This is a genomic window from Staphylococcus warneri, from assembly GCF_900636385.1.
Lineage (GTDB): Bacteria > Bacillota > Bacilli > Staphylococcales > Staphylococcaceae > Staphylococcus > Staphylococcus warneri.
This window is the reverse complement of sequence record NZ_LR134269.1, coordinates 288,357-403,699: the sequence shown is the minus strand read 5'-3', so window position 1 is coordinate 403,699 and position 115,343 is coordinate 288,357. Positions and strand designations below refer to the sequence as shown.

The window sequence follows — 115,343 nt, the reverse complement described above, 5'->3', positions numbered from 1 at the left end:
TAAATGTATTCAGTTTTAAAAAGATAATTAAACTTAATAAGATCACAATTCCTAAAACAACGCTAATTAATGGCCAAATTTCTGCAAACATGGCATTCCCCTTCTTCCTATAATATGTCTGTTCTCATTTACAAAGTTGCTCGAATTCGAAAGTGGCAAAGTGACGTTGTGACTTAACTATGCAATACTACATTTGTCTGGCACTGCTTAAAATCAATTCATATGCTGTCGTTGAAATGCGGCAATCTCACTATACGTGTCGGTTAAAGAGCGACTAATATTGATAAAGATACTTACAAGTTGTTGATAAATATCGACTGTTTCTGAATCAGGTTGATGTTCATTTGTCGTACCTACCATTTGTTCAATTACTGAGAAGTCATCAATTTCACCAAGTGCTTTCATACCTAACACGCATGCACCTAAGCATGAACTTTCGTAACTTTCTGGCACACTTAAATGCGTGTCAAAGATATCTGCCATCATTTGGCGCCAAATTTCACTTTTAGCAAATCCACCTGTCGCTTTGATTGTACTTGGTGTTTCATTCATCACTTCTATTAAAGCTAGATAAACTGTGTATAGATTGTATAAAACGCCTTCTAAGGCAGCACGTATCATATGTTCTTTCTTATGAGATAGTGTTAAGCCGAAGAATGACCCACGTGCATCGGCATTCCATAATGGTGCACGTTCTCCAGCAAGATAAGGATGGAAGATTAAGCCATCTGCGCCTGGTTTAACACGACTGGCGATTTGAGTTAATACGTCATAAGGATCAACACCTAAGCGTTTGGCTGTTTCGACTTCACTTGCTAATATCTCATCTCGAAGCCATCTTAAGATGACGCCACCATTATTAACTGGTCCACCAATTACGTAATGTTCATCTGTTAGGACATAACAGAAAATTCGACCTTTATCATCCGTTCTTGGTTTATCAATGACGGTTCTAATAGCACCAGATGTCCCAATAGTAACGGCAACTTCACCTTTTCGGTAACTGTTCACGCCCAGATTAGATAACACACCATCACTCGCGCCAATTACTACAGGCGTATTCTCATCGACACCCATTAATGTGGCGTAGCGCTTTTTCATTCCTTTTAAAATATGTGTTGTGGGCACTAATTCTGGTAGCTGCTGACGTGTGATACCTAATAAATTTAATACGTCGTCATCCCAATCAAGTTGTTCCAGATTGAACATACCTGTAGCTGAAGCCATGGAGTGGTCGATAACATATGTCTCATATAGTTGATATAAAATATATGTCTTAATATCAGCAAACATGGCAGTATGATTGAAAATATCTGGTTGCTCATGTTTCATCCAAAATATCTTCGATAATGGTGACATTGGATGAATGGGTGTACCTGTTCTTCTATAAATATTAAAACCATCATGTTGTTGATTAATTTGGTCTGCATATTTACTTGCTCGATTATCAGCCCAAGTAATATTCTCTGTTAAGCGATGATGTTGTTCATCCATCGCAACTAAACTATGCATTTGGGCACTAAATGAGATTAATTTAATATCTTCTTTAGCGATATTGGCTTCTCTGATGACATATTTGACGGTCATCAATACTGCATCAAATAATTCATCTGGATTCTCTTCAGACACATCGACATTAGGTGTATGCAATTCGTACCCAATGTTATGCTTCATAATGAATTGTCCATTTTCATCATAAAGTACTGATTTGGTGCTTGTGGTACCAATATCGACACCAATCATATATTTCATATCTTATCCCTTCCTTTCTAAAAAATTAGCGTAACCAAAATCCTTCTATATCTTTACCTACATCATCAAAGTTTAAATGAAAGGCTTGTCTTAACGTTTCAGCATTTTTATTTTCAACTGCATCTACAAAGACATTGTGATTTCGATGTATACGTTCAAAATCATTAGGATCTTCTAACATTCTGCGTCTCATCGATAGGAGAATTAGTGACTCCATCACAGGTTTCAAATGATTCCAAAATGTTCTGAGGTATTGGTGGTCTGAAGCTAAAATCATGGCTTCATGAAATTCAAAATCATGTTTCGTAAACGATTCAGCATCTTCAAATTGTACTGCTACTTTCATCATTTCGAGTTGCTTTTTCATTTCTTTAGCTATCGGTTGTGTATCTTGTGATCTCAATCTAGAAAAGGCAAAAGACTCTAACATTAAGCGTAAGTCATAAAGTTCTCTTTTTTCTTGTTCACCAAAAGGTAAGACTTGCGCCCCCATTCGTTCTAAATGAATAAGTTGATCTGTTTGTAATAGCTTGAATGCATCTCTAACAGGAGAGCGACTCACATTGAATTGTTTAGCAATTTGATTTTCAGTCAGTAGTGTTTCTGCTTGAATATCACCTTTAATAATGCCTAATCTAATTTCTGCAGCTATCGCCTCACCTGTAGTTAAATGTCGTTTCCATTGTTCTGGATAGCCATATGTCATAGCTCACACCGCACTTTCATTCGTCGTTCTATACTTGTATACAAGTATATTAAAACATGATGCACATTTTTGCAAACGCTTACTTTAACTAAAATAATAAAAAGCCTCGATTATTTTAGTCATCGAAGCTTTAAAATCCTTACGAAATTATGAAGATTGAGCAGGTGTTTCAATACAATAATTAATTTTGTGACAATTTGGAATACATTTTACAAATAACATACGTAATTATTCTTGAATCCATTGTTTGATATGATCTACAACACCTAATTCTTGTTCTGACTTTGTTTCTAATACACTTGGAAAATCAAGATGCCCTATTCCTTCATATACGATTTCTTTTGTTGTGCCACCATAAGCTTTGAATTGTTCTAACGTAGCTAATGAATCTGTATATGGAATAATTTGATCCTCTTTACCAGACATGAATAGTATCTTCGGAAATGTTTCTATTTCTTCAATATCTGGTAGGTAATCAGCATTAATCGTATACAAAATATCTGTGATAATTGTCTTGATTGGTGCGACGAATTGAAATAGTTCAATCGCATTTTCTTTTTGCGCAAAAATGGTTTTATCGAGTATGTATTGTGGTAAATTTTTCACTGCATTAATTTCATCCTTCAAAATATCTCGCTTACTATCTGACGTAAATAAGCGTGCTAACATACTACCATCTGGTGTGATTTTTGCAGCACTGTTTAGGTAAATCAAATGAGAAATGGGCAGTGTATTAAATTTCAATAAACGTGTAGCAATCATACCTCCCATAGAATAACCAACTACTTTTATTTCTGACAATTGTTGCTCGCTCACAATCTGACTTAATACATCATAAACACGTTCTGAATAGTCATCTAATGTGTGATTATCCCTTTCAATTTCAGAACTCTTACCTCTACTAGGACAGTTGATAAATATCAGTTTGTATTCTCTCATGTATGGTTCAAACATGGTCATAATCTTATACGTAAGTAATGCACCATGAATAAAGACAATGGCCTCTTTAGAATTGGGATTACCTGCATATATCACTTCACTTTGTTCATTTTCATAATTATTTAATTGGTATAGTTGTGTTTTAAAATTTTGCTTATTCATCTTAACCCTCTAATTCTCAAAAATCATATTATATATATTAAATATTTTATCATATTACTTTAATTAAAATCCTTTTTACATAAAAATAAGTAGTAAGTCGTCATGCTTTAGTAAATTGGCGACCTACTACCTTATTCATCTTTCTTTAAGGGTGACGTTAATCATCCTTAGATATTTCAGTATGAATCTGTTGCATCTTACTTTCTACATCGGTAATCTCTGTAGCACATTGTTCTAATAAACCTTTATATTTTTCAGTATCTGCATTATTTTTATAACGGATTTTATGTTCTAGACTCGCCCACATATCCATACCAATGGTTCTAATTTGAATTTCTACTGGAATAATTTCTACAGAATCTGCTAAGAATACTGGAATCGATACCACAATATGTAAGCTGCGATAACCATTTTCTTTAGGATGTTCAATATAATCTTTGCGTTTAATTAATTTGACGTCTTCCTGTTTTAATAACATCTCTTCAATAACATAAATATCATCCATATAATTACATATCACTCTAATACCAGCGATATCCATAATATGATCTCTAGCACTTTGTGCACTAATGTCTAAACCTTTCCGTTTAAGCTTCTTAACTAAACTCCCCATCTCTTTAACACGTCGTTCCATATGGTGTATGGGATTATGTTTATATCTATGATTGAAATTATCATCTAAAATGCTTAACTTAGTACTTATTTCTTTAAGTGCGGATGAATAAATATGATCGAGTTCAACAAATCCTACTAAAATATCAAATGCCTCATCACCATTTTGAATAGCACTTAAACTATTTTTAAATTCGTATCTCAAGTCTTCAAGGTATAATGATGGTTTTCTCTCTACATACATATGATTTCCTCCATCTCTTTTATCCCCTTCATTATATCGAAGTTCAATGAGAATAAGAAATAATTGCATTACCTACTTTAGTCGTAAACAATAAGAGGTCGGGACAAAAGCGTTTAGGATTTGAGCAGAACCGAACGATGAGCAAAATTGTTTTCCAAATTTTGTCGAATCGTGAGAGTTTCTGCCGATAATCCTGCTTTTAGGACGCCGTTAATCGGTTTCCCAGAGCACAAAAACGTTATGTCTCAACCTCTAGTCATTCTATTCATCTTTTTGATGTTCAACTACTTTAGTGTCTTTATTGTCTGCAATATGTTTGGCACGCTTTATAGCATCTTTTTTATATGTGAATGTATCAGATGCTTGTTTTGCATCTTCTGTTTTCACTTTCCATTCATTATCTTCGAAATATATATGAACTGGCTTTTCATTTAATTCTGGTTGCGCTGACTTATCTTGTAGATGCTGTGTGATGTGTTTATTTTTGAGTTCTTCTAGTTCTTCTTCAGATGCTTGTTTATACCATTTTTCAGCTTGTTGTGTTGCTATTGGAATCACATCTGACTCCTTATAACCATCTTTTAGCATAGCATTAGCAATATCAATTGCTTTTTTTCGTTCTAATTTGTCTAAATTCTTTAGGCTTTGAGGATAATCTTCCATAGTCCAAGGCATTGCATTTCATCTCCTAGTTAATGAGTGTGATACTTTTCTTTACCACTCTTTTCAACTATTCAATCACCATGACCGGACTCTGAAGTTAGACAACCCTCAGACTGCCTAATCATTCGCAAACTTAAGCAAATGCTAGTGTTTCACTTGCATCTTTACGTTCTTTTTGACTATTATTCTGAATCTTCATTAAACCTGACTTAATATAATTATATTGCGGTAAATCTGTTAAGTCTTTAACTTCTAAATGAGAGTGGAGTTCAAAGTGCTTAGCAATATTTTCAAAGATAGCTAAGTATTCACCCATTTGTTGATCGTCAATTCTAGTTCGATTTTTATCGTTTAAAGCTCTACTCAACATAAAACTAATTTCTTCTAAGGCAAATATACTTGGATAGTAATATTGAATAACTGACTTATTACTAAATAATTCACCATTTGCTGCGTTGTACATTTGCGTCATATTGTTTAATCTTACTGACAAGCTTAGACTTAAATGTTTTTCTTGTTCTTCATTTTTGTATTCATTGTTGGAGAATAAATAATGGAAAAATTTCGCTTCTTGTCTAACAACATCTGCAATAGTGTTAGGCAATAACGCAGACGCTGTACGTTGTCCTAGTATAAATAAACCGAGTAATGCAATGGCAACCCCCATGGCCACATCGACAATACGTGGGAAAGCAATTGAGATGGATAAATTCTGTGATGCCAATCCATTTAATAAGATAACTTGTATCGTAATAAAGATAACTGCAAAAGTATAGTTAACACCAACAAATGCTTCTGTCATCATCGCACCGAAGCCCATTAATACAACTGCTAATGGGGCTGGTACTGTAAATGCTAAAATTCCTGAAAGTACCACTACACCGAGTAACGTACCTAAGCTTCTGGCCATTCCTCGTTCTAATGTGTGAATCGTTGATGTACCTAATAATAATGTATGTGCGGAAAGTGGAATCCAATAAGCTTTATCAAATCCAAAGAATAAAGCAACAAAGATTGCTACTGCAATAATGACTGTATATCGTAATGTATTTCTAAATACGAGCGAATCTAATGTTAAGTTTTGTAAAATACGTTTACTGTATAATGGTTTTCGAATGTTTGCCTCATGTTCAAGATGTTCAGAGTTTGCATGAGCAATTTCGTCAATTTTTAATATATGACTAATTAAGTTTTCGAATTCTGGGCTCACATCTACTTCTTTTCTCCATGTTTTACCATTTGAAGATGGATGACTTATTTTATCAATGATAAAGTCTAGCATTTCAAGCAGTTCATTTGGTAATGGACGCACACCCTTTTCATTTAATTCAAGTAATTCTGAGTAAATACCTTGTGCTGACGTATGTAGTAATAGTAATTTTTGGAATCTCGTACTTAATTTACCATTACTAGATGATGATGTGATCAATAATTTATCTGATGCTTTAAAAGAAGACACTGCAGATGTTGCCACTTTCTTAAATGATTCTGGATCATTATAATTTTTCATTAAATCTTGAATCACTTTGAAGTCAGAATTAATGGCACTATCCTCTGTTTTTTCTTTCTTCATATAGATAGTGATAAGTACAACTAGTGTCGCAAATGCACCACCAATAAGAATACCAAGTCCTCTCACTAATGCTTGATCAGGTGCAATTGGTAAGTTCATTGGTAAACAAAATGTCACTATAAAGAAAGTTGATGATGGACCCGCAATTTTTAAAGCTGTGAATATATAAAATGGCACCACCGTTACAACTAGAAGTAAAATACCAAAGATGAGCGGTTGTGCAGCTGTCAATGTCCCTAACATCATACAAACTGCGAAAGCTAACGAACAAAGCACCACCGTTCTAATCATAGATTGTGGTGAACCTTTAAAAACATAAATATGTGCCAAAGTACCAGTGGCAATAAGTAAACCAAATGAGAAAAAGCCGAAGTAATAACCTAATAATGCAGGTATTATCATAAGCAAGCCTTGTCTGATACCTTTGAACATATCAATCTTAGATCGATTAAAATAAAATACTGTCTTTAAGAAACTCTTCAAAATATGCTCTCCTTTCTTTTTTATTTGAACATAAATAAGAGAACGGAATGGTTCTCATTTCACTTTTGAAATCAGCTTTATCCCGCTCTCTATAGCGTCAATTTATCGGATGTATTGCTTGCAATTCATCAAAACACAAAAACTATTATAACACTTTTCTTTTTGTTTGATGACTAATTCCCTTTATACCGATATAAATATTTATTTGACTTGTTGAGCCACTTCAATCACTGGTGCTTCTACGACAAAGTTACCAATTTCATTTTTGAACATTTGTAAATGTTCAGACTCATTATGTGATTTAATAGCCGCTTCATCTACGTAGTTCTCCACTACGATAAACGTATTTCTATCTTGCACATCTTCATAATGGCTATAGAATAGTACGCCCTCTTCTTTTCTTGATTCAGAAACTAAATGTTTCATAAGTTTTAAATATTCATCACGTTTTTCTTCTGATATTTTAATTTTAGCATTGATTATCATCATTCGAATCACACCTTTCTATAATATAATTATGCACCTAGTAAAATTAAAAAAGCAATAAATGAGTTTGAAGCATGATCTTAACGACCTGTCTATCCTCATTTATTGCTCGTATTTGATATTTACAAATTATTTAACTGATTGATGTTCATCTATCACTAATGGTTGATCAGGTTTAACAAAGAACCACATGATAATCGCTAATACTGCTGGAATAATTAATAATTGGAACGTCATACTCCAACCAAGTTGTTCAACAAAGGCACCAGCTAAGAATGGACTCGTTAAGGCACCAATATTCCCCCATAAGTTCATCCAACCAGATACTGTTCCAGAGAAGTTACGACCTAAGTCTGTCGCTGCGGCCCAACTCATACCCATAGACATACCAACGCCACCTAAGCCAAGAGATAACCAGAATATAGTGACATATAAGTTTTCAGTATGTACTGCAAAAAAGATTGATATTGAGAAGACGACAAATCCTAAAATCGCAATGACGCCACGTGCGACGAAACGAGATTTACCAGTATTTAAAATCTTATCTGAAATAGCACCACCAGATAAAATCAAGAAGAACATTAATAACCATGGTAATGAACTAATTGACATATCTTTGAAATCAACATGGTATTGTTCTGTTAAATATGTTGGTAACCAAATTAAGAATAATGTAATGACAAATTGTACTACAAAGTACTGAATCGCAATCGCATAAAAACTAAAGTGAGTTAAAAAACGTTTCCAAGGTGGTAGTGATTTATCAGTTTCAACAATGTCTCTATGCACAGTAATAAATTGCTTTTCAGCTTCATTGACCATTTTATGTTGTTCCGGCAAGTCTTTAGCGATAATTGCCCATAGAACTGCCATCACAATACCAACCGCACCAAAAATATAAAAGACTGCTTGCCAATTAAATGCGTTAACAATCGCGATGGTTACAATCGGTGCTAACACAGGGCCGAAATATGAACCTGCTAATAACGCACTTGATGCTCTTCCTTTTTCATTTTTAGCAAACCAAAATGAATTGAACACTGCATTAGATGGATACATAGGCGCCTCTCCCACACCAAATAAAAATCTAACAAAATATAATAAACCATGATGCTTAATCATACCTGTGAGAATTGTAAAAGCACTCCACCATACTAAAGCTATTGTAATCATTTTACGTGGTCCAAATTTCTCTGCTAACATCCCTGACGGTACTTGCATTAAAGCGTAACCTAATGAGAAAAATGACGCTAATAAACCAAATTGTGTTTTTGTTAAATGTAAGTCTTCCATCATTGGTACAGCAATATATGAAATATTAGATCTATCCATATAAGCTATAACACCAATAAGAAAGAATGCAATCGCAAAAAACCAACGAACGTTACTTCTTTTTTTATTCATTTCTTTTCCTACTTCCCATAATGATATGTTGTTTCTATGTGTTGTCGTTAAGTTTCAGAAATTCCTAATGATGACTGTTTAACTTCTAATCACACATCTTTTCATTTCTTGTAGCACTACAATTTTTATTATAATAGCACGAAATGGAAACGGTTACAATATAAAATTTAGAAAATATTCACAATTTATTCAATAAAAATTAACAATACTTACATTTAATTTTCAATATTTAAATAAGCTATTCATGTTCATTTGCGTTTTCGTCTAAATTGGTTGTTTCTTTCTTGCCTTTATTCCAAAAAAAGCTAAATAAAGATAGTTGTCATGTTTGATACCGTCAATAAAAAATAGTAAACTGTATGTAAATTGAAAGCGCTATTCCATTCATACAATTTAATAATAAACCCACTGGAAGTGCCTTTGTTTAAGGCTGAGAGTAAAGATGTGACTTTATAATTCCTAGAACCTGATCCAGTTTGTACTGGCGTAGGGAAGTGGCATAGCTATGAATTTAAAGTACTCATTAGCAATTTAACGCTATTTCCCTACTATGTGGAAATAGCGTTTTTTGTTGAGGTGATGTATATATTTATTGCGATAACTTTTTATAAAGAATTGTCACAGCAAGATTTAAGGCATTTTTTGACTATAGAGCCGGCCATTGATGGCTTACTCTTTAGAACACCTATGTCTGCTTTTGAGTTACAAGGTTTTATTGTACAGCTCATTGAAGCTGGATTTCCCAAAGATAAAATAATCATTCATAGTCATTTTAAATTACTTAAAGCTTTAAATTTACAATGTATTCATTTTAAAGAAAATGACGAAGAAGCATTTTTAATCAAACAACAACATCCTGAGTTAGTTGTCGGTATGTCAACGCATAATATTGAAATGGTTAAGCAATGTCATGAGTGGCAATTAGATTATGTCTTTTTCGGTCACATATTCCCTACATCGTCGCACCCAGATGAACATCCACGAACAATTCAAGAGATTCATGACGTACTCGAGATTGATATTCCTATTTATGCTATAGGCGGAATTTCCCCGTCCACCATTTCTCAATTACCTACAGCATTTGATGGTCTATGTTCAATTTCATTTTTCATGACCTCTACCGTTAGCGAAATTAACTCTTTAAAAAGGAAGTGGCACGCTCATGCATGATGTTCTTATTATCGGTTCTGGTGTGATAGGTATGTCGATAGCTCGACAACTTAATCAATCACATTTAGATATTGCTATTGTAGACCGAGATATACCAGGTATGCATGCCTCTTATAAAGCCGGTGGCATGTTAGGCGCTCAAAATGAGTTCACAACTGATAGTGAATTATTTCAATTAGCAGTAGCGTCTAGGTCATTATTCCCAGAATTAAGTGATGCCCTCTATCATGAAACTGGTATTGATATTGAATTTCAACAGTCTGGATTAATTAAAATGGCATCATCAACCAAAGACGTAAAGTGGTTAACTCAACAATATGCCTTTCTTAAATCAAAAGACCCAAGCGTTGAGTTACTCTCAGATGATGAACTATTTAACCTGTCAAATGGTCATGTCGAACCAACTGACTTAGCCATATATATTCCAAAGGACGGTCAAATCAATGCCAATCACTATACTAAAGCTTTATTACAATCAATAATTCAGCGCGATGTTCATCGTTATTATCAAACAGAAGTAAAACACATTCATCACAATAATGGTTTTTACACAGTTACAACAAATAATGCTAATATCTACGCTAAAAAAGTAATTGTGGCAGGTGGTGCTTGGTCTACTCAGCTATTAAAAGATTACGCTATACCAAGACAAGTGATTGGTGTTAAAGGTGAGGTATTATTAGTTGAACAACCTTCACTTAAATTAAATCATACTGTGTTCATGACGAATGGTTGCTATATCGTTCCAAAGGAAAAACATCGCTACTTAATTGGAGCGACAAGTGAATTCAATAATTACAGTGTCGGTAATAGTGACCTAGGTATTTCATGGCTACTCAATCATGCTCAACAACGTATACCTGGACTATCGAATGGCCATATTCTAAAACAATGGTCAGGCATAAGACCTTACACAGAACATGAATTACCTATCATGGATCAAATCGATGACGGCTTGTTTATCATCACTGGTCATTATCGTAACGGTATACTGTTATCGCCTAAGATCGGTCAAGATATTGCCAACTGGCTATTATCCGGAATTAAACCAGTAAGCTATTCAGCATTTAGTTTATCAAGGAGTGAGCAAAATGAAGTGCATCATTAACGGAGATTTATTTACCTTTGAACAAGAAGATTCGATTACAAGCATATTAGAATCATTAGAATTAGACCCACAACGTGTCGTAGTTGAGCATAACCAATCTTTAATTAAGCAAGATGATTTTGACAATCAAATAGTCAGAGAAGATGATCGTTTAGAATTATTAGAATTTGTAGGAGGCGGATAAAATGTTAAAAATAGGTCAATTAGAATTGAAATCTCGTTTATTATTAGGTACTGGTAAATTCGAGGATGAACAAACTCAATCCGAAGCAATTAAAGCAGCTGAAACAAACGTATTAACATTTGCAGTAAGACGTATGAATTTATATGATAAAAATCTTCCAAACCCACTAGCTAATGTGAACTTAAAAGATTTCATTACATTTCCTAACACTGCAGGTGCTAAAACTGCTGATGAAGCCATCCGTATCGCAGAAATTGCAAATCACGCTGGTGTATGCGACATGATTAAAGTTGAAGTCATTGGTGATGATGAAACCTTATTACCTGACCCGTTTGAAACGTATGAAGCTTGTAAAGTGCTATTAGAAAAAGGGTATATCGTCTGTCCTTATATCTCTAATGATCTTGTATTAGCTAAAAAGTTAGAAGCCCTAGGTGTCCATGCGGTAATGCCATTAGCATCACCTATTGGTACAGGTAGGGGTATTAATAATCCACTTAATTTAAGTTATATTATTCAAAATGCTAACGTCCCTGTCATTGTAGATGCCGGTATTGGTTCTCCTAAAGATGCCTGTCAAGCAATGGAATTGGGTGCTGATGCAATATTATTAAATACTGCTATCTCTGCAGCTAAAGATCCTGTCAAAATGGCCGAAGCAATGAAGTTAGGTATTCAAGCCGGAAGATTGTCATATGAAGCTGGTCGTATTCCCGTAAAATATACAGCACAAGCATCAAGTCCTACAGAAGGCTTAGGCTTCTTATAATGTCACGTTATGAAAGACAAACACGCTTTCAACCTTTTGGCGAAACAGGACAGGCTCAATTAGAACAAACAAAAATCATGGTACTTGGTGCTGGTGCATTAGGCAGTCATATAATAGACCAATTAGCACGCATGGGCGCCCATCATTTAGCCATCGTTGATATGGATATTGTAGAATTATCCAATTTACATCGACAAACTTTGTATGATGAGCAAGATGCACAACTTATGACATCTAAAGTTGAGGCACTTAAACAGAAAGTCCATACTATTAATCAACAAGTACATTTAAAGACCTATTATCAAGAGTTGTTATCTACAAATATCGAAGACATCATTAAAGACTTTCATCCAGACATTATTTTAGATGGTATGGACCATTTTAAAATACGTTATTTGATTAATGAAGTATGTCATAAATTAAATATTCCTTGGATTTATGGTGCAGCTGTCGGTAGCAAAGGCACCGTTTATGGTATTGATTTTACTGGACCATGCCTTAAATGTTTATTACAGCAAATTCCTCAAACTGGTGAAAGTTGTGCTATCAATGGCGTCTTGCCACCTATCGTTTCGATTGTAGCGAGTTACGAAGTGGCTGAAGCTATACGTTATATTAGTGGATATGGGTTTTCACAACAATTAATCACATTAGATGCATTTAACATTCAACATCAATCATTAAATATACGTCAATTAAAGGATGATCAATGTCCAGTATGTCATTTTCAAAAATATGACGTATTAAATGATAAACAGAATCATACAATCGAACCATTGTGTGGAGATACAGTCAGATTTAGATTGCCTGCCCACAGTTTCGATTATGCATCAGATTTCCCAGGACATATGATTAAATCCACACCATTTGCTAAATTAATCCAACACAAGGATTTGGCATTCACACTATTCAAAGATGGCCGTATGAATGTACACGGTATTACAGAAGAGACAGATGTTCATGCACTTTATCATCAACTCTTAAAAGCAATAAAATGATAAACTGACCCCCCTTTTACAAGCATTTACTTATTATTTTTATTATAATGGTTTTACCAAACTATATTACTTAAGTAATATGCTTCAACGCATAAAGGAGTCTATTCATATAAATGGAACAAATTATTACGAATTTTATTAGTCAGTGGGGATACACGGCTATCTTCATTCTCATCTTGTTAGAGAATGTATTACCTGTAGTCCCTTCCGAAATTATTTTAACCTTTGCAGGTTTACTGTCAGTTAAATCTCATTTATCCATTTGGACATTATTAATCATTGCGACGATTGCGTCATTTATCGGATTATTAATTCTATATTATATTTGCCGTCTTATTTCAGAAGAAAAGCTATATCGTTTTGTCGATCTTCATGGTAAATGGATGAAATTAAAAAGTAGCGATTTAAAACGTGCTAATGACTGGTTTAAACGCTACGGTGCATGGGCAGTCTTACTTTGCCGCTTCATACCGGTATTACGTGTATTAATTACTATCCCTGCAGGTATTAACCGTATGAATATTGTGAAGTTCACATCACTTTCACTTCTTGGTACAACAATTTGGAACTTCGCATTAATTTTACTAGGTCGTCTTTTAAGTGATAGCTTTGGCGCCTTAATGAATGGTATCCATACGTATTCTAGAATTATGTATGTCATTATCATCATTGCCGTTATTTACTTCGTCATCAGATACTTTGTCAAACGTAAACGCGTAAAATAATGAATTAAAGCTATCCCAAGCCAACATTGTGCACTCACTTTGTTGGCTTTTTTGTGTTCTCCTCCTTCTAATTCACAAAGCTTATTTTTTACAAGTTTAATCACATCTATTAGAAATGAGTGTTATTGCTATTTCTCATTGTTTGAAATGATAACGATATTTCTAAATTTAAAAATATCTTTTCAATTAATGCTTTGCTATTGAAAATTGTTAAATTTTTATTGATAATCAAATGTAAGCGCATTAATAATTGCAATAACTGGCTTTGAACGGAATTAAAAAATAGGAGTGACAAGACATGACACATATTACTGAAAATGAACTAAAGAAAAAATACTTAGACTTACTATCTCAACGATTTGATAGTGCTGAAAAGTTAGCAACTGAAATCATTAATTTAGAGTCAATCCTAGAACTTCCAAAAGGTACTGAACACTTTGTAAGTGATTTACACGGTGAATACGAATCATTCCAACACGTTTTAAGAAATGGCTCTGGTAATGTAAGAGCTAAAATTAATGATATATTTGGCGAAACACTTAGCGAAAAAGAAATTAATGATTTAGCCGCCCTTGTCTACTATCCAGAAGATAAACTAAAACTTGTTAAAAACCAATTCAATGCCAAAGGGCAACTTAACGTTTGGTATATTACAACCATCGAACGTTTAGTTGAATTAATCAAATATTGTTCTTCTAAATATACACGTTCTAAACTTCGCAAAGCTTTACCAGAACAATTCGTCTATATTATTGAAGAATTACTTTATAAAAATAATGAATATCAAAATAAAAAGACGTATTATGAAACATTAGTCAATCAAGTCATCGAGTTAGAACAATCAGACGATTTAATCATTGGTCTCTCTTACACAGTACAACGCCTCGTTGTCGATCATTTACATGTTGTTGGTGATATTTATGATCGTGGTCCTAAACCCGATAAAATCATGGATACATTAATCAATTATCACTCTGTAGATATTCAATGGGGAAACCATGATGTGCTATGGATTGGTGCTTATGCTGGCTCTAAAGTATGCCTTGCTAATTTACTTAGAATCTGTGCGCGTTACGACAACTTAGATATTATTGAAGATGCATATGGCATCAACTTAAGACCGTTACTCACTTTAGCTGAGAAATATTATAGTGGCGATAACCCTGCTTTCAAACCTAAGAAGCGTCCAGATAAAGAAGCAAGTTTGACACAACGTGAAGAACATCAAATTACTAAGATCCATCAAGCCATTGCGATGATCCAATTCAAACTTGAAATGCCAATCATTAAACGTCGCCCGTCATTTGAAATGGAAGAACGTTTGGTGCTAGAAAAAATCGATTTTGACAACAATGAAATCACTGTTTACGGTAAAACGTATCCATTGAAAGATACATGTTTCCAAACGATTGATCGCCAACATCCTGAAGTCTTACTGGAAGAAGAACAAGAAGTCATCGACAAATTACTATTATCATTCCAACAATCTGAGAAATTACGTCGTCACATGTCATTCTTAATGCGAGAAGGTAAATTATATTTACCATACAATGGCAATTTACTTATACATGGTTGTATCCCTGTAGATGAAAATGGTGAAATGGAATCATTTGAAATTGACGGGGAAATGCATAGTGGACGTGAGCTATTAGATGTCTTTGAATATCATGTAAGAAAAGCTTTCGATGACAAAGAAGTCACTGATGATTTATCAACAGATTTAGTGTGGTATCTATGGACGGGTAAATATTCTTCATTATTTGGTAAACGAGCTATGACAACATTTGAACGTTACTTTATTGAAGATAAAGCATCTCACAAAGAAGTAAAAAATCCATACTACTATCTTCGTGAAGATGTAGATATGATTCGTAAAATGTTAAGTGACTTTGGTTTGAATCCAGACGAAGGCCGTATCATTAATGGACATACGCCAGTAAAAGAAATTGATGGTGAAGACCCAATCAAGGCGGATGGTAAAATGTTAGTTATTGACGGTGGTTTTTCAAAAGCATATCAATCAACCACTGGCATAGCAGGCTATACATTATTATATAATTCCTTTGGTATGCAATTGGTAGCGCACCAAGAATTCAATACAAAAGAAAAAGTACTATCAGATGGTACTGATGAATTATCAGTCAAACGTGTTGTAGATGAAGAACTCACACGTAAAAAAATCAAAGATACGAATGTTGGTCAGGAGTTACAATCACAAATAGATATTCTCAAAATATTAATGCATGACCGCTATTTAAAATAAAAACAACACAAATGATTACACATAAACACCCCCCTTACTACGAGTTCTAGTGAGGGGGTGTTGTTGATATTCGAGATAATCCTAATCATAAATTAGCATTTTTATTTATCATATACATTTTTCAAGATACCATAAACACCGTGATCTTCTTTTGGTAATGTGCGTTGACTGCGTTTAAATGTCACTTTTTTACTATCACTAATATAATAAATCAACATATCTTTATGCGTAATTTCATCATATCTTTCTGCTGGCACTTCAATTATATTATGTTGTGTTATATATTGGTCAAACCATCTTGGTGTATGGTTCTCATCAAATAATATATGGTTTCGAATTGGACCATTCATATTATTGCGGGCTTGTTCATCATTGAATGACACAGGCATCATATCAACGTTATTCAAACCAAACTCTGGTACAAGCTCATTGAATGCTAAACTATTAAAAATAAAAGATTTAGTCATTAAGATACATTTGTTATATCTCAACAAATCTGAATAAATTCGATCATTACTGGATAATAAGTTGCCTTTAAAGACTTCAAATCCCTCTTGATGGGCTTTGTCAGATGTATTCTCAAATAAGTTAAATATCATAACTGGGATACCATGTTCTTTAAGCATACTACCTATGTGGAATGAAAATTCACTTTCTCCAACGATAATCACACCAGGTGGTTCATTACTGGCAACACCTAATAATTTACTTAATGGTGTAAAGCTAAATCCATAAATCACAACGGTAATAAATACGAGTCCAAATGTTACTGGCGTGATATATTGCGCCATTTTAACGCCATCATCCATGAATAAACTTGAGAAGAATTGTGCTACTGTTAAAACAACAATCCCTCTTGGTGCCATTAACGTTACACTTGCACGCTCCCGTTTTGATATTTCGGTTCTAAATGTAGAGACAATGACGGATATCGGTCTTACAAGTAAAATCATCACAATACTAAACACCACAAGTTGCCATGAAAGTACATTTAATAAAACATCTTTCGTTAAGGATGATGTAATAAGAATAAATACAGTTGATACTAGTATAGTTGATGCATTCTCAATGAAATGATCTGATTCTTTAAACATTAAGTCATGACGTTTATTTCGAGCCATCATCAGTCCAAAAATAGTGACTGAAAGTAATCCAGATTCCGCTAAGATTTCATCACAAATACTAAAAATTAATAAAATAAATACGAGTTGAATCGGTGGCATTAAACTTTGTGGAATTAAATCATGTTTTATTAACCAATTGAATAGGAAAGATGCGCCAAATCCAATAACAATGACACATACAATTTTCAAGAAGAATTGTACAATCACTAAAAAACTAATACCATCATCGATAATTTGGAACACATAAAAGACAGTTAATGCCAACATTGGCCCTATCGGATCTAAAATAATACTCTCCCACCGTAATATCGAATCAACATTCTTCTTCACTTTAGCTTGTTTTAATAGTGGTTGAATGACAGTTGGACCTGTAATTAAAAATAAACCACCCATTACTAAAGATACTGATAGTGGGAAGTCTAAGATGTAATGTAAGGCAACTGCACCTAGAACCCATGCAATTGCTGCTCCTACTGTAACCATTCTAATAACCGCTTTAGAGATGCCTCTAAGTTCCCTAAAGTCTAAGTTACTACTTCCTTCAAATAAAATAATCGCTACAGCGAGCGATACGATAGGACTAAAGACATCTGATCCCATCGCTTCTTTCGGATTTGCAATGCCTAGCACTGGACCTACTAATAGTCCTACTATAGCCATCACGACAATCGATGGCCATTTAATTTTATTGGCTAACCATTGACTAAAAATACCTAACGCTAAAAATACAACAATCATTAACATTAAAGGTAAATCAAAAATCATAACTACACCTTCTTCAATTATTACACTTACTTCACTTTCAAAAATTCAATATTTGATAATACTATCAAAGTATTTGTACGAATGCATTACCCTTATTTAAAATTCTATAGTTTATCATTTATCTTTGCTACCGCTTCGCTTTAGTTTTATAATCTTTGTCACAATATTAGTACACCATGTTCATACAATCGTCCATATAAGATGTACTGAGGTGTTTATTTTTTATGTTAATTCGTCTAAAATAAAAAGATACGCATTTTCATGATAAAAAAATTTAAAATTATAATAAAATCAATTTCGACATGAAGGGATAAGAACGACAATGAATATTTTTAAAGAATCCATCATCGTGGCGTTTGCATTTGTAGGCGTCGTCGTAGGTGCAGGATTTGCGACTGGTCAGGAAATCTTTCAATTCTTTACGAGTCATGGCATATATAGTCTTGGTGGTATTGCCATCACAGGCGCTATCATCACAGTTGGCGGTATTTTAGTCTTAAAAACAGGATATCGGTTACAATCAGGTAATCATTCTGAATCCGTCCATTACTACCTACATCCAACAATTGCTAAAGTATTTGACTTAATATTAACCGTTTTTTTATTTTCTTTAGCGATTATTATGACAGCAGGCGGTGCGTCCACGATACATGAAAGCTTTGGACTGCCCTATTGGCTAAGTTCACTGTTACTTGTCATATTAATACTATTAACATTATTTTTAAAATTTGATCGCTTAATTGCAGTCCTAGGTGGTGTCACACCATTTCTCGTTGCAGTCGTGACAATGATTGCAATTTATTACTTTGCATCAGGACACCTTAACTTTGAAGCAGCTAATCATTATGCACATCATCATCCATCCATGTCACCAGGTTGGTGGTTTGATGGTATCAATTATGCTAGCTTACAAATAGCTGCTGCATTTAGTTTCTTCTCAGTGATGGGGGGCAGATTAAAATATCGTCAATCTGCCACGTACGGTGGTTTAATAGGCGGTTTAATCATTACATTTTTACTATTAATGATTAATTTAGGTTTAGTTACAGAATTTGATCAAATTAAGGATGTCGCACTCCCTTCTTTATTATTAGCTAAAAATATTTCACCTTCGATTGGCCTTATCATGTCAGTTATCATGATTTTAGTGATATACAATACCGTTGTTGGTCTTATGTATGCTTTTGCCGCTCGATTTAGTACGCCTTTTTCAAAGAGATACTTTATCTTGATTATTTCGATGGCTATCGTGACTTTCATATGTACCTTTGTAGGTTTCATTTCACTTATTGGTAAAGTCTTCCCTATCTTGGGATTATTTGGTTTTATTCTATTGGTTCCTATATTTTATAAAGGATTTAAAAAACATTAAATTCAGAAATGACAGGTTGGCATATTTCCATGCCGACCTTTTTTATATTTAATCATCGTTAGTTTAGGGAATATAAATTATGGAGGTGTTTGAGATGACGAATCAATTATTTATTAATAACGAATTTATTGAAAGTAACTCGAATGAAACTATGGATGTGATTAATCCAGCTACTGGAGAAAAGATAGATACTATCACATTCGCGACAAAGGATGAAGTCAATCAAGCTATCGAAAAATCGAAACAAGCACAATTAGAATGGGAAAAAATCCCACAACCTACCCGTGCCGAACATGTTAAATTGCTTATTCCTCTATTTGAACAAAATAAAGATGAACTAGCTCAATTATACGTTAAAGAACAGGGTAAAACATTAGCTGAAGCTCAAGGCGAAATCGATAAATCCATACAATTTATTGATTATATGACTAGTTTAAGTATGAGTAATAAGGGAGAAGTATTACAAAATAGTGTAGAGAATGAAACAATTCAACTCACTAAAAAGCCTATTGGTGTCACAGCTGGCATTGTACCTTGGAATGCACCTATTTTAGTATTATTACGTAAGGTGATTCCTGCTATCGTAACAGGCTGTTCTGTAGTTATTAAACCAAGCGAAGAAACAACGTTACTCACATTACGTCTAGCTCAACTATTCAAGGCATCTACCATTCCTGCAGGACTCGTTCAAATTGTACCAGGCACAGGCGAAACAGTAGGTACGCAATTAGCACAACATAAAGATATCCAACTTATTTCATTAACTGGTAGTATGCGTGCTGGTAAAGCAGTATTCGAAAATGCAGCAAGTACAGTTAAAAAAGTCAATTTAGAACTTGGTGGCAATGCACCAGTGATTGTTACACCTAATGCTAATATAGATAAAGCCGTAGATTATATTGTCACTGCACGTATTAAAAATGCAGGTCAAGTATGTACATGCCCGGAACGCATTTTTGTGCATGAAGATATCCATGATACATTTGTAGATAAAGTCACAGAAAAAATGAAATCTCTTACAGTCGGAGATCCATTAGACGATAAAACTGACTTCGGTGCGATTATCAATAAAACCCAATTAAATAGTATTGATGATAAAGTACAAGCAGCAGTACAAAATGGTGCTGAACTTGTATTAGGTGGTCATATACTAGATCGTCCTGGTTACTTCTATGCACCAACAGTACTTGATCATGTTAAACAAACAGACGCTGTCTTTAAAGAAGAAATATTCGGACCTGTTTTAGCTATCACAACTTATCAAAACTTTGAGCAAGTCATTGATGATGCTAATGACACTAATGCAGGACTATCTTCATATATCTTTTCTAATGATTTGTCAGAAGTCATGACAGCTACGGAACGACTCAAATTTGGTGAAGTATATGCCAATTGTGAAGCAGAAGAAGTCGTGAATGGCTATCATGCCGGTTGGAGAGAATCTGGCCTTGGTGGTGCCGATGGTATTCATGGTTTCGAGGAATATTACAACACGACAGTGTCTTATATTAGATATCAATAATAGTTCATGAGCACATCAATATGTGCTCTTTTTTATTGCTTAATATACATTTACATAACTTTATCCTTTGCAATTTGCATAGGTCTAATACCTGTAATAAGATTTAAAATAAAGGTATAATGAAATTATATTAATTATCACAACAAATAAATCAAACAAATGATCTATAAATCAATTACCTGTCTCTCTCAAATAATATATTGAGAGAGGCTTATTTAAAACGAATCTTAACATTTTCAATCCATCTAAAAGGAGGTCCTACATGGAGTTATTACATTTAAAATATTTTACTTATGTTGCCGAATATTTAAACTATACTGTAGCAGCACAAAAGTTATACATTAGCCAACCAGCACTTAGTATGACCATTAAAAAATTAGAAAATGAATTAAATACGCAATTATTTATTAAAAAAGGACGTAGCATTCAATTAACAGAAAGTGGTCAACTTCTACTTGAGTCGGCACATACTATTTTTAATGAATTAAGCCAAGTCACTGATGTCATTAATGAGAATGAATCAATGCGTCTACATACCGTTCGTTTTGCAACATCTAGTAGTCGTTTTATGATGACTATATTTGACCAATTTATCGATCAATATCCAGATAATAACTTTAACATTGATATTATTAGTAACAGTGAAATGATTCAAAAATTATTATTTCAACACATTCACTTTACATTAAATACTATGGCGCTGACACATCCTCAAATTCATTGTAAACAAATTATTACTGAAGATATTGTACTCACATATCCTAAATATTTAGATGGTCAATACATTGATTTACGAGATTCTAATTTGTATAAATCATTTTTATTTTCTTCTCAAAATACAGAATTTAATCGTATGTTTAAAGAAATCTTATCTTATAAACATATAACCGTTGATAATGAAAATTATGTAGATGACCACTTCATATCCTCAGTATTATCAAAACGAAATAACTTTTCCTTTCTACCTATTTCATCATGTAGAGACCTCAACTTGCCTTATATCGAAGATGAAGAGTTTATTTTCAATCAACCTATTTATCTTTCAACTTTAAAAGATACGACCCTCAATCCGGCAAACGAAGCCTTTTTCAAGTTTATTGAAAACTATTTAATCAAACATGAAAGCTACTTTAAAATATAATAAAAAGGGTGAATTCAAACAAACTGTTTCATGCCTGTTTCAATTCACCCTTTTATTATTTATCTTCTTTTACAGTGATATAACCTTCTATAATTATATTCGAGTGTCCCCCTATTTTTAATGGTTGTTCTTGTTTTACATTAATTTTTCCATTTCTAACGATACAACAACCTTGAGTATTGGTATATTCATCGTCTTTTACTAAATCATATCGTTCAACCATCACTGCGACACAACCATTCCCACTGCCACATACTGGATCTTCATTCACTCCTTCATTAGGTGCAAAAGAACGAACTTCAAATTGAACGTCGTCTTCAGAGTCATATGAACCAAAAACTGTAACACCTGTCGTACCAGGGTAAATAAACTTACTCATTAATTCAAAATTAGGCTGTAAATCCCTTACACTTTGTGCATCTTTCAACTGAAAAGTTAACCATTCAGCACCGATATTCACTTTTGCAGCTCTTTCAATATCTTGTTTTGTAAGGTCTAAACTTTTAATAATACCGTCTAATTGTTTCACTTCTATTTGGGAAACTTTTGGTTCAGGAAGACTAAAGAATGTTTTATCTTGATCTATATCTATTTTCACTAAACCAACGCCACTCTCTTGGATTAAATAATGCTCATTTTTAGGTATCGTACCATTTTGTAATACCGCAAATGATGCCCCTACTGTGGGATGTCCTGCAAATGGTAGTTCATTATTAGGCGTAAAAATACGCAAACGATAATCTGCCAATTCATTGTCTGGCTGACACACAAATGTCGTTTCAGATAAATTCGTCCATCGTGCAATATCTTTCATTTGTTGATCCGTTAAATGATCCGCTCCAAATACAACTGCTACAGGATTTCCTTTATAAAATTCATTCGCAAATACATCCACTTGCATATATTTTAACTGTGTCATAACATCCCCACCTTAGTCATTTAATTAAATTTAGATTAGCAATTTTATTTAATGATGTAAATGATCAACAATTGTGCTTTATGTCCTAAACCGTATTGTAATATGTTTATCTTTTCCATTTAGTGATAAATATATACTATATATTCAAAAAGGAGCGATGCCTCATGGCTGAAGAAATTAAACAAGGCAATCAACGATTTTATGTTGGTGAAGATGAAAACAATGCACAAGCAGTTATTACTTTTAAATCTGTAGATAATAACGAAATTGATATTGATCATACTGGTGTTGCCGATGAACTTGGTGGTCAAGGCTTAGGTAAAAAATTAGTATATAAAGTTGTAGATTACGCACGTGAAAATAATTTAAAAATCATTGCATCTTGCCCATTTGCTAAAGCAGTTCTTGAAAAAGATGAGCAAGTACAAGATGTATATTTAGGTTAATTTTAAAGAATACTCAAATAGATGTGGGATAATAGCACCATTTACATTATTCCACATCTTTTTTTGAAAGTTTTACTTGAATATACTTTTTATACCTGTTATAATAAATATATTACAAAAGAGAAAAGCGGGGATTTAAAATGGCATTTCATGACACTACTGCAACACAAATTACAAATATCAATTTAAACGTTAAAGACTTAGATACAATGATCACTTACTATACAAATATTCTTGGATTTACAGTATTATCACAAACAGAAGATAAAGCAATTCTAGGTATTGGCAACAGTGGCCATACACTTACGATGAATGTACTTAAAGATGGTAGACAACCTGCCGCTTCAGAAGCTGGTTTATTCCATATTGCTTATTTATTACCAACAGATACAGATTTAGCAAATTTCTTATACTTCGTAGCAAATAAAGGTATGCGCATCGGTGCTGGTGATCATCTAGTGAGCCAAGCCTTTTATTTCAATGACCCAGAAGGTAATGGTATTGAAGTATATAGCGACCGCCCAAGTGACGGTTGGACTTGGAATGATGGCTTCGTTAAAATGGATACACTTGAAGTTGACGGTCCTAAATTATTATTAGAAAGAACTGAAGATGGTTGGGACGGTGCGCCTGATAATGCTAAAATTGGTCATCTTCACTTAAAAACACATAATATTGAAGAAGCTAAAGATTTTTATATTAACCAAATTGGTTTCCAACATGTATCTAAATTACCTCAAGCTTTGTTTATGTCTACAAATCAATATCATCATCATTTAGCAACTAACACTTGGCAATCAAGTAAAAAACGCGAAGATAATGAAAATAGTTACGGTTTAACTGGCTTTGATATTTATAAACCAAATCAAACTGAAGAGACTTTAACTTCACCAGAGGGCTTGACTGTACACTTGCACTCAGATCAAACTAAAGTACCTCAAGCATAATAAAAAGGTAGGACACTTTGTCCTACCTTTTTTGTTATGCTTTATTGATTTTGATTAAATTGTTGTTCTGTTACTTCTTCATTTGCCCCTTGATTAAAGTGCTGTTGTCCGTTTTGCGGTTGCGCTTGATTAAATTGACCTTGTTGTGCATATTGGTCTTGGTATGGATTATAGTTGTGATTTGAATTGTGATTCATCATTGATACTTCTTCTGTCGCATGTCGTCTAACCTTTTCCTTATTTTCCTCAATCATCCCCGGAATAAGACAAGCATCAATAATGAGCCAGATAATGGTTGGAATACCAAATGTAAACCATGCTGTCGTTAATGTTAAAATTAATAATCCTACTGCTGAGCCAGTCTTACCTAGATAAAAACGATGTCCCCCTAATCCACCTAAGAAAAACCATAAAATATACGCTACACTCATTTGCTTAGACCGATTGGTCACTTGATTCTCGATATAATTTTTTTCTTCTAAATTCATAAATGTAATCTCCCATTAATTAGTATATTGCCTTTTAATTACTTCTAAACGATTCACAAATTGATCGATTAATTGTTGTGGTCCTAACATTCTTGCTAGCGGAGCTAATTGATAGGATATGTAAAATGCATCTAAATCGGTACAATTCACTTCTACGATTAATGTATCTTCACGTTCTTCAATCATGTTTTGAATTGAAAATTGTTGCTTAAATTGTTCCCAAATTTGTTTATTAATTTCAAATGTAATAGGTGTCTTCGTATGAACATGATTAAAATGTGATTCTAATACATTGATATCGCTTATCGAACGTACAGAAATTGTTGATACTTCCTTCTTATATTCGTACGTTAACCAATAGTCATAATGCATGTACATTAGAGATAAAGGTTTGATTACAATTTTGTCGTTTTGACCCTCGATTTGAAATCTAACATTGCGTTGTTGTGTAATCGCCCTTTGTAAAGTCATTAATTGATATCCTGGCAATGATTCTTCCCTTAAATTAAAATGATTTAACACTGACTTCAACACTTTCTGATTTTCTACATTTTGGCTATTAATTTCCCTCTCGAATAAGTTAAAAATTTCCTTGTGTAGTGTTGGTGTTAAACTTTTAATCTTAATCAATAAACTTATGAGTCGTAAGCTTTTTTGATTATATGCGTCATTAATTAACTGATATCCATTAAGACGTCGATTATAAATCACTTTTGTTTGTTGAAATCTCCAAAAATCACTTTCATAAAAAAATAAATTGATCGTATTTATATCTCTTTGAATGGATTTTGAACTCACATCTGTTAAGTCTGTTAAATCTGAGGTAAGCACAACATTTTCATTTATTAATCGAGTAAATAAATTGAGTACTCGGGTCGCTTTATCCAAAACAATCAACTCCTAGTAAAATTATAAGAAATGCCATGGACACATATTGTCTGTTTGTTCTTTATTTCTAAAAAATGATATAAAAATGAGAGGAAAGTCGTGATACTTGATTCTTTAAGAACAAAGTATTGCGACCATTCCTCTACATCATTTCAAATATTTCAATGATTGAAGCGATAATACTTATGCTTGTTGCTTAAATTTGCGGCTAATCAATAACACGGCACTACCGATGACGCCTAAAATACTACTTAATATAACACCGCTATTTGAAGTTTGTTGTCCAGTTTCAGGTAATACAGTTGCTTGGCTTGATTGCTCCGGCTGTTGCTGAGCATTAGCTACAGTTTGTGGTGTTGATGATTGATGATTCATGTTTGTATTATTTTGATTAGGTTGTTGTATGTTGTTTTGTTCAGCGTCTTTAGGATACACATATTTAATTGGTAATCCAGAATGTTCGGCATTATATTGACCTTCTTTAACACGTTGTAAATACTGTTGGTACGTTTCATTACCCATTACCACGCCTACATCTGAACCTGGTCCCCCACCAAATCCTTCAGTTTCACCTGTTCTATGTTCATTAAATTGCTTTTCCGTAAATACATAAATCGGTTGTTTTTGTTCTGCAGCATGTGCTTGTCCAGTTAACACACCTGTCGCTAAAACTGTTCCTGCTAGTGTTGTTGCAATTAATCCTTTTTTCATCATCCATGACCTCCATTTGTTTAATACGCTTACAGTTTAATCAATGCAGTGGTCATGTAATGTCCTTTTGCTAAAATTTAATTACTATCTATTTTCTGTCTATATTCTCTCACTTTATCAAAGTCTTTATCATGTGCTTTTTCATAGCCTTCATGTCCATAAATTTCACTTATTACTTTTTTACCTTTATGGGTTTCACTAATATGCATAAACGCATTACTAATTTTGTCTTTCCAAGATGGGCTCATGTCACTTCTAGTAGAAATAGTATCATTAGGAATTTTATCACTACGATAAATGACTTTGGTATCTTGATATATTTGAGGATAATCTTTTTTCAAGTCTGCACGCGCATCTTGGTATGTAGCAACTGCATCCACATCATTATTTAATAAAGCAATTAAAGCTTGATCGTAACCTTTAATTTGTTTCGTGTGAATATCATTAAGTGAGATGCCTTTATCTTTTAAGCTTGACAAAGGATAAATATAGCCCGATGTTGATTCAACATCCTGTAGACCTACCTTTTTATGTTTTAAATCTTTTAAATCCTTAATATCACTATCTTTCTTTACTACAATTTGTGAGCGATAGTAGTCAACAAGCTTTTTCGTTTTATTACCTTCTTTGTCTACCAAGTAACCCTTTGATTTTAAAAGTACATCGGCAGCACCTTGATCATGTGCAATAGTATAAGACACAGGTGATATAAAGGCGACATCAACTTTTTTCGATTTTAATGCTTCAACCATGGTATTATAGTTCGTTGAAATATGTACTTTTACTGGAATACCTAATTCTTTAGAGAGTAATTTTTGTAATGGTTTCACTTTTGCATTGAGTGTCTCGCTATGTTGAGATGGAACAAATTCTACGTTTAACACTTCTGGTTTATAATCTTTCTTTTGCGTTTGTTGTTTAGAATGACTACAACCAATCAGTATTAGCATTAACGACATAAACATTAATACTAATATAATCATTTTTTTCATTTTCACTTTACTCCATAATTCATATTAATATATAAATATATTAATTGCATTATACATTATTATTAATTAAATATGTGCCTTTCTCAAAAATTTAATATTCGTTGTTATTATCATTTTAAAAATATAAATAACCCTTTCATCTACTTTGATGAAAGGGTTATCGCATGATTGATACTATGTCCTATTAATAAAGACCTTTTGTTTCGTTTGAAGTATCAATATAGATATTTTTAACTTGTTGATAGTTTTTAATGGCATCTTTGTACACTTCACGACCAATACCAGATTTTTTATATCCACCAAATGGCGCGCCTGCTGGAATTTGGTTGTACGTATTAATCCAGATACGTCCTGTTCGAATCGCTTTAGCAACATTTAATGCGCGGTTTAGATTCTTTGTAAAGATACCACCTGCTAATCCATATTCAGAATCATTGGCAATTTGAATAGCCTCTTGTTCGTCTTCAAATTTCTCAACAACAACAACTGGTCCAAAAATTTCTTCTTGTGCTAGCTGATGGCTATTGTCATTTAATTCAATAATCGTTGGCTCGAAGAAGAAGCCTTTATCTCGACCATTATCAGTAAGTCTGTGACCACCTGTAAGAATTGTTGCATTTGGATCATCTTCAGCTAATTTTACATAGCTTTGAATTTTTTCCATTTGTTCTCCACCAGTTTGACTTCCCATTTTAATATCATCTGCAAATGGATCGCCAACTTTAATGTTTTCAAAAGCTTCTTTTAATTTTGGGAGTAATTTGTCATAAACTGATGATTGAACGAGCAATCTAGAACCGGCACTACATACCTCACCTTGGTTGAATAAAATACCTAATTGCACACCTTCAATCACTTGATCAATATTTGCATCGTCAAAGATAATATTGGCACTCTTACCACCAAGTTCTAATGTTGTAGGAACAATGCGTTCCGCACCTGCTTTTGCTACACCATAACCTACATCTGTAGAACCAGTGAATGACAATTTATCGACACCTTCATGATTGAAAATCGCGTCTCCTGATTCAGAACCTTTACCAGTTAATACATTAACAACACCTTTTGGTAATACTTCTTGGAAGATTTTAGCTAATTCAATTAGTGTTAATGGTGTTGATGATGATGGTTGAATCACAACAGTATTACCTGCTGCAAGTGCAGGACCTAACTTCCAAGAAGCTAATAAAATTGGGAAGTTCCATGCCACAACAGCACCTACAACACCTACAGGTTCATGTACAACTAAACTCATCGTATTGTGATCAATTTCATTTACTGAACCTTCATCAGTTGTTAACACACTTGCAAAATATTTAAATTGATTTGCTGCCATTGGTACATCAATTGTAGATGTTTCTCTATATGGTTTACCATTTTGTAATGATTCAATTGTCGCGAATCGTTCTGCATTCTCATGAATTTTACGGCTAATTTCTAGTAAATAGTCTGCACGTTCTTCTTTTGAAATTTTACTCCAACTATCAAACGCGTTTGTAGCCGCTTCAACTGCTTTATCCACGTCTTTTTGACTTGCTTTTGCGACTTCCGCTAATTCTTCACCATTCGCTGGGTTAGTCACTGTCAGTGTTTCTCCAGTTTCACTTTGTTGGAATTCATTGTTAATAAATAATCCGTATCGTTCATCGATATAATCTCTTACGTTAATATTTGCCATAGTATCCCTTCCTTTTTAATTTTATTTGAAATACTTTCGGAAATGTAAACGTTTACTTTTTCTTATTAACATTGTAACGACTTCAATTATGAAAATAAAACAAGATGCTCATTGTTTCAAAATTTGAATCAAAAAAGACTTCTTATACTATATAAATCATAGTTTAAGAAGCCATGTGTATTTTTAGTTAATCCATTTAACTACATCATCTTGTGTTTGACGAACTTTACCATGAGGCGGTTCACCTGCACGATAACCAAATGCTGCCATAACTGAAATGCCGAAGTTTTCAGTATCTAAAATACCTTCATCTGATAAGATTTGAGTCACTGTATCTACATCAAACCCTTCAATTGGACATGAATCTATACCTAATAAAGCTGCACTTGTCATCATATTACCCAAGGCAATATATGTTTGTTTACAAGCCCAGTCATATAATGTACGTTCGTTATCATTGATATGGAATTCTGTTTGGAAGTCATCATACTTTTTATACACTGCAGGGATTGTACTCTCTTCATATCCTTTAACATTTTTCACTAAATTTTGTACATATGGTGATTGGGATGTCACATTTTTACGTGCAAAAATAAGCATGAAATGACTAGCGGAATCTAATTGTTTTTGAGCACCCCAACTATATGGTTTTAACTTATCTCGAAGCGTTTTACTTTGAACTACTACAAATTTCCAAGGTTCTAAACCTAGTGAACTTGGAGATAATCTACCTGCTTCTAGTATTGTTTCAAAATCTTCGTTTGAAATAGTTTTAGATGCATCAAATTGTTTTGTTGCATGTCTAAAATGAAACGCATCAATGATTGTTTGATTCATATCGCTCATTTATATTGCCTCCTATTCATTTCTTTATACTATAAATTATAGCTTAGTTGACCTTTCTGAAAAAATATTTGAACTGAACCCATGTGTCTTAATAATTGATTAATTAAAAAAATGTAACATCTTAATCCTTAATTTATCTTATTTAAAAGAAAAATTAATATTTCTCTTGATTTGTGAAAAGTTTCACAATATAATGTGATTGTAAGTTTCAGTCTTACTTATATATTTTATATTATTAGTTATTTTTAGTTTTCTTATATTTGAGAAATGAGGTAAACAATGATGACAAGAATTATGTTTTTCGGTACAAGAGAATATGAAAAGGATATGGCGTTAAACTGGGGTAAAAAGAATAATATTGAAGTTACTACGTCACCTGAGTTATTAAGTAAAGAAACCGTTGATCAACTTAAAGATTATGACGGTGTTACTACAATGCAATTCGGTAAACTTGAAGAGGAAGTTTATCCTAAACTAGAGGAATATGGCATTAAACAAATTGCACAACGAACTGCTGGCTTTGATATGTACGATTTAGAATTGGCTAAAAAGCACAATATTATTATTTCAAACGTGCCTAGCTATTCACCTGAAACTATTGCGGAATATGCTGTATCTATCGCATTACAATTAGTACGTAAATTCCCTGCAATTGAAAAACGTGTACAAGATCATAATTTCACTTGGGCTGCGCCTATTATGTCACGTCCAGTTAAAAATATGACTGTAGCCATTATAGGGACTGGTAGAATCGGCGCTGCAACAGCTAAAATTTATGCTGGCTTTGGAGCTAAAGTTGTGGGTTATGATGCATATCCAAATGAATCATTAGATTTCATTGAATATCAATCATCTGTTGAAGAAGCTATTAATGGTGCTGATATCATTTCATTACATGTACCTGCTAATAAAGAAAGTTATCACTTGTTCGACAAAGCGATGTTTTCTAAAGTCAAAGAAGGTGCAGTACTAGTAAACGCCGCTCGTGGTGCTGTGATCAACACACCAGATTTGATTGATGCTGTTAATCACGGTCCATTATATGGTGCGGCTATTGATACTTATGAATTTGAAGCACCTTATTTCACATTTGATTGGACAAATAAAGAAATTGAAGATGACACATTATTAGAACTCATCGATAATGAAAATATTTTAGTTACACCGCATATTGCATTTTTCTCTGATGAAGCTGTACAAAACCTTGTTGAGGGCGGTTTAAATGCATCACTATCTGTAATTAACACAGGTACTTGTGAGACACGTTTAAACTAAAATCACATATCAAAGACGCGTTGTAGTGATCTAAACCGATGATCAACACAACGCGTCTTTGATTATTTAAGATTAAGTACTACATTTTCAATTGTAGTTAATACCCCTTGGTCATCATTACTTGGCGCGACGTCATAAGCTATATCAAACAACGTTTTATCCTGACTATTTTTCATCACATAACTATATTGAGCTAACTCTAACATATCCTTGTCATTATTCGCATCACCAAATGCCATCAATTCTGAAGGTTGCATTTCCCAAACGTCCAATAGTCTGGCCAATGCTTGTCCTTTCGTCATATTGGGCATAATGATATCGATACTATCATGCCCACTCGATACTAACTTAATTGTATTTGGAAAACGTACTTTTAGTTCTTCATCTAAATGTGGATGTGTCTGCCTATTAATATTTAACGCGATTTTTACAAATTCATCTTCAGGTAAATCTTCTAATTGCGTAATTTCATTTAATTGATGATAGTAGAATCGTGTATCTTCTTTAAATGCTTCCGGTGTATCTTCTAAAATATAAGCACTTTCTAATCCACATATTACCATTTGATCAATCTGTCTATCTTTATGTAGATAATCAATCACATCTTGGTAATCTTGATGATTAAAACTGCGATATTGATATAATGCATTGCCTTTATAAATAACAGCACCATTTTCTGAGATAAAGAACATATCCCTTTCACCAAATATTGACTTCAATTTAGCATATTGGTTTCCACTCGCTGCTATAAATTCAATGCCTTGTTCCTTCAACGCTTTAAATACACGTTCGAATCTTTCATGATCATATTGTTTATTTGAGTCTAAAAATGTCCCATCCATATCAACTGCAATTGCCTTAATCACGTGTAGTCCCCCTCATCCAATCTTTACGTTCATTATAGACAACAATTCAAAAGTGATGAAGATTCACGGTACATCCTGAAACTATATTCAGACTTTGAAATTTCTTTCAAGACAGAAAAAATATAAAAACTGAGACACCATTTGTTGATGTCCCAGTCTATACTAATTGGATTAATTAATCTGTTTAGCTACAAATATTTTACGTTTTTCCCAAACGCCTGTATTTTTGTTGTAATTATCACAAGTAATTAATGTTAATTGATTTTTCTCGCCTTTATGTTCGTCTAAGACTTTAACATCAGATGGATCAACATCACGGATACTTGTCATTTTATATTTTCGAGTCTCATTTCCTACTTTGAAATACACTTTGCTGCCTTTTTTAGCTGCTTTTAAATTTGTAAACTGATAATGTGGGCGATCGGTAAATGTATGTCCTGCAATAGAAATGTTTTGATCTGTTAATGATTCGTTACCTTCAGCAAAACTTACACCACGATTTAATTGTTCAGGTGTAGCAGGTCCTGGGTAAACAGGTTCCTCAATTTCTGCATCTGGCACTTTAATATAACCTGCCATCTTTGATTTATCTTTAGGGATTTCGGGTGCTTTATCCTTAGATTGACTACTATCGTTACTTTCTTTTTTATCATAATTTTCGATTTTATCGTTATTATCCTTTTCATGTAGATAATTATCGATATGAGGTTTAGCAAATAAGTAAATTGCTACTAATATTAATACAACACCAACTATAGTTAGTAATCGATTGGTCCATTTCTTCATATATGTTACTCCTTTAGTTAAATACAATGAAAATCATTTCAGATTTAGCTATTTCTATATTTTGATATCAGTATATCATTAAATATTCATATTACATAATCTTTGAATAAAGTATTCAATTCATTGAATGATGTAAAATCCATTAAATATTCTTATAAGGATGTCATTACGTATGTCTTGTTTTTAGTTTTAAATTAGTATCTAATAGTTATTGAGGTGACGAACATGATAAGACAAGCACAACAATCGGATTTAACTTCAATACTAGATATTTATAATGACGCTATTATCAATACGACTGCAGTATACACGTATCATCCAACTACTATAGAGGAAAGACAGGCATGGTTTAAACATAAACAACAAAACGGTGATCCTATTTTTGTATTTGAAAAAGAGGGTATCGTACAAGGTTTTGCAACTTATGGCCCTTTTAGAAATTGGCCTGCTTATTTATATACCATCGAACATTCTATTTACATTCATCCAGAATATAGACATCATGGTATTGCATCACAATTGTTATCAAAACTGATTGATGAAGCTAAAGACAATCATTACCGCATACTAGTAGCAGGTATTGATTCCTCTAATAAAGGTAGTATTAAATTGCATGATAAATTTGGCTTCATTCACTCTGGCACAATTAAACATGCTGGGTATAAATTTGACCAATGGCTCGACCTTGCATTTTACCAACTTGATTTGTACAACGTAAAAAGAGATTAAGTAGGAATTGACTTCCATGACTTAATCTCATTGATTACCTCTGTTTTCAATAACAAAACGAATATAGTAAAACATGAACACAATGATCATACTTAGCGATAATGATTTGAATAATAAATTCACCCAAGTTCCCTCTGTCGTCCACAAATACGTTATCGTTGTGTTAATGATGAATGCTATAAAAATTAATGTTAATCGTAGCATTGCATCAGCCCCTTTTAAATTATTTTAGTGATAGGGCTGAACTTTTGCAATGAATTTTTTTAATTTTTAGAAAAATAAATTTATTACTTTCCTGCTCATTAACTCTATTATATGAAAAAAGCACTCAAGAGCTTATGTACTCTTAAGTGCTTAATGATACAAAATATTATTTGTTTTTCACCATATCTTCAGCTTCGCCAAAGATTTTACGTTTAATTTCTTCACCAGTTGGCGTACCTGCTAGACCACCTAAACCAGTTTCACGTAATGATGCTGGTAAGTTTCTACCAATTTTATCCATAGCACTGATAACTTCATCAACTGGAATTCTACTTTCTACTCCTGCTAATGCAAGGTCTGCTGAAATCAATGCATTGCCTGAACCAATGGCATTACGCATCACACATGGGATTTCAACTAAACCTGCAACTGGGTCACATACTAGACCAAGTAAATTACTAATTGCTAAAGCCATAGCATGGCCTGAAGCTTCCGGTGAACCACCGAAAATTGATACTGCTGCAGCTGCGGCCATTGCAGATGCTGAACCAACTTCTGCTTGGCAACCACCTGTTGCTCCTGCCACACTTGCATTATTAGCTACGACTCTTCCGAATAATGCAGCTGTGAATAAGAAATCAATCATTTGATCTTCTGTAATATCATGTGTTTTTTCTAATTTAAATAATACACCTGGGATAGTACCCGAGGAACCAGCTGTAGGTGTCGCACAAATAATACCCATTGCTGCGTTAACTTCATTTGTAGCAACTGCACCTTTAACCGCTTCAATCATTTCATGTCCCGATAGTGCATGATTATTTTCATTATAGTCACGAAGTTTTGCTGCGTCATGTCCTGTGTAGCCAGTTACACTTTCTACACCTTCGCCCGTAGTACCTTTAACAACAGCATCTCTCATAACATCTAAGTTTTGTTTCATGTTGGCACGCACTTCATCACGAGTAAGACCTTTAAGTTCCATTTCTTCTTGGATCATGATATCTGCAAATGCCATATCTTTTTCTACTGCATAATCTATTGTTTCTCTAATTGAATCAAACATCTTGAATCCCCCTTAATTAATATAGGAAACGTTAAAATCACTGTATTTTTCTCTAATTGTGTCTAATGTTGATTCTTTGATTGATTTATTCAATGGCAGAACCACTAAACTTTTATCATCATTAACTTGTGTTAATTCATCTTTGTATTCAATTTCCATATCGTTTAAGTCATTAATCAAATGATTAATTTGTGCTTTATCAGCAGGACCATCAACTTCTAAAATAGGTAACCCGTGGTTCATTTCTACTTCTAGTCCATTCACATGGATACCTTTAAGCTTGATTGTTCCGCCACCAATTGAAATACCAATGACTTCGATATGACGTCCATTTGCATCATCAGCTTTAATGTAGGCACAGTTTGGATGTTGTCCAATACTTTCACCTTCATCTTCAATAATTTCAACAGCGATGCCTTCGTCTTTAGCGATGTCTAATGCTGATTTAATTCTGTTATCAAATGTACTGTAGCCCATTGCACCGCCAACTACAGCTACGTCTGTTCCGTGTCCTTGATGTGTTTTAGCAAAAGATTCATAATAACGAATTTCTAAGCTTTTAGGCACATCACCTAAAACAGCTCTTGCTGAGTTACCGATTTTTACTGCTCCGGCTGTATGAGAACTTGACGGTCCCATCATAACTGGACCAATAATATCGAATGCACTTTGATAATCATAGCTTTTAGCCATCATTAAACACTCTCCTTAACTTGGTTCTTTCTGCTCGGTACATTTAAACTTAAATTCATTAAGTTAAATTTCTTGATAATTGTACTCATGATTAATGCCAATATGATACTTACGATTGCAACAATGACAATTGTAATAATTGCTTTCATTGGTTCATTAAATCCAAATAAGACAATCGCGCCGGCAATTGGTGTGGCCATACCTTTTACGCCGATCACTACGCCCATAAATGTTACGATACAAGCATTTACCATTCCAATTAATGCATTCGTTCCATATAGTTGTACTGGATATTGAGCAATTAAATCAATTTGTGTTAATGGTTCGATACCTACTGCAAATGCTTTAGATTTACCACCAATGTGTAATCGACTAAATAAGACATAATTGACGAATGAACTTCCCATACATGTCATTGCACCGATTGCCATTGGTACTCCTGTTAAACCTAATAAGCTTGTTAATACCATTGAACTTAATGGTGTCATACCTGTAACCGGTATAACTAGTCCTAAAATGATTGCTAGTGCATAAGGGTTATTGTCGCCAACTGAAGTAACCGCACTACCAATTTGTTTAAGTGTTGCCATAACTCCTGGTGTGATCACGCTTGCTAAACCAAATGTAATTGCTGGAGCCAATAAAATAACAACAATTAAATCTAGTCCTTCTGGAACTTTTTTCTCTATTAATTTAATTCCAAAAGCTACAATATACGCTGCAATAAATGCTGGTAATAGTTTAAAATCATGTAACACTAAACCAACGATAACTGCGAACACTGGAGATACGCCTAAGTTTAAACAAGTAAGTATCCCTACTGCTATACCACTTAAACTTCCTGCTAAATCACCGATTTCTTGTAAAAATTTGATGTGGAATACGCCACCAATTGCATAACTTAAAAACGCTTGAGGTAAAAACGTTGCACATGCAGCCCCCGATAAAGCTTGCAATCCTTGTTTACCGTAAGGTGCAAATTTTAAGAATAGCGTCATGATGATAAGTACTAGTACAAGTGTACCCACTCCTAAGATAATATTCATTTCCCCAAAACCTCACTTTTTTATTTTTAGGCCATAGTTATCGTACACCCTTAAGAAAGCGATTTCAATAATTAAAAAGATTTAAATAAGACTAAATTGTGAAATGTTTCACGAATTAATTGTATAATTCATATTTAAAATGCAAATATACACTTTATCAGTAATTTCCCTTGTATGTTGCATTCTACATGAAAAATCCCGGCGATGTAAACTTACTCTTTTCAACTATATTCTCTCAATTATTTCGACGACCTTTCTATTCTAACGCTTATACACTTATTTTGTAACAAATCGCTCACAATTTTTTAGGGTTTCTTACCATAAATTTGTGTAAGAAACCCATAAATATGAATGTTATAAATTTGAGTGAGGTTTTACATCAATTACACTTGATGTTTTTGAGTTTATTCAATTACTGTAATCCCTTAACTATGTCAAGATTGTCATTAACTGGTGGCCCTCTTCCCCTTTTTATATCATACGTCATATTCGGATGCTCCTCTCTGGCAAATTAAGGATCCTTTTGTAGAAGATTAAGGATAGTGGTTGTTGGAATAGTATTTAAAAATTTCAAATTTAAATTTAAAGATGTGAATGTCTATTAGATAGCTTGAGTAGAAAGGATAAGTTTTTAAATGTGGATAGAAAATTGTTACTGTATTAAAAATGAGTGGTGTAAAGCAATTCTAATACTGAAGTTGTAAGTGATAAAAAGGAGTCTATTTAAGTTGATTGATACGATTTTCGAGGAATAATGTAGTTTTAAAATAAAACGAAGTATTTTTATATGTATATTAAACGATTTTAAATTAATTTTGTCAATATAAAATTTCAGATTTTTCTAATAATTACACAACACGCTTCTTTAGTATAAAAAAATAGTAGATTGGAAGCCGTCTATTTGTTCCAATCTACCTCGTATTATTTGATAAGTTTAGCCGTCATATCTTTAGTATGCTTGTACATATCTTTATAAATATTATGGTAATACTCGTATTGTTGATGCTTATCCGTATTAGGTTTAAATACATTCTCTACCTGAATGAAATCATTAACGCACTCTTCAAATGTTTGATACCAACCTAGACCATATGCCGCTATGATGGCTGCCCCCATGCTAGGCCCTTCTTCATGTTTTAGCTTCTTAACTGATGTATTAAACACATCTGCTTGTAATTGTAACCAAAAATCACTTTTCGCGCCGCCTCCAATAGAGATGACGGTATTAATTTCATTGCCTGCTTGTCGAATAAGTTGTATAGAGTCATATAATGAATACGTGATACCTTCAATCACTGCTCTAACGAAATCTGCCTTAGTATGTTGACCACTTATGCCTATGAAACTACCGCGAATCGTTGCATCACCATGAGGTGTACGTTCACCTGCTAAGTATGGTGCAAATAGTAAGCCGTTCGCGCCTATCGTAGATTGACTTGCCAACTGTATTAGTTGATCAAAACTTTCTTCTTCAAAAAAGGTATGTTTTAACCAATTAAAGCTATATCCAGCAGCTAAAGTTACACCCATTGCATAGTAAGTTTGCGGTATCGCATGATTAAAGAAATGTAGATTATTATCATATTCTGTTACGCTTTGATGTTCGACATTTAAAATCACACCGGATGTCCCAATACTACATAAGGTCTCTTTATCATGTATCACACCAGCACCTATGGCTCCACATGCATTATCACCACCACCTGCAAATGTAGCTACATCTTCATTTAAACCAAGCTCCTCAGCAATTGTAGGTAAAACGTTACCTGTAAATGCATGTGAATCAACAAGTGGAGGATATATATCACCAATTTCAAAAGTATCTCCTAAATCTTTAGTCCATTGATTCGTCTTTGGACTCAATAATAATGTACTTGCAGCATCACTATATTCCATGTGTATGTTACCTGTGAGACGAAAACGTAAATAATCTTTCGGTAACATAAAGTAATCTACATTTTTCCAAATTTCAGGCTCTTGTTGTTGTACCCAAAGCATTTTAGGTAAAGTAAATCCTTCTAAAACTGGATTTTCATTAACTCTATGACCGAATTTATCGATGATTTGTCGACATTGTTCAGAGTTTCTAGTGTCATTCCACAGAATTGCATTACGCAAGACGTGTCCCTCTTTATCAACAATGACTAAACCATGCATTTGACCTGAAAATGACATTCCTTTGACAACATAACCTTCCATTTTAGATGATGACATTAATGCTAAAATCGCTTTTTTAGTTGCTTGGAACCAAGCTTCAGGATCTTGCTCACTATATCCACTTTGCTCTTGGATTAATGATAATGGCGCATTCTCAGACTCAATGACGTCCCCTTGTTGATTAACAGCTATTACTTTGATTGAACTTGTTCCTAAATCGATACCTAATACAACTTCTTTCAAATGGCACACTTCCTTTATCTATAATCATTTGTCCATTATGATATTCATCAACATATGTCAGTCTTATAACTACCTTATTCCAGTACTCATCACTATCTTAATATACACCTTTCATACTGTCTATTTTAGCTTTTTTATGATTAATTCTTTATATAAAGGGGTAATTTTGTAATTATTAAATAATTAAAGGGATGAATTATAATGACCAATCAATATAAAGATAATCAATCACAACCATATAATCAATTACACCAAATTGCTCAAGGACTTTATGCAACGCCAACAACTCAATTACCTTTTGATCCTCGTTTTGAATTTAAATCATTTATTTTAGAACGTGAAGGTGACAATATAGTCATTTATCACTCTGGTCATTTAAAAGACGTTCAACCAGACATTCAACAATTGGGAGGCGCTGCTAAAGTTTTAATGAATCATGATCATGAATCTTTAGGCGGCCCTAATCAACTTGATATACCGTATATCATACACCAAGATGATGCCAAGGCACTCACGCGCTCAATAGCAATTCAAGATTATTTCAATGAACGCCAAATGTTATATGATGATTTAGAAGTGATTCCTACACCAGGACATACACCTGGTACGACGATGTTTCTATGGGATAACGGTGAGCATCGTTACTTATTTACTGGCGACTTCTTATGTTTCGAAGGTGACTCATGGCGTACTGTTATATTAGGCTCTAGTGATAGAGAACGCTCGATTCAAAGCCTTGAATTGATTAAAACGTTAGACTTTGATGTGCTCGTACCTTGGGTTTCTATTAAAGAAGGTCCATTTGCTTATTTTGTTGAAAATGAAGAGGAAAAGCAACAACAAATTCAAAATATTATTGACCGTGTCCGTAATGGAGAAAATAGTTAATATTGAAAAAAGACGTGGGCCTTTGCCTCACGTCTTTTTTAATAGTATTGCCTTATCTGTTACCAACGTCAGATCCGACATCTACCTTTTTGTTTTTCTTATCATACACAGCGCCTTGAACACTACCAAAGTTTGGATCGTTACGCTTTTCTTTCACAGCATATCCCATACTCTTGAAGATGTCTAAATCTTTATCATCAATCGAATTTTCATAGTAAATCGTGCCACCATCATTATAGAAACGTGGTTTATCTACTGCTTCTTGTAACGTACCGTCACCTCTTAAATAATCGACTATGACTTCATTTAACATCGTTGGAATCTTGTTACCACCTGGTGTACCGATACCCATATAGAAATCTGTACCAACGATGATAGATGGTGAAATAAATGAACGTGGTGCTTTATGCTTTTCACCATAGTTTGGACTTGATGGTGATTTAGAGAAGTCGCCTAATGAGTTATTCATATAGAAGCCTTCTTTCATAAAGTCACCAGAACCAAAGTAACTTGATAACGTGTTTGTTGTACTTGCAACTTTACCTTGTTTATCAATCACAACAAAGTGTGTTGTACTGGTGTTATCTGTTTGGATAGGATTGAAATCACTACCACCTTCGCCTGCTGTACCAACATTGACTTTATTAAGTTCACCTAATAAGTAGTCATCAGATAAATGTTCTTCACTACTTGGCTCTGCGCCATTAACAACATCACGGTTACTATACATGATATCTCGGGATTCCAAGATACCTTTAATATAGCTATTTCGATCAGCGGTATCTTGATTTTCCTTTTCATCAATTTTCAGACCTTGTAGTGTTAATGTCCCACCTAGTGGATTAGATGCTGAATAAACTTTGTTACCTAAATAATCTGTACTTACTGGTTCTTTCTTTTCAGTCTTAAATGTCGTAAAGTCTTTTTCAGTTAGTTTATTATCTAGTTGTTTAGAAACGCTTTTACCTACATCTTTGTAGAAGTAATCGGGACCTTTGTCACGTATTTTAGTTAACGTATCTGCTAGTTTTTCCTGTTTTACAACATCGCCTTCACGCACTGTTTGTTTACCTTTAAAGAATGGTGAATTTCGATCAATTTTAGAACCATATATTTTCAAGCTACGCTCTAACTCTGAATCGACTTCAAATCCATCTTTAGCAAGTGGAATAACGTAATCAAAGAGTTTCTTCTCATCCATCTTACCTTCTTTTTCATGCATATCATGCATCCCTCTTACAAACCCAGGGGTACCGATTTTATCACCTTGTTTAAAGTTATAAGAAGAATACGTTTTATATTCGTATAAGTTTGGTACTTGGCCATCTTTACCATCGTACGTTAGCGTTGCGCCACCGCCACCTAATCCAGATGAATGTGGCTCAGTCACTGCTAATGCATATGACACTGCAAATGCTGCGTCTGTTGCATTACCGCCATCTTCTATTACTTTTTCACCTATTTTTGTAGCAATTGCATTATTGGATGCAACACCATAATTTTTAGTTCCTGGCTTTTTATGATTAGCTATTTTATTTTCATATAGCTTATCTTTATCTACCTTTTCATCTGAGGTGAAGTAATAAAAGACAAACGAAATAATAATGGTAATAATTAAAATGACAGTCAAGGTTGCTTTATTATATATGTTCATTCCTAACTGGCCCCTTTTGAAAGATATTGCTGTTCTCCATTTTTCAGTTCTTGTTGTTCATAACTATCTAAACCTTCATTCGCTCTTGCAAATATGACGAGTAGGAAAATGATGACGACTATAATAACGACAGTAATGGGTAGCCAATGTTTTTTAATATTCAAATGTATAACCTCCATCGTCAGCTTTTTTAAGATTGATTGACTGATCTTTAATATTATTATGAAAACGTTTATGATCCATCTTATTCATATCATCTTGTGAGATTTTACCGTCTTTAGATTGTATTGGTGTAAGATGGAACTTATGTTTTTTACCTTTCCAATCATCTTGAACAACCATACCTTTTTGGTTTTTAGATAGGAAATCATCTGAAGTCGTATTTCCTAGGCTATAAAAAATAGGTGTGTTTTTATATTTTTCAACTTTTTGAATAACTGAATTATGACCGATAATGACATCAGCACCTGCTTTTGATAACGCATGTGCATATTCTCTTTGACGATCTGTAACATTTCTTTCATTAGGAATGCCCCAATCGACATTAACAACGACGTAATCATTATTTTCTTTTAACTTTTTGATTAATGGATAAAAAATATCAGGATCTAAACTAATAGACGTCGTATTTTTTAGCGGCTCTGCATAATTGGATTCAACATCTGTAAAAGATACATTCGCAATTTTCTTACCTTTAATATTTTGTTGAATTGTTTTACTGTTGATTGGGTTTGAACCATTACCCGTTAAGAAGTTGTATCCTGCTTGCGATTCTACTTTTTCCATTAAGTCTCTAGCTGTAACATTGTCGGCTGTTTGGTTAATTAAATTGACACTTTTAATATTTTGTTTCTTTAAGAACATGATATTTTCTAAATTCTTTTCAATTTCTTTCTTAGGATCATTTGAAAAGTCATTAACTAATAGCGATGCTGTTGAGAAATCACTATTTTTCAACGGATCTTGCAAACCAGAAAAGACGCTATTGAGATTATTTTGGCGAATATGTTTATTTAATGTAATGTTACCTAAATATGTCATTCGGATACTACTAGGATCTTTCGCATCACTCTTAACTGGTACTACTTTGACCGCGCGAATAGCGAAGACTATTAATACTAAAGCGATAAGTAGGACGATGGCTGTATACAACGTATTTCTACGCTTATGTCGTTTAGATTGTTTGAGCAACCATTCGCTTGGCGTTAATCGTTTTTTCTTTTTCATTGTTATTACGCGCTCCTTGTTCTTGATTAATTAATAAAACTGTATAAGAACAAGATGACATATGTAATACATGTTAATAACATAGTAGATGATAATGTTATTACAACACCTTGTTTTTGAATTGTGTTAGCGATGATACCAGGAATTACTACCCCAATACCGGACACTTCGACCATTTCAAATGGGGTCAATGGATAAATCAAATCAAATATAAACTTCAATACCATACCTGTTAGAATCATGGCTGCGAACTTTCTTCTACCATATAAAATAACCCATTTACTAATACCATTATTTACAATGAAGAATGTTAAACAACTAATAATAAGTACTGATAACAGCATGATGGGTTGATCAAAAATTAAAGCTAAATAACCTGGTACAACCAGTCCTGCAGGGTTAATACCAAATTTCTCAGCAAAAATAAGACTGAGAACGACACCTACAAATAAGGAGAAATATAATTCTGAACCTATCATTTTATTCTATCCCTTCTATGAATTCCGCTATTCTTCCACCTGGGCCGTGGATATTACCTACACAAAAGACAAGTGCATTGTCCGATTCTTTCATAATAGCTTTTTCAATTTCTGTAAAATCTTGTCCTTCAAAGTTCAAATATCTTTTGTCTGGTAAACGATGCATTAAATCTGATACCATCTGTGTACTTTTTCCGGTACAAATCAACGTATCGTAATCAATATCTTCTAAGAAATTATCAACAAATAGTTGTGTTCTATCGATTCTGTCAGATCGACAATTTAAAATGACCACTTTTTTCGTATAAGGATAATTGTATGATTCCACCTTATTTAAAATAGCTTTAGTGGATTGTGGTTCGTTGGCAGCAAACGCATTAACAAATACATTTTTAGTGTTATTGGCATGGAAGTATTTAATTCTTACAGCACCTGGATCTGCTGGCGCATTTAACATACCTTCTAAGGCTGTCTCACTGTCAATGCCAACTGCTTGAGCAATACCTAATACGATAGCTACATTATCTGGAAAAACTAAATAATCAAACTTTCTTAAGTAAGACTCTGGTATTTGTTCTTTGTCCACAACGATTAATTCTGTTTTACGCTTTTTGACTTCTTTAGCGAAAAATTCTGTAAATTCATCTTTCATTACTACTAATTTACCTTTATATGGAATAGTTGCCGTGAATGATTGAGCAACATCTTGTAAAGTTGGACCTAACACATCCATGTGGTCTTCCATAACATTGACAATAACGCCAATATTCGCTTTTACTAAATCCTTTTGGAAAGTAATTTGATAATCTGGATTAACAGCCATACATTCGTTAACAAGTGCATTCGCCTTTTGTTTAACAACTTTACGAATGATATCACGTTGCTCACCAATATTGGCGCCTTGAGGTTTTCTAATCACTGGGTACTCTTTTTGGGTAAACCAGTACATCATTCTTGCGTCAGTTCCTGTTGTCTTCCCTATGACTCTATAGTGGTCTTCTCTAAGCACACTATACGCCATTCGAGTTATTGTTGATTTACCTCGAATACCATTAATGTTGATACGTATAGGGATTTTCTTAAGTCGATTCGCATGGCGGTTTTTCTCCTTAATGCCTAGCCATAGAATCAACACGACACATACTATTATGAGAATCACGCTGTAATCCCTCTCTTTTCTATGTATATTGAATTATAAATGGAACAATACATGTAGATTTACATTTAAATAAAATAAGATAAATACAAATTATTCAAACGTTTCCATCACTATAAAGTCTATAAAAGTTATTAATTAAAAGTCAATATATTTTAAATATTAGCTTAAAATTCTTTGTCGAAAATGCTTAATCTACTACTTACTAGTAGTAGCCTATCATTTGGTTATTGACTCAGTTTTAATTCTATTAATCAAAGATTAAAAATATGTAAAGGAATGTAAAGGTATAGTTCGTGATTTAACAGATAAGCTTACATTATTAGCAATATCAATAGATGCACGTGTTTGTGCCAACATTTGCTTAAGTTATATATTTTTTACTAGGAATTTACACTATCTTAAAAATTAAGTGTTACATTAAGAGTGTAGTTACTCAGACCTTAGGAGGAGAAGAATGCAAAAGTCAGTTAAATTCGCTATCGGTATTTATTTGGCGATTATCTTAATTGTGACAACTTTATACTTATCATTCATTCTAATTGGGAGTTTACAAGGGAAAGACATGACTAATTCTGTATTAGATACAGATCATACGAAGATAAACAATAAAACTCGTAATAGCGATGAAGCCGTCAACACTTCTCTAAAAAATGAAGAAGCTTCATCAAAATCTCATTCATATACAGCAACAAATTATAAAAATGTAGATACAAATGACAATAGTAAGCATCAAAATGAACATATAGATAACAAAACAGCGAATTCAAATTATCAAACATACTGATAAATGAATTCGCTGTTATATTCCAAACAAACCCTAGCAAAAATAATTTGGCATAGGGTTATTTTTTTATGATTTCTTGAAGTTGCTTTAAGAAACGCTCGCGTTCTGGTAGCGGAAATATAGGATAAATATGAAACAGATTATAACCTTGTATAAAGTCATGTGCAATGCCTTTGTCGTTGAGCATATGAGAGAGTTTGAGTGCATCAGGATACAACGTTTCTTTTGTACCTATCACAATCGTAATATGACCGAGTCCTTCTATCTCCCCATTAATAGGCGAGATTCTATAATCCTCTAAAGGCGTATCGCCTGCCCATAATGTAGCTAAATATTTACTACCTTCTATACCTAACATAGGGTCTTCCTGTTCATACTTCTTGGCTTCTGGATTACTAAATGTAGCATCTAGTACTGGTGATAAAAGAACAATGTGTCCTGGTTGAGGTAATTGTTTTTCTTTTAAAGACTGTGCAAATGATAAAGCAATTTGACCGCCTGCAGAATCTCCCATTATCACTATTTGTTCAGCATCTTCAACTTTTTGAAGTAAGTTTTGGTATAAATGATGCAACAATACATCTGTTGTCACATAGTCTCTATGTAGCACTTTCGGATAGACAGGCATTACCACTTTGGCATTTAACGTTTCCGCAAGTAAATCGATAAATTCGAAGTGATATGGCAATGGATCTTGGAACCAAGCACCTCCGTGTATATACAATACCGTTTCTTGCTTACGGTCGCTTTGATCATTAACAATATAAACAAGTGAACCAAAATAATCTCTTATCTTCACATGATGTTTAAATTCATACGGTGTACCACCGTATTTACCAGCCGTTTCTTCTTTAGTTCGTTCAAGTGCTTTTTTCGCACCTTCAACATTATCGAATGACTTTTTCATACCATTCAATCGCATCATTTTCTCCTGCACAAAACTACGGTAACTTCTTTTTTCTTTAACTTTAGCAAATAATATACTTCCTAAAACAGTTGAGCTAATTACAGCAAGTGCTCTTTTAAACAATGACATGCACCTCCTATATTCTTTACTACTATCATATAACAATTTCTCGTGATTAGTCTTAATAACGCTCATCACGTCCTATTATTTGATATTCATAAAGCCATTACCTAAAACATCTCTAACATCATGGATAACTAAAAAGGCTTGGTCATCATAACGATTGACAATCTTTTTAACTGTCGCTATTTGTGTTTGAGATACTACCGCGTATAATATATCGGTATTATCAAGTTGATAAGCGCCTTTACCATCTAATAATGTTGAACCTCTGCCAGTCGCTTGGTATATTTCAGAACTAATCTCTTTATTGTGATCAGAAATAACGGTCACCGCTTTTTTAGGATTGAAACCTTCAACGACAAATGCCATTGCTTTCTCGACAATGAACAACATCACAATCGTATACAGCACATTAGTCACTGGTAATACGATTAAGAATGATAATACGACAAGTGCATCTAGAATAAATAACGCTTGCGATGTTTTTACTTCGGAATATTTACTAATAATTCGTGCAATAACCGATGTACCACCTAGCGTACTTCTAGAAGCGATGACTAGTCCTGAACCTACGCCAATAAATACACCTGCAAATACCGCATTAATAAAGTTTTCATCGATTCCTAAACTTAAAGACTTTGTTAAATCCAAGAAAATGGAACTTGCAGTAATAGTAATGACTGTATATATGGCTGTTGTTTTACTTAAATATTTCCAACCAATAACTATTAAAAAGGCATTGATGACGAAAGATGTAAGTGCCGGTGATAAACCAAGTGTATACTTCAGCACTAAAGACATACCGATAGCGCCACCTTCACCTAAATTCCCTGGAATAACAAAACAGTTAACTCCAAGTGCAATTAACAATGTACCTAATAAACAAAAAATAGTATTTTTAATATGATAACTACGAGAATGTTTTTCCATTTGAGCCTCCTTATTACACAAAAAATATTTAAAAGCATATTAATAGGTGCTGAAAAGTATACATAGGTGCCATAAACTGTTTAATCACGACTGTTTTTCTTTTATTAAATGTTAGCTTTAAACATGTTAAATAATGATTAATAACGCCATATCATAATACTATCTAAAATTTTCACACGTTTTTTATCATAACATTTATCATATCTATGCCCCAACAACTCGGGCTAAATTCATATTGGTTTTCCATAAAAAAGAGCCCCAAATTGAGTCATCAATTTGAGGCACCTTCATCATTTTCTTATTTAATCATCTATTTGTTCATACATTGTAGCTAATTGTCTTTCGAATGACTGCATATCAATAAATCTACCTTGTCTATGCATTTCTTTGCCATTCATAAATATTAAATCAACAGGTACTGTAAAAATAGTTAGCTCTCCTGCAATCTCGGGTACTTCACTTTGGTTTATAATTGCCAATGTCACTTTTGGATATGACGTGTCTAATATATCCTTCAATTGTGGTAAAACAGCATGACAAACACTACAATGTTCTCTCATTACATGTATCACTACTAAAGGTTTTGTATTAATTAATGTTTTAAATTGGGCTACATCACGAATTGATTCAACTATACCATACACCCTCTTACCTTAAAATTGGTATATATCATAAGGTATGCAGTTCACTCTCGTCAATCAACTTCCACTCTATTTTAAGATATCTTGGAAAACTTGTGGCAATTTTGTTATCTTTTGTTTTTCTAAATCATAAAAGCCACCCGTTTGATAGCCAATACAGTGAACTTTTTCGTTAGTTGCGATTTCAAATTTAAAAATCCATTTCATTTTACTCGCTTTGATCATCCAACAACGCGCTCTTGGACGATCATGTATCGTCACAGGTACTTTATAATCTACTTCTGTTTTCATTAATATAGGCGAGATGCCTTGTGTCATCATTTCAGAATAATTCATATATTGATTGATAAAAATCGTACGTAAGTCTTCAAACCATTTAATAAAAACGATATTGCTCACAATCCCCATTGCATCAATATCGTAGCCATTGACTTCTATTTCAGTATCTACCACTAATTTCCCTTCATTTGTATCCATTACTCATAACTCCTTTATATCTATGTTCAATTCTATTTTACGCTATTTAATCAATATTTTCATTGTTTAAAAACTTTGAAGTTTATAAATAATTGTACATTTATAGGTAAAGGGTTTTATAATTTTCCTTCTATATTTTTTGATATTAAATTATTATTCTTTATTTTGTGGTATAATATTTGTGAAATAATTCACAATATCATTGGAGGGATTTATATGAAAGCCTATAACTATGCAAAGCCTGGTGTGGCACAATTAATCGATAAGGAAAAACCTGTTATTACAGAAAGTACTGACGCCATTATTCGTATGGTTAAAACGACAATTTGCGGTACTGACTTACACATTATTAAAGGAGATACACCTGAAGTACCTGAAAATACTACACTTGGTCATGAAGGTATTGGTATTGTAGAATCAGTAGGATCTAATGTGAACAATTTTAAAGTTGGCGATAAGGTTATTGTTTCTGCCGTTTCTTCTTGTGGTAAATGCTACTATTGTAAAAAAGGCATTTATGCGCATTGTGAGAACGATGGTGGATGGATTTTAGGCCACTTAATTGATGGTACACAAGCTGAATATGTCAAAGTACCATTTGCTGATAACTCTTTATATCACGCGCCTCAATCATTACCTGATGAAGCACTTGTAATGCTTTCAGATATTTTACCTACTGGATACGAAATTGGTGTGTTAAAAGGAAAAGTAAAACCTGGTAGTACAGTGGCCATTGTGGGTGCTGGACCAGTCGGATTAGCGACATTATTAACTGCTCAATTCTATTCACCTTCTAAAATTATTATGATTGATTTAGATGACAACCGTTTAGAAACTGCTAAATCATTAGGTGCTACACATACGATTAATTCAAGTAACGTTGAACAAGCGATTCAAGAAGTATACAAACTTAATCATCGTGGTGTTGATGTAGCAATCGAAGCTGTTGGTATTCCACAAACATTTGATTTATGTCAAAAACTCATTGGCGTTGACGGTACAATCGCTAATGTAGGTGTTCATGGTTTACCTGTTCAATTTGATATCGACAAATTATGGATTAAAAACATCAACGTTTCAACTGGATTAGTTTCTGGTAATACTACAGAAGAACTTTTAGAAGCACTTAAAAGTAAAATCATCCAACCAGAACAATTAGTGACACATTATAGTAAATTAAGCGATATTGAAAATGCATATGATTTATTTAGAAATGCTACAGATCATAAAGCGATTAAATTATTAATCGAAAATGATATCACAGAAGCTTAATTATTCTTTTTATCTTAGATATTGAAAAATAAAGGGTCATATTATTGATTACACATTTAATCGATAATATGACCCTTTTAAATTAAAGTAAAATACTTTTTAATCTATTAGAAGAGATGATTTGCTATTATTTAAAGTAAATATATAAGTATGCTAAAAACAAAGGAATTGTCGTAATAGAATTGTTTAACATATGTACCATCATACTATCTTTAATATTTCGTCTTCTATCATAAGCAACATATAGAACACATCCCATTAAAAAATATAAACCAAATGAGAATATATTTGTTGATAAATGTAGCGAGCTAAACGTTACAGACGAGATAATTAAAGGTAACCAAAATCGGCTTTTCATAAATAATGTTTCTTTAAAAATCCCTCTAAAAACGAGTTCTTCAAGATAAGGACCTATGAAACATAGACATATTATTGTTACTAGTACAATAGAAAGATGAGGTAAATGACTTTTATCCATAAGTGAATCGAGACTTTCATCAATCACTTTTTCATTTTTGGTGTCTGAATCACCTATAAAAATGAACATTAAAGCATTACTAGTGATGCTACAGATAATAGCTAGAAAAAAGAATCCAATATTTTTAAAAACATCTTTCATACTCATTTTATGACATTGGTTTTCATATGTACGATATAAGTAATACGACCTTATAGCCCAAACAATAAATAATGCTAAACCAAGAATAAGCATACTTAATGCGATAGTATACCAATCGTTGATTTTCAATGAAAATGGCAGTGCAATAATAGACATAGCTGCAGGAATTTGTATCATGATTGTCAAAACAATGATAATAAGAATATTAATAATTTTATTCCCATTATGTCTTACATCATCTTTCTTTTTCATTTTGGAATCTATCATACTTTAGACCTCCAACAGTTTTAAACGTATTAATGTAATATACAATTTTATACTGCTAGTCATTATTACACATGTCAACCCTATTAAAAAGTGCACATTTTAGAAATTTAAAATGTGCACTTATATTTATTTAACTTTCATAATGCGTTGGCTTGGTTCAACACTGCTTGTCTTTTCAACTGTTAATGTTTGATCACCTAAATTAGTAATTACTAATGGTGTTACAACACTTGGTGCATGTTCTTTAAGATATGCTAAGTTCACTTTCATTAACGGTTGTCCTTGTGTTACTTTCTCATCTGCTTTAACTAAACTTTCGAAACCTTCTCCATCTAGTTTAACTGTATCAATACCGATATGAATCAATAATTCAATACCTGTATCTGATTCTAAACCAATTGCATGTTTTGTTGGGAAGATTGTTTTAACAGTACCATCGAATGGTGCTACAATTTCTCCTTTTTCAGGAATAAATCCAACACCGTCGCCCATCATTTTTTCTGAAAATACTTTATCAGGTACGTCAGATAATGGAACAATTTGACCAACACCTGGTGCGTAAATTTCTGTTTCTTTAATATCTTCTACATGAACTGGCTCTTCAGAGTCTTCCTCTGTCACAGTCGTTTCACTTGGTTTAGTGATTTCACCATTCATAATTTTCGCCATATCATGTTTAATTTGGTCTGATTTTGGACCAAAAATCGCTTGCATGTTATTACCAACTTCAAGTACACCAGAAGCACCTAAAGCTTTTAATCCTGGAACATCTACTTTAGCTTTATCATTTACTTCAACTCTTAAACGTGTAATACATGCGTCTAAATGTTTGATATTATCTTTACCACCCATTGCGTCTAACACATCAAATGGTAATTTAGCGACACTTGAATCTCTGACCTCTTGTTCTTTATCTTCTCTACCCGGTGTTTTTAAGTTAAATTTACGGATAGCAAAGTCGAATAAGAAGTAATACACGACCGCGTACACGATACCAACTGGAATCACAAGTAATGCATGCGTTCTGTCCCAGTTTAATAAACCGAATAATACATAGTCGATAAATCCACCTGAGAATGTCATACCGATTTTTACGTCTAATAAATGCATGATTAAGAATGAAGATCCTGCTAATACGACATGAATCGCATATAATAATGGTGCTACAAATAAGAATGAGAACTCAAGTGGTTCTGTAATCCCTGTTAAGAATGCTGTTAAACCTGCTGATAGCATTAAACCACCAACGATTTTTTTACGTTCTGGACGTGCATTTTTATAAATTGCAAATGCTGCAGCTGGTAGACCAAACATCATGAATGGATATTTACCAGTTGTAAATGTTCCTGCAGTAAATGGTACGCCATCTTTTAATTGCGCCATCCAAATACGTTGGTCACCACGTACAAGTTCTCCAGCATGGTTTGTATAATGGCCAAACTCGAACCAGAATGGTGCATAGAAAATATGATGCAAACCAAATGGAATTAATGAACGTTCTATAACTCCAAAAATAAATGTTGTTAATACTAAGTTCTTCGTTAGTAAGAAGTTAGATAAGTCATTTAATCCCGTTTGAATAGGTGGCCATATCCAACTTAATACAATACCTACAATAATTGCAGCTACTGATGTTGCGATTGGTACGAAACGTTTACCTGCAAAGAATCCTAAAAATGCTGGCAATGTAATATTATAATACTTGTTATAACACCATGCGGCTACTGCCCCCATGATAATACCGCCAAACACACCCGTTTGTAAGGTTGGAATACCTAACACAAGTGCATATTCAGGTTGTTTTGCTGCTTGACTTAATTCTTTAGCGCCTTTTGCATAAGAGAAGATATCATCAATTGTAATATTTAAATATTTACCCATTGTCGCGTTCATAATTAAATATCCAACTAGCGCTGCTAACGCTGCTACGCCATCTCCTCCAGCTAATCCAAGTGCTGTTCCGACTGCAAATAATAATGGTAAATTATCAAAGATAACTTGCCCTGCTGCTTCCATGATAGAAGAAATCATGACAAATACATGGTTTGTTAACCATGGTGCAATTTTGACTAACTGTTCATTATGCATTGCATTCCCAAATGCAAGTAAAATCCCAGCTGCCGGTAAAATTGCGACAGGTAGCATTAATGCTTTACCTATACGTTGCAATTGCCCAAAGAGCTTTTTAAACATGTAAAAACATTCCTCTCATATTGTAATCACTCGCATGCACATAAAAAATGGCATGAACAAACAAGACCATATTAAATGATCACCTGTTTGCTCATGCCTGCTTAACCAGTAACACGCAAATGTTTTATTAAATTTAAATATAGTATACACATTTGTTTAAGCGTTTACAATAGGAATTCCAAAAAAACTCAGCCAAGTTATTTTGGCTGAGTTTATGAACTTTGCTTCTATTTATATTATAAGAAACGTTTAGTTGCTACTGAGATTGGTGGGATTTGATCTAAGTCTAAGTGTTTATCTTCAGTGATAGATCTGTATGCCCATTTACCATAACCAAGTGCTTCTGCATTAACAATTTTACCTGGTAATGGTGCAGCGTTAGGGTCTACATGTACGTCAACGATAGTTGGTACGTCTTGTGACATAGCTTCTTCTACAATATCATCTAAACGACTAACGTCTCTAACTGTATAACCTTTACCGCCTGCAGCTTCAGCGAATTTAGCGTGATCCATATCAGAGAAATCAATGGCATATTCTAATTCACCAGCAGCTTGTTGTTCATATTTAATGAACGCTAATTGTTTATTGTTTAATACGAAAATTGTTAATGGTAAATCGTATTGAACTGCTGTTGCAAAGTCTTGCATAACCATTTGGAATGCACCGTCACCAGCAATAGCTACAGCTTGACGATTTGGGTATGCAATTTTAGATGCCATAGCACCTGGAAGTGCACAACCCATTGTACCTAACCAACTTGAGATGATGAATTTATTATTAACACCTAAGTTTAGGTAACGTGTTGACCATACAGTTGATGTACCAACATCTGCAGATACAATTGCATCTTCTTTTAAGTTATCATTGATTGCTTTCATTAAACGTTCTGGACGTAATGGTGAGTTATTGTTGTTTAAGTCTTGTTCCATCCATTTATCCCAAACAGCTTTACGATCTAATGCTTTGTCTAAGAATGGACGTTTAGCAACATGTTTAATATTTTCAGTTAATTGTTGTAACGCAATTTTACTGTCGCCTAAGATACCAACATTGATGTCGAAACGGTGACTGATGTTTTCTTCTTTAGTATCGATTTGGATCGCTTTAATATTTTTCTTAGGTAAATATTTAACGAATGGGAAGTTAGTACCAATCATGATTAATAAATCTGCATCTTGAATTGTTTGATAAGATGCTTTAGTACCAATTTGACCTAGGTTACCTAAGTTATATGGGTGATCATCAGCAATAATTGCTTTTGCTGGTAATGTGTGAATAACTGGGATTTTAGCCATTTCTACAAATTCACGTAATTCATCTTTCGCATGTTGTGCACCAACACCGAAAAGTACAACTGGTTTTTTACTTTTATTGATTAATTTAGCAGCTTTTTTGATGTTTTTGAATTTAGGTGCAATTGCTTTTGGTTTAGTTGTGTTAACTGGTTTATCAGTTGTATCTTTAATGTTTTGAGTTAAAAGATCGTTAGGGCAAATAACAACAGCTACACCTTTTTTCTCATAAGCAGTACGGATTGCTTCGTTAACAACCTCAAATACATTGTCGCCTTTTTGAATTTGGTGATTGTAAACCGCTACATCTTCACATAACTTAGATAAGTTAGTTTCTTGGAACGCACCTGTACCTAAAAGACTATCGTTTGTTTGACCAGAAATAATCAATTGAGGAACGCTATCCATTTTAGCGTCATACATACCATTTAATAAGTGAACTAAACCAGGACCACCAATACTTAATGCTACCCCAATTTTACCTGTGATTTTTGTATAACTACCAGCAGCTAAACTTGCTACTTCTTCGTGACGTACGTGATAGAATTTGAATTGATCTCTAACTGTACGTAAAGAGTCTACTACTGCGTCGATTGAATCTCCTGGGATTCCGTATAAGTGATCGATGTCCCATGCTTGTAATGCTTTAACTAATGCTTCATTTGCTTTGATTTTTGCCATTTTTTCAAATAGCCTCCCTTTCTATTTATATGAGTTTCTTCCCTTTAATAGAACAATAAAATAAGAATTGGTATTAAAATCGAACTGATTACTGCAGTTAATATCATACCAATAGAACTAAATGCGCCTGATTCTATATCTAATTCTAGTGCTTTTGCCGTACCGAAAGCATGAGAAGCGTTACCATATGTTAAGCCTCTCGCGATAGATGACTGAAAGCCTCCCATACGCAATAGCATTGAACCTAGAATGCTGCCTATTAACCCTGTAGCTATTATAAAGAGCACTGTAATCGTATCTGTACCACCAAGTTCATTGGATACTTCTATCCCTACGGCTGCCGTAATAGACCTTGGTAGCATTGTTACAATGGTTTCTTTGGAATAGCCAAAGATTTTCAACGTTACGTATACTAACATAAAATTAAGTACTACACCAGTTAACACGCTCGTGAAAATCACAAATAGATATTTCTTTATCTTCTGTCTATTTTGATAGAGGGGATAAGCCAAACAAACGACTGTTGCGTTTAAAATATGGTTTATCCATTCCCCACCTTTCATGTAACCTTTATAACTAACGCCAAACATAAGCAGAATCGCTATAATGAGTATCGATGAAATTAATGCAGGGTTCAGAAAAGGATTGTTGTATCGATCTTGTAGTCTTCTAGCTATGATATATACCACAATCGTCAGCAGAATCATGATAGTAGCTTGTAATATATTCGTCATAACTCATCCGTTCCTTTTCCAACATCATCTCTTTTCACTAGCGTTTCAGCAATATAGCCTGAAGATAATGCCACTAAACATGTTCCTAAAATAATAATTAAGAAGAACAATATGTAGTTTAGTGTAATATCTGATGCTACATTCATCACGCCAACTACAGACGGGATAAAGAAAAACACCATTGTTTTTAATAGGAAGTTTGCACCTTCGTCTACCCATGATACAGGAATGATTTTAAACTGTAACAATAGATAAAACATGAGTAGGCCAACAATACTACCTGCTAAAGGAATGTGTAATAAGCGCTGCACTTCGGTACCGATGTATGAAATAAGTAATATAAGAATGATTTGTACAAAAAGTTGTAGTAAATCTCTCACCTTATGCATGCGATCTATCCCTTCTAAAAAATTTGTCCAAATTGTTACAACAATTTTTTAGTGATACTTGTAATTATAGTCTCCATCTTTCTATTATTAAAATACATTTTTCGAATATTAAACATTCCTTAAATCTATGGAAGCGCTATCTTTATAGTAATGTAAAAAGTCCCCCCGCATTAACGGGAGAACTCTACGCTATCTTTGTATTTCAACTTTCATAAAATTGATATCATTGGAACTTTATTACGCTCTTACCCTAAGCGTTCTCTTAAATAATCAATCCACTTATTCGCTGCATAACTTAATCGTTTCCCTTTCTTCCAAACAATACCTAACTCCCAGTCTACATGCGCATCTTCAATATTAAGCACACGTACATTTTCATTCATGAGTTGCGTAATAGAATAAGGTAATATAGCGATGCCAAGTTGATTACTGATTAAATTTTCAATGACGTTCCATTGCGAAATTTGAGAGACCATATTGGGTATAAAACCTGCATTTTTAGCTATTTCCATAATTTTATCATTTAAATAGAAATCATCGTTAAATAATATGAAGTCCTCTTGAATTAATTCTTTCATTTTCACAGATTGGTGTTGTGCTAAAGGATGTTCATGATGGATAACTACACATAACGATTCTTTATTTAAAGCAATGGCTTCAAATCGTTGTTGATCAACAGGTAATGTTGTAATACCAAAATCCAATTCATCATTTAATAGTTGCTGTTCAATGTATTTTCCACCGTTCTCCACAAAGTTAAATGTTACATTGGGAAAATGTTGATGAAAATCACCAATCATATCAATTAAAGTCTGCATGTTCATGACTGCTGAAAGCCCTATATCCATATGACCTGTTTCCAATCCATATAAACTATTGATTTCAGATGGCAAGTTTTCATAAAGTGCAATGATTTCCTTACATTTATTAAAGAAGATCTGGCCTGCATCTGTTAATACAAGTTGCCTCTTCTCTCTATCAAACAACGGTACTGCCATCTCACCTTCAATATCTTTAATTGCCTTACTAATAGTAGGTTGAGCTATGAATAAAGACTTCGATGCATTAGTCATTCCGCCTTGCCTCACAACTTCAACAAAATATTTCATATGTTTAATATCCACGCAACTCACCCATTCAAAAACTGTTTCTTTTATTATACAATATCACTTATTTTTATATGTATGAAACATTAGTATACACATTACTGTATTTTTATTTAGCCATTTATCGCATGTCACTCTGTTAACTATGTTATAATTTAATCTGGCTCAAATTGATTATTCGAGGTGAGGAATTGAGCTTTTACGAATTTATGCAAAATTTTCTTGGTGATGACACACCATTAGGCGAATTGGTTGATTGGATTAATCAAGATAACAATTTTCCTAGACAAGTGAAGAGCCAAAGTGAAATATTGTCATATTTTCGAACTAATCCGTGTCCTGAAGACTTATCAATGACGATTGTTAAAAGAGCATTGTCAGTCTTCAACCAATTCACTAATGTATGATCTATGTTAATTGTTATTTAGCATTCATCTAACATAATGAATACATGGAGTCTATCATCTCGAAAACGTCTTAAATGACGTCGAACGCTGCTAATAAAGTTTCGTACTTTATTGGCAGTTTTTTATACTTATAAATCTAATGTAAAATGATGAAAATTGCATACAAATATAAATATTATTACAAATACCCTATTTTTATTTCAGTAGCGTTACAGTTACTTGTATAATTCGTTTCTAATGTTGTATTCTATCTTTTTTACATCTATTATGAATACGGTTACTAAATAAAAAAACGATTTTTGGGAGAAAACAATGAAACTAAAACAATTATTATCTCGTGTCATAATCGCTACTGGAATCTTGTTAACTGGAACTATTGCTTATCAAACAGCTGAACAGACACACGTGTCAGAAGCAGCTTCATATAAAAATTATTACAACAAAGGTCAATGTACATGGTGGGCTTATCAACGTCGTGCACAATTAGGTAAACCTGTTTCTAATCGATGGGGAAATGCGAAAAATTGGTATTACAACGCAAGACGTTCTGGGTATGCTACTGGTCATACACCAAGACGATATGCTGTTATGCAATCAACAGCAGGTTATTACGGACATGTTGCCGTAGTAGAAAGAATATATAATAACGGCAATATCAAAATATCAGAATACAATTATAATCGTCCGTATGGGTATGGGACACGAATTATAAGTAAAGCATCTGCTCGTAATTATAACTACATTTATTAAAGATATAAAAAGGACATTGGTACTGCAATTGAGTTTGCAAACAATGTCCTTTTATTTATATTTATTGATCTTGTCTTATTTGTTCTAAAATGGCTTTTGCTTTTGCTGAATTGGCTTTGTCTTCTTGTTTAAGTGCATCTGCTACTTGTGCAATTTCATCACCTTTTGCACCTACGATAATAGCTAATGATTTATACTGCAAACTCATATGACCTTGTTGTATCCCTTCTGATACAAGGGCTCTGCATGCTGAGAAGTTTTGTGCCAAACCAACTGCTGCCACAACATGACCTAATTCTTGTGCAGATTTAACATTCAATAAATCAAGTGATGCTTTAGCAATTGGTAATACTTTCGTACCGCCGCCCACTATTGCAAGTGTCATTGGTACTTCAATTGTACCTATAAGACGTTGACGTTCTTGATCATATTTCCAAGTCGCAATGCCTCTATATTGACCATCTCGACTTGCATATGCATGTGCACTGGCTTCTGCACCACGTGTATCATTACCTGTTGCTAAAACGACTGCATGTATACCATTCATTACACCTTTATTATGTGTTGCCGCTCTGTGGATATCTACTTGTGCTAATACTGAAGCGCGTTCCATTCTACGAGCGACCGCTTCACCATCACGTCCACCTTTATTAAGATCTTTGATGTCTATTTCACCTTGCACCTTAACTACTGACGCAGTAGCATGATTTGATAATATGCTCATTAATACATCTTTATCTGGGAATTCATTTTTTAGGTGTGCTGTAATCGCTTCTAAAATTGTATTTAACATATTAGCACCCATCGCATCTTTAGTATCAACATATACTTTAAGTGATAGCAATTGCTGTTTTGGGAATGAATCTATTTCAATCTTTTGATAACCGCCACCTCTAGCTTTAATAGATGGGTATGCTTCATCTGCTATTTGATGGATTTGTGCTTCTTTATCTTGAATGGCTTGTGATAGACTTTCCGTATCTGTCACGCCATCAAATACAATTTGTCCAATCATTAATCGTTGACTTGAAACAGTTTTAAATCCACCAGTATTGTTTACTAATTTAGCCCCGTAACTTGCAGCTGCTACTACGGATGGTTCTTCTACCATCATTGGTACCACATAAGGTTGATCATCAACTTTAATTTCGGGTAATAATCCCACCGGTAAAGTACCTTGTCCAATTACATTTTCTATTAAACTATTTGCAATATCTTCATCTATCAGTGGATGATTTAAAAGAATGTCATGATTGTCACTAGATAACCAACCATATGACTCTAATTGTTCTAATTTATCTTCTCGTGAAAGATGTCGGAACCCTTTGTCTAACTTTTTCATTTGTGCTTCTCCTTTATTTAACATTTTTAGTTATCATCGCTACTCGCATTCAAACGTGTTTACATTCATCTAAAAACTTGAAATATATGATCCATAAAGGCGTCAGCGTTTTTAGATGATACTGTCTATATGTTTCCTCAATCTTATAAAACATTCTAAAATTTTTAAATTATAACAACATTGCTCACTATGTTTTTTAATTTCTACTTGATTCAATAAGCTATTTAAAGCAATTATTAAAACGCTTACATAACTGTTATACATTGAGATGAAAATCTGTTATATTCATTGTATATCACTAAATTATTTTGGTATGATGCTAATGCTACTTTTAAAACTGAAAGGATGTACGCCTTATGAACATAGGTATAGATAAAATTAACTTTTATGTACCCAAATTTTATGTAGACATGGCAAAGCTTGCAGAAGCACGCCAAGTTGACCCAAATAAATTTTTAATTGGCATTGGCCAAACGGAAATGGCTGTAAGTCCAGTCAATCAAGACATCGTATCAATGGGAGCAAATGCTGCTAAAGATATTATAACAGACGAAGATAAAAAGAAAATCGGTATGGTTATTGTTGCAACTGAATCTGCAATTGATTCAGCTAAAGCTGCAGCCGTTCAAGTGCATCATTTACTAGGTATTCAACCTTTTGCACGTTGCTTTGAGATGAAAGAAGCTTGTTATGCTGCTACACCTGCCATTCAATTAGCTAAAGATTATCTTGCAAATCGTCCAGAAGAAAAGGTATTAGTTATTGCAAGTGATACTGCACGTTATGGCTTACAATCTGGTGGAGAGCCTACACAAGGCGCTGGTGCCGTAGCCATGATGATTTCACACAATCCTAGCATCTTACAACTTAATGACGATGCTGTCGCTTATACAGAAGACGTCTATGACTTCTGGAGACCAACAGGCCATGCTTATCCATTAGTTGATGGCGCATTATCTAAAGATGCTTATATACGCTCATTCCAACATAGTTGGAACGAATATGCTAAACGCGAAAATAAATCATTAGCTGATTTCGAATCATTATGTTTCCATGTACCATTTACAAAAATGGGTAAAAAAGCATTAGAATCAATTATTGATGACGCTGATGAAACAACTCAAGAACGTTTAAGAGCAGGTTATGAAGATGCGGTTTATTACAATCGCTATGTAGGTAATATTTACACTGGTTCATTATATTTAAGTCTTATTTCATTATTAGAAAATCATAAGCTTTCAAGTGGACAAACGATTGGACTATTTAGTTACGGTTCAGGTTCAGTAGGTGAATTCTTTAGCGCTAATGTAGTAGATGGTTATCAAAATCACTTAGATATAGAAGGTCATCAATCTGCGTTAAAACAACGCAATGAAGTGTCAGTTGAAGACTACGAAACATTCTTTAAACGTTTTGATGAATTAGAATTTGATGAACAACAAGATAAAGTTGAAAATGATCAATCGATCTTCTATTTAAAAGCAATCAATGACAATATTCGTGAATATCACGTTCCAGAATAAACTTTATCAGAAATATCACATCATTTTTTAATATAAATAAGCCTAGATGTATCGGACCATCATCATTGATGTCCACATCTAGGCTTTTTATTATGGCTTTGTTGTGTGTTTCGGTGTAAATAAATGCGTCATGTCTATATTTTCTATTTCTAATAATTTGATTTTATTAGGCAACGTCCCACCATACCCTGTCAAGCTACCATTTTTTCCAACTACGCGATGACATGGGATAATAATTGATATCGGATTACTACCTACAGCACCACCTACTGCTTGTGCTGACATCTTATCTTTATTCATTTTCTTAGCAATACGTTGAGCTATATCACCATACGTCGTTAATTCACCATATTCTATTTGGTTTAATTCTTCCCACACATATTGTTGGAATGCTGTTCCTGATGGTTGAACAGGGACAGTTTCTTGTGGACGTTCTCCCTTAAAATACGTATCTAGCCAGGATCTTGCTTGTTTAAATATTGGTAACGATGCTTTGTTTACTCTTTCAGTTGGTTGTTGTTGATTACTAAATAATAATTGAGTTAAATTTTGACCATCACTGACCAATTCTAATTGGCCAACTGGGGATTGATAAAAGCAATTATATTCCATTATGATCACTCCAAATTTCGTCTATTTCTATTTCAAGTTGTTTGAAAATGACTACCATTATATAATCAATTGGGGGTGATGATTGTGAAAAAGCATCCTAATGATGTTGATTTACATTTCAATACAAATAACCAACTTAATAGCAAAGCCACTGAAGCACATGCGAATCAAATCACTAACTTTTATAAAGCAATTTATCAAGTTAATGATATCGTATTAGGACTTGTCTTTTTAGTTGGTAGTTTCTTATTCTTTAGCGATAAAACCGTAACAATTGGAACAGTTCTCTTTGTTATCGGTAGTATACAAATGACGATAAGACCTGTCATCTCTTTCGTCCATGATTTGAAACTCGCCAACTTTTATCATAAACAATATTTAAAAGACTTGAATCAAAATACTAACAATAAAGACTAAAGGTTCTGTCACCTTTAGTCTTTATTCATTCAATCGCTTGATATTCTGAATTCTACTAATTATTGAAAATTGTATAACTTCATATTTTCTTGTTTCGCATATTCTAAAGCTAAAATTTCTAAAATATTAATAAATGCTGGTTCATCTTTGACTTTAATATATTGGAAAGTTAATCCGTATTCTTCTGCAGTTACACCTTTTAAATCTGATGTATCTTTTTTCTTACTTTTCGCAAGTTCTCGTCTAAATTTGGTTGTGCCACTATCAGATTTAGAATTATATTGCGCTAATTTGCTATTTAAATCCTTTTGAATCGGTTTATATCCAGTTGAATAACCACCAGTTTGGCCTACAAAGACAGGTTTTTTGCCATCGAATATCACATATACACCAAACTGATCCTCGACTTTTTCTCTATCTTCTTTCGTGAATGACAATGCCTCTTTCTTATCATATTTAAATAATTTCTTTAACTTCTTCTCATTGTCTTCTAATAACTGATTTAATTTCTTACTACCTTTCATGATTAAAATCCCCCAATAGTTTTTTATTTTTCTGCTTATTGACTATATATCACTATTTAAAAGTTTTAATCATTTTTCTAGTAAATTAATATTTAATCAATCATTTCTTAATATATTAAAAATCAGATATTGAACTTTTTCATTTAAAAATTTTACTTTGGGTGCTTTTAATTTGATCATCACAATGACATTTAGAACTACATGAGCCGCATTGTCCAGACTTGGATTGTTTGAAGTGTTTAATTAATACATATGCTGTATAGCCGAATATTGCTAAAAATATCAAAATATTAATGATAATTGTCATTACGCCACTTCCTTAAACGATTAATCTAGCAATTTGATAAAATGCTAGTGCTAAAATATAAGCTGTTGCTAATGGATAAACCATTGAAAATAATGTCCATTTAATTGAATATGTTTCTTTACGAATCGTCGCTACTGTTGATAGGCATGGAATATATAATAATATAAAAATCATAAAGGCATACGCTGATAAAGGTGTGAATTGTTGTTGTAAAACATGTACGAGACCACCTTCACTTGATGAATAAATGATTGCCATTGAACTAACAATGACTTCTTTAGCTAAAAACCCTGGAACGAGTGTTGCACCTGCTTGCCAAGTACCAAATCCTAATGGATGTAGGACAGTTGCTACGATTGAACCCACAATGTGTAAGAAGCTTTGATCGATACTGACATTAAATCCACCTGGACCTGCATAACTTAGAAGCCAAATCACGACTGACCCACCAAAAATAAATGTACCTGCTTTTTTAACAAAGCCTTTTGCCTTTTCCCATGTACTTCTCCATAATGTTTTAATTGATGGAATTCGATACGTAGGTAACTCGATAATAAATAATGAATGCTTATTTTTAAGGACGGTCTTAGTTAAAATAGTACTTGCAATAAGAGCAATGACAATACCTAACACATATAGACTGAGTACCACTAAAGATTGATGTTCTTTAAAGAATACCCCTACAAACAAAGCATAGACGGGTAGTCTTGCTGAGCATGACATAAATGGCGCAATTAATATTGTCGATAATCTTTCTTTCTCATTTTCTATACTACGTGCAGCCATAATACTGGGCACATTACATCCAAAACCAATGATCATTGGTATAAATGCTTTACCACTTAAGCCAAAATGTTCCATTAATTTATCCATTAATACGGCGATTCTAGCCATATACCCTGAATCTTCAAGCAATGAAATAAAGAAGAACAATACGATAATTTGTGGTACAAATACAAGTACTGAACCTACGCCTGCAATGATTCCATCTGTAATTAAATCTTGCAAAAATGGTACGACGCCTATTTGATGCATTCCCGCTTTAACCCAATCGGTTAAAGTACCTCCGATAAAATCATCTAATTGATCAGATAGTGGTGTACCAATCCAGGTAAAAGTAATTTGAAATATCAACCACATAATACCTAGGAAAATAGGCATACCTATATATTTATTAATTAGTATTTTATCTAATTTTGATGAGAAGAATTGCTTTTCTTCATCTGGATATGTCACGACGTCTGTTAGTATTTGTTCTATATATTGATTACGTTTTTGTTCTATATCATCACGGATAGATAATGTGAGTTGTTGTGAAAGTGCTGATTTAATTGGTTCTAATTGTTGAATCAATGTCTGATTTAACGTTTGACAAATTTGCGCATTATCTAACAAATATTGAATTGCGATAAAACGCATTTGCTGCGACGTATAATGAGTACCGTCTTTTAAACATGCACAAATATCTTTGATAGCTTTTTCTATTTCTGTTCCATAGTTTAATTTGAAGTGTGGCACTTGAGCTTGATCTAAATATTGTAACTCTTCAAGCATATGCGCTGTACCCTTACCATTACGTGCAATGACTGGTAATACTGGTACTCTTAAACGACGCATCAGTTTATCATGATCAATCATAATACCTCGTTTGGCAGATACATCGATCATATTTAAACCAATCATCACTGGCACATTCAGTTCTAATAATTGAATTGTTAGCTGCAAATTCCGTTTGAGTTGGCTCGCATCAACAATATTAATCATTCCTGTATAATCATTTTGCAATAAATACTTTGTCACAACTGTTTCGTCTTTAGATATTGGAGATAAATCATACATCCCTGGTAAATCAACGAGGGTTCCTAATTCTTGCTTTAATTTTCCAACTTTCTTTTCAACAGTGACACCGCTCCAGTTACCTACATACTCATAAGAACCTGTTAAATTATTAAAGAGGGAGGTCTTACCGACATTGGGATTACCTAAAATACAATAACTTTGACTCATGATCCTATTCCTCCAAAGCTATCTGACAAGCATCGCAATGTCTAATGCTCACTTGTTGTCCGCTAATCTCAATCACACATGGTCCATTGAACATACAACGTTGTTTCACTTTAATATCTGAACCTACTCGAATACCAAATGCATTCAATCTATAAATCATGTCCTTATTATTGATATCAATTTGTTTAATCTTATATTTTTTATTTTTTAGTGCTGATTTAATATTTAACATTTACCTCACGCTTCCCCAAATAATATTGATAATCATTATTAATTAAAGTAAGCGTATACTTATATCCTTTGATATTCAATATCATTTAATCCAATATTATTAACAATTTATGACAACTTAATTTCTCACTCAATTTTTACGAAAAACAAAAACGTTGTTTAAGTCATAAAGCGACTCAAACAACGTTTCTTATCTTTTAATTACTATATGAATTAGAACATTTCAGAAACGACTTTTTGTTCTAAGAAGTTTAATAAGTAATCTGGGCTACCTGTTTTGGCATCTGTACCTGACATTTTGAATCCACCGAATGGGTGATAACCAACGACTGCAGCTGTACAACCACGATTTAAATATAGGTTACCTACATCGTATTCATTAACAGCTTTAATCCAATGTTCACGGTTATTTGTAATCACTGCACCTGTTAGACCATATTCAGTATCATTAGCAACATCGATAGCTTCATCAAAGTCTTTCACTTTAACAAATCCAACAACTGGTCCGAAGATTTCTTCTTGCATGATACGATCTGAAGATTTTAATCCAGAGAAAATAGTAGGTTCAATGAAATATCCAGTAGAATCATCAGTGCCGCCACCTTGTTCTAATTTACCTTCTTCTTTACCAATTTCAATGTAATTTTTAATTTTATCAAATTGTTTTTGGTTAATCACTGGTCCCATGAACGTGTTGCCAGTTGTATCACCTAATGATAATGCTTTCGTTAATTTAACTGCTTTTTCTAAAACTTCATCGTACACATCTTTATGAACAATAGCTCTAGAACAAGCTGAACATTTCTGTCCTGAGAAACCAAATGCTGAGGTAACAATGGCTTCTGCTGCTAAATCCGTATCGATATTTTCATCGACAACAATCGCATCTTTACCACCCATTTCAGCAATAACACGTTTTAAGAATGTTTGTCCTTCTTGAACTACTGCACTTCTTTCATAGATTCGCGTACCTGTCGCTCTTGATCCAGTGAATGTCACAAAATGCGTATCTTTATGATCAACTAAGTAGTCACCAATTTCTTTTGGATCGCCCGGTACAAAGTTAACTACACCTTTAGGTAATCCTGCTTCTTCTAAAATTTCCATTAATTTATATGCTGTTAATGGTGTATCTTCTGCTGGTTTTAATAATACTGTATTCCCTGCTACTACTGGCGCTAATGTTGTACCAGCCATAATTGCGAATGGGAAGTTCCAAGGTGGAATTGTAACACCTGTACCAATTGATTTATAGAAGTATTTGTTATGTTCTCCTTCTCTATCTAATACTGGTTTACCATCAGCTAAATCCATCATTGAACGTGCATAATATTCAATAAAGTCAATACCTTCAGCTGCATCGCCAACTGCTTCATCCCAAGGTTTACCCGCTTCGTAAACCATTACTGCAGAAATCTCTTCTTTACGACGACGAATAATTGCAGCAACACGTAACATTAATTCAGCACGATCTTTATGAGACCATTTTTTCCATGTTTGGTATGCTTCGTTAGCAGATTGAAATGCTTTTTCTACATCTTCTTTTGTTGCTTTTGAGACTTTAGCAATAGTTTGAGATGTTTTGGCTGGATTGATAGATTCAAATTGATCTTTTTTGCTAATTTTTTTACCATCAATCACTAATGGAATATCTTGACCAAGTTGTCCTTCAACCTTTTTTAAAGTCTCTTTAAATTTATCTACATTCTCTTGAACCGTAAAATCAATACCTGGTTCATTTTTAAAATCTACTACCATTATTGCGTACCCCCTATGAAATATTAAAGTGAGTTCTTCAAACCCTTTGTTTAATGATATTGAGGTCTAGATAAATGCCTATTGATGTTACTGTCTTTCAGTGTCATTTTATCTCAACCTTTCTTACATTCTACTATGTACTGTTACACTTTTGCAATCGCTTTCATTTAAAAATCTTAATATTTCAAAAATTTAATATGCGGATTAATCAAACCTTAATATTTTTTGATTCTGACAGTTAAATCGCCAACCTCAACTCGAAATAAAATAAGTCCACAAGAAGCAAATGCATTGAACCACTTTTACTTCTTATGGACAACTATGTGATTAATTATCAATTTGACGTATGACTTTACATGGATTTCCTACTGCTAAACTATTAGGCGGGATATCTTTCGTTACAACACTACCTGCACCTATCACACTACCTTCGCCGATAGTAACACCTGGTAATACCACTACATTACCACCAAACCACGTATTACTACCAACACTAATAGGCTCAGCTAATTCTAATCCCTTATTTCTATCTTCATACTTCAATGGATGTGTCGCTGTATAAAAGCCACAATTAGGACCTACAAATACATTATCACCAAATGTAATACCTCCACCATCCATTAAATAACAATTTGTATTAAGAAATACATTTTCACCAAAGTTCACATTCCATCCGTAATCAGTATCAAATGGTATGGCAATATCTATATTTTCAGGATTTGATTGGAACAGTGACTTTAATATTTCATTTCTTTCGTCTTCATGACTTGGTTTTGTATGATTATAGTCAAAGCATAAATCTTTAGCTTTTTTCCTATCATTGATTAATTCCGAATCGAAATTGGCATCATACCATTGATGCGCTAACATTTTTTCTTTTTCTGTCATTTATTACGTCATCCTATCATTTAATTCGTTTAACTATTTGTTAAGTGGTCATGAAGTCTCCACCATTAACATGAATCACCTGTCCAGTGATATATGAGCTATCTGCAGGTGTTGCTAAAAATACATATGATGGTGCTAGTTCAGCTGGTTGACCACGACGCCCCATTGGTGTACCACCGCCTTGATTTTCAACTTTCTCTTCATCAAATGTTGCAGGAATCAACGGTGTATAAATGGGGCCTGGTGCTACTGCATTCACACGAATATTTTTCTCCATTAATGTCGTAGCTAATGAACGTGTAAATGATACGATAGCACCTTTTGTCGCTGAATAATCAATCAAGTGACCTGAACCTCTATATGCTGTCACACTTGTCGTATTAATAATTGAATCTCCATCATTTAAATACGGTACTGCTGCTTGAGATAAAAATATCATTCCGAAAATATTTGTCTGGAATGTCTCTTTTACTTGTTCTGGTGTAATCTCTTCAAAATGATCTCGAGGAAATTGCACGCCACCATTATTAACTAGGATATTAAGTCCACCAAAATCATCGACAACATCTTTCACAAGTTGCTGCGATTGTGTCTCGTCTTTTAAATCATGTGCATATGCTTTAGCCTTAACACCTAATTCTTCTAAACGACGAACTGTCTCTTTAGCGTCTTGATGCTCATTATAGTAACCAATGGCTACATTGGCACCTTCTTTAGCAAATAATATCGCAACTGCACGTCCAATGCCTGAATCACCACCAGTTATTAGTGCAACTTTGTCTTTTAATTTTCCTGCAGCTTGATATGTGTTTAACTCAGCTATTGGCTTAGGTTTCATTTCCGCTTCAATACCTGGTTGATTACTTTGCGTATAACCTTTAATTTGTTGATGAAATTCTAATAAATTCATAACATGTCCCCTTTCCTAATCAATATTCAACTTCCCTATAAAGCTGCTTTCAAAACGATTTAAATACTTTTTCCATGCCTATTTTTAAACATCATACTGAAGTACGAGGTAACATCAATACCATAGCCCCATGTATTCAAGTACTTTATTTTCTATAATAAATAGTATCAAAACCAAAAGGAGCCGATAATAATGAAAAGGATATTAAAAACTGTTATTGCAGTCCTAATCCTCTTAGGTGTCGTTAAAACAGTTCAAACACATGATGTCATTAACGAAGCCGACCAATACTATCAACAAATGAAAAATGGACAACTTTTAGAGAACTTTTCCAATTATGATATTAACCAACTTAAAGATATTGATATCAAACAATTCTCTCCATCAGATTTCTTCTAGATACTTAATAAACCAATGACTCATATAAATGACAATACCAGCGAATCAGCTGTTAATATAGATGATTAAAGTACAATTCTCATGTCTTACGCATGGTTGAATTGTACTTTTTGTTATTCTTACCTATTTACTGACAATACCTCAGTTCATACGATTGACTTAAATACCTATAGGGGGTATATTAAAAGTGAATAGAAATGGAGGCTTTCGCATGGATAAAAACAAAAGAACAACTTTAGACATCACTGGCATGACATGCGCTGCGTGTTCCAATAGAATTGAAAAGAAATTAAACAAACTGGATGATGTTAAAGCTCAAGTTAACATTACAACTGAGCAAGCCACTATTGATGATTTTAAAGGACAATACCGAACTAATGACTATGTCAACGAAATCCAGCATTTGGGATACGATGTAGTAAAAGACAGTATTGACTTAACTATTTCTGGTATGACATGTGCAGCATGTTCAAATCGTATAGAGAAAGTCCTTAATAAAATGGATGGTGTCGTTCAAGCGACGGTTAACTTGACTACAGAACAAGCAACTGTGACATATTATCGTGGCGTCGTTAATAGTGATGATTTTATTTCTAAAATCCAGAATTTAGGTTATGACGCTGAAGTTAAAGAAGGACAACAACAATATTCAAATAAAGATAAACAACTGAAGAAACAGTTCCATAAATTAATCTTTTCTATCGTATTATCAGTACCACTACTGATGACAATGTTGGTTCATTTATTCCATTTACCTTTGCCCTCCCTATTGATGAATCCCTGGTTCCAATTCATATTGGCTACACCAGTACAATTTATAATTGGTTGGCAGTTTTATAAAGGTGCTTATAAAAATCTAAAAAATGGCTCTGCCAACATGGATGTATTAGTCGCTTTAGGTACAAGCGCAGCTTATTTTTATAGCATTTATGAAATGTTTAAATGGCTCAATCATTCAACGCATATGCCACACCTTTATTTTGAAACGAGTGCTGTATTAATTACGCTTATTTTATTTGGTAAATATTTGGAAGCAAAAGCTAAAACACAAACGACCAATGCCCTAGGTGAATTATTAAGTTTACAAGCTAAGGAAGCGCGCATTGTTAAAGATGGTATAGAAAAAATGGTTCCCATTAAAGATGTTCTAGTTGGCGACCATATTATTATTAAACCTGGTGAAAAAATCCCAGTTGATGGTGTCATTATTAAAGGTATAACGTCTATAGACGAATCTATGTTAACTGGGGAATCTATCCCAGTAGATAAAAATGCGGATGACAAAGTTATTGGCGCAACGATTAATCAAAATGGCTCAATCATTATGGAAGCAACACAAGTCGGTAATGATACAGCATTAGCTAATATCATTAAGGTTGTCGAACAAGCACAAGGTTCCAAAGCACCTATTCAACGATTAGCTGACCAAATATCTGGTTATTTTGTGCCAACCGTTGTCGGTATTGCATTACTTACGTTTATGATATGGATTACAGTGGTTCATGTCGGAGAATTCGAACCCGCGCTTATGGCAGCTATTTCAGTACTTGTAATCGCTTGTCCATGTTCATTAGGCTTAGCTACACCTACATCTATCATGGTGGGAACAGGACGCGCTGCTGAAAAAGGTATTTTATTTAAGGGTGGTCAGTACGTTGAAGAAACACAACACATTGATACTATTGTTTTGGATAAAACGGGTACCATTACTAATGGGAAGCCTGTAGTAACTGATTTTGACGGTGATACACGTTCACTACAATTACTCGCTAGTGCAGAGAACGCTTCCGAACATCCATTAGCAAAAGCCATTGTAGACTATGCTAAAGGAAAAAATCTCGAATTAGTGGATACGGATGAATTTAATGCTATGCCAGGACATGGTATATCCGCAACTGTTGACCATTCAACGATTTTAGTTGGTAATCGTCAATTAATGACAAAACATCAAATTCCTTTGAATTCTCATATAGATGAAAAAATGACTCAGTGGGAACTCGATGGTAAAACGGTCATGCTAATTGCCATCGATGATATATATCAAGGTATGATCGCTGTGGCAGACACTATTAAAGATAATGCTATTGAATCAATACAGAAACTACACAAAATGAATATTGATGTCGTGATGTTGACCGGTGATAATAACAATACCGCCCGAGCGATAGCACAACAAGTCGGTATTGATCATGTCATTGCCAATGTACTTCCAGACGAAAAGTCCGACAACATCACACGTCTACAAAAAGAAGGTCGACAAGTAGCTATGGTTGGTGATGGTGTCAATGATGCCCCTGCACTTGTTACTGCAGATATCGGTATTGCCATGGGTACTGGTACCGAAGTTGCGATTGAAGCAGCCGATATTACAATATTAGGTGGTGATTTATCATTACTATCTCAAACAATCAATATCAGCCAACTAACAATGCGCAATATCCGTCAAAATCTCATTTGGGCTTTTGGCTATAATATCGCAGGTATACCTATCGCCGCTTTAGGTCTACTTGCACCATGGATTGCAGGCGCTGCGATGACATTAAGTTCTGTTAGCGTTGTAACCAATGCATTAAGATTGAAACGAATCATTAAATAAAACAATCCAATTAAGTTGTATCAATTACTTTTAAGTCATACAACTTAGTTATAAAATGAAGATAAGATATTAAATAAAATGAGGTGAATTAAAATGGGACAAGAAATTATTAATGTAGAAGGCATGAGTTGTGATCATTGTAAAAATGCTGTTGAATCTGCTTTAGCTAAAATAAACGGTGTTTCAGCTGCAGAAGTTGATTTAGAAAAAGGACAAGTACGTGTGGATTATAACGAAGATAAAGTTCAACTTTCTGACATGAAAGATGCGATTGAAGATCAAGGCTATGATGTTAAATAAAAATTAAAACGGGAGCGACCTTAATGGGTATCGCTCCCGTTTTTTAATTTACTCGCAAATGAGTTGTTCCTGTTTGAATAACCTCCATTGTTGCATCTAACGCATCAACGATTAAATTTTCCACTGCTGCTTCTGTATAAAATGCAATATGTGGTGTTATGATGATATCTTCTCTATCAATCAGTTGTTGAAGTAACGTATCATTCATCTTTTTATCTCGTTGATCACTAGGGAATAAGCCACGTTCAAATTCATAGGTGTCCAGAGCAGCACCTTTAATTTGACCACTATCTATACATGATAGTAACGCATGTGTATCGACTAAAGTGCCTCGTGCACAATTGACAAATACTGAACCTTTTTTAAAATGATTAAATGTATATTGATCAAATAAATGATGGTTATATTTAGTTGCTGGGACATGCAAAGTAACAATATCTGCACCTTCAATAGCTTCTTGTAAAGTGGTTTGATATGACACTATATCTTTAATATGCGCATCAGGAAAAGGATCGTATGCGACTACCTCGCATCCATAACCATTAGCAAAAATTTTAGCTACAATACTTCCTATTCTTCCAGTACCTATGACTGCCACTTTCAAATCACTGATTGATTGTGACAGTATTGATGGTTCCCATCTAAAATCATGTAATTTCATTTTAGTTTGAATAGCATTAAAATGTCTGACAACATTAATAGCTTGTGTTACTGCAAATTCTGCAATTGAACTTGGTGAGTACGAAGGCACATTAGAGACGATAATGTCATATTTTGATGCTAACTCTAAATCGTATGTATCAAATCCCGCACTTCTTTGAGCAATTTGTTTAATACCGAATGATTTTAATTTAGCAAACACCGCTTCTGAAATAGGTAGTTGTTGTGATAATGATAACCCATCAAATCCTTTAACCTCATCGACATTATCCTCTGTCAATGGTGACTTAGTTAACTCATATTCCACATTGTTTTCCTTAGCCCATGATTCAATATATACAATATCCTCGTCACGCACACTCATTATTTTAATTTTAGTCATAATAACTTCATCCCCTATGTACTATTTTCCATATAAATTTGCTAAAGTTGCTAATCGTTCTGCTGCTGTTTCAAGTTGTTCATCTGGTAGTGCTAAAGATAGCCTTACATAGTTTCTACCATTTTCACCGAACGGGATACCAGGTGCCATTAAAATGGAATATTCTTTTAATAAGAACTGTTCAAATGATTCACTCTCATATCCGGGTGGTGTCTTTAACCAACAATAAATACCACCTTTAGAATGTACAAATGGCAACCCTGCTTCACTTAATATACGCTCAAACATATCTCGTCTTCGCTTGAATGTATCATTTTGTTGTTCTAAAAATTCGTCATAATGATTTAACGCATAGGTTGCTGCGTCTTGTAAGGCACCAAACATACCTGCATTCGTATGTGTTTGATACTTTTTCAAGGCCTGAATCATGTCACGATTTCCTACTGCAAAGCCTACCCTAAATCCTAACATATTGTATCCCTTTGATAACGAGAATATTTCAACAGCTACATCTTTTCCATTCTCTGATGATAAAATACTTGGATTTTTAGCATCAAAACCGAATGCACTATAAGCGAAATCATGAATAATTTTAGTATTAGTATCTTTAAATCTTTGAATCGCTTCATCAAACACTGCTTTGGTAGCAGTAGAGCCTGTTGGATTATTTGGATATGTTAAATAAACTAGCTTTGTATTATTTAATATATTTTTATCTACTTTATCCCAATCTGGCAGATAGTGCGGTGGTTCTAAATTTAATGAGACAGGGCGAGCATCCGCAAGCATGACCCCCGCTAAATAATCTGTATAACCTGGATCCGGTAATAGCACATTTTCCCCAGGATTAACGAGACAAGTTGGAAGTGCAACAAGTCCATTTTTCGTACCGTATAATATACAAACTTCATCTTCTGCATCTAATTCAACATCATAATGTCTCTGATAAAAATCAACGATGGCTTGTTTAAATGATGCTTTACCATGAAAAGCACCATATTTTTGATTCTCAGGTACGTTCAATCTTTTAGCAAAATGATTAATAATACCATGTGGTGTTTCACCATCCGGAATACCAACAGCCATATTAATTAAAGGAAGAGGCCCATATTCTATTTTTCTTCCCATAGTTTTGCCAAAATAACTTTCAGGAATTGCCGCCAATCTCTCTGACATTTTCACGTCTCATGCCTTCTTAATCTCCAATGTTCTATGTCATGTTTAGATATTATCATTCTATCAAGCGGATTAATATTGTCAATATTAACAATATTCTGATTTTTAATCTTAGTGTTTAGTATCTAATATAAATAAAACGTGAGAATTCGTATTGATATGAAAGTCATAGCAATTCTATCTCACGCTCTACGCTAACGAATTATATATGATTGTTAATATCTTTGATGATTTCATCAACGGTGATTTTAGCACTTGTTAAAACAATAGGTACACCTGCACCTGGATGTGTACTCGCACCAGCAAAGTATAAATCTTTGTAATCTCTAGATACGTTCGGAGGTCTATAATAATTACTTTGTGCTAGCGTGGGCATTAACCCAAATGCTGTACCAAACTTAGCATTAAACGTTTGTTCAAAATCTTTAGGTGTAAAAATCGTTTCGGAAATAACATAATCTTGAACATGTTCAAGTGCAGGTATAGTAGCTAATTTACGATAAATATGTTCTTTAACACTTTTTATAAACTGTGGATTTTCCCATTCTAAAGGGCCTGTTTTAAGCTCTGATGTTGGCATTAAAACATATAATCCTGTCTGTCCCTCAGGCGCTAACGTGGCATCTCCTACTTTAGGTACATATAAATACAACGATGGATCTTCGGAAATATCCCCATTAAATATTTCATCTATATTTTGTCTGAAATGATTTGAAAATAAGACATTATGCAACAATACATCTTCCGTAATATCTTTATCAATCCCTATATACATCATAAAAGCTGAACATGAATAATCTAATTGGTCTATTTTTTGAGGAGGATATTTTTTAACGGGTGCATGTTGTGGCATTAATTGTTGCGCAGCATATGGAAAGTCTGCCGTACAAAGTACCTTATCAAATCGTTTAACTAGGCCATTCACTCTTACGCCGTCTGCTTGCTTATACTTAGGATCAATAATAATTTCTTCTATATTAGCATTACATTGTATATCCACACCTAGCTTAAGGTTTAGTTGTTCTAAACCTTTCACCATGCCATACATACCACCTTTAATAAAATGAACACCAAACATCATTTCAATCATTGGAATAATTGAGTATAATGAAGGGCCTTGTTTAGGATCAATGCCTATATACAACATTTGAAATGCTAACATTTTTTGAACTTTTTCATTTTGGACATATTGACCAATTAAGTTATCCGCATGATTTAGTGTTTTTAATTTATAACCTTGAATCAGTGATGTTAAATTATAAAAGTCTGATGGTTTTCTATATGTTCGTTCTAAAAAATATTTTCTAGCAATCTCATATCTTCCATATACATCTGCTAAAAATTTCATAAATCCATGTGTCGTTCCAGGTTCAATTTGTTCTAAAGCGTCATGTAACTCAGCTAAATCGGTAGGCACTCTCACTTTATCATCTTTATTAAAATAGACATCATAGATATATGGTAATTGTTTCATTTCTACGTAATCTTCAAAGCGTTCACCACATTCTTCAAACACGGCTTTATAAACTTCAGGCACCATAACTATTGTAGGTCCCATATCAAAGGTAAAGCCATCTTTCGTAAATTGGTTCATACGTCCACCAATCTGTTCATTCTTTTCATATAATGTTACTTGATGACCATGTGCAGCAAGCCTAGCTGCAGAAGCTAAACCTGTCACACCCGCACCTATTACAGCAATATTCAATTGACATTCCACCTATTTATTATATTTAGCTTTAACTTGTCTGTATATGTTTAACTTATCCAACCTTGAGACATATACTCTTCGATGTAATGGATAACCATGTACACGAACTTCATCTATAATACCTTTATAAATACGTGCCGCTAGTTCGATAATTAATCTTGCTTCAGGTTTAAAAACATTTAAATGATCTAATGCAAATTGATAATCCTTTTCTGCAATTTGAGCATAATGTTCCCATAAATTAATATAATTATCAGTTAACTGCTGTTGATAAACGTCTTCAATATTTACATCATATTGATTTAACATCTCTCGACTAAAATAAATACGACCTTTTTCAAAGTCTTCGCCTACATCGCGTAAGATATTAGTTAATTGCAATGCTTCTCCTAATTCTCGAGCCACTTCATATGTTTCATGACTTGGCTGTTCAGTCAAAATAGGTGATAGTACTTCTCCAACTGTCCCAGCTACACCATAACAATATCTCATTAATTCCTCGTCTTTAACGAACATTTCAAAATGTTCATCTTCAAATACAGATTCTATCAAATTATAGAAAGATTGATACTCCATTTTGTAATTTTGAGATGTATCGTAAAAAGCTAACATAATACGTTGATTACTCTTGAATTGAACCGTAGAATCAACTTGTTGTGACTCAATCAGTTGAATATCTTCTTTAATAGCTTGTAATTTTTGAGGATTTTGTTCTTCATCAATACTATCATCTATAATTCTACAAACCGCGTATACTGCCCAAACAGCACGCCTCTCACTTTCTGGTAATAAGTCAAACGCATAAGAAAAACTTTTAGAATGCTTTTTCATTATTTGATGACAATATTTATAACTCTCATTGACCGTTGTCATTCATGGACCTCCTGTTACACATAACCTTTTATACGTTAATATCAATTCTAGACGTATAGAATGATATTTATGTAATGAATATATAGAACTTTCTACCGTACTTAGCCTATATCTATATCATTTGAATTGAATGTTTCGTCACCCAATTCAATTGATTAAAAAACTGAATGATATGCTATATATAGTTTTTCTTAAATTCCCGTATTTAATGGTAATCAAACACTTTACACGAAATATAAATATATTCTAATCGTTCATTTTTACGCATAAAAAAAAGAGGATGACATTGTCATCCTCTTAATCATTTATAACTCGAAGGGCTTTCCAGTTATAAATTAAATCCTACCACCAACCGTGGCTTTGACGGAAAGCAATTGCATTGCTTAATGAACCGTAACGGCTATTAGCATAGTTAAGCATACCTTTAGTTTGGCTAGCTACTGAACCAGTTCCCCATGATTCCATAGTTTGTCCTAAACCTCTGTAACCAGCTGGGTTTACTGCGTTAGGGTTACCACCTGATTCTGGCATAACGATAGCGTTCCAAGCTTCTTCAGTACCACCATTAGCTAAGAATTGTGCTTTAGTTGATCCACCTGTTGAAGCACTTGAAGTTGATGGTGCTGAGTATGAAGTTGTTTTAGTGCTGTAGTTGTGGTTTGAACCATTGTTTGATGTAGTTGGAGCTGAAACAGCTTCTACATTAGTGTTGCTTGATTGTTGGTTAGAGCTTACTGATTGAGTACCAGCTTCTTGATTGTAAGAAGTTGTGTAGTCAGCTGATTGAACAGCAGTGTTTGATGTTTGAGCTGAAGTAGAACCAGCTTCTTGGTAGTTCCAAGAGAAGTTAGTACCATCTGAAGTAAAGTTATATTCGAATCCACCACTTACAAAGTGAATGTCATAAGCGCCTTCTTGAACTGGTGCAGCGTTTAATTGTTCTGGGTGGTTATGAGCTAAGTCTACTAAGTGTGCTTGATCTACGTTAGTAGTTTCTGAAGCGTGTGCTTCGTGTCCTGATACTGCGTAACCTGTTGCGCCTAATGTTAATGCTAAAGTTGATGCGATAAATGTCTTCTTCATAATTGAAAAATCCTCCAAAAAGTTTTTTGTTTTTTATATGTTTTAAAGTATTAAATTTCGTTGTGCAATATTGAAAATGTTTTTGTTTAACTTTCGACGGTATTCACTATACCACAAAAATCCGCTTTGTATATTACACGTTCCTTACAAAACATTACAAACAAAATCAAGTTTTGTAACTTTGAAATATTACTGACGTCCTTGTAACATTAATTTTTGCATGATTTGGTTTAATTTTTCATCATAAAGCCTTATATTACATTGAATTCCTTTAAGTTTTACTCAACTTTTACATCCATCGTAATATTACAGATTGCAATGTAGTTACATAATTGTAATAGTTCTAAAAATTTTAAAAAGATCTAAATACACGAAAAAAGATGGATATATTCAAATTTTTGACAATAATTTGATATATAACCACCTTTAATTTTTACTATTTAAGATATATTCAAGATGCTAATAATCTTTGACACCCCATAATACCTTCTCACACTGTCTAATGATATATTTTAAAACTTCAATCCTTGCTGTCTTTTTATGATCGGCTGGAACTATAAGCCAAGGTGCATGTATTGTATCTGTTTTTTCTATCATATCGTGACTTGCTTCTAAGTATAAGTCCCATTTTTCACGATTGCGCCAATCTTCATCTGTAATTTTCCATTGCTTATTTATATCTTGTTCTCTATCTTTAAATCGTTTAAGTTGTTCTTCTTTGTCTAAACATAAGAAGAATTTTAATAATATTGCTCCTTCATCTGTCCACATTTTTTCAAAATGATTGATTTCCTCATAAGCACGTTCCCACTCATCTTTATTTGCAAATCCTTCTACTCTTTCTACTAACACTCTGCCATACCAACTACGATCAAATATTTCAATGTGCCCGCTTTTTGGCATTTCTTTCGCAAAACGCCAAAGGTAGTGATGTGCCAGTTCAACGTCTGTCGGCGCACTTATACCATTCACTTCATAACCGGTTGGATCTAATTTCTCACGAATACGTTTGATATTACCACCTTTACCCGCTGCATCCATGCCTTCAAATGTTAAGATAAGCGGAATTTTTCGTTCATATAATGCAAATTGAATTTCCCTCATCCGTTTTTGTAAAGGTTCTATCAGTTCTTTATATTCTTTTTTAGATACTTCATCTAATGTTACATCAAATTTAGTAGTTGAAAAATCTTTAGTAAATGCCCCGTCTTTATTACCTTTTGATTGATTTGATTTTTGGATAGCTTGTTCTAATCTTTCTATAATATGTTTATACATCTTTTCAAATGCAACTTCTCGTTGTGTATAGTCAATAACTTCCCATTGTTTATCAGAATGCGTGAACTTTCTCATTTCTTTCAAATAGATATCTTTAGGTATGATTTGTTCATACTCTTGTACTTTCCAACTCATTAATGGATTATCTTTGGTTTGTTGAATATGCTCTTGTCGTTTTTCTTCACTGACTTCAATATAGAATTTAATTAGCTCATAACTATCATTCTGAAGCATCTCTTCAAAATGTTTGATTTGATTCACGAGTTTATCATCGTTTTTATAATAATCTTGCTTAATATTATTTTGTTTATAATCCAAAAAGTGAGAATACCAACTTCTAAAATAGATATTGATATTTCCTTTTTGAGGCAGTGTATTCCAATATTTTTGTAAAAATTGATATCTTAAGTCTTCGGCATCCGGTGTTTTTGTTGATATAAATTGTGTGTATTTCGCATCAAACGTAAGTAATAGTTCATTGGACAAGCGCGTCTTACCTGAGGCAGGTACACCTTCAAACACGATCATGACCGGTATACCTAAATCATGTGTTTGTCGTGTTAAACTTGCCGCTTTTAGTTTTAATTGTTCTATCTTTTTATTCATCTTACCCACCCTTTATAGATAGCGATTTTAATAAAGTATAGCATAATAAAATATAGACGCCTCACTTATATGTAAGACGTCTATATTCTATTTAGCTTTACGCTAAAAATTTAAAAATATCGTTCGTATATATTTTAAAGACCTTTCTTAGAAGAATATCTAAAATCCATGCAACGAAGAAAGGCACAATGAAGAATGCGATGATAATCAATAATAAACTCAACCAAGCTGAGTCAATACCCATAAATTTAAATGCATTAATTGGTCCTACCATTCCTATAAAACCAAATCCTGCAGATTCTTTTGTACCTGCGATACCGACAATGCCGGATGCAATGCCTGAAACTGCAGCTGTAATCAATATAGGCATCATGATAATAGGATAGCGAACCATATTAGGCATCATCATTTTAACTCCACCAAAGAAGATTGAGATTGGTACACCTGCTCTATTAACTTGGCTCGTACCAATTAACAACACCGCTTCTGTAGCTGCTATACCGATTGAAGCTGAACCAGCTGCAATACCGGAAATACCAATTGCAATCGCAATGGCAACAGTTGATAGTGGCGATATGATAATAAAGCTAAATACCATCGAAATAAGCATACTCATTAAAACAGGTTGTAACTCTGTAAAACTATTGATCATATTACCAATACCAGTAGTAATCATATGTACGTATGGAAGTATCAACACACCTATAGTCGCTGAAATACCACCTACAATAGTTGGATATACAATTAAAGCCATACTTCCTACGCGATGTTCTATTAATAAAATCAATAATACGGCAATCGATGCTGTAATCATTGTATTAATTAAATCCCCAATTCCAGCTATAACCCATGTGCCATTTTTAAATTGTGCAGCACCACTACCAACATACGAAGCACTTGCAACTACTGCCATCGCTAAAGGTGTCAGATTAAATTTCAATGCTATCAAAGCACCAACAAGTGCCGGAACCGTAAATTGAATTGCTTGAACAACACCTAGTAATGTTTTAAAAATGGGATGAAACTGCATTAAATATTTAAATATCTCCCCTAATATCGCATTGGGTACTAATCCTGCGACAATACCAACTGCTACACCAGATAGCACTCTAAAAATAAATTCTTTCGGTCCAATTTTACTCAATGTTGTCATTTCTAGCGCCTCCAATATCTAAATACGATAAATCAAACATAAATAAATAGCCTTAATTGAACTAACTATACACATGATGAAATCTAAGGTGTGTTGGTAATTCGTTGATGCAATCATTTGTTGTGTAAAGTTGGGCCAATTAAGACTATGGAGAATAGTATATCACATTATTAGAATTTTCAGATAAATATATTTGTAAAGTCATTAATTTTACAAATTTTCTTTTAACACGACTGCTATTTAAAAAGCACCGCCAACAAAGCTTTCTTGTTGGCGATGCACATTCATTTATTCATCTGGAATCTCTGCTTTTCTAGATTCTTTTTTATATCTTAAATACATTAATCCTAAAATCCCCATCCAGAATGGTGCAATGATTACTGCAAGTCTCGTACTTGGATTAATCAGTAATACCACAAAGATAAATATAAAGAATAGTACAATAGCATATGCCATCCATTTGCCACCTGGCATTTTATATTGACTCGCTTTATGAAGTTCTGGATTATGTTTTAAATATCCTAAATAAGCAATCATGATGATTGACCAAATCACTATATTTAAAACTGTTGATACTGTCGTAATATATACAAACACTTGAGTCGCATCTTTAAAGATGGCATTTAGTATCACAGAAATACTTAATAGTGCACATGTCACTAATATCGCATAATATGGAACGCCATTGCGATTAGTTTTACCAAGAATAGGTGGTGCTTGTTTACGTTGAGATAAACCAAACATCGTTCTACTATTCGCAAACACACCACTGTTACACGCAGATGCCGCAGCTGTTAATACTACAAAGTTGATTAAACCTGCTGCAAATGGAATACCAATTAAACCAAACAATTTCACATAAGGACTATCTGAAGGATTTAATTGATTCCATGGCACCGCCGCCATAATGACTGCAAGTGATCCAATGTAAAATATCAAAATGCGATATGGTACATTATTAATCGCTTGAGGTATCGTTTTATGAGGATTTTTAGTTTCTCCTGCAGTAATACCAATTAATTCAATTCCTATAAATGAAAAAATGGCCATTTGGAAGGACATGAAAAATCCTGAAGCACCATGCGGGAATATACCACCATGACTCCATATTTGAGATACGCTAGCAGTGCCATAAGGTGTCTTCATTGCAAAGACAATCATAATAATACCTACAATTATTAAAGCTAGTATTGTTAATACCTTTATAATCGCAAACCAAAATTCTAATTCTCCAAATAACTTTGCACTAAATAAATTGAGTGTCATTAATACTAACAATGTAAATAAAGCTGTTAACCAATTAGGCATTGCTGGATACCAATATTCTATGTATTTAGCAACTGCCGTAATTTCTGCCATTCCTGAAATAATCCACGTTAACCAATAAGTCCATCCAACCACAAAGCCTGCTAATGGCCCTATATGTTTATGAGCGATATCTGCAAATGATTTGAATCCAAGGTTAGATAACAACATTTCCCCCATTGCTCTCATAAACATAAATAATACAAAACCTACTATAATATAAGTCAACAATATCGATGGTCCTGCCAGATGAATTGATTCACCTGCGCCTAAAAACAATCCTGTACCAATAGCACCACCAATAGCAATTAATTGTATGTGTCTATTGCTTAATTCACGTTGCAGTTTATCTGCCATATCCGTCTCCCCGTTCTGTTTCTTTAACAGTTTCTCCCCTAAAAAGATTACAAACTTTGTTTGAAAGTAAATTCACTTTCTATAAAACTATATTTACCCATAATTTAAATTTACAATCACTATTAAATTAGTTCATAGACACTATTTTTGACATATATGACATTTAGCAAGATAATTTATATTAAGATAAACAACATTTGTTAGGTAGGTGCAAACATAATTGACTGACAAAATTGATCCCCGTGTCACACGAACAAAACAACTACTTGTTGACGCATTTCAAAAAGTATCAAAAGAAAAGAAGTTAAGCCAATTAACAGTCAAGAATATTACTGATGAAGCAACTGTTAATAGAGCTACGTTCTATGCACATTTCACAGATAAATACGACATACTCGATTATTCTTTAGATGTCACTATTCTTAAAGATTTAAATGACACACTCAACATTTCAAATATTATCAATGAAATCGTCTTAAAAAATATATTCATCACAATGACTCAATATATGGAACAAGTACAAGCATCTTGTGAAATGAACCAAGATGTATTTTGTGAACAAGCGCACAAGAGAATTAATAACGAATTAGAGGATATCTTTTCTATCATGTTAGAAAATAGTTATTCAGATATTGATAGAGACATCTTGGTAAGTAGTGCTAGTTTTCTTGCGGCAGGTATGAGTGGTCTGTGTAATCATTGGCTTTCTACAAGTCATGATACAGCTGAAAACTTTATAGACAAAAATCTTCCATTCTTAATTCATCACATCGCGCACCTATAAAGATTTCAACATTTTATTATCTAAAACAAATGATGACCCTATGTACATTAATAAAATAATGATGCATAGGGTCATATTTTTTATTTATACAACAAACTGATCAATATGTTGCATAGACAACATATGAATTGAGCATGTCTATTGCTATATCATGCATATGCGAGTATATTATGTTTATACAACAAGTGTTGCTTAGTAAATATTTGTTGGAAAAATGAATTGGAGGTTGCGATGATGCAAATTTTAGACAGAATTAACGAATTAGCAAATAAAGAAAAAGTACAAACATTGAGTGTAGAAGAAAAACAAGAACAACAAGCACTCAGACAAGACTATTTAAAAATGATACGAGGACAAGTACTTCATACATTTTCTACTATGAAAGTTGTTGATCCACTTGGCCAAGATGTTACACCAGAAAAAGTTTATGATTTGAGAAAAGAATATGGAAATATTTAAGTTGATCTTAAATCCAAATTAAAAGGCACTCAGCATCCAAACTTGGAAACTGAGTGCCTTATTGTATTTAACAAACTAAAAAGTTAAATTTATGTCCATCTGGATCAGCAAACATAGCACCATAATAGCCTTGTTTAACTGTCGGTTGTTCTAAAATATGACCGCCTGACGCTTCAACTTGTTTAACAAGTTGATCAACTTCTTCATTCGTCTTTACACCTAGAGAAATAATCGTTTCATTAGCATTTGCATGAACTTTATCCTGAGTGACCGCTTCAAAATGTTTATTTTCAATTAAGATGACAATGGTCGATCCTATTTTAATTCCTACCATTTTGTCAAGCATGTCAGGATTATGATTAATTTCAAATCCTAAAGATTGGTAAAACTGCTCACTTCTTTTTAAATCTTTAACATGTAAATTAAACCACATCGACTGAATCATAACTATCTCTCCTTATTAACATAGACCATTACTAAAATTGTACTTTCTCAATCCATTGGGCTAATGATAGTTTATCTGGATTAATTTGATTCATTAAATCAAAATCGACAACATAACCTTTTTCTTCTAGCCAACTTCTTTCGGCTGTACCACTAACAAATTTACCTTTAATTTCTGTTGGCATGCCAGTAACAGTAGCAAACGTTTTAACGACTTCATTAAGTGTTAACTCATCTGAAGCAATTTCAATCGCTTGATGATTATATTGTTCAGGGTCTTTAAATAAATTTGCAGCAATTCTAGCAATATCAATTGAAGAAATCATCGCAAATTTAACATCTGGACTAATAAATTCAGGTATTACAATTTGTTGATTTTCTTTTTTAGCTATTCTAAGGAAGTTATCCATAAAGAATGAAGGTTTGATAATTGAAAAATTCAATGATGACGCTTTAAGTGTATTTTCAATATCTGCTAAGGCTTCAAAGTGTGGTCCTTTTCTATCTCTATTTACACCACCAGCTGTACTATAAACCACAAATTCAATGTTTTGCTTTTCAGCAAGTTGAATAATCATTTTTCCTTGTCTTAATTCTTCAGCAATATCATCTTTAACAATAGGTTGAACACTGTACAATCCGTATTGTCCTTGCATTGCTTGTTCTAAACTTTGTTGATCGCTTAAGTCACCTTCTACAATTTCAAGTTTGTCACTATCAATAGACGTTAACTTTTCATTATTCTTATTACGTGTTAGTGCACGTACATGCCATCCATCTGATAAAAGTTGCTTAACTACGGCATTACCTTGTTTACCTGTAGAACCGATTACTAAAATGCTTTTCATTGATATTCTCTCCTTCATTACTGTTGTAAAAACCAATAATCATCCTTTTCACCTTTTAAATATGTATATTCTTTTGGTGATTTACCCGTATGCCAGATATTTTCATTCATTAGGTCTCGAACGTCCCAAACTAAATGTATAAATTGTTGCAAATGATTTCCAAATAATTTATTTGGCGCTTTCATTTGTAATACATGTGACACATCATTGATTGAAATGTTCAATTCGTCTGCTATATTTTTTAAACTTAACGTTGTTTCGTCAAAATGCTCTTGTAGTTCTTTAGCTGTGATTTGTCTTTGCTCTTTATTTAATGACACTTATATCACTCTATTTGTCTTTTTGTATGATAGGCTTTATAATAAACGGATAGTTGTCCGTTTGTCAACAAACTTATTTTAAGAAGGTGATGTATTTGCGACGAGACGCCCTCGAGAACCGGCAGCGCATTGAGAATAAAGCGATTGAACTCTTTAACCAATATGGTGTTCAACAAGTGAGTATGAATCGCATCGCAAAAGAATTAAATATTGGAATGGGAACTTTGTATCGTCATTTTAATGATAAGAGTGCCTTGTGTGCGACGATTATCGAACATGACTTTACTGACATTATCAACCAAATGTACGAAGTGAAAGAAAAACATCACGATACTAAAGTAGTCATGGCAAAGTCGCTTGATATCTTTTTAGATTTCAAAACCACCAACAGTGACTTACTTCACTGTATTGAAGAAACAACAGAAAAAAATGACTTTTACCATAGTGATATTTATTTACAGTTATTTAAGTTTTATAGTGAAATTCTTGGCAATAATAAAAGTACAACATGGACAACTTTCAAAGTAGATATGTTCTTGAAATCATTATCTACTAAATCTTTCGAATTACAAAAAGACGAACGCGGACTATCAAATGAAACAATCAGAGATTATATAATCAAACTATATTTTGATAAAGAGGAGTAATATCATGACTAAAATTACATTAATTACAGGTGGCAATAAAGGCTTAGGCTTCGAAACTGCCAAAGCACTTATCAACGAAGGACATAAAGTCTACATTGGTTCTAGAAATGAATCACGTGGACAAGAAGCAGCTAAAGAAATTGGTGCACAAAGTGTACAATTAGACGTTACTGATGAGACATCTGTACAACATGCTTTCAACTACATTAAAGATCAAGAAGGTCGCTTAGATGTACTTGTTAACAATGCTGGTATCTCAGGACAATTTGCAAAACCTGCAGATATTACTGTTGAAGACATGGATAAAGTCTATCAAACAAACGTATACGGTATTGTAAGAATGATGAACACATTCATTCCATTACTAGAACAATCAGAACAACCTGTCGTTGTTAATGTAACAAGTGGTTTAGGTTCATTTGGTATGGTAACAAATCCTGAGTCAGAAGAATTTCATGTTAATTCATTAGCTTATTGTTCTTCTAAATCAGCTGTCACTATGCTAACAGTTCAATACGCTAAAGGTTTACCTCAAATGCAAATCAATGCTGCAGATCCAGGTTCTACAAATACAGACTTAGTTGGTGACTTTAGCAATAATTCTAAACCAGCAACTGAAGGCATCAAACCTATTGTAGAATTAGCAACAATTGATGCTGATGGACCAACAGGTACGTTCATTAATGGTGACGGCAAAATGCCTTGGTAATTTCCAATAATTAATGAGTAGTATTCCCACTATATAAATAAAAACGCACTATGATGGAGGATTTAAAATGAAAAGTATTACTTTCGAAGAACATTATGTGATAGATGACATTCAAAAAGAAACAATGAGTCAAGTTTCTGCTGACCCTAATGGCGTACCCATGAAAGTCATGTTAGAAGGATTAGAGAAAAAATCAGGTTTTACTGACGCTGATGAAATCTCTCATCATGATAAACGAATTAAATTCATGGATGAACAAAATGTACAAATGCAAGTATTATCATACGGTAATGGTGCACCCTCAAATCTTGAAGGTCAAAAAGCCATCGATTTATGTAAAAAAGCTAATGATCAATTAGCTGACTATATCAAACAAAATCCAGATCGTTTTGTAGGATTTGCTACATTACCAATTAACGAACCTGAAGCGGCTGTTGAAGAATTCAAACGTTGTGTCAACGAGTTAGGGTTTAAAGGCGCACTCATTATGGGTCGTACAAAAGATGGTTTCTTAGATCAAGATCAATTCGACGGTATTTTTGCAACTGCTGAAGAATTAAATGTACCTATTTATTTACATCCCGCACCCGTAAATAGTGATGTATACCAATCTTACTATAAAGGAAATTATCCAGAAATCACTGCTGCTACATTCGCTTGTTTCGGTTATGGCTGGCACATCGATGTTGGTATTCATGCAATCCATTTGGTACTATCAGGTATCTTTGATCGTTACCCTAATCTAAATATGATTATCGGACACTGGGGTGAATTCATTCCATTCTTCTTAGAACGTATGGATGAAACTTTATTTGCTGATCATTTAAAACACCCTGTTAGTTATTACTTTAAAAATAATTTCTATATGACACCAAGTGGTATGTTAACTAAACCACAATTTGATTTAGTTAAAAAAGAAATGGGAATTGACCGAATTTTATATGCGGCAGACTATCCTTATATCGAACCAGAACGTTTAGGCGTATTTTTAGATGAACTTGGTTTAACTGATGAAGAAAAAGAGAAAGTAAGTTATAGAAATGGCGCTAAATTACTTGGCTTAGAATAATATTATTTATAAATCATGCTTTAACTCAATGGAGGTATTTCATATGAATACAATAGAATTAAAAGGTGCTAAATTACGTTATCATCAAATTGGACAAGGTCCGGTATTAATATTCATCCCAGGTGCCAATGGGACTGGCGACATCTTTATGCCATTAGCACAACAGTTAAAAGATCACTTCACTGTAGTTGCAGTGGATCGTCGTGACTATGGTGAAAGTGAGTTAACAGAACCACTACCAGAATCAGCAGCAAATCCAGACGATGATTACCGTGTAAAACGTGACGCAAAAGATATTGCAGAATTAGCACAATCACTTAGTGATGAACCTGTCTATATTTTAGGTTCAAGTTCTGGTTCAATCGTTGCTATGCATGTACTCAAAGAACACCCTGAAGTGGTTAAACAAATTGCTTTCCACGAACCACCAATCAATACATTCTTACCAGATAGTAAATACTGGAAAGATAAAAATGATGAAATTGTAAACCAAATCCTTACAGAAGGTTTAGAAAAAGGTATGAAAACATTTGCTGAAACACTTAATATTGCACCGATAGATGCTAAAATGATGTCTCAGCCTGCAGAAACAGAAGAAGCTCAAAAAGAACAATATCAACGTGTAATGTTCTGGTCTGAATACGAAATTCGCCAATATACACATTCAGATATTACTTTAGAGGACTTTAAAAAGCATGAAGATCAAATCACATTACTAAATGGTACTGATTCTAAAGGATCATTTCCACAAGATGTTAACTTCTATATTAATGAACAAATCGGTTTACCAATCTTTGATATTCCTGGCGGTCATTTAGGTTATGTACAAAAACCTGAAGGCTTTGCCGAAGTATTATTAAAAATGTGGCATCAATAAGTTGATTAAAAAAGCACGCGTTGAAAAATAATTCAACGCGTGCTTTTCTTTACCCTAATATTGTTTCCATTGAACGATTAACACTACTCGCATACATTCCACCGAATTTTAATAAATGTATCATCAATAAATATAATCTATAAAATTCTAACCGTTCATACGCACCCTTAGCCAACGGGTAATGCTTTTCATATTCATCATAAAATTCTTGAGTAAAACCACCAAATACGGTTGTAATACCTAAATCAAATTCACGATCACCGTACAACGGTGCTGGATCAAATAAAGCTGGACGACCATCTGTTAAAAACATATAATTACCACCCCATAAGTCACCATGCAATAACGATGGCTTACTTTGGTGTTGGTCTAATGCATCTAGCATCACCGCTCTCACCTGTTCATATACTTTATTATCTTCTTCATTCCATAGTTGTTTACGTAATAATTCATCTCGAATATGATCCATACGGCGATAAATAAAAATGTCTTTCCAATTGTCCGTCCATGAATTATCAAATGAAATATCGCCACCTTCATGTGGCAATCTGAATCCAAATTGACCATCTTCTTGTTGTTGACTATGCATTTTAGCAACTAATTGTCCCAAGTCTTTTTGACTGCCAGTTGGTCCTTCCTCAAGATAGCTTAAAATTAAATAAGCATCACCATTTATCTCACCACTTGCAATGACTTTAGGAGCAGTAATACCTGCATTTTCGAATTCATTTAGTCCTGCTATTTCTGCAGCATAAAATGATTCATCTCGATTACGTTGTACTAATAAGAAGAACGTATCATCTTGCTGCGTGGTTACTTTAAATGCTTCATTCACATCTCCACCACTTACTGGCGTAATCTCTTTAATGTAATCTAGCGGTAAATGTTCTTTCCAATCTATAGCCATGATGTCACCTTCCCTATATTACTGAATACTATTTATATTACCTCATTTCCAATCGCTTAATCGTTAAAGACGGTATCAATATGTAGTCCTACTTTATAAAAGTTCGTCTATTTTTTTAATTTTTATAATTTAACTAGGAAATTGCAAATGAAAATGCTAGTCTATTAAAAGGAAAAGTTTCAAATATATTAAGTTGAGGATAGTAAGCCTCAAATATAATGAACTAGGAGCGTTAACATGTATAAATTAATTAAACCCCTTTTATTTAAAATTGAACCTGAAAAAGCACACGGATTAACTATCGACGCATTAAAAATTGCACAAAAGCAATCCTATGTATTACCGATTATGAAAAAATTATTCGATTACCAAAATCCAATGTTATCTCAAGATATTCACGGTATTACATTTGAAAATCCAATCGGCCTTGCAGCTGGTTATGATAAATCTTGTGAAGTACCTAAAGCTTTAGAAAATCTTGGTTTCGGCGCATTAGAACTTGGTGGTATCACACCAAAACCACAACCAGGTAATCCACAACCTCGTATGTATCGCTTATTAGAAGATGATGCCTTAATTAATCGCATGGGCTTTAATAATATCGGTATGAACAAAGCACTTAGTCATTTGCGCCGCTACGCTTACCATACACCTATAGGTCTAAACGTAGGTGTTAATAAAATGACTTCTTATGACGAGCGATATCAAGATTATATTAAAGTCATTGATACATTCAAAAATGATGTTAATTTCTTCACTGTCAATATAAGTTCACCTAATACTGAAAACTTACAAAATTTTCACGATAAAGATGAATTTTCAATGTTATGCAATGCGTTAGAAACGTTTAAAGCAAGCAATGAAATCAATGTACCTATTTTCTTAAAATTGACCTCTGATATGGATGAAGAAGGTTTGAAATCTCTATTACCAACTATTCAGACACACTTCGATGGTGTCATCCTTGCAAATACGACACGTAAACGTGATGGCTTAAAATCAGCTAACCGTGTTGAAGATGGGGGGTTAAGCGGACGTCCATTATTTGAACGTAATTTAAAACTTGTTAAATTAGCCTATCAAGAAACTAAGGGAGAACTCTTAATTATTGGTACAGGCGGCATCTTTAATGCTGAGGATGCTATCCAAATGTTACGTAATGGAGCCTCTTTATTACAAATATACTCTTCATTAGTTATGGAAGGTCCAGGATTAACTAAAAAAATAAATAAAGATATTGTTCAATATTTAAACCAAAACGGTTATCATCATATTAGCGATATCATCGGATTAGATGTAAAATAATTAAAAAGCAAGTTAACGATGAATCAATGACTTTACATCAAGTATAATCATTAAAAGTATGTGTCATGAATATAGGAGGCATTATACAATGCGAGAAGATATCAAAGATAAAGAAATGAATCAGTCCACACAACAAGACACAACAGAAAACAGTAAATCACATCCTTCAAATGATGAAGATGAAAGAAAAGGCCTAAATGGCTATCGAAAAACAGATCTCGATTTAGAAATCGAACGTGAATTACAAGAAATGATGCAAAATGAAGACAAAGAAATTAAAAAAGAAAATAAACGATTTAAATTCTTTTCTTTTGCAGCAATGCTCGTCATAGCTATTATGGCTATCGTACGTTTCATTCATAGAATGATTTAATTAATATGATGATCCAGAGTAAAAGATATAACATCTTCGCTCTGGGTCATTTTTAAAATTGCTTTAAAAATTCATTGGCTTCTTTATTAATTTCTTTAAAGTCAATCCCTTGTTTCATTGCGGCAAACACACACCCACAGTAACACTGTCTAAAAATATGATAATCTTTACACATTTCAATGGAACGCTCATATCCCCTATTTTTCTTGAAATCACTTGGTAAATATTTAATATTATAAATTTGTTGAACATCCATACCAAGTTGATTAATTAATTGCGCATTCTTCTTTGGCGATAACGTGATTGCACTACCAAAGTAATCATAACCATATTTAACAGCTGCTTCGGCAACCATCTCAAGCCTCATTTCAAAACAAGCTGTACATCGAAGACCACCTTCTTTTTCTTCAGTAAGTCCTCTTGATTTAGCCATTTTCATAAATTCATGTGGTTGATAAGCTGCTTCAATATATTTTACATTAGCTCCTGTCTGTTCATTAAAATCATTGACAAACATTTCTTGAACTTTAGCGCGTCTTAAATATTCACTCCTAGGGTGAATATTGGGATTGGCAAAATATATCGCGATATCAGCATATTGTGCTAAAAATTCTAAAGTATAGGTACTACAAGGTGCACAACAACTATGTAATAAAATTTTAGGTCGCTCCCCGTTTTGTTCCCATTGTTGAATCATTTTCCTTAAAACTTTGTCATAATTGATTTTTTGGTTCTTCATTTTCTTTAAAATTTCGCCCGCTTCAATCAAAAGAAACCCCTCCCTTTTAATGCATAATATAATTTATGAATATTATACAATAAACGATACATAAAAAGTATATTTCTAGTTTCCTAATATATCCATATAAACGATACAATTGAAAACTAAGTCTTATTTCCATTATTAATAAACTAATCATACATAATTCTATTCTTTTTACATAAAACATTGTATGATGTGGTTAGCAATAAAATAAAAATAACAAGGGGTATTTTATGACTCAATTATCACCATATTTAGCTTTTCCAAATACAAAAGAAGCACTTAAATATTATGAAGAGGTTTTTGGCGCTACAAATATTAAACGTTTAGAGGTTGGCGAAGATCAAGCTGAACATTTTGGTATGACTAAAGAGCAAGCCAAAGAGGCAACAATGCATTCTGAATTTGAAATTGTTGGGGTGAAAATCTTAGGCGCGGATTCATTCAGCCGAATCCAACCTATCAATAACGGCATTTCATTATTAATTGATTTTGATATTAATGATCAAGCTGATGTAGAAAGAGTCGAAGCTTTCTATGATAAAATTAAAGACCATGATTCTATCGACGTTGAATTACCATTATCAGAGCAATTCTGGGGCGGTAAAATGGGCGTATTTACAGATAAATACGGCGTAAGATGGATGTTACACGGTCAAGATTACAACGCAATGCCACAGTCATAATTTATATAATAAGGTTGAGACATAAAGTTTGTGTCCCAACCTTTTGCTTTTATTCTCCTCTTCTAATTATCGTAGCTGGTCCATTGTTAACTATATCGTAAAAATGCTGTATCAAATCATCTTTAGCAATGCGATTGGGATCCTCGACCCAATGTCGGATAAATGATAATCCAGCACCTGATACATAACTCATAAAATAAGAAAACGGTATATCATCTATTTTATTGTTTTCATTTTTAAAATGATTTAAATGACCTGTGATTAATTCATATAACTTTTCATGTAAATTCGAATCTTTCCCCATCGTAAACATTAATTGATAAAATTCCATATTCTTTTCTATATTTCCTATTAAAAATTCCATAATCGTGCGGATACTTTCAGCAGAGAATGTTTGATTTTTATATACATCTCCCTCTTCAATAAACGTTCTTATTATTTCTACTTGTTCATCTTCCATCTTTTCTAATAAATCATATTTATCTATGTAATGAGTATAAAAAGTACTACGATTCACATCTGCCAAATCTGATATTTGCTGAACCGTGATTTGTTCTAAGTCATATTTATGGAGTAAATCGATAAAAGCATGTCTAATTGCTGCTTGTGATTTTCTAACACGTCGGTCTTGTGGCATTATGTCACTTCCTTATAGCTTTCTTTCCAACAATTATAAGGTGTTTGTTGGTTAACATACAAATCATCTACATTGATGATTGGAATTAACCACATAACCCTTTACGATAAAAGTGTAAAGAAAATAAACCAAAAAGGGTGATTCAAATGACAAGAAATTTATTAGGTAATCCTCAATTAACTGTCACAGATGTTAACGATGTTAAAGAAGGTCTTAATCATATCGTTGTAGATAGTGTACAATTTGGTAATCAAGAAATGATTATGGAAAAAGATGTGGCTGTAGAAATGAAAGATGGCGAAAAATTATACGTCAATATTTTCCGTCCGAATAAAGAAGGTCAATTTCCTGTTGTCATGTCAGCCGACACTTATGGTAAAGATAATAAACCTAAAATCACTAACATGGGCGCACAATGGCCTACATTAGGTCCTATTCCAACTTCTAGTTTCACACCAGAAGAATCACCAGATCCAGGATTCTGGGTACCTCAAGATTATGTCGTAGTTAAACTTGCTTTAAGAGGTAGTTCTAAATCAAATGGTGTTCTATCACCTTGGTCAAAACGTGAAGCTGAAGACTACTATGAAGTCATCGAATGGGCTGCAAAACAAGAATGGAGTAATGGTAATGTGGGTACCAATGGTGTATCTTATCTAGCTGTTACTCAGTGGTGGGTTGCTTCATTAAATCCTCCTCATTTAAAAGCTATGATTCCTTGGGAAGGACTCAATGATATGTATCGTGAAGTAGCCTTCCATGGCGGTATTCCTGATACAGGTTTCTTCCGTTTCTGGGTTCAAGGTATTTTTGCAAGATGGACTGATAATCCAAATATTGAAGATTTAGTTCAAGCTCAAAAAGACCATCCATTATTCGATGATTATTGGAAACAACGTCAAGCACCGTTGCATCAAATTAAAACACCATTACTAGCTTGCGCAAGTTGGTCAACACAAGGTTTACACAATCGTGGTTCTTTTGAAGGCTTTAAACAAGCAAGTTCAGAAGACAAATGGTTATATATCCATGGTCGTAAAGAATGGGAAAGCTATTATGCTCGAGAAAACCTTGAACGCCAAAAAGCCTTCTTCGATTATTACCTTAAAGAAGAAGATAATGATTGGAAAGAAACACCAACTGTTACTTATGAAGTAAGGGATCAATTCTATAAAGGTGAATTCAAAACAGCAACAGCATTCCCATTACCAAATACAAACTACACACCTTTATATCTAAATGCTAAAGACTTAACTTTAAATCAAAATGCTGTCAATGAAGAAAGTTCAACTCAATACGATTCTGAAAATGAACAAGATGATGTGCGCTTTAGCTATACATTCGATCATGACACAGAATTAGTAGGAAATATGAACTTAAAACTTTGGGTAAGTACAGATGATGCAGACGATATGGACTTATTCGCAGGTATTAAGAAACTAGATCGTCGTGGTAACGAAGTGCACTTCCCAGACTTCAACCATATTGAACAAGGTCAAGTAGCTACAGGTTGGTTACGTGCATCTCATCGTGAGTTAGACCAAGACAAATCAACTATCGCTCAACCTTGGCATAAACATGAACAAGAGCTCAAACTTAATAAAGGAGACATTGTTCCTGTTGAAATCGAATTATTACCATCTGGCACACGTTTCAAACAAGGTGAAACATTAGTCGTTGTTGTCAAAGGTAGTGAAGTAGTTAAAGGTAATAGTACGCCTGGTATGAAAACACGCTATGAACATGAAGAACGCGTTAACAAAGGTCTTCATCATATTCATACAGGTGGACAATATGATTCTCAACTTATCGTTCCAGTTACAAAATAATGTTATATATATTTAAGAAAGGACCACTCATCAGAGTGGCCCTTTCTTTTGTTTAACTAGAATATTAAAATGATAACTTTAAAGCATGGTAATCTTAGTAACCTGAACCGACTTTTTCGCCGTCTTCATCATATTCTGTTACATAGCCATCATCTGTGTCAACTGTATATGACCCGGCTAAGTCTCCATCTTTATCTTCAAATGAGAAGCCCCATTTGCCGTCATCCGTTTTTTCAGGTTCTTTATACGTATACGTATCTGTATCTAATTTATGACCTTCATATGATTCTACTTTGTCGATAACATTACTTCTTGTCACTTCACCTGAGTCGCTACTGTCACTGTCATCGTCTTCATCCATTTTTTTATCATATGCGTCATCAATCGCGTCTTCATCAAATTTCAATGTAACTTCAGATACGCCATCATCTTCATTACTTGCACTTGAGACATTCACTGAACTTGATTTAAATGACTGACCATCTAATGTACCTTGTGCATAAACAATTACCTCTTCATCAGGATCATATGGACCATACGTTTTTGATTCATCTCCTGAATTTTTATCGTTCACATAGATTTTAATATCATCTAACATTGAGCCGCCTTCAGTTGTCACAGTGAAACGCTTTTGTTTAAATGATTCCTTGGCAGTAGCTTTATCTTCACTCATACTAATGTCAAGCGCACCATTAAACGTTTTGCCATCCATCTTCTTAGATGCTTTTAGATTATAGTCGCCTATTGGGAACGCGCCTAACGTTTTTTCTTCTTCTTTCTCAACAGAAATATGGTGTTTCTCTCCATTAAAAGTATAAGTAATGTCACCACTATCATTAGGATAAATGGATACCGTTTGTTGCGGAATATTAAAGTTATACTTATCGAAGAATAAATATTTTTTACCATTCTTCTCAATATTCAAGACATTATTATCATTCGCATTGACTGATAAACTTTTATACTTACCTTGCTTGATTTCTTTAGTATTATTTTTAATTTGATTGGCAACGTTAGTTAAATCGTCTTCAGCTTTAATGTAATTTAAATATGCTCTTGCTTCTTCTTCACTCAATTTATGATTATCTGACGTTACTTGTTTTGCTAGACCTTTAGCATCATCTTTTTTCACTGCATGTGCGATATTGTCCGCTTGACTTTCAGGTGAAAATTGATGTTTCAAGATTGCAAAAATGGCAATTAACATAGCCAATACCACTGCAATAATCAAAATAATTAAGATAACCTTTTTCTTACTTTTCTTAGGTTGTGGTTCATACTGTTGATGTGTATTCGCATTATTATAACCTTGTTGTCGTTGTGCATTTCCTTGACTTTGAGTTGATTGTGATGTACTTGATGATCCATTAACTGGTGCACCACAATTTGTACATATCTTTACGTCTGGGCGTAAAGGATTACCGCAATTACTACAATATTTCATTAAAACGTACTACCCCCACCAAATAAGCTGTCAAATAATGAATCTTTTGTTTCATTGAATGATTCTAAGATACTTGAGAATGTTACTTCACCAAATATTCTCATTAAAATGAAAATAACAATTAAATAAATAATAATACCGTAAAAGCTAGAAAATCTAGTGTGATTAATACCACTATATTTAGCAATAAGATAAACACCTGACGTAACAAGTATAACGAAAGATAAAATGAGAACGACTGTACCAAACGTATATGCTTCCATTATTAATAAAATAATTGATAGTAATAATGTCGCTACTGTTACACTGTTAATAAATACAAAATCTGAAAGTACTTTTTTAAATGGTATCGCTTGGACTACAACTAATCTAGTAATAGCAAACGTTGCACCTACAATTGCAGCTAATAAAATAATTAAGCTAAAAATGATAGAAAAAACAATTTTAGATTCTGAAGTAAATAAAGATACTTCTTCTGGAATAGCTAAGAATAAAATAATCGCTATTAAAATTAATCCAATTGCTAAAAGTGACCCTAATAATTTGAAACTAAATGTATGTATACTTTTAATTTCTCTGTCTGGATCTACAAAGGCACTTTTGAAAAACCCTTTACTTTCAGCTGTAACCTCTTTAGCTTGTTCACTAAATTGGTTAGGTTGCTTTTGATAACCATGTGGTTGTTGTTGATATTGCTGGTTTTGGAATTGTTGATGTTGTTGCTGATATTGCTGGTTTTGGAATTGCTGTTGATGAGTATTGTTTGACGCTTGTTGCTGTTGACTATGATTGAAGTTTGAGTTTGAACTACTTTCTGTAGATCCAGTATGTTGATTCATAGAATTAAATGAAGCATCTTGGTTCATAGATTGTGATTGTTCATGTGAGGCATTGCTAGTTGAATTGATCGTGTGGTGACTAGATGGTTGTGTTGAATGATGAGACTGTGTATTAGAGTCTGCTTTTTGAATATCATTTTCAGCGGCTGTGACTGCTTTAGATTGACGGTCTAATTTAGTACCACATTCTCCACAAAAAACGTCATCTTGTTCGACTTGATGACCACAATTTGGACATTTCATAATGTTACCCCCAATTTCTATTTTTAATCTTTGCAAAGTATAACATTATATTTATGTTGTTTTCTATGGATTTTTGAAATATTTATAAAAATCTTTATTAAAGTTAGTTATATTTTTAGATAGACCAAATACCTTTATAGATATTTTTGCTAAAATTATTTTATTTTAATATCTATCAAAAACCTTCTATCGTTATCAAATCAATAAAAAAAGAGAAGTGCTTATCGCCTTCTCTTTTATATCAATATGATTTAATTTTTTGTCATACCATGGTTATCTTTATTTCGAGTCTGATTAAAGACTTCCGACTCATTAAATTTAAGTACAACATTAACTGGACTTTCATCGCTATTAATTGAAGGTACATTCACTTCATTGGATTTGAATGATTGATTCCCTATATAACCTAATCCATATACAAGTAAATCTTCTTCTCCACTATACGGTCCATATGTGATGTAATCTTTAACTCTACCCATTTGCTTATCGTTTAATACTAACTCTACTTTTTTAAACATATAACTATTTTTAGTTGTTACTTTAAATCGCTTTTCACTAAAATCTTCTTTAGCCATTGTGCCGTACTGCTTTAAATTTAATATGATTTCGCCATCATAGGTACGATTACCCACTTTTTTAGTTGCTTTTAATTTATATTCACCTAATGGTACTGCTTCAAGACTCACTATATGACCTTTCACTAAACGTATTTCATGCTTTTTGTCATTTAATTGATATGTCAATTTACCATTATCTTTAGCATCTAATATAAAACGAAATTGTGGTATTTCAAATTGAAATTCTTTGATATAACCATATAATTGCGTTTTCTTTTTAATTGTTAAAATTGTCACACCATCAATGTTGATATCTTGCGATGTAGCTTCACTCTGATCTAGATGGCGGATGGCAGATCTGATTTGTTTCATATATCTATCCGAGCCACCCATTGTTTGAATTAAAGAAAAATATGCTGACGCTTCATCATCTGTCAATGATTGATGATTTGAGGTAACTAATGTGGTTAATTGATCTTTATCCTTATATTTCATTGTATCTGAAAATGCTTGAATTCTTTTATCAGCTGAATTTTCATATCTAAAATAGTATACCCAACTTACTAATGCAACGACCATGATCATCACTAAAAAGACAATCAGGAACAATGGTTTTCGTGGCTTGCGAAAACGGTATCTATGCGATTTACGTGCAGCATGTATTTGATGCAAATGATTATTATTATATTTTTTGTTCGACGCTTTTGAATGATACAATGAACAATTTTGAATTAGATTATAATTGATAGGCATATCGCATCTATTACAATAAACCACTAAAACCACTACCAAACAACTTCATCAGGTAATCATTAATGATTTGTTGTATAATCATATGCCCTAATAAATAAACCATTACCATCATGACAAATTGGTAAATGATAATGCCATATATACTCGCAATTTTTGTAGGATAGACACCGCTATATTTTACTAATATATACGTTGGGGAAATCATATATAATAGAACAAATGCTAATAGTATGATAATCAATGCTAATTTAAAGATAGATAAAATACCTAAGACTAGACCCATCAATAATGCTAATACTGAAAATGTATTAATTACGATATAATCTGAAAATACTTTATGAAATTCTATCGCTGTGGTTAAAGTATATTTCACAATACAATATAAAATATTCACTGATAAAGCCAAACTACCTAGAATGATAACTATCATGTAAAAAATAGCTTTGAATGGTGAACTTTCTGGAAATAATAAAAATATATCAGATGATAAAATAATAACTAATAACGTACTTAAAAATAATCCAGCGCACATTAACGTCACTAATAATCGATAACTATATATCACATCGTTTTGATCCGATAATTTAAATACATGGTTAAAAAACTGTTTACTTTCGTCTTTTAAATCCTTCATTTTATGTTCAAAAGATGCCGTTTTGTCTTTCATAATTTCTTCAAAATGCGCATCGTTTTCACCTAGCGTAGATAACTTTCTCTTTGTGCGATTTGATGTTGTGTCTTGTTTGAAGTTTTCTTTATCCCTTCTACTTCCCGTATTTTTACCGTTAGTTTTCGTAGAATAATGTTGAGTCTCTTTCATTGTAGATGCTGTTGTACTAGTTGTTGTATGGTCATTTTGACGTGTTAATTGGTAACCGCAATGACTACAACATTGATCTTCTTGTTGATAATTCTGACCACAATTTGGACATTTCATGTCTATTCAATTCCTCCGCTATACTTACTTAGCTAAATTATATCCCATTTGACCATCCTATTCTATATTATTTTTATTTTATTCATTAAAATTTAAAAGTCCTAATAAAACGCATCTTGCGATTTACTAGGACTTTATTTTCATATTGAGTTATACGACTTATAAAACAACCGTATTTTCTTTTTCATGTATCATCTCAATGATTTCATTATGTTCATTCATCACTGCAACTTTAGGTGCATGATACTTTAATTCTTCTTCATTTAATTGTGCATAGGTCATAATTATGACTATATCGTCTACTTCTACTAATCTTGCGGCGGCACCATTCAAACAAATTTTGCCACTACCTCTTTCGCCCGCGATGACGTATGTTTCAAAACGTGCACCATTATTGTTGTTAACGATTGCTACCTTCTCATTAGGTAGTATATCAACGGCTTCTAAAATATCAGAATCAATCGTGATGCTTCCAACATAATTCAAGTTGGATTCCGTCACTCTTGCTCTATGAATTTTAGAATTCATCATTGTTCTAATCAACTTATTCAGCTCCAATTATTATATTATCTATCAAACGTGCTTTAGAAAATTTAACCGCTAATGAAATAAAGATTTGGCCTTGAATTTTAGATTGCTCTTCTAATTCTGGGTAACTATAAATGGCTACTTCATCAACTTGACCACTTGTATAATCTAATAAATACTGTGTAATTTCATCTATTATAACAGAACTATTGCGTTCACCATTATTATATAAATCACGTGCTAATTTCAAACTTTTACTTAAATGAACGGCTTCCTGACGTTCCTCTTCTGTTAAATATACATTTCGTGAACTTTTAGCTAGTCCATCTTTTTCACGAACAATATCAACTCCAATGATTTCAATTGGATGATTGAAGTCTTTAACCATTTTTTCAACGATAGCCAATTGTTGTGCATCTTTTTTACCGAAGTAAGCATAGTCTGGACTAATAATATTAAACAATTTATTTACTACAGTTACGACACCTTCAAAATGTCCTGGTCGTTGAGCACCTTCTAATACATGGGCTAATTTACCCACCTTCAAAGTTACGCCTAATTCATCAGGGTACATTTCTTCTACACTTGGATAAAAGACATAATCCACATCAATTTCTTCCATCATTTCAACATCTTTATTAATTTGACGTGGATACGCATCGAAGTCTTCATTTGGACCGAATTGTAAAGGATTAACAAATATACTTACTACAGTTATATCGTTAAATTCTGACGATAATTCCATCATTTTTAAATGCCCTTCATGTAATGCACCCATAGTTGGTACAAAACCAATCGTTTGACCATGTCTCTTGTATTCTTTAGCAATACTTTGCATTTCACTTACCGTTGTAATCACTTTAGTCATTTTTATTTACCTCGCTCATAATTTTTTTCTTATACGTGTGTGCTTCGGATGGAAATGCGCCTGATTTTACTTCTTCATTATATTGTTTTAAACCATTAATACCTATTGAAAAATCACTATATTGCTTAACAAATTTGGCATGACGATCGACACCATAATTTAACATGTCATGATAAACCAATACTTGTCCGTCAGTATCTTTCCCTGCGCCAATACCTATCACTGGAATTGATAGCTGTTGACTAATCTCTTGCGCCAGATCACTAGGAATCGCTTCGAGTACAAGTGCAATTGCACCAGCTTCTTCTACATGATGCGCATCTTTAATTAACTGTAATGCAGCTTCTTTTGTACTACCCTGCAATTTATATCCCATAACGCCAACACTTTGTGGTGTTAACCCTAAGTGTGCAACAACAGGAATGCCTATTTGAGTGGCTTTACGAATAAATGAAGTTAAATGTGCACCTTCTGCTTTAATAGCGTTTGCTTCTGTTTGTTGATATAACGTTAATGCATTTTTCAAATCTAATTCATCACTGATGCCCACCGCACCGATAGGCATATCTACGACTACAAATGTATCGGGCGCACCACGTCGAACTGCTTTACCATGATGAATCATATCTTCTATTGTAACTTGAACTGTACTTTCATAACCTAACACAGTCATTCCTAAGGAATCTCCTACTAAAATCATATCTATATCTGCTTGTTGTGCTTGCTTTGCACTAGGAAAATCATAAGCAGTAACCATTGAAATTTTATTGCTTTGTTCTTTCATTTCTACTAACTGAGCTATAGTTTTCAATTCAATTCATCCTCAATTTCCTATATTATTAAGCAATAGTATAATGAATCTATCCCAGAAAGGAAAGAATAATATTATGACAATTGGTGTTATTGGTCCAGGTGCCGTTGGAACAACGATTGCTATTGAACTACAGCAAGCATATCCTGACACTTTACTTATTGGAAAACAAAAAAACACATTAAATTATTTCCCAGAAAATGGACATCAATCTAAAACAATCTCTGTAACGCCTTATCAAGATATAACACAACCCCTTGATATTGTATTTATTGCGGTTAAAACATATCAATTAGAATCAGTTATTACTCAATTATCGCCTATTATTCATGAAGAGACTATAATCATTCTCGCTCAAAATGGCTATGGACAATTAGAACATATACCTTATCCAAATTCATATCAAGCTGTTGTCTATATTAGTGGTCAGAAAAACAACAATGATGTCACTCATTTTAGAGACTATCGCCTTCACTTGAAAGATACACCAAGGACTCGAAAATTACAAAAGTTAACTGACCAAACGAATATTGAAATCATACTCGAAGAGAATATAGAAGAAATAATATGGTATAAACTATTAGTTAATTTAGGTATCAATTCAATTACTGCGTTGGGTCGAGATACTGCTAAATTATTACATTCATCACATATTCGGGACATTTGTCGTGGAATCATTTTAGAGGGAATTGCCGTAGCACGTGCTGAAGGACTCAATTTCGATGTGAATACACTCGACTCTATTATGACTATATATGAGGGGTACCCTGATCAAATGGGAACAAGTATGTACTATGATATCACATCTGGAAGACCTTTAGAAATGGAGACTATCCAAGGATACATTTATAGGAAGGCTCAAGAATATCATATAACGACACCTTACCTTAATACGGTTTATGCATTTTTATCAGCCTATCAATCTCAATTTTAATAACTTTTCTAATAATTTAACAAAGCCTGAGGCAAGACATGACTTACCTCAGGCTTCATTTATAATTATTCGGCTTCTCTTATTTCTTCCGCAATATCTTTATAATCAATAGTAGCATTATTAAATGTTTCATCATGAGCTGGAAAATGTTGTTCGAAAGTTTCAAAGTTCTGAATCTCAACTTTAACATCTTCAACTTCAAAATCTAATACATGGCCACCAAAGTTGCGATCATCATTAGCAAAGTGCACATGGAATCCTGCTGAACCTACACCATGGAAAAGTTCCGGTGTGAAGAATCCAACTACAGATCCTTTAATATATGTTTCGGTTTGTTCAGGCTGTCTGCGTGCTGAATCGATTAAACGAGTGTATGGTGGTTCTTGACCAGGCATCATACGTACATGCATCATTTTAAACAATCCAGAAATTTTCACTGCTGAAAATAAATTTTCACTAAGCATTTTTTCCTTCACTTCATCAAAAACAGCTTCAGAAGTTTTATCTTTAGTTTGGTATGTTGTATCTGCTGTGAATTTTGTCACCGTTGCATAAGGTGTTAATTCATCACCTTTGAGTTCAACGAATTCTTTATGTTCGTTGGCATGATAAGCTTTGCCATCTACAAATATCACTTCTCCATTAGAACCTGTTAGCGTCGCAATACCTAAATCACCATGTTCTAATAGTTCATTAATTGATGCAGTACCTTTTAATAAACCTGCCATCAATGTTCCTAATGTTCCGTGTTGATATAAGACATTAGTCATAAACGATTTCACTCCTACTTTGTGTTCATCTTTATTAGTTAAATGCATCAGGTAACATGTTTGTTGAAAGCTTCATGTTATCTTTATAGTTAACTGGAATATCTATCAATACTGGGCCTTCTGTTTCATAGCCTTCTTTGATAGCCGCTTCTAATTCTTCTTGATTTGTGACACGCATACCTTTTGCTCCAAAAGCTTCTGCATATTTCACATAATCAACTGAACCAAAATCTACACCTGATGAACGTTCATATTTCATTTCTTCTTGGAACTCAACCATATTATACTTACCATCATTCCAAATTAATTGTATGATATTTAGATTCTTTCGAACAGCTGTTTCTAAATCCTGTGCTGAAAATAGGAATCCTCCATCACCAGCCACTGAGACAACTTGTGTATTTGGACGTACAAGTGCTGCAGAAATCGCCCATGGTAATGCAACACCTAATGTTTGCATACCATTACTAAATAATAAATGTCTTGGATTATAACTTCTGAATTTACGCGCCATCCAAATATAATGACTTCCAACATCAACAGTAACTGTTGTGTCGTCAGTTAATATCTTCTGCATAGATTCGATAATCTCGATTGGATGTAATACACCCTCTTCATGAGTTGCTTTAATACCTGTTTCTTCAATGATATGTGCTCTTAACTGCTCTAATTCATCTAAATGTTGTTGGTTAATAAATGGTTCATCTACTTTGTCAGATATCATTTCAATAGTTCCTGCAATATTACCAATTAATTCTTTAGTAGGTTGCATATAATTTGTAATTTCTGCTGGAACTTCGTCAATATTGATCACTTTCGTGTCTAATTCCTTATTCCAATTGCTTGCTTCATACTCAATTGGATCATAACCAATTGTGACAACTAAATCACTTTTACGAAGTAATTCGTCTCCTACTTGGTTACGGAACAATCCTACACGGCCAAAGAAGTGATTTTCTAATTCGCGACTAATGACCCCAGCACCTTGGAATGTTTCTACTACTGGTAAGTTTGTTCTTTCAACTAATTTACGGATAGCATTTGTTTCATTTGCACTTGAACTTCTCATACCAGCAAGTAAAACAGGGAATGCTGCATTTTTAATTGCATCAATCACATCATTAATATCTTGCTCACTAAGAACACCTAAATTAGGCTTTTGACATAGTGCTATTGCTTTTGATTCTACTGGTGCTGAAATCACATCTTGTGGAATACTTATAAAGCTTGCACCATTTTTACCTGATGTTGCTGTTCTCATAGCATTAGTCATTACTTCTGATAAAGATTCAGGATCTTGTACTTCTTCACTGTATTTTGTTGAGTACTTTAATAAAGCCGCGTTGTCTATACTTTGATGTGTTAAACGTAATAAATCATTACGCTTAACTTGTCCTCCTAAAGCTAATACGGGATCTCCTTCAGATGTTGCTGTTAATAGTCCAGTCGTTAAGTTACTTACACCTGGACCACTCGTTACAAGTGCGACACCAGGTTTACCAGTTAGTCGTCCTATACCTTGGGCCATCATTGCTGCGTTTTGCTCGTGACGCGTAACAATAAGTTCAGGTCCATCGTCTTCAAGTGCGTTAAATAAATAGTCAATTTTTGCACCTGGAATACCAAATACGTACTCTACACCATTATTTTTTAACGTGTCTATGACCATATCGGCTGCAGTATATTTTTTGTCTGCCATTATATTCATTTCCTTCCAATGCTCACATTTTATTTTATCTTGACGATAACATCAGTGTGAAAACAATTCCCCGTTGCTCATTTATACATTAAAGATTATTATTCATGTTCTATTGGTCTAAAAGATGTTTCACTGAATCATATGAAGCTTCTAATGCCTCAACAGATTGTTTAAACAATTCTTTTTCGTGATCGCTTAATGGTGTTTCATAAATTTTACTTGCACCATTTTCGTTAATTAATGTTGGTACACCAATGTATACATCTTTAAATCCATATTCTCCATTTAATTGTGAAGAAACTGTTAAAATTGTGTTTTCGTTGTTTAATAAAGCTTTTGAAATTCTTAATAAGGCTAATGCAATACCGTAGTATGTTGAACCTTTAGCTTGAATAATTTCATAAGCAGCGTCTCTAGTTTTTTCATAAATTTCTTGTGCTTTAGCTTCACTACCTGTTTGCTCTTTAAGCGTATCGAATACTGAAATACCAGCGATATTTGCTTTAGACCATACTGCTAATTCTGAGTCACCGTGTTCACCAATGATTGCAGCATGCACACTTGCAGGAGCTACATTTAACTCATTACTGATTAAATATCTAAGTCTTGCAGAGTCTAATACTGTACCTGAACCGATAACACGTTCAGCTGGTAAACCAGTTAATTCTTTAACATAACGAGTTAAGATATCTACTGGATTTGCCGCAATTAGGAAGTAACCATCAAAACCACTATCCATAATACTTGTCACAATGCTATGCATAATTTTTGTGTTTTTCTCTACTAATTGTAAACGTGTTTCACCTGGTTTTTGTGGTGCTCCAGCAGTAATAACTACTAAATCAGCATCTTTACAATCGCTATATTCTCCAGCTTTAACAACAACTGGTGAATCACTGTGAAGTGCACCGTGGTTTAAATCTTGAACGTCTGCATTCACTTTATCTTTAGCAATATCAATAATTACAAATTCATCTGCAATACCTTGTGTGACCATTGCAAAAGCATAACTAGAGCCTACAGAGCCATCCCCAACTAAAACAACTTTTTTACCAAATTTTTTCATATTGAAAAACTCCTTCACTTTGAAGAGATAAAGATTAAAGTTTACGTTTTTATCTCATTCATTTATAATAAATTACAATTAAATCCGACTTCATTTTAAATATACTTTATTAAATTTTATGTGTAAACATACAAGGGGGTGAATGATGTTAACGTCACCAATTTGTCGGTTTTATGTGCCTTACATCATTCATTATAGCCTCTCTCGAAGTATTAATAAAATACATATTTTCGATTAATTACATTCCTAAAAGGAATACATTATATATAGAAAAAAGTAATAAAAAATACTTTGATGCGCTTTGACATCAAAGTATTTTTAAATTTAAGCATTCCTTTTGATATTTAAGGATGACTACTTCTCTCTTAAATCCCTTATAAATTGTATCCATTCGCGCGTTACAAAGTTAAGGTATGCATCTCTTCTCCAGATTAAACCTAAATGCCATGATAACTCTGCATTTTCTAGTTTCAATGCTTTCACATTATCTCCCATTAAATGTACTAAACTTTCTGGTACGACACTAATACCAATGCCTTGACTAATCATATTCGCGATAAAACTAATCTGAGATATATTCGCTACAGTTTTTGGATAAAATCCTAATCGTTTACAGTTCTCGATAATTTGATCTTTTAAGTAATAATCATCATGAAATAGCACAAACTCTTCTTCTTTTAGTTCAGCTAAATCTACTTTTTCTTGTTGTGCCAAAGCATGGCCTTTACTCACAACAAGTAATAGCTCTTCATTATACAATGGTACCGAATGAAATAAAGTTGCATCAACAGGTAACGTCGTGATACCTATATCTACTTCATCTGTTTCTGTGAGGTTTTCTACTATTTTACCTCCACCCTCCATTACCTCATACGTGACTTTCGGATAGAGTTGATGAAATTGATTTAAACTGTCTGTAAATAATTGAACATTCATCATGGGCGATAGGGCTATTCTAATATGACCTTTTTGTACATTCATCACATCGTTCATTTCTAGTGATAGTTTCTCGAACAATGCTAAAAATTCTAAGCTGTTATCATAAAATGTCTGACCGATGTCTGTCAGTTTAATTTGCTTTTGTGAACGGTCAAATAATGTAATATCATATTCGTTTTCTATACTTTTGATTGCTTTACTGATGGTTGACTGTGCAATATATAAATGTTCTGATGCCTGCGTCATACCACCACGTCGAACAGTTTCAACAAAATATTTGATCTGTTTTATTTCCATAGCGCTAACCTCTTATTTTGAATTTTGAAAGTTATTCCACCGTATGCTCTCTTCTATAAATTAAAATACTATAAAAGATAAATATCACTATTAGAATCATTGCTGCAACTAATATGGCATAAGTGCCTATATATTTTTGAACTTCTGCTGAAATAATAGCTCCAATAATAAAACTTAATACTATTCTAATGTAAAGTTTAGCCTTTCTCAATTGGGCAGTATCGCCATTTAATATATATTCACTCAGTGCTATCACACCATTTTTAATGTTCCCCGTTGAAAAGGTATTGTTATAACCTTCCCCTTCTATTTTACTGAATGAGGTTGTAAGCATTGCCATACCAAATGCTAGCGGTGGTAAAATATACAAATTAGGTATACTAATTGGTAAAAATCCTACAACAAGACAACTTATTGTAATAGGCAATAATGAGACTAATCTCCAATACCGTGTTGCCATTTGATGATGAATTAAAGACACAAACATTACGCCAATCATAAAGGATACAACTGAAGCAATCTTCAATATACCACCAGTTAAATCTCTATGTGATACCTCTGAAGCAAGAAATATAATATTTCCTGTTTGACCTGCTGCTAGTGTGCCTCCTCGACTTAAAAAGGTATAAGCATCAATATATCCACCAACAAAGGTTAAGAGTATAGCCATTTCCTTACTCTGATATATATTTCTTCGCATAAATTTTTCTAAAGCCATCGTTATCGCCTCAACGTTTTTTTATTATAGTAATATGGAACATATAGTCCATTGGTATGTTTATATACCTTCATTGTATAGAATATGTTGTAAAAAGCTAAAATATCGTTCACATTTATAAAAAAATACTTCTTATCCCGATATTTTCTGTTATAATCAAGTTTATCCTTTTAAATTTGAGCGTGAAACAGAAATAACTGCTAACTTTATTTCTTAGAGTCACCTCGGCAAGGATAGCTCTAATTGTAATACTTTATTTCAAAGTATATACAATTTGGATAGCTACTGCCATTTTGTAGACATATTACATAATGCTAATTTATGTCACGTATAACAGAATTGAACAAGAAAGTTTTGATTTTTCAGAATTTTTAGACAAAACATGCGTTTTTTATGCTATGATATAAATTATTAAAATGACAGTTAAATATAACTCATTGATATACGGAGGTTTATTATGTCTAGTTTTTTTAAACGATTAACACAAAAAGAAGATCCATCCATCTATCAAAGTAAAGATGGTCATTTAAAAAGAACTTTACGTGTTCGAGATTTTCTTGCTTTAGGTGTAGGTACTATTGTTTCTACGTCTATATTTACTTTACCTGGTGTTGTAGCAGCTGAGCATGCTGGACCAGCGGTTGCATTATCATTCTTACTTGCAGCCATTGTAGCAGGATTAGTTGCCTTTACATATGCTGAAATGGCTTCCACTATGCCATTTGCAGGTTCTGCTTATTCTTGGATTAACGTACTATTTGGTGAATTTTTTGGTTGGGTTGCCGGTTGGGCGCTATTAGCTGAATACTTTATTGCCGTCGCCTTTGTGGCCTCTGGTTTTTCCGCTAACTTACGAGGATTAGTTAAACCCTTAGGCATTGAATTACCAAAAGCATTATCCAATCCATTTGGTAGTGATGGTGGCGTCATTGATATTGTAGCAGCCATTGTTATTATCTTAACTGCTTTACTATTATCACGTGGTATGAGTGAAGCTGCACGTATGGAAAATATTTTAGTTATTTTAAAAGTATTAGCAATTATCTTATTCGTCATTGTAGGACTAACAGCTATCAACTTTAGTAACTATGTACCATTTATTCCAGAACACAAGGTAACTGATGCAGGTGACTTTGGTGGCTGGCAAGGTATTTATGCTGGTGTTTCTATGATTTTCTTAGCATATATCGGATTTGACTCTATCGCTGCCAACTCTGCTGAAGCAATTAATCCTCAAAAAACAATGCCAAGAGGAATTTTAGGATCATTATTAGTCGCTATAGTATTATTTGTTGCAGTTGCTTTAGTATTAGTAGGTATGTTCCATTACAGTCAATATGCTGACAACGCTGAACCAGTAGGTTGGGCATTACGCGAAAGTGGTCACGGTATTGTTGCAGCAGTTGTGCAAGCTATCTCAGTTATCGGTATGTTTACTGCCTTAATTGGTATGATGCTTGCTGGATCAAGACTGTTATACTCATTTGGTCGTGACGGTTTATTACCATCATGGTTAGGTAAATTAAATAACAAACATTTACCTAATAGAGCATTAGTTATTTTAACAATAATTGGTGTCTTAATCGGATCAATGTTCCCATTTGCTTTCTTAGCTCAATTAATTTCAGCAGGAACATTAGTAGCATTTATGTTTGTTTCATTAGCAATGTATCAACTTAGAAAACGTGAAGGTAAAGACTTACCTATCCCATCTTTCAAACTGCCATTATACCCAGTATTACCCGCAGTCACTTTTATACTAGTTCTATTAGTATTCTGGGGTTTAAGTTTTGAAGCCAAATTATATACACTCATTTGGTTCATTGTAGGTATATTTATCTATTTACTTTACGGCATGAGACATTCTAAAAAAGATCGTGATGATGCCTACAAATCTCCAAAAAAACCTTAATAAAAATATAAATAGAGTCGTTCCACAATGATTATCGTTTGTGGAACGGCTCTTTTATTTATATTCTACAATCTATTTACCAGCCTTGACCTTCTATTTCATATTGATCTAATTCCCCTCGATTTAACGCTCGAATCGCATCCTCAAGCGTCGACAATGCATAATCTAACTGTTCATAGGAAATGACTAGTGGGGGTTGAAATCTTAACACATTCCCTGCTACTGCTATGATAACAACGCCTTTATCAAAGCAATAGTTACATATTTTTAATGCTGCTTCAGGATCACGAGTCTTTTGAATTGGATCAGATACTACATCGATACCAATTGATAATCCTTTACCACGGACATCACCAATACATTCATAATCAGTGACCCATCTATCCATCGTTTGACGTACATACTTACCTTTTTCTAGACTTGCTTCGAGTAACTGTTCTTCTTCGATCATCTCAAGTGTAGCTAAAGCCGCTTCACAACTAACTGGATTCGCACCAGTAGTAAATAGATGTGCTGGTGCTTCTAACGTCTCCATGATTTCTTTACGTCCGACGATAGCTGACATAGGCAATCCCCCGGCAAGCGACTTACCAAACGTAATTAAATCTGGTGTAAAGTTGAAGTGCTCTACTGAACTCCATTTTCCAGTACGTCCTAATCCTTGTTGAATATCATCAACCGCAATTAAAATGCCATGTTCTCTACAAATACCTTCTAAAGCTTCAAAGTATCCTGGTACAGGTTCTAATAGACCACCATCCCCTTGTATCGTTTCTAATACAATACATGCTACCTCGTCAGCCGGAACATATTTGTCAAACATTTCTTTAAGCGGTGCTAAATATTCATCTACCGTATTCGCATTAGGTTGTTCAAATAGACCTCTATAATTGTCAGGAAACGGTATATGATAAAAGCCGTTCAAAAGCGGACCGTATTTTTTCCTCATATTCAAACTTATTGCGGACATAGAAAGTGAACCAAATGTTGAACCATGATACGCATTTGTAAAACTGATGATATAAGGTCGTCCTGTATATGCACGAGCAAACTTAATAATACCATAATTGGCATCTGAACCACTCAACCCATATGTCACTCTTTTTTCATAGTCACCGGGTGAAATATCACATAACTTTTTAGATAAGCGAATTAATGGCTCGTGATACATATACGCTGGCGTATAGTGGACAAACTTGTCAACTTGCTTTTTAATCGCTTCGGTTACTTTTTTAGGCGCATGACCCACGTTTTGTGAACTTGCACTGGCTAATAAGTCGATGTACTCTTTTCCATCAACATCTACTAGCGTTGCACCGTAGCCATGATCAATGGCTAAAGGATAATATTTGATTCTTCCAGATTTAGCAAAATATTGCTCATCTTCTTTTATTAAGTCTTGTGCTTTACTCATGATCAAATCATCCTTTCTTAATTAAACTTCACTTCATTACTGACGATTAAAAAGATGATTCATATGCTTCAGTTATAAAATGATTTCGATTTGATGATAGTACTCAATATACTAATAATTTTCAGATTTGTAAATATTTTCCGAAAATTCTAACTAAATAAAATAGATATCTTTTTTGTATGTATATGTTATCCGTATTAGGGAATAAAATATACATCAAACGTGGACTAGGAGGGGTATTATTCTAAGACTGACTTACCACTTTTTAAGTGCTGTTGCTTCATCCTTTGTATTATTACTCAGTACTATGATTTTAGATGTTCTCATACAGCATACTCATCTAACACAGCTATTATTAAATATAGATTTTCTAGTTAACCCTAAACTTGTACCAACATGGATGGAAGTCATCATACATCTGTCTATAGGTTTGATGATTTATCTCATCTTCATGGTACTTTACAATATATCAAAACTACTCTATCACTTAGCCTATCTACCTTTACTAGTGATATTTATCGGTATGTATCCTTTCCTCATTGCCATCGCTCAAAGATCATTCTTTGTATTTAATGCGACAGAATGGATTTGGTGGCTCATTGCACATATGATCTTTGTAGTATTCATGTATTTCTGTATCTTTGCTATTTCAAAATTACATTTATAAAACAATGGAGTGGGACAAAAACAATAAAGAACCACTAATCATTGATTATGTAGTGGTTCTTACGCATTAGCCACAGCTAATGTGTACTTTAAATTTAGAAATACATGAGTGAAACTCATGCATAAGAAATACTACTTTCTAAAGAAAAAGAATGACTTTACAGTCAACTACGACCTAAATATGAATGTAACTTGAAATATATATTTATATCCTAGCCTATCGCTAATTGAATGATGATTATTCTTCGTCACCATTTTCATCGTATTTCGTTACATTTCCATCTTCATCAATAATATAAGAGCCTGCTAAGTTACCGTCTTTATCTGTGAATGAAAATCCCCATTCTCCATCGCTATTTTTCTCAGGTTCTTTATACGTATATGTTGATGTATCCAATTTATGACCTTCATAGTCTTCAACTATATCAATAACATTATCACGAGTCACTGTTGTATCACTAGAATCTGAAGACGTGTCATCATCTGAATCGTCAGATGAATCGTTTGATACATCATCATCAGTCGCGGGCACTGAATCTGATTCATTAAAGTAACCTTTAACTTTATCAATTTCATCTTGACTCGCATCATATAACTTAATCGTATTAGCATTATCTAAAATACGTTTTGTTTCAGATTTTGTATAATCATCTTCCATCCAACGACGGTCTTGGAAATGAGATGGCGTGCCATAAGTCGTTATTGTACCATCCCCATTATTTTTATATATAACATGGCCAGCAGCTGTTGGTGTACCACTTATAATTTGAACGCCATCTGGATATTTTTCTGATGCCTCTTTATTGTATGGGTTAATTGCTTCACCACTAACATCAGTATGAGACATAGCTGATATATGATTCTCTACTTCACCACTTCCACGGTAGTCTTTAAATACTGTAAGCCAAACTTTAGCATAATAATCTTGAGTATTGGTATTTTCTTGTTGTGCTTTTGAACTCTTTGAAGATGATTGACTTGAACTTTGATTCGATTGTGATGAGTGATTATCTTTATTATCACTGCTTTGATGACTCTTACTTGTTGAATCATCAGATACTTTAGAACTTCCTTTATCATTGTCATTATTCCCTAACCCACAACCTGCTAATACTATAGATGCTGTTAGTAATGTGCCAGCTAATTTTTTCATTAAAGAATCCCCTTTATTTATATTTTGTATATACATTACATTATAAATTTATTATAAACTATCTTATTTCAAAAACATATATCTAATTACACAATAATTGTAAATAAGTAATTTGTTTATCTTCTAATCTATTGGGTTTATCTATAACATTTAATATCCATTTCTAAATCATTTATTAAGTTCTTTAAATTAGCTTTAAGTTTGAGTATTGATTCATTTAAAAAGGCTTATTCAGAAAAAAATGGTGGTACACTATTAATGTAAAAGGAATTAAATCATTCTCTAATTGGAAATGGGGTTTTCATTGTGAAGAAACGCTCTATAATAGCAACAACTGTTTTAGCTAGCACTGTTTTATTTTCAGCATCTTTCGTAAGTGAGGCCAAAGCTGAAGAAGTCACTGCAGACAATGCCATCAATGTTGCACAACAAGCTATGAAAAATAGCGGCGGTAATCCCGACTTACAAAATTTCAACAACGTCAAAGATAAAGGATCTTATTTTATCATTAATATTAATAATAAGTCTGGTGCCGGCGTTGGTGCATATAAAGTTTACAAAAATGGAGAAGTTCAATATAAAAGTGGTAATTTCGGAGATTATAGTTCTTTAAATTCATCAGATAACTATACAGGCCAAGGTATCAGTGCCAAAAGCTATGAAGAAAATAATGAAAGCCAACAAGAGAATGCCTCAGTAGATAGCACTAAAGAGTTAAATGCGTATTATGTTGGTAAAGTGAAATCTAACGAATTACCAGAGTCAGGTAAGGATGACACAAGATCTACTGATGCATTAGCAGTGCTGTCCCTAGTAGCAGGCACAGCTTTCATTAGCCAAAGACCATTAAGAAAAATTTCATAATTCATATATTCAAAAAAGAGGTTGAGATATAAAGTTTTTGTGCTCTAGGAAACCGATTAACGGCATCCCGAAAGCAGGATTATCGGCAGAAGGGACCCAACATAGAGAAATTGGTATTCCAATTTCTGCAAACAATGCAAGTTGGGCAAACGCTCACGATTCGACAAAATTTGGAAAACAATTCAAATGAACAAACTCAACTATTGAGTTTGTAAGAACTACTAACCTATGAATAAGGAAGTAGTTCTTTATCATCGTTCGGTTCTGTTCAAATCCTAAACACTTTTGTCCTGACCTCTTTTTTATGTTTTCAAAACCGTTAATCATGACAAATTTTTGAACATTGCCTCTAATTGCCGATTATGTGAATAAAAAATAAATATAGTGGTAAACATAATTTGTAGACGAAATAAAATTATTTTCATGATTATAAACCATTCTAATAGGAGGTAATAGAATGAAATACATTATCGTTGGTACATCTCATGCTGGATATGAGGTCATCCAAACACTACTTAAAGAAGACAAAGACGCTGATATACACGTATATGAAAGTGGTGACAAACCTTCTTTCCTATCTTGTGGTATACAAAGTTACTTAGAAGATGTATCACCATCTCTAGATTCATTACACTATGCGAATGAACAATCATATAAAGATCAAGGTGTTAATATTCATGTTAATAGCACCGTTACTGATATAGATACTGAACAAAAAGTCATTACAGTTGATCAAAATGGTAATACTG

At 33.5% G+C, this 115,343-nt stretch carries 115 protein-coding genes and 1 riboswitch (2 of these 116 cut by a window edge); of the genes, 39 read left to right on the top strand and 76 right to left on the bottom strand.

Features of this window, described 5'->3' with window-relative positions; genetic code table 11:
• The 9 genes from EL082_RS01840 to EL082_RS01800 form a co-directional block, all read right to left on the bottom strand.
• Positions 1–91, bottom strand: the beginning of a protein-coding gene (locus EL082_RS01840; RefSeq protein ID WP_002466931.1) for a gluconate:H+ symporter. Its footprint begins 1,268 nt before the window's first position; the window shows 91 of its 1,359 coding nt (coding positions 1–91); it begins with the start codon at positions 89–91; the stop codon falls past the left edge of the window.
• Positions 92–213: 122 nt separating this feature from the next.
• On the bottom strand, positions 214–1,752 hold the full coding sequence (gene gntK, locus EL082_RS01835; protein WP_002466952.1) for a gluconokinase: 1,539 nt from the start codon (positions 1,750–1,752) through the stop codon (positions 214–216).
• A 25-nt stretch (positions 1,753–1,777) separates the two neighbouring features.
• Complete coding sequence (locus EL082_RS01830; RefSeq protein WP_015364700.1) at positions 1,778–2,458, bottom strand: GntR family transcriptional regulator; 681 nt, start codon at positions 2,456–2,458, stop codon at positions 1,778–1,780.
• A gap of 228 nt (positions 2,459–2,686) precedes the next feature.
• Positions 2,687–3,559, bottom strand: a complete 873-nt coding sequence (locus tag EL082_RS01825) for an alpha/beta fold hydrolase (protein WP_002466958.1) — start codon at positions 3,557–3,559, stop codon at positions 2,687–2,689.
• A gap of 157 nt (positions 3,560–3,716) precedes the next feature.
• The gene (locus tag EL082_RS01820; protein ID WP_002466937.1) at positions 3,717–4,415 is read right to left on the bottom strand and encodes a GTP pyrophosphokinase; all 699 of its coding nucleotides are present in this window, start codon (positions 4,413–4,415) and stop codon (positions 3,717–3,719) included.
• A 261-nt stretch (positions 4,416–4,676) separates the two neighbouring features.
• On the bottom strand, positions 4,677–5,090 hold the full coding sequence (locus EL082_RS01815; RefSeq protein WP_002466976.1) for a DUF2188 domain-containing protein: 414 nt from the start codon (positions 5,088–5,090) through the stop codon (positions 4,677–4,679).
• A gap of 121 nt (positions 5,091–5,211) precedes the next feature.
• Complete coding sequence (locus tag EL082_RS01810; RefSeq protein WP_223266645.1) at positions 5,212–7,083, bottom strand: FUSC family protein; 1,872 nt, start codon at positions 7,081–7,083, stop codon at positions 5,212–5,214.
• Positions 7,084–7,335: 252 nt separating this feature from the next.
• A complete protein-coding gene (locus tag EL082_RS01805) occupies positions 7,336–7,623 on the bottom strand; it encodes a putative quinol monooxygenase (RefSeq protein ID WP_002466987.1) in 288 nt (95 codons plus the stop codon).
• 126 nt (positions 7,624–7,749) lie between these two features.
• Entirely contained in the window at positions 7,750–9,024 is a 1,275-nt protein-coding gene (locus EL082_RS01800) for a pyruvate MFS transporter (RefSeq protein WP_002466980.1), read from the bottom strand.
• A gap of 400 nt (positions 9,025–9,424) precedes the next feature.
• A riboswitch (TPP riboswitch) is annotated at positions 9,425–9,534 on the top strand.
• Between the two features lie 69 nt (positions 9,535–9,603).
• Here EL082_RS01800 and EL082_RS01795 point away from each other — a divergent pair.
• The 7 genes from EL082_RS01795 to EL082_RS01765 all read left to right on the top strand — a co-directional run bounded on the left by EL082_RS01795 (position 9,604) and on the right by EL082_RS01765 (position 16,241).
• Positions 9,604–10,194 (top strand): thiamine phosphate synthase, encoded by a 591-nt coding sequence (locus tag EL082_RS01795; RefSeq protein WP_002466982.1) that lies wholly within the window; start codon positions 9,604–9,606, stop codon positions 10,192–10,194.
• Positions 10,187–11,302: a glycine oxidase ThiO gene (thiO, locus tag EL082_RS01790; protein ID WP_002466983.1), complete on the top strand. Its 1,116-nt coding sequence runs from the start codon at positions 10,187–10,189 to the stop codon at positions 11,300–11,302. The genes EL082_RS01795 and thiO overlap by 8 nt, the downstream gene beginning before the upstream one ends.
• A complete protein-coding gene (gene thiS, locus EL082_RS01785) occupies positions 11,286–11,486 on the top strand; it encodes a sulfur carrier protein ThiS (protein ID WP_002466949.1) in 201 nt (66 codons plus the stop codon). The genes thiO and thiS overlap by 17 nt, the downstream gene beginning before the upstream one ends.
• A 1-nt stretch (position 11,487) precedes the next feature.
• On the top strand, positions 11,488–12,255 hold the full coding sequence (locus tag EL082_RS01780) for a thiazole synthase (RefSeq protein WP_002466967.1): 768 nt from the start codon (positions 11,488–11,490) through the stop codon (positions 12,253–12,255).
• A complete protein-coding gene (locus EL082_RS01775; RefSeq protein WP_002466928.1) occupies positions 12,255–13,253 on the top strand; it encodes a HesA/MoeB/ThiF family protein in 999 nt (332 codons plus the stop codon). Before EL082_RS01780 ends, EL082_RS01775 begins: the two co-directional genes overlap by 1 nt.
• Before the next feature lie 113 nt (positions 13,254–13,366).
• Positions 13,367–13,978, top strand: a complete 612-nt coding sequence (uptA, locus tag EL082_RS01770; protein ID WP_103286189.1) for an undecaprenyl phosphate transporter UptA — start codon at positions 13,367–13,369, stop codon at positions 13,976–13,978.
• A 298-nt stretch (positions 13,979–14,276) separates the two neighbouring features.
• A complete protein-coding gene (locus tag EL082_RS01765; protein WP_002466970.1) occupies positions 14,277–16,241 on the top strand; it encodes a fructose-1,6-bisphosphatase in 1,965 nt (654 codons plus the stop codon).
• A gap of 101 nt (positions 16,242–16,342) precedes the next feature.
• Here EL082_RS01765 and EL082_RS01760 read toward each other — a convergent pair whose 3' ends face one another.
• Positions 16,343–18,130, bottom strand: a complete 1,788-nt coding sequence (locus EL082_RS01760; protein WP_103286190.1) for a cation:proton antiporter — start codon at positions 18,128–18,130, stop codon at positions 16,343–16,345.
• A gap of 322 nt (positions 18,131–18,452) precedes the next feature.
• On the opposite strand from EL082_RS01760, the gene EL082_RS01755 reads away from it, so the two are divergent.
• From EL082_RS01755 to EL082_RS01745, 3 genes are all read left to right on the top strand, one after another.
• Positions 18,453–19,502, top strand: coding sequence for a YkvI family membrane protein (locus EL082_RS01755; protein WP_103286191.1), 1,050 nt, complete (start codon positions 18,453–18,455; stop codon positions 19,500–19,502).
• 94 nt (positions 19,503–19,596) lie between these two features.
• A complete protein-coding gene (gene aldA / locus EL082_RS01750; RefSeq protein WP_002466973.1) occupies positions 19,597–21,024 on the top strand; it encodes an aldehyde dehydrogenase in 1,428 nt (475 codons plus the stop codon).
• 262 nt (positions 21,025–21,286) lie between these two features.
• Complete coding sequence (locus EL082_RS01745) at positions 21,287–22,165, top strand: LysR family transcriptional regulator (protein ID WP_019236078.1); 879 nt, start codon at positions 21,287–21,289, stop codon at positions 22,163–22,165.
• Positions 22,166–22,220: 55 nt separating this feature from the next.
• Here the strand turns inward: EL082_RS01745 and EL082_RS01740 are convergent, their stop codons facing one another.
• Positions 22,221–23,084, bottom strand: coding sequence for a PhzF family phenazine biosynthesis protein (locus EL082_RS01740; RefSeq protein WP_002466950.1), 864 nt, complete (start codon positions 23,082–23,084; stop codon positions 22,221–22,223).
• Positions 23,085–23,224: 140 nt separating this feature from the next.
• Between EL082_RS01740 and EL082_RS01735 the strand changes: the two genes are divergently transcribed.
• Together EL082_RS01735 and EL082_RS01730 are read left to right on the top strand one after the other, a co-directional pair.
• A complete protein-coding gene (locus tag EL082_RS01735) occupies positions 23,225–23,530 on the top strand; it encodes a GNAT family N-acetyltransferase (RefSeq protein ID WP_323680459.1) in 306 nt (101 codons plus the stop codon).
• A gap of 140 nt (positions 23,531–23,670) precedes the next feature.
• The gene (locus tag EL082_RS01730; protein WP_002466978.1) at positions 23,671–24,477 is read left to right on the top strand and encodes a VOC family protein; all 807 of its coding nucleotides are present in this window, start codon (positions 23,671–23,673) and stop codon (positions 24,475–24,477) included.
• Positions 24,478–24,518: 41 nt separating this feature from the next.
• Here EL082_RS01730 and EL082_RS01725 read toward each other — a convergent pair whose 3' ends face one another.
• The 6 genes from EL082_RS01725 to EL082_RS01700 form a co-directional block, all read right to left on the bottom strand.
• Entirely contained in the window at positions 24,519–24,965 is a 447-nt protein-coding gene (locus EL082_RS01725; RefSeq protein WP_002466965.1) for a TM2 domain-containing protein, read from the bottom strand.
• 15 nt (positions 24,966–24,980) lie between these two features.
• Complete coding sequence (locus tag EL082_RS01720) at positions 24,981–25,853, bottom strand: helix-turn-helix transcriptional regulator (RefSeq protein WP_002466959.1); 873 nt, start codon at positions 25,851–25,853, stop codon at positions 24,981–24,983.
• Positions 25,854–26,036: 183 nt separating this feature from the next.
• Positions 26,037–26,567: an LPXTG cell wall anchor domain-containing protein gene (locus EL082_RS01715; protein ID WP_002466944.1), complete on the bottom strand. Its 531-nt coding sequence runs from the start codon at positions 26,565–26,567 to the stop codon at positions 26,037–26,039.
• Positions 26,568–26,641: 74 nt separating this feature from the next.
• Entirely contained in the window at positions 26,642–27,556 is a 915-nt protein-coding gene (locus EL082_RS01710; RefSeq protein WP_103286192.1) for a phosphate/phosphite/phosphonate ABC transporter substrate-binding protein, read from the bottom strand.
• Between the two features lie 184 nt (positions 27,557–27,740).
• On the bottom strand, positions 27,741–29,234 hold the full coding sequence (locus tag EL082_RS01705; RefSeq protein WP_103286193.1) for an aldehyde dehydrogenase family protein: 1,494 nt from the start codon (positions 29,232–29,234) through the stop codon (positions 27,741–27,743).
• Between the two features lie 183 nt (positions 29,235–29,417).
• A complete protein-coding gene (locus tag EL082_RS01700) occupies positions 29,418–30,080 on the bottom strand; it encodes an NAD(P)H-dependent oxidoreductase (protein WP_002466985.1) in 663 nt (220 codons plus the stop codon).
• Positions 30,081–30,362: 282 nt separating this feature from the next.
• Here EL082_RS01700 and EL082_RS01695 point away from each other — a divergent pair, with 282 nt between their 5' ends.
• Complete coding sequence (locus EL082_RS01695) at positions 30,363–31,355, top strand: D-lactate dehydrogenase (protein WP_015364690.1); 993 nt, start codon at positions 30,363–30,365, stop codon at positions 31,353–31,355.
• A 62-nt stretch (positions 31,356–31,417) separates the two neighbouring features.
• On the opposite strand, the gene EL082_RS01690 is transcribed toward EL082_RS01695, so the two are convergent.
• Together EL082_RS01690 and srtA are read right to left on the bottom strand one after the other, a co-directional pair.
• Positions 31,418–32,221: a Cof-type HAD-IIB family hydrolase gene (locus EL082_RS01690; protein WP_002466940.1), complete on the bottom strand. Its 804-nt coding sequence runs from the start codon at positions 32,219–32,221 to the stop codon at positions 31,418–31,420.
• 171 nt (positions 32,222–32,392) lie between these two features.
• Positions 32,393–33,007: a class A sortase SrtA gene (gene srtA, locus EL082_RS01685; RefSeq protein WP_002466975.1), complete on the bottom strand. Its 615-nt coding sequence runs from the start codon at positions 33,005–33,007 to the stop codon at positions 32,393–32,395.
• 225 nt (positions 33,008–33,232) lie between these two features.
• On the opposite strand from srtA, the gene EL082_RS01680 reads away from it, so the two are divergent.
• Positions 33,233–33,736 (top strand): GNAT family N-acetyltransferase, encoded by a 504-nt coding sequence (locus EL082_RS01680; protein ID WP_103286194.1) that lies wholly within the window; start codon positions 33,233–33,235, stop codon positions 33,734–33,736.
• 27 nt (positions 33,737–33,763) lie between these two features.
• On the opposite strand, the gene EL082_RS01675 is transcribed toward EL082_RS01680, so the two are convergent.
• The 5 genes from EL082_RS01675 to xylB all read right to left on the bottom strand — a co-directional run bounded on the left by EL082_RS01675 (position 33,764) and on the right by xylB (position 39,145).
• The gene (locus tag EL082_RS01675; protein WP_002466971.1) at positions 33,764–33,940 is read right to left on the bottom strand and encodes a hypothetical protein; all 177 of its coding nucleotides are present in this window, start codon (positions 33,938–33,940) and stop codon (positions 33,764–33,766) included.
• A 166-nt stretch (positions 33,941–34,106) separates the two neighbouring features.
• Entirely contained in the window at positions 34,107–35,006 is a 900-nt protein-coding gene (gene sdaAA / locus EL082_RS01670; protein ID WP_002450110.1) for an L-serine ammonia-lyase, iron-sulfur-dependent, subunit alpha, read from the bottom strand.
• Between the two features lie 12 nt (positions 35,007–35,018).
• Positions 35,019–35,699, bottom strand: coding sequence for an L-serine ammonia-lyase, iron-sulfur-dependent subunit beta (gene sdaAB / locus EL082_RS01665; protein WP_015364688.1), 681 nt, complete (start codon positions 35,697–35,699; stop codon positions 35,019–35,021).
• A 2-nt stretch (positions 35,700–35,701) separates the two neighbouring features.
• The gene (locus EL082_RS01660; protein WP_002466981.1) at positions 35,702–36,745 is read right to left on the bottom strand and encodes a PTS sugar transporter subunit IIC; all 1,044 of its coding nucleotides are present in this window, start codon (positions 36,743–36,745) and stop codon (positions 35,702–35,704) included.
• A gap of 921 nt (positions 36,746–37,666) precedes the next feature.
• A complete protein-coding gene (gene xylB / locus EL082_RS01655) occupies positions 37,667–39,145 on the bottom strand; it encodes a xylulokinase (RefSeq protein WP_002466925.1) in 1,479 nt (492 codons plus the stop codon).
• 201 nt (positions 39,146–39,346) lie between these two features.
• Here xylB and EL082_RS01650 point away from each other — a divergent pair, with 201 nt between their 5' ends.
• Positions 39,347–40,033, top strand: coding sequence for an MBL fold metallo-hydrolase (locus EL082_RS01650; RefSeq protein ID WP_002466948.1), 687 nt, complete (start codon positions 39,347–39,349; stop codon positions 40,031–40,033).
• 52 nt (positions 40,034–40,085) lie between these two features.
• On the opposite strand, the gene EL082_RS01645 is transcribed toward EL082_RS01650, so the two are convergent.
• From EL082_RS01645 to pgsB, 5 genes are read right to left on the bottom strand one after another with little or no spacing between them, the layout of a single operon-like run.
• Positions 40,086–41,687, bottom strand: a complete 1,602-nt coding sequence (locus tag EL082_RS01645) for a gamma-glutamyltransferase (RefSeq protein WP_103286195.1) — start codon at positions 41,685–41,687, stop codon at positions 40,086–40,088.
• Between the two features lie 2 nt (positions 41,688–41,689).
• Positions 41,690–41,851 carry a hypothetical protein gene (locus EL082_RS01640; RefSeq protein WP_002466942.1) on the bottom strand — a complete coding sequence of 54 codons (162 nt, stop codon included), beginning with the start codon at positions 41,849–41,851 and terminating at the stop codon, positions 41,690–41,692.
• Complete coding sequence (locus EL082_RS01635) at positions 41,841–42,914, bottom strand: CapA family protein (protein WP_015364687.1); 1,074 nt, start codon at positions 42,912–42,914, stop codon at positions 41,841–41,843. Before EL082_RS01635 ends, EL082_RS01640 begins: the two co-directional genes overlap by 11 nt.
• A 26-nt stretch (positions 42,915–42,940) precedes the next feature.
• Positions 42,941–43,393 carry a poly-gamma-glutamate biosynthesis protein PgsC gene (pgsC, locus tag EL082_RS01630; RefSeq protein WP_002450119.1) on the bottom strand — a complete coding sequence of 151 codons (453 nt, stop codon included), beginning with the start codon at positions 43,391–43,393 and terminating at the stop codon, positions 42,941–42,943.
• A 1-nt stretch (position 43,394) separates the two neighbouring features.
• Positions 43,395–44,552, bottom strand: a complete 1,158-nt coding sequence (pgsB, locus tag EL082_RS01625) for a poly-gamma-glutamate synthase PgsB (protein ID WP_103286196.1) — start codon at positions 44,550–44,552, stop codon at positions 43,395–43,397.
• Positions 44,553–45,006: 454 nt separating this feature from the next.
• Between pgsB and EL082_RS01620 the strand changes: the two genes are divergently transcribed.
• Positions 45,007–45,336 carry a hypothetical protein gene (locus tag EL082_RS01620; RefSeq protein ID WP_002466964.1) on the top strand — a complete coding sequence of 110 codons (330 nt, stop codon included), beginning with the start codon at positions 45,007–45,009 and terminating at the stop codon, positions 45,334–45,336.
• 58 nt (positions 45,337–45,394) lie between these two features.
• Here the strand turns inward: EL082_RS01620 and EL082_RS01615 are convergent, their stop codons facing one another.
• The 4 genes from EL082_RS01615 to EL082_RS01600 all read right to left on the bottom strand — a co-directional run bounded on the left by EL082_RS01615 (position 45,395) and on the right by EL082_RS01600 (position 48,414).
• Entirely contained in the window at positions 45,395–46,366 is a 972-nt protein-coding gene (locus EL082_RS01615) for an alpha/beta hydrolase fold domain-containing protein (RefSeq protein WP_103286197.1), read from the bottom strand.
• Between the two features lie 81 nt (positions 46,367–46,447).
• Positions 46,448–47,296 (bottom strand): YitT family protein, encoded by an 849-nt coding sequence (locus tag EL082_RS01610; RefSeq protein WP_002466962.1) that lies wholly within the window; start codon positions 47,294–47,296, stop codon positions 46,448–46,450.
• A gap of 302 nt (positions 47,297–47,598) precedes the next feature.
• Positions 47,599–47,931: a thioredoxin family protein gene (locus EL082_RS01605; protein WP_015364684.1), complete on the bottom strand. Its 333-nt coding sequence runs from the start codon at positions 47,929–47,931 to the stop codon at positions 47,599–47,601.
• 75 nt (positions 47,932–48,006) lie between these two features.
• Positions 48,007–48,414, bottom strand: a complete 408-nt coding sequence (locus EL082_RS01600) for an acyl-CoA thioesterase (protein ID WP_002466974.1) — start codon at positions 48,412–48,414, stop codon at positions 48,007–48,009.
• Positions 48,415–48,630: 216 nt separating this feature from the next.
• Here EL082_RS01600 and EL082_RS01595 point away from each other — a divergent pair, with 216 nt between their 5' ends.
• Positions 48,631–49,686 (top strand): zinc-dependent alcohol dehydrogenase family protein, encoded by a 1,056-nt coding sequence (locus EL082_RS01595; protein WP_002466924.1) that lies wholly within the window; start codon positions 48,631–48,633, stop codon positions 49,684–49,686.
• A 127-nt stretch (positions 49,687–49,813) separates the two neighbouring features.
• Here the strand turns inward: EL082_RS01595 and EL082_RS01590 are convergent, their stop codons facing one another.
• The 6 genes from EL082_RS01590 to cidR (EL082_RS01565) form a co-directional block, all read right to left on the bottom strand.
• Positions 49,814–50,572 carry a CPBP family intramembrane glutamic endopeptidase gene (locus EL082_RS01590; protein WP_002466941.1) on the bottom strand — a complete coding sequence of 253 codons (759 nt, stop codon included), beginning with the start codon at positions 50,570–50,572 and terminating at the stop codon, positions 49,814–49,816.
• Between the two features lie 126 nt (positions 50,573–50,698).
• Positions 50,699–52,765 (bottom strand): glucose-specific PTS transporter subunit IIBC, encoded by a 2,067-nt coding sequence (ptsG, locus tag EL082_RS01585; RefSeq protein WP_002466947.1) that lies wholly within the window; start codon positions 52,763–52,765, stop codon positions 50,699–50,701.
• Positions 52,766–53,001: 236 nt separating this feature from the next.
• Positions 53,002–54,741, bottom strand: coding sequence for a pyruvate oxidase (locus EL082_RS01580; RefSeq protein ID WP_002466921.1), 1,740 nt, complete (start codon positions 54,739–54,741; stop codon positions 53,002–53,004).
• A gap of 44 nt (positions 54,742–54,785) precedes the next feature.
• On the bottom strand, positions 54,786–55,475 hold the full coding sequence (locus EL082_RS01575; RefSeq protein WP_002466957.1) for an LrgB family protein: 690 nt from the start codon (positions 55,473–55,475) through the stop codon (positions 54,786–54,788).
• Positions 55,472–55,864, bottom strand: coding sequence for a CidA/LrgA family protein (locus tag EL082_RS01570; RefSeq protein ID WP_002466955.1), 393 nt, complete (start codon positions 55,862–55,864; stop codon positions 55,472–55,474). Before EL082_RS01570 ends, EL082_RS01575 begins: the two co-directional genes overlap by 4 nt.
• A 245-nt stretch (positions 55,865–56,109) precedes the next feature.
• A complete protein-coding gene (gene cidR / locus EL082_RS01565) occupies positions 56,110–56,988 on the bottom strand; it encodes a cidABC operon transcriptional activator CidR (RefSeq protein ID WP_002466936.1) in 879 nt (292 codons plus the stop codon).
• 173 nt (positions 56,989–57,161) lie between these two features.
• Here cidR (EL082_RS01565) and EL082_RS01560 point away from each other — a divergent pair, with 173 nt between their 5' ends.
• Both EL082_RS01560 and EL082_RS01555 read left to right on the top strand, forming a co-directional pair.
• The gene (locus EL082_RS01560) at positions 57,162–57,377 is read left to right on the top strand and encodes a sterile alpha motif-like domain-containing protein (protein WP_002450133.1); all 216 of its coding nucleotides are present in this window, start codon (positions 57,162–57,164) and stop codon (positions 57,375–57,377) included.
• Between the two features lie 312 nt (positions 57,378–57,689).
• The gene (locus EL082_RS01555) at positions 57,690–58,127 is read left to right on the top strand and encodes a CHAP domain-containing protein (protein WP_002450134.1); all 438 of its coding nucleotides are present in this window, start codon (positions 57,690–57,692) and stop codon (positions 58,125–58,127) included.
• Positions 58,128–58,188: 61 nt separating this feature from the next.
• On the opposite strand, the gene EL082_RS01550 is transcribed toward EL082_RS01555, so the two are convergent.
• A complete protein-coding gene (locus EL082_RS01550; protein ID WP_103286198.1) occupies positions 58,189–59,469 on the bottom strand; it encodes a hydroxymethylglutaryl-CoA reductase, degradative in 1,281 nt (426 codons plus the stop codon).
• A gap of 356 nt (positions 59,470–59,825) precedes the next feature.
• Between EL082_RS01550 and EL082_RS01545 the strand changes: the two genes are divergently transcribed.
• A complete protein-coding gene (locus EL082_RS01545; protein ID WP_019236084.1) occupies positions 59,826–60,992 on the top strand; it encodes a hydroxymethylglutaryl-CoA synthase in 1,167 nt (388 codons plus the stop codon).
• A gap of 90 nt (positions 60,993–61,082) precedes the next feature.
• On the opposite strand, the gene EL082_RS01540 is transcribed toward EL082_RS01545, so the two are convergent.
• A complete protein-coding gene (locus EL082_RS01540; RefSeq protein ID WP_002466938.1) occupies positions 61,083–61,604 on the bottom strand; it encodes a methylated-DNA--[protein]-cysteine S-methyltransferase in 522 nt (173 codons plus the stop codon).
• 78 nt (positions 61,605–61,682) lie between these two features.
• Between EL082_RS01540 and EL082_RS01535 the strand changes: the two genes are divergently transcribed.
• Positions 61,683–62,021, top strand: coding sequence for a YrhK family protein (locus EL082_RS01535; protein ID WP_002450138.1), 339 nt, complete (start codon positions 61,683–61,685; stop codon positions 62,019–62,021).
• Positions 62,022–62,080: 59 nt separating this feature from the next.
• Here the strand turns inward: EL082_RS01535 and EL082_RS01530 are convergent, their stop codons facing one another.
• From EL082_RS01530 to EL082_RS01500, 7 genes are all read right to left on the bottom strand, one after another.
• Entirely contained in the window at positions 62,081–62,545 is a 465-nt protein-coding gene (locus EL082_RS01530; RefSeq protein ID WP_002466977.1) for a hypothetical protein, read from the bottom strand.
• 139 nt (positions 62,546–62,684) lie between these two features.
• Positions 62,685–62,852 (bottom strand): FeoB-associated Cys-rich membrane protein, encoded by a 168-nt coding sequence (locus EL082_RS01525; protein WP_019236086.1) that lies wholly within the window; start codon positions 62,850–62,852, stop codon positions 62,685–62,687.
• 12 nt (positions 62,853–62,864) lie between these two features.
• On the bottom strand, positions 62,865–64,859 hold the full coding sequence (feoB, locus tag EL082_RS01520) for a ferrous iron transport protein B (RefSeq protein ID WP_103286199.1): 1,995 nt from the start codon (positions 64,857–64,859) through the stop codon (positions 62,865–62,867).
• Between the two features lie 4 nt (positions 64,860–64,863).
• Positions 64,864–65,091 carry a FeoA family protein gene (locus EL082_RS01515; protein WP_002466951.1) on the bottom strand — a complete coding sequence of 76 codons (228 nt, stop codon included), beginning with the start codon at positions 65,089–65,091 and terminating at the stop codon, positions 64,864–64,866.
• Positions 65,092–65,303: 212 nt separating this feature from the next.
• Positions 65,304–66,848, bottom strand: coding sequence for an L-glutamate gamma-semialdehyde dehydrogenase (gene pruA, locus EL082_RS01510; RefSeq protein ID WP_002466954.1), 1,545 nt, complete (start codon positions 66,846–66,848; stop codon positions 65,304–65,306).
• 327 nt (positions 66,849–67,175) lie between these two features.
• The gene (locus EL082_RS01505) at positions 67,176–67,736 is read right to left on the bottom strand and encodes a sugar O-acetyltransferase (RefSeq protein ID WP_103286200.1); all 561 of its coding nucleotides are present in this window, start codon (positions 67,734–67,736) and stop codon (positions 67,176–67,178) included.
• A gap of 40 nt (positions 67,737–67,776) precedes the next feature.
• Positions 67,777–68,646 carry an SDR family oxidoreductase gene (locus EL082_RS01500; RefSeq protein ID WP_002466929.1) on the bottom strand — a complete coding sequence of 290 codons (870 nt, stop codon included), beginning with the start codon at positions 68,644–68,646 and terminating at the stop codon, positions 67,777–67,779.
• A gap of 192 nt (positions 68,647–68,838) precedes the next feature.
• Here EL082_RS01500 and EL082_RS01495 point away from each other — a divergent pair, with 192 nt between their 5' ends.
• From EL082_RS01495 to copZ, 3 genes are all read left to right on the top strand, one after another.
• Positions 68,839–69,045 carry a hypothetical protein gene (locus EL082_RS01495; protein ID WP_002466979.1) on the top strand — a complete coding sequence of 69 codons (207 nt, stop codon included), beginning with the start codon at positions 68,839–68,841 and terminating at the stop codon, positions 69,043–69,045.
• Positions 69,046–69,256: 211 nt separating this feature from the next.
• Positions 69,257–71,641, top strand: a complete 2,385-nt coding sequence (locus EL082_RS01490) for a heavy metal translocating P-type ATPase (RefSeq protein ID WP_002466933.1) — start codon at positions 69,257–69,259, stop codon at positions 71,639–71,641.
• Positions 71,642–71,734: 93 nt separating this feature from the next.
• Positions 71,735–71,941: a copper chaperone CopZ gene (copZ, locus tag EL082_RS01485; RefSeq protein ID WP_002466956.1), complete on the top strand. Its 207-nt coding sequence runs from the start codon at positions 71,735–71,737 to the stop codon at positions 71,939–71,941.
• A 43-nt stretch (positions 71,942–71,984) separates the two neighbouring features.
• Here the strand turns inward: copZ and EL082_RS01480 are convergent, their stop codons facing one another.
• From EL082_RS01480 to EL082_RS01445, 8 genes are all read right to left on the bottom strand, one after another.
• Positions 71,985–72,983 carry a D-lactate dehydrogenase gene (locus EL082_RS01480; RefSeq protein ID WP_002466927.1) on the bottom strand — a complete coding sequence of 333 codons (999 nt, stop codon included), beginning with the start codon at positions 72,981–72,983 and terminating at the stop codon, positions 71,985–71,987.
• Between the two features lie 21 nt (positions 72,984–73,004).
• Positions 73,005–74,159 (bottom strand): aminotransferase class I/II-fold pyridoxal phosphate-dependent enzyme, encoded by a 1,155-nt coding sequence (locus EL082_RS01475; RefSeq protein WP_180991091.1) that lies wholly within the window; start codon positions 74,157–74,159, stop codon positions 73,005–73,007.
• Positions 74,160–74,361: 202 nt separating this feature from the next.
• Positions 74,362–75,867, bottom strand: a complete 1,506-nt coding sequence (locus EL082_RS01470) for a phytoene desaturase family protein (RefSeq protein ID WP_103286202.1) — start codon at positions 75,865–75,867, stop codon at positions 74,362–74,364.
• Between the two features lie 12 nt (positions 75,868–75,879).
• The gene (locus tag EL082_RS01465; protein ID WP_002467051.1) at positions 75,880–76,743 is read right to left on the bottom strand and encodes a phytoene/squalene synthase family protein; all 864 of its coding nucleotides are present in this window, start codon (positions 76,741–76,743) and stop codon (positions 75,880–75,882) included.
• A 342-nt stretch (positions 76,744–77,085) separates the two neighbouring features.
• The gene (locus EL082_RS01460; protein WP_050969398.1) at positions 77,086–77,826 is read right to left on the bottom strand and encodes an aggregation-promoting factor C-terminal-like domain-containing protein; all 741 of its coding nucleotides are present in this window, start codon (positions 77,824–77,826) and stop codon (positions 77,086–77,088) included.
• 459 nt (positions 77,827–78,285) lie between these two features.
• Positions 78,286–79,710, bottom strand: coding sequence for a polyphosphate--AMP phosphotransferase (locus EL082_RS01455; protein ID WP_002467058.1), 1,425 nt, complete (start codon positions 79,708–79,710; stop codon positions 78,286–78,288).
• A 97-nt stretch (positions 79,711–79,807) separates the two neighbouring features.
• Positions 79,808–80,863: a PTS sugar transporter subunit IIC gene (locus EL082_RS01450; RefSeq protein WP_002467050.1), complete on the bottom strand. Its 1,056-nt coding sequence runs from the start codon at positions 80,861–80,863 to the stop codon at positions 79,808–79,810.
• A gap of 288 nt (positions 80,864–81,151) precedes the next feature.
• Positions 81,152–82,525 carry an amino acid permease gene (locus EL082_RS01445; RefSeq protein ID WP_002450156.1) on the bottom strand — a complete coding sequence of 458 codons (1,374 nt, stop codon included), beginning with the start codon at positions 82,523–82,525 and terminating at the stop codon, positions 81,152–81,154.
• Positions 82,526–82,745: 220 nt separating this feature from the next.
• Between EL082_RS01445 and EL082_RS01440 the strand changes: the two genes are divergently transcribed.
• Together EL082_RS01440 and EL082_RS01435 are read left to right on the top strand one after the other, a co-directional pair.
• The gene (locus EL082_RS01440; RefSeq protein ID WP_002467060.1) at positions 82,746–83,309 is read left to right on the top strand and encodes a TetR/AcrR family transcriptional regulator; all 564 of its coding nucleotides are present in this window, start codon (positions 82,746–82,748) and stop codon (positions 83,307–83,309) included.
• Between the two features lie 234 nt (positions 83,310–83,543).
• Positions 83,544–83,768: a DUF896 domain-containing protein gene (locus tag EL082_RS01435; protein ID WP_002467048.1), complete on the top strand. Its 225-nt coding sequence runs from the start codon at positions 83,544–83,546 to the stop codon at positions 83,766–83,768.
• Positions 83,769–83,835: 67 nt separating this feature from the next.
• Here EL082_RS01435 and EL082_RS01430 read toward each other — a convergent pair whose 3' ends face one another.
• Genes EL082_RS01430 through EL082_RS01420 form a run of 3 tightly spaced genes read right to left on the bottom strand, consistent with a single transcriptional unit; the run spans position 83,836 to position 85,380 of the window.
• Entirely contained in the window at positions 83,836–84,213 is a 378-nt protein-coding gene (locus tag EL082_RS01430) for a VOC family protein (RefSeq protein ID WP_015364672.1), read from the bottom strand.
• Positions 84,214–84,244: 31 nt separating this feature from the next.
• Positions 84,245–85,060, bottom strand: a complete 816-nt coding sequence (locus EL082_RS01425) for an NmrA/HSCARG family protein (RefSeq protein ID WP_002467054.1) — start codon at positions 85,058–85,060, stop codon at positions 84,245–84,247.
• Positions 85,061–85,077: 17 nt separating this feature from the next.
• Positions 85,078–85,380: a DUF2316 family protein gene (locus EL082_RS01420; protein ID WP_002467052.1), complete on the bottom strand. Its 303-nt coding sequence runs from the start codon at positions 85,378–85,380 to the stop codon at positions 85,078–85,080.
• 95 nt (positions 85,381–85,475) lie between these two features.
• On the opposite strand from EL082_RS01420, the gene EL082_RS01415 reads away from it, so the two are divergent.
• From EL082_RS01415 to EL082_RS01400, 4 genes are all read left to right on the top strand, one after another.
• Entirely contained in the window at positions 85,476–86,027 is a 552-nt protein-coding gene (locus tag EL082_RS01415; RefSeq protein WP_103286203.1) for a TetR/AcrR family transcriptional regulator, read from the top strand.
• Positions 86,028–86,031: 4 nt separating this feature from the next.
• On the top strand, positions 86,032–86,736 hold the full coding sequence (locus EL082_RS01410) for an SDR family NAD(P)-dependent oxidoreductase (RefSeq protein ID WP_002467059.1): 705 nt from the start codon (positions 86,032–86,034) through the stop codon (positions 86,734–86,736).
• 67 nt (positions 86,737–86,803) lie between these two features.
• Complete coding sequence (locus tag EL082_RS01405; RefSeq protein WP_015364671.1) at positions 86,804–87,805, top strand: amidohydrolase family protein; 1,002 nt, start codon at positions 86,804–86,806, stop codon at positions 87,803–87,805.
• A gap of 43 nt (positions 87,806–87,848) precedes the next feature.
• A complete protein-coding gene (locus tag EL082_RS01400; protein WP_002467242.1) occupies positions 87,849–88,682 on the top strand; it encodes an alpha/beta fold hydrolase in 834 nt (277 codons plus the stop codon).
• Positions 88,683–88,731: 49 nt separating this feature from the next.
• Here the strand turns inward: EL082_RS01400 and EL082_RS01395 are convergent, their stop codons facing one another.
• Positions 88,732–89,589 carry a fructosamine kinase family protein gene (locus tag EL082_RS01395; protein ID WP_002467251.1) on the bottom strand — a complete coding sequence of 286 codons (858 nt, stop codon included), beginning with the start codon at positions 89,587–89,589 and terminating at the stop codon, positions 88,732–88,734.
• A 237-nt stretch (positions 89,590–89,826) separates the two neighbouring features.
• On the opposite strand from EL082_RS01395, the gene EL082_RS01390 reads away from it, so the two are divergent.
• Positions 89,827–90,894, top strand: coding sequence for a quinone-dependent dihydroorotate dehydrogenase (locus EL082_RS01390; RefSeq protein ID WP_015364670.1), 1,068 nt, complete (start codon positions 89,827–89,829; stop codon positions 90,892–90,894).
• An 88-nt stretch (positions 90,895–90,982) separates the two neighbouring features.
• Complete coding sequence (locus EL082_RS01385) at positions 90,983–91,267, top strand: hypothetical protein (RefSeq protein WP_002467247.1); 285 nt, start codon at positions 90,983–90,985, stop codon at positions 91,265–91,267.
• Positions 91,268–91,319: 52 nt separating this feature from the next.
• On the opposite strand, the gene EL082_RS01380 is transcribed toward EL082_RS01385, so the two are convergent.
• Positions 91,320–92,006 carry an epoxyqueuosine reductase QueH gene (locus tag EL082_RS01380; protein WP_370657654.1) on the bottom strand — a complete coding sequence of 229 codons (687 nt, stop codon included), beginning with the start codon at positions 92,004–92,006 and terminating at the stop codon, positions 91,320–91,322.
• A 257-nt stretch (positions 92,007–92,263) separates the two neighbouring features.
• Between EL082_RS01380 and EL082_RS01375 the strand changes: the two genes are divergently transcribed.
• A complete protein-coding gene (locus EL082_RS01375; RefSeq protein ID WP_002467249.1) occupies positions 92,264–92,716 on the top strand; it encodes a VOC family protein in 453 nt (150 codons plus the stop codon).
• Between the two features lie 49 nt (positions 92,717–92,765).
• On the opposite strand, the gene EL082_RS01370 is transcribed toward EL082_RS01375, so the two are convergent.
• Complete coding sequence (locus EL082_RS01370; protein WP_002467244.1) at positions 92,766–93,353, bottom strand: TetR/AcrR family transcriptional regulator; 588 nt, start codon at positions 93,351–93,353, stop codon at positions 92,766–92,768.
• Between the two features lie 146 nt (positions 93,354–93,499).
• On the opposite strand from EL082_RS01370, the gene EL082_RS01365 reads away from it, so the two are divergent.
• A complete protein-coding gene (locus tag EL082_RS01365) occupies positions 93,500–95,182 on the top strand; it encodes a CocE/NonD family hydrolase (protein ID WP_002467245.1) in 1,683 nt (560 codons plus the stop codon).
• Positions 95,183–95,276: 94 nt separating this feature from the next.
• On the opposite strand, the gene EL082_RS01360 is transcribed toward EL082_RS01365, so the two are convergent.
• The 7 genes from EL082_RS01360 to panB form a co-directional block, all read right to left on the bottom strand.
• Positions 95,277–96,626 (bottom strand): zinc ribbon domain-containing protein, encoded by a 1,350-nt coding sequence (locus EL082_RS01360; protein WP_002467250.1) that lies wholly within the window; start codon positions 96,624–96,626, stop codon positions 95,277–95,279.
• Positions 96,626–97,708 carry a zinc ribbon domain-containing protein gene (locus EL082_RS01355; protein WP_002467239.1) on the bottom strand — a complete coding sequence of 361 codons (1,083 nt, stop codon included), beginning with the start codon at positions 97,706–97,708 and terminating at the stop codon, positions 96,626–96,628. Before EL082_RS01355 ends, EL082_RS01360 begins: the two co-directional genes overlap by 1 nt.
• A gap of 251 nt (positions 97,709–97,959) precedes the next feature.
• On the bottom strand, positions 97,960–98,844 hold the full coding sequence (locus EL082_RS01350) for a TcaA second domain-containing protein (protein ID WP_019236092.1): 885 nt from the start codon (positions 98,842–98,844) through the stop codon (positions 97,960–97,962).
• 184 nt (positions 98,845–99,028) lie between these two features.
• Positions 99,029–99,955, bottom strand: coding sequence for a zinc ribbon domain-containing protein (locus EL082_RS01345; RefSeq protein ID WP_103286204.1), 927 nt, complete (start codon positions 99,953–99,955; stop codon positions 99,029–99,031).
• Between the two features lie 159 nt (positions 99,956–100,114).
• Positions 100,115–100,498 (bottom strand): aspartate 1-decarboxylase, encoded by a 384-nt coding sequence (gene panD, locus EL082_RS01340; protein WP_015364666.1) that lies wholly within the window; start codon positions 100,496–100,498, stop codon positions 100,115–100,117.
• Position 100,499: 1 nt separating this feature from the next.
• Positions 100,500–101,351, bottom strand: a complete 852-nt coding sequence (gene panC / locus EL082_RS01335; protein ID WP_002450179.1) for a pantoate--beta-alanine ligase — start codon at positions 101,349–101,351, stop codon at positions 100,500–100,502.
• Positions 101,344–102,162 carry a 3-methyl-2-oxobutanoate hydroxymethyltransferase gene (gene panB / locus EL082_RS01330; RefSeq protein ID WP_002467254.1) on the bottom strand — a complete coding sequence of 273 codons (819 nt, stop codon included), beginning with the start codon at positions 102,160–102,162 and terminating at the stop codon, positions 101,344–101,346. The genes panC and panB overlap by 8 nt, the downstream gene beginning before the upstream one ends.
• 76 nt (positions 102,163–102,238) lie before the next feature.
• Here panB and EL082_RS01325 point away from each other — a divergent pair, with 76 nt between their 5' ends.
• A complete protein-coding gene (locus EL082_RS01325; RefSeq protein ID WP_002467241.1) occupies positions 102,239–103,096 on the top strand; it encodes an oxidoreductase in 858 nt (285 codons plus the stop codon).
• 65 nt (positions 103,097–103,161) lie between these two features.
• Here the strand turns inward: EL082_RS01325 and budA are convergent, their stop codons facing one another.
• The 5 genes from budA to EL082_RS01300 all read right to left on the bottom strand — a co-directional run bounded on the left by budA (position 103,162) and on the right by EL082_RS01300 (position 108,585).
• Positions 103,162–103,866 (bottom strand): acetolactate decarboxylase, encoded by a 705-nt coding sequence (gene budA, locus EL082_RS01320; RefSeq protein ID WP_015364664.1) that lies wholly within the window; start codon positions 103,864–103,866, stop codon positions 103,162–103,164.
• A 34-nt stretch (positions 103,867–103,900) separates the two neighbouring features.
• Positions 103,901–105,565: an acetolactate synthase AlsS gene (alsS, locus tag EL082_RS01315; protein ID WP_019236093.1), complete on the bottom strand. Its 1,665-nt coding sequence runs from the start codon at positions 105,563–105,565 to the stop codon at positions 103,901–103,903.
• A 109-nt stretch (positions 105,566–105,674) separates the two neighbouring features.
• A complete protein-coding gene (locus EL082_RS01310) occupies positions 105,675–106,631 on the bottom strand; it encodes an L-lactate dehydrogenase (RefSeq protein ID WP_002465932.1) in 957 nt (318 codons plus the stop codon).
• A 354-nt stretch (positions 106,632–106,985) separates the two neighbouring features.
• The gene (gene cidR, locus EL082_RS01305; protein WP_002465928.1) at positions 106,986–107,867 is read right to left on the bottom strand and encodes a cidABC operon transcriptional activator CidR; all 882 of its coding nucleotides are present in this window, start codon (positions 107,865–107,867) and stop codon (positions 106,986–106,988) included.
• A 31-nt stretch (positions 107,868–107,898) separates the two neighbouring features.
• Entirely contained in the window at positions 107,899–108,585 is a 687-nt protein-coding gene (locus tag EL082_RS01300; protein ID WP_103286205.1) for a YoaK family protein, read from the bottom strand.
• Positions 108,586–109,042: 457 nt separating this feature from the next.
• Between EL082_RS01300 and EL082_RS01295 the strand changes: the two genes are divergently transcribed.
• Positions 109,043–110,497: an APC family permease gene (locus tag EL082_RS01295; RefSeq protein WP_002465929.1), complete on the top strand. Its 1,455-nt coding sequence runs from the start codon at positions 109,043–109,045 to the stop codon at positions 110,495–110,497.
• 76 nt (positions 110,498–110,573) lie between these two features.
• Here EL082_RS01295 and EL082_RS01290 read toward each other — a convergent pair whose 3' ends face one another.
• Positions 110,574–111,911, bottom strand: coding sequence for an aspartate aminotransferase family protein (locus tag EL082_RS01290; RefSeq protein WP_103286206.1), 1,338 nt, complete (start codon positions 111,909–111,911; stop codon positions 110,574–110,576).
• 238 nt (positions 111,912–112,149) lie between these two features.
• Here EL082_RS01290 and EL082_RS11890 point away from each other — a divergent pair, with 238 nt between their 5' ends.
• Positions 112,150–112,578, top strand: coding sequence for a hypothetical protein (locus EL082_RS11890; RefSeq protein WP_026088942.1), 429 nt, complete (start codon positions 112,150–112,152; stop codon positions 112,576–112,578).
• Between the two features lie 237 nt (positions 112,579–112,815).
• Here EL082_RS11890 and EL082_RS01280 read toward each other — a convergent pair whose 3' ends face one another.
• Positions 112,816–113,730 carry a hypothetical protein gene (locus tag EL082_RS01280; RefSeq protein ID WP_015364661.1) on the bottom strand — a complete coding sequence of 305 codons (915 nt, stop codon included), beginning with the start codon at positions 113,728–113,730 and terminating at the stop codon, positions 112,816–112,818.
• Positions 113,731–114,036: 306 nt separating this feature from the next.
• On the opposite strand from EL082_RS01280, the gene EL082_RS01275 reads away from it, so the two are divergent.
• Entirely contained in the window at positions 114,037–114,594 is a 558-nt protein-coding gene (locus EL082_RS01275) for a hypothetical protein (protein WP_002467255.1), read from the top strand.
• Between the two features lie 457 nt (positions 114,595–115,051).
• Positions 115,052–115,343: the start of an FAD-dependent oxidoreductase gene (locus tag EL082_RS01270; RefSeq protein WP_002465924.1), read on the top strand. Its footprint extends 1,070 nt past the window's final position; the window shows 292 of its 1,362 coding nt (coding positions 1–292); its start codon is at positions 115,052–115,054; its stop codon lies beyond the right edge, outside the window.

What these genes read in the sequence shown, in the direction of transcription:
- EL082_RS01395 (WP_002467251.1), bottom strand. Translation starts at nt 89,589, where the DNA reads ATGGCTATAGATTGGAAAGAACATTTACCGCTAGATTACATTAAAGAG.
- EL082_RS01815 (WP_002466976.1), bottom strand. Translation starts at nt 5,090, where the DNA reads ATGCCTTGGACTATGGAAGATTATCCTCAAAGCCTAAAGAATTTAGAC.
- EL082_RS01610 (WP_002466962.1), bottom strand. Translation starts at nt 47,296, where the DNA reads ATGGAAAAACATTCTCGTAGTTATCATATTAAAAATACTATTTTTTGT.
- EL082_RS01695 (WP_015364690.1), top strand. Translation starts at nt 30,363, where the DNA reads ATGACAAGAATTATGTTTTTCGGTACAAGAGAATATGAAAAGGATATG.
- EL082_RS01405 (WP_015364671.1), top strand. Translation starts at nt 86,804, where the DNA reads ATGAAAAGTATTACTTTCGAAGAACATTATGTGATAGATGACATTCAA.
- EL082_RS01430 (WP_015364672.1), bottom strand. Translation starts at nt 84,213, where the DNA reads ATGATTCAGTCGATGTGGTTTAATTTACATGTTAAAGATTTAAAAAGA.
- EL082_RS01680 (WP_103286194.1), top strand. Translation starts at nt 33,233, where the DNA reads ATGATAAGACAAGCACAACAATCGGATTTAACTTCAATACTAGATATT.
- EL082_RS01345 (WP_103286204.1), bottom strand. Translation starts at nt 99,955, where the DNA reads ATGAAATGTCCAAATTGTGGTCAGAATTATCAACAAGAAGATCAATGT.
- EL082_RS01805 (WP_002466987.1), bottom strand. Translation starts at nt 7,623, where the DNA reads ATGATGATAATCAATGCTAAAATTAAAATATCAGAAGAAAAACGTGAT.
- EL082_RS01675 (WP_002466971.1), bottom strand. Translation starts at nt 33,940, where the DNA reads ATGCTACGATTAACATTAATTTTTATAGCATTCATCATTAACACAACG.
- EL082_RS01710 (WP_103286192.1), bottom strand. Translation starts at nt 27,556, where the DNA reads ATGAAAAAAATGATTATATTAGTATTAATGTTTATGTCGTTAATGCTA.
- EL082_RS01425 (WP_002467054.1), bottom strand. Translation starts at nt 85,060, where the DNA reads ATGAAAAGCATTTTAGTAATCGGTTCTACAGGTAAACAAGGTAATGCC.
- EL082_RS01365 (WP_002467245.1), top strand. Translation starts at nt 93,500, where the DNA reads ATGACAAGAAATTTATTAGGTAATCCTCAATTAACTGTCACAGATGTT.
- pgsC (WP_002450119.1), bottom strand. Translation starts at nt 43,393, where the DNA reads ATGATAGGTTCAGAATTATATTTCTCCTTATTTGTAGGTGTCGTTCTC.
- EL082_RS01505 (WP_103286200.1), bottom strand. Translation starts at nt 67,736, where the DNA reads ATGACAGAAAAAGAAAAAATGTTAGCGCATCAATGGTATGATGCCAAT.
- EL082_RS01370 (WP_002467244.1), bottom strand. Translation starts at nt 93,353, where the DNA reads ATGCCACAAGACCGACGTGTTAGAAAATCACAAGCAGCAATTAGACAT.
- EL082_RS01660 (WP_002466981.1), bottom strand. Translation starts at nt 36,745, where the DNA reads ATGAATATTATCTTAGGAGTGGGTACACTTGTACTAGTACTTATCATC.
- EL082_RS01525 (WP_019236086.1), bottom strand. Translation starts at nt 62,852, where the DNA reads ATGACAATTATCATTAATATTTTGATATTTTTAGCAATATTCGGCTAT.
- EL082_RS01350 (WP_019236092.1), bottom strand. Translation starts at nt 98,844, where the DNA reads ATGGTCGTTGCATTAGTAAGTTGGGTATACTATTTTAGATATGAAAAT.
- pruA (WP_002466954.1), bottom strand. Translation starts at nt 66,848, where the DNA reads ATGGTAGTAGATTTTAAAAATGAACCAGGTATTGATTTTACGGTTCAA.
- EL082_RS01480 (WP_002466927.1), bottom strand. Translation starts at nt 72,983, where the DNA reads ATGACTAAAATTAAAATAATGAGTGTGCGTGACGAGGATATTGTATAT.
- EL082_RS01795 (WP_002466982.1), top strand. Translation starts at nt 9,604, where the DNA reads ATGTATATATTTATTGCGATAACTTTTTATAAAGAATTGTCACAGCAA.
- srtA (WP_002466975.1), bottom strand. Translation starts at nt 33,007, where the DNA reads ATGAAGAAATGGACCAATCGATTACTAACTATAGTTGGTGTTGTATTA.
- EL082_RS01820 (WP_002466937.1), bottom strand. Translation starts at nt 4,415, where the DNA reads ATGTATGTAGAGAGAAAACCATCATTATACCTTGAAGACTTGAGATAC.
- EL082_RS01775 (WP_002466928.1), top strand. Translation starts at nt 12,255, where the DNA reads ATGTCACGTTATGAAAGACAAACACGCTTTCAACCTTTTGGCGAAACA.
- panC (WP_002450179.1), bottom strand. Translation starts at nt 101,351, where the DNA reads ATGACTAAAGTGATTACAACGGTAAGTGAAATGCAAAGTATTGCTAAA.
- sdaAA (WP_002450110.1), bottom strand. Translation starts at nt 35,006, where the DNA reads ATGTTTGATTCAATTAGAGAAACAATAGATTATGCAGTAGAAAAAGAT.
- EL082_RS01580 (WP_002466921.1), bottom strand. Translation starts at nt 54,741, where the DNA reads ATGGCAAAAATCAAAGCAAATGAAGCATTAGTTAAAGCATTACAAGCA.
- EL082_RS01715 (WP_002466944.1), bottom strand. Translation starts at nt 26,567, where the DNA reads ATGATGAAAAAAGGATTAATTGCAACAACACTAGCAGGAACAGTTTTA.
- EL082_RS01620 (WP_002466964.1), top strand. Translation starts at nt 45,007, where the DNA reads ATGCAAAAGTCAGTTAAATTCGCTATCGGTATTTATTTGGCGATTATC.
- uptA (WP_103286189.1), top strand. Translation starts at nt 13,367, where the DNA reads ATGGAACAAATTATTACGAATTTTATTAGTCAGTGGGGATACACGGCT.
- EL082_RS01385 (WP_002467247.1), top strand. Translation starts at nt 90,983, where the DNA reads ATGCGAGAAGATATCAAAGATAAAGAAATGAATCAGTCCACACAACAA.
- EL082_RS01740 (WP_002466950.1), bottom strand. Translation starts at nt 23,084, where the DNA reads ATGACACAGTTAAAATATATGCAAGTGGATGTATTTGCGAATGAATTT.
- EL082_RS01540 (WP_002466938.1), bottom strand. Translation starts at nt 61,604, where the DNA reads ATGGAATATAATTGCTTTTATCAATCCCCAGTTGGCCAATTAGAATTG.
- EL082_RS01295 (WP_002465929.1), top strand. Translation starts at nt 109,043, where the DNA reads ATGTCTAGTTTTTTTAAACGATTAACACAAAAAGAAGATCCATCCATC.
- EL082_RS01590 (WP_002466941.1), bottom strand. Translation starts at nt 50,572, where the DNA reads ATGATAGATTCCAAAATGAAAAAGAAAGATGATGTAAGACATAATGGG.
- EL082_RS01310 (WP_002465932.1), bottom strand. Translation starts at nt 106,631, where the DNA reads ATGAAAAAATTTGGTAAAAAAGTTGTTTTAGTTGGGGATGGCTCTGTA.
- sdaAB (WP_015364688.1), bottom strand. Translation starts at nt 35,699, where the DNA reads ATGGCTAAAAGCTATGATTATCAAAGTGCATTCGATATTATTGGTCCA.
- EL082_RS01555 (WP_002450134.1), top strand. Translation starts at nt 57,690, where the DNA reads ATGAAACTAAAACAATTATTATCTCGTGTCATAATCGCTACTGGAATC.
- EL082_RS01600 (WP_002466974.1), bottom strand. Translation starts at nt 48,414, where the DNA reads ATGGATACAAATGAAGGGAAATTAGTGGTAGATACTGAAATAGAAGTC.
- EL082_RS01490 (WP_002466933.1), top strand. Translation starts at nt 69,257, where the DNA reads ATGGATAAAAACAAAAGAACAACTTTAGACATCACTGGCATGACATGC.
- gntK (WP_002466952.1), bottom strand. Translation starts at nt 1,752, where the DNA reads ATGAAATATATGATTGGTGTCGATATTGGTACCACAAGCACCAAATCA.
- alsS (WP_019236093.1), bottom strand. Translation starts at nt 105,565, where the DNA reads ATGGCAGACAAAAAATATACTGCAGCCGATATGGTCATAGACACGTTA.
- EL082_RS01595 (WP_002466924.1), top strand. Translation starts at nt 48,631, where the DNA reads ATGAAAGCCTATAACTATGCAAAGCCTGGTGTGGCACAATTAATCGAT.
- EL082_RS01390 (WP_015364670.1), top strand. Translation starts at nt 89,827, where the DNA reads ATGTATAAATTAATTAAACCCCTTTTATTTAAAATTGAACCTGAAAAA.
- EL082_RS01455 (WP_002467058.1), bottom strand. Translation starts at nt 79,710, where the DNA reads ATGAATAAAAAGATAGAACAATTAAAACTAAAAGCGGCAAGTTTAACA.
- thiS (WP_002466949.1), top strand. Translation starts at nt 11,286, where the DNA reads ATGAAGTGCATCATTAACGGAGATTTATTTACCTTTGAACAAGAAGAT.
- EL082_RS01705 (WP_103286193.1), bottom strand. Translation starts at nt 29,234, where the DNA reads ATGGCAAATATTAACGTAAGAGATTATATCGATGAACGATACGGATTA.
- EL082_RS01410 (WP_002467059.1), top strand. Translation starts at nt 86,032, where the DNA reads ATGACTAAAATTACATTAATTACAGGTGGCAATAAAGGCTTAGGCTTC.
- EL082_RS01760 (WP_103286190.1), bottom strand. Translation starts at nt 18,130, where the DNA reads ATGATTTTTGATTTACCTTTAATGTTAATGATTGTTGTATTTTTAGCG.
- EL082_RS01575 (WP_002466957.1), bottom strand. Translation starts at nt 55,475, where the DNA reads ATGACGAATATATTACAAGCTACTATCATGATTCTGCTGACGATTGTG.
- EL082_RS01500 (WP_002466929.1), bottom strand. Translation starts at nt 68,646, where the DNA reads ATGAATTTATTAGAATTTCATCAACAAATTAAAGGTTATACGCAAAGT.
- EL082_RS01375 (WP_002467249.1), top strand. Translation starts at nt 92,264, where the DNA reads ATGACTCAATTATCACCATATTTAGCTTTTCCAAATACAAAAGAAGCA.
- EL082_RS01460 (WP_050969398.1), bottom strand. Translation starts at nt 77,826, where the DNA reads ATGAAGAAGACATTTATCGCATCAACTTTAGCATTAACATTAGGCGCA.
- EL082_RS01650 (WP_002466948.1), top strand. Translation starts at nt 39,347, where the DNA reads ATGACCAATCAATATAAAGATAATCAATCACAACCATATAATCAATTA.
- cidR (WP_002465928.1), bottom strand. Translation starts at nt 107,867, where the DNA reads ATGGAAATAAAACAGATCAAATATTTTGTTGAAACTGTTCGACGTGGT.
- EL082_RS01780 (WP_002466967.1), top strand. Translation starts at nt 11,488, where the DNA reads ATGTTAAAAATAGGTCAATTAGAATTGAAATCTCGTTTATTATTAGGT.
- EL082_RS01635 (WP_015364687.1), bottom strand. Translation starts at nt 42,914, where the DNA reads ATGAAAAAGAAAAAACGATTAACGCCAAGCGAATGGTTGCTCAAACAA.
- feoB (WP_103286199.1), bottom strand. Translation starts at nt 64,859, where the DNA reads ATGAGTCAAAGTTATTGTATTTTAGGTAATCCCAATGTCGGTAAGACC.
- ptsG (WP_002466947.1), bottom strand. Translation starts at nt 52,765, where the DNA reads ATGTTTAAAAAGCTCTTTGGGCAATTGCAACGTATAGGTAAAGCATTA.
- EL082_RS01725 (WP_002466965.1), bottom strand. Translation starts at nt 24,965, where the DNA reads ATGAATTTAGAAGAAAAAAATTATATCGAGAATCAAGTGACCAATCGG.
- EL082_RS01810 (WP_223266645.1), bottom strand. Translation starts at nt 7,083, where the DNA reads ATGTTCAAAGGTATCAGACAAGGCTTGCTTATGATAATACCTGCATTA.
- EL082_RS01400 (WP_002467242.1), top strand. Translation starts at nt 87,849, where the DNA reads ATGAATACAATAGAATTAAAAGGTGCTAAATTACGTTATCATCAAATT.
- aldA (WP_002466973.1), top strand. Translation starts at nt 19,597, where the DNA reads ATGACGAATCAATTATTTATTAATAACGAATTTATTGAAAGTAACTCG.
- EL082_RS01530 (WP_002466977.1), bottom strand. Translation starts at nt 62,545, where the DNA reads ATGAAAGGTAGTAAGAAATTAAATCAGTTATTAGAAGACAATGAGAAG.
- EL082_RS01325 (WP_002467241.1), top strand. Translation starts at nt 102,239, where the DNA reads ATGACAATTGGTGTTATTGGTCCAGGTGCCGTTGGAACAACGATTGCT.
- EL082_RS01545 (WP_019236084.1), top strand. Translation starts at nt 59,826, where the DNA reads ATGAACATAGGTATAGATAAAATTAACTTTTATGTACCCAAATTTTAT.
- EL082_RS01765 (WP_002466970.1), top strand. Translation starts at nt 14,277, where the DNA reads ATGACACATATTACTGAAAATGAACTAAAGAAAAAATACTTAGACTTA.
- EL082_RS01360 (WP_002467250.1), bottom strand. Translation starts at nt 96,626, where the DNA reads ATGAAATATTGTAGTAATTGCGGTAATCCTTTACGCCCAGACGTAAAG.
- EL082_RS01515 (WP_002466951.1), bottom strand. Translation starts at nt 65,091, where the DNA reads ATGTTAAATATTAAATCAGCACTAAAAAATAAAAAATATAAGATTAAA.
- EL082_RS01755 (WP_103286191.1), top strand. Translation starts at nt 18,453, where the DNA reads ATGAATATTTTTAAAGAATCCATCATCGTGGCGTTTGCATTTGTAGGC.
- EL082_RS01300 (WP_103286205.1), bottom strand. Translation starts at nt 108,585, where the DNA reads ATGGCTTTAGAAAAATTTATGCGAAGAAATATATATCAGAGTAAGGAA.
- EL082_RS01800 (WP_002466980.1), bottom strand. Translation starts at nt 9,024, where the DNA reads ATGAATAAAAAAAGAAGTAACGTTCGTTGGTTTTTTGCGATTGCATTC.
- EL082_RS01550 (WP_103286198.1), bottom strand. Translation starts at nt 59,469, where the DNA reads ATGAAAAAGTTAGACAAAGGGTTCCGACATCTTTCACGAGAAGATAAA.
- EL082_RS01465 (WP_002467051.1), bottom strand. Translation starts at nt 76,743, where the DNA reads ATGACAACGGTCAATGAGAGTTATAAATATTGTCATCAAATAATGAAA.
- budA (WP_015364664.1), bottom strand. Translation starts at nt 103,866, where the DNA reads ATGACTAATGTCTTATATCAACACGGAACATTAGGAACATTGATGGCA.
- copZ (WP_002466956.1), top strand. Translation starts at nt 71,735, where the DNA reads ATGGGACAAGAAATTATTAATGTAGAAGGCATGAGTTGTGATCATTGT.
- EL082_RS01495 (WP_002466979.1), top strand. Translation starts at nt 68,839, where the DNA reads ATGAAAAGGATATTAAAAACTGTTATTGCAGTCCTAATCCTCTTAGGT.
- EL082_RS01825 (WP_002466958.1), bottom strand. Translation starts at nt 3,559, where the DNA reads ATGAATAAGCAAAATTTTAAAACACAACTATACCAATTAAATAATTAT.
- EL082_RS01450 (WP_002467050.1), bottom strand. Translation starts at nt 80,863, where the DNA reads ATGACAACATTGAGTAAAATTGGACCGAAAGAATTTATTTTTAGAGTG.
- EL082_RS01745 (WP_019236078.1), top strand. Translation starts at nt 21,287, where the DNA reads ATGGAGTTATTACATTTAAAATATTTTACTTATGTTGCCGAATATTTA.
- EL082_RS01645 (WP_103286195.1), bottom strand. Translation starts at nt 41,687, where the DNA reads ATGAACATATATAATAAAGCAACCTTGACTGTCATTTTAATTATTACC.
- EL082_RS01280 (WP_015364661.1), bottom strand. Translation starts at nt 113,730, where the DNA reads ATGAAAAAATTAGCTGGCACATTACTAACAGCATCTATAGTATTAGCA.
- EL082_RS01290 (WP_103286206.1), bottom strand. Translation starts at nt 111,911, where the DNA reads ATGAGTAAAGCACAAGACTTAATAAAAGAAGATGAGCAATATTTTGCT.
- EL082_RS01445 (WP_002450156.1), bottom strand. Translation starts at nt 82,525, where the DNA reads ATGGCAGATAAACTGCAACGTGAATTAAGCAATAGACACATACAATTA.
- EL082_RS01355 (WP_002467239.1), bottom strand. Translation starts at nt 97,708, where the DNA reads ATGAAATGTCCAAATTGTGGTCATCAAGTCGAACAAGATGACGTTTTT.
- EL082_RS01830 (WP_015364700.1), bottom strand. Translation starts at nt 2,458, where the DNA reads ATGACATATGGCTATCCAGAACAATGGAAACGACATTTAACTACAGGT.
- thiO (WP_002466983.1), top strand. Translation starts at nt 10,187, where the DNA reads ATGCATGATGTTCTTATTATCGGTTCTGGTGTGATAGGTATGTCGATA.
- EL082_RS01730 (WP_002466978.1), top strand. Translation starts at nt 23,671, where the DNA reads ATGGCATTTCATGACACTACTGCAACACAAATTACAAATATCAATTTA.
- EL082_RS01475 (WP_180991091.1), bottom strand. Translation starts at nt 74,159, where the DNA reads ATGTCAGAGAGATTGGCGGCAATTCCTGAAAGTTATTTTGGCAAAACT.
- EL082_RS01380 (WP_370657654.1), bottom strand. Translation starts at nt 92,006, where the DNA reads ATGAAGAACCAAAAAATCAATTATGACAAAGTTTTAAGGAAAATGATT.
- EL082_RS01700 (WP_002466985.1), bottom strand. Translation starts at nt 30,080, where the DNA reads ATGAGCGATATGAATCAAACAATCATTGATGCGTTTCATTTTAGACAT.
- EL082_RS01535 (WP_002450138.1), top strand. Translation starts at nt 61,683, where the DNA reads ATGATTGTGAAAAAGCATCCTAATGATGTTGATTTACATTTCAATACA.
- EL082_RS01435 (WP_002467048.1), top strand. Translation starts at nt 83,544, where the DNA reads ATGCAAATTTTAGACAGAATTAACGAATTAGCAAATAAAGAAAAAGTA.
- EL082_RS01570 (WP_002466955.1), bottom strand. Translation starts at nt 55,864, where the DNA reads ATGCATAAGGTGAGAGATTTACTACAACTTTTTGTACAAATCATTCTT.